The 115,343-nt window shown below is 62.2% G+C and carries 101 protein-coding genes (2 of these 101 cut by a window edge); 65 read left to right on the top strand and 36 right to left on the bottom strand.

Annotation, left to right across the window (positions count from 1 at the left end):
* The 5 genes from C8C89_RS10910 to C8C89_RS10890 all read left to right on the top strand — a co-directional run.
* Positions 1-212: the 3' end of a gamma carbonic anhydrase family protein gene (locus tag C8C89_RS10910; protein ID WP_133989878.1), read on the top strand. Its footprint begins 313 nt before the window's first position; the window shows 212 of its 525 coding nt (coding positions 314-525); its start codon lies off the left edge, out of view; the stop codon is at positions 210-212.
* Positions 213-216: 4 nt separating this feature from the next.
* The gene (hslO, locus tag C8C89_RS10905; RefSeq protein WP_101482320.1) at positions 217-1,197 is read left to right on the top strand and encodes an Hsp33 family molecular chaperone HslO; all 981 of its coding nucleotides are present in this window, start codon (positions 217-219) and stop codon (positions 1,195-1,197) included.
* A gap of 161 nt (positions 1,198-1,358) precedes the next feature.
* Complete coding sequence (locus C8C89_RS10900) at positions 1,359-3,773, top strand: TonB-dependent receptor (RefSeq protein ID WP_243857969.1); 2,415 nt, start codon at positions 1,359-1,361, stop codon at positions 3,771-3,773.
* Positions 3,773-4,903 carry a glycerophosphodiester phosphodiesterase gene (locus C8C89_RS10895; RefSeq protein ID WP_133989876.1) on the top strand — a complete coding sequence of 377 codons (1,131 nt, stop codon included), beginning with the start codon at positions 3,773-3,775 and terminating at the stop codon, positions 4,901-4,903. The genes C8C89_RS10900 and C8C89_RS10895 overlap by 1 nt, the downstream gene beginning before the upstream one ends.
* Before the next feature lie 152 nt (positions 4,904-5,055).
* Positions 5,056-5,334 (top strand): hypothetical protein, encoded by a 279-nt coding sequence (locus tag C8C89_RS10890; RefSeq protein ID WP_133989874.1) that lies wholly within the window; start codon positions 5,056-5,058, stop codon positions 5,332-5,334.
* Positions 5,335-5,687: 353 nt separating this feature from the next.
* On the opposite strand, the gene ftsB is transcribed toward C8C89_RS10890, so the two are convergent.
* The 3 genes from ftsB to C8C89_RS10875 form a co-directional block, all read right to left on the bottom strand.
* A complete protein-coding gene (ftsB, locus tag C8C89_RS10885) occupies positions 5,688-6,011 on the bottom strand; it encodes a cell division protein FtsB (protein WP_035821182.1) in 324 nt (107 codons plus the stop codon).
* A 61-nt stretch (positions 6,012-6,072) separates the two neighbouring features.
* Positions 6,073-7,356 carry a phosphopyruvate hydratase gene (eno, locus tag C8C89_RS10880; RefSeq protein ID WP_034750709.1) on the bottom strand — a complete coding sequence of 428 codons (1,284 nt, stop codon included), beginning with the start codon at positions 7,354-7,356 and terminating at the stop codon, positions 6,073-6,075.
* 141 nt (positions 7,357-7,497) lie between these two features.
* Positions 7,498-9,150: a CTP synthase gene (locus C8C89_RS10875; RefSeq protein ID WP_101482323.1), complete on the bottom strand. Its 1,653-nt coding sequence runs from the start codon at positions 9,148-9,150 to the stop codon at positions 7,498-7,500.
* Positions 9,151-9,395: 245 nt separating this feature from the next.
* Between C8C89_RS10875 and C8C89_RS10870 the strand changes: the two genes are divergently transcribed.
* Positions 9,396-9,803 (top strand): PRC-barrel domain-containing protein, encoded by a 408-nt coding sequence (locus tag C8C89_RS10870; RefSeq protein WP_099420585.1) that lies wholly within the window; start codon positions 9,396-9,398, stop codon positions 9,801-9,803.
* A gap of 397 nt (positions 9,804-10,200) precedes the next feature.
* Here C8C89_RS10870 and C8C89_RS10860 read toward each other — a convergent pair whose 3' ends face one another.
* Positions 10,201-11,112, bottom strand: a complete 912-nt coding sequence (locus tag C8C89_RS10860; protein ID WP_133989873.1) for a ChaN family lipoprotein — start codon at positions 11,110-11,112, stop codon at positions 10,201-10,203.
* A gap of 188 nt (positions 11,113-11,300) precedes the next feature.
* Here C8C89_RS10860 and C8C89_RS10855 point away from each other — a divergent pair, with 188 nt between their 5' ends.
* Positions 11,301-12,710, top strand: a complete 1,410-nt coding sequence (locus C8C89_RS10855; protein ID WP_133989871.1) for an FAD-linked oxidase C-terminal domain-containing protein — start codon at positions 11,301-11,303, stop codon at positions 12,708-12,710.
* A gap of 68 nt (positions 12,711-12,778) precedes the next feature.
* Here the strand turns inward: C8C89_RS10855 and C8C89_RS10850 are convergent, their stop codons facing one another.
* On the bottom strand, positions 12,779-13,252 hold the full coding sequence (locus C8C89_RS10850; RefSeq protein WP_243857968.1) for a GNAT family N-acetyltransferase: 474 nt from the start codon (positions 13,250-13,252) through the stop codon (positions 12,779-12,781).
* A 40-nt stretch (positions 13,253-13,292) separates the two neighbouring features.
* A complete protein-coding gene (locus C8C89_RS10845; RefSeq protein WP_133989869.1) occupies positions 13,293-16,448 on the bottom strand; it encodes an error-prone DNA polymerase in 3,156 nt (1,051 codons plus the stop codon).
* 97 nt (positions 16,449-16,545) lie between these two features.
* Here C8C89_RS10845 and C8C89_RS10840 point away from each other — a divergent pair, with 97 nt between their 5' ends.
* From C8C89_RS10840 to C8C89_RS10830, 3 genes are all read left to right on the top strand, one after another.
* Positions 16,546-17,343 carry a PhzF family phenazine biosynthesis isomerase gene (locus C8C89_RS10840; RefSeq protein WP_133989867.1) on the top strand — a complete coding sequence of 266 codons (798 nt, stop codon included), beginning with the start codon at positions 16,546-16,548 and terminating at the stop codon, positions 17,341-17,343.
* Between the two features lie 165 nt (positions 17,344-17,508).
* Positions 17,509-19,911 (top strand): TonB-dependent receptor, encoded by a 2,403-nt coding sequence (locus C8C89_RS10835; protein ID WP_133989865.1) that lies wholly within the window; start codon positions 17,509-17,511, stop codon positions 19,909-19,911.
* A gap of 326 nt (positions 19,912-20,237) precedes the next feature.
* Positions 20,238-22,436 (top strand): OsmC domain/YcaO domain-containing protein, encoded by a 2,199-nt coding sequence (locus C8C89_RS10830; RefSeq protein ID WP_133989863.1) that lies wholly within the window; start codon positions 20,238-20,240, stop codon positions 22,434-22,436.
* Between the two features lie 61 nt (positions 22,437-22,497).
* Here C8C89_RS10830 and coaD read toward each other — a convergent pair whose 3' ends face one another.
* From coaD to C8C89_RS10805, 5 genes are all read right to left on the bottom strand, one after another.
* Positions 22,498-23,643, bottom strand: a complete 1,146-nt coding sequence (gene coaD / locus C8C89_RS10825) for a pantetheine-phosphate adenylyltransferase (RefSeq protein WP_133989861.1) — start codon at positions 23,641-23,643, stop codon at positions 22,498-22,500.
* A 119-nt stretch (positions 23,644-23,762) separates the two neighbouring features.
* Positions 23,763-25,097 carry an ATP-binding protein gene (locus C8C89_RS10820; RefSeq protein WP_133993291.1) on the bottom strand — a complete coding sequence of 445 codons (1,335 nt, stop codon included), beginning with the start codon at positions 25,095-25,097 and terminating at the stop codon, positions 23,763-23,765.
* A 2-nt stretch (positions 25,098-25,099) separates the two neighbouring features.
* Entirely contained in the window at positions 25,100-25,759 is a 660-nt protein-coding gene (locus tag C8C89_RS10815; protein WP_010400558.1) for a response regulator transcription factor, read from the bottom strand.
* A gap of 92 nt (positions 25,760-25,851) precedes the next feature.
* Complete coding sequence (locus C8C89_RS10810; RefSeq protein WP_101484681.1) at positions 25,852-27,366, bottom strand: Do family serine endopeptidase; 1,515 nt, start codon at positions 27,364-27,366, stop codon at positions 25,852-25,854.
* Between the two features lie 274 nt (positions 27,367-27,640).
* Positions 27,641-28,117, bottom strand: a complete 477-nt coding sequence (locus C8C89_RS10805; protein ID WP_101482331.1) for an Hsp20 family protein — start codon at positions 28,115-28,117, stop codon at positions 27,641-27,643.
* Between the two features lie 194 nt (positions 28,118-28,311).
* On the opposite strand from C8C89_RS10805, the gene C8C89_RS10800 reads away from it, so the two are divergent.
* From C8C89_RS10800 to C8C89_RS10790, 3 genes are all read left to right on the top strand, one after another.
* On the top strand, positions 28,312-30,183 hold the full coding sequence (locus C8C89_RS10800; protein ID WP_133989859.1) for a M61 family metallopeptidase: 1,872 nt from the start codon (positions 28,312-28,314) through the stop codon (positions 30,181-30,183).
* 70 nt (positions 30,184-30,253) lie between these two features.
* Positions 30,254-30,604 (top strand): hypothetical protein, encoded by a 351-nt coding sequence (locus C8C89_RS10795; RefSeq protein ID WP_034783462.1) that lies wholly within the window; start codon positions 30,254-30,256, stop codon positions 30,602-30,604.
* 84 nt (positions 30,605-30,688) lie between these two features.
* Positions 30,689-31,495: a hypothetical protein gene (locus C8C89_RS10790; protein ID WP_101482333.1), complete on the top strand. Its 807-nt coding sequence runs from the start codon at positions 30,689-30,691 to the stop codon at positions 31,493-31,495.
* Here the strand turns inward: C8C89_RS10790 and C8C89_RS10785 are convergent.
* The 5 genes from C8C89_RS10785 to imuA form a co-directional block, all read right to left on the bottom strand.
* Positions 31,443-32,219: an alpha/beta fold hydrolase gene (locus C8C89_RS10785; RefSeq protein ID WP_133989857.1), complete on the bottom strand. Its 777-nt coding sequence runs from the start codon at positions 32,217-32,219 to the stop codon at positions 31,443-31,445. The genes C8C89_RS10790 and C8C89_RS10785 overlap by 53 nt on opposite strands.
* Positions 32,220-32,296: 77 nt before the next feature.
* Positions 32,297-33,001 carry a glutathione binding-like protein gene (locus tag C8C89_RS10780; protein WP_133989855.1) on the bottom strand — a complete coding sequence of 235 codons (705 nt, stop codon included), beginning with the start codon at positions 32,999-33,001 and terminating at the stop codon, positions 32,297-32,299.
* Between the two features lie 167 nt (positions 33,002-33,168).
* Positions 33,169-34,896: a S41 family peptidase gene (locus tag C8C89_RS10775; RefSeq protein ID WP_166674710.1), complete on the bottom strand. Its 1,728-nt coding sequence runs from the start codon at positions 34,894-34,896 to the stop codon at positions 33,169-33,171.
* Between the two features lie 188 nt (positions 34,897-35,084).
* Positions 35,085-36,572, bottom strand: coding sequence for a DNA polymerase Y family protein (locus C8C89_RS10770; RefSeq protein ID WP_133989851.1), 1,488 nt, complete (start codon positions 36,570-36,572; stop codon positions 35,085-35,087).
* Positions 36,502-37,212: a translesion DNA synthesis-associated protein ImuA gene (gene imuA, locus C8C89_RS10765; protein ID WP_101482338.1), complete on the bottom strand. Its 711-nt coding sequence runs from the start codon at positions 37,210-37,212 to the stop codon at positions 36,502-36,504. The genes C8C89_RS10770 and imuA overlap by 71 nt, the downstream gene beginning before the upstream one ends.
* A 217-nt stretch (positions 37,213-37,429) precedes the next feature.
* Here imuA and C8C89_RS10760 point away from each other — a divergent pair, with 217 nt between their 5' ends.
* Positions 37,430-38,695, top strand: coding sequence for a putative Na+/H+ antiporter (locus C8C89_RS10760; protein WP_101482339.1), 1,266 nt, complete (start codon positions 37,430-37,432; stop codon positions 38,693-38,695).
* Between the two features lie 64 nt (positions 38,696-38,759).
* Here the strand turns inward: C8C89_RS10760 and C8C89_RS10755 are convergent, their stop codons facing one another.
* The 3 genes from C8C89_RS10755 to C8C89_RS10745 form a co-directional block, all read right to left on the bottom strand.
* Positions 38,760-40,793 carry a GNAT family N-acetyltransferase gene (locus tag C8C89_RS10755; RefSeq protein ID WP_133989849.1) on the bottom strand — a complete coding sequence of 678 codons (2,034 nt, stop codon included), beginning with the start codon at positions 40,791-40,793 and terminating at the stop codon, positions 38,760-38,762.
* A gap of 83 nt (positions 40,794-40,876) precedes the next feature.
* Positions 40,877-42,091 (bottom strand): MFS transporter, encoded by a 1,215-nt coding sequence (locus tag C8C89_RS10750; RefSeq protein WP_133989847.1) that lies wholly within the window; start codon positions 42,089-42,091, stop codon positions 40,877-40,879.
* Positions 42,092-42,396: 305 nt separating this feature from the next.
* Entirely contained in the window at positions 42,397-43,593 is a 1,197-nt protein-coding gene (locus C8C89_RS10745) for a PHB depolymerase family esterase (RefSeq protein WP_133989845.1), read from the bottom strand.
* Positions 43,594-43,990: 397 nt separating this feature from the next.
* Between C8C89_RS10745 and C8C89_RS10740 the strand changes: the two genes are divergently transcribed.
* Positions 43,991-44,452 (top strand): PRC-barrel domain-containing protein, encoded by a 462-nt coding sequence (locus tag C8C89_RS10740; RefSeq protein ID WP_133989843.1) that lies wholly within the window; start codon positions 43,991-43,993, stop codon positions 44,450-44,452.
* 124 nt (positions 44,453-44,576) lie between these two features.
* Here C8C89_RS10740 and hrpA read toward each other — a convergent pair whose 3' ends face one another.
* On the bottom strand, positions 44,577-48,815 hold the full coding sequence (hrpA, locus tag C8C89_RS10735; protein WP_166674709.1) for an ATP-dependent RNA helicase HrpA: 4,239 nt from the start codon (positions 48,813-48,815) through the stop codon (positions 44,577-44,579).
* A 57-nt stretch (positions 48,816-48,872) separates the two neighbouring features.
* On the opposite strand from hrpA, the gene argA reads away from it, so the two are divergent.
* On the top strand, positions 48,873-50,183 hold the full coding sequence (argA, locus tag C8C89_RS10730; RefSeq protein ID WP_046685875.1) for an amino-acid N-acetyltransferase: 1,311 nt from the start codon (positions 48,873-48,875) through the stop codon (positions 50,181-50,183).
* A 47-nt stretch (positions 50,184-50,230) separates the two neighbouring features.
* Here the strand turns inward: argA and kdsA are convergent, their stop codons facing one another.
* Entirely contained in the window at positions 50,231-51,076 is an 846-nt protein-coding gene (kdsA, locus tag C8C89_RS10725; protein ID WP_133989841.1) for a 3-deoxy-8-phosphooctulonate synthase, read from the bottom strand.
* Positions 51,077-51,295: 219 nt separating this feature from the next.
* Between kdsA and C8C89_RS10720 the strand changes: the two genes are divergently transcribed.
* The gene (locus tag C8C89_RS10720; protein WP_034750797.1) at positions 51,296-51,568 is read left to right on the top strand and encodes an oxidative damage protection protein; all 273 of its coding nucleotides are present in this window, start codon (positions 51,296-51,298) and stop codon (positions 51,566-51,568) included.
* A 167-nt stretch (positions 51,569-51,735) separates the two neighbouring features.
* Entirely contained in the window at positions 51,736-52,299 is a 564-nt protein-coding gene (locus tag C8C89_RS10715; protein ID WP_243857967.1) for a DUF6622 family protein, read from the top strand.
* Between the two features lie 20 nt (positions 52,300-52,319).
* On the opposite strand, the gene rpiA is transcribed toward C8C89_RS10715, so the two are convergent.
* Positions 52,320-52,997, bottom strand: a complete 678-nt coding sequence (rpiA, locus tag C8C89_RS10710) for a ribose-5-phosphate isomerase RpiA (RefSeq protein WP_101482345.1) — start codon at positions 52,995-52,997, stop codon at positions 52,320-52,322.
* A gap of 206 nt (positions 52,998-53,203) precedes the next feature.
* Between rpiA and C8C89_RS10705 the strand changes: the two genes are divergently transcribed.
* From C8C89_RS10705 to C8C89_RS10620, 19 genes are all read left to right on the top strand, one after another.
* The gene (locus C8C89_RS10705) at positions 53,204-53,572 is read left to right on the top strand and encodes a response regulator (RefSeq protein ID WP_101482346.1); all 369 of its coding nucleotides are present in this window, start codon (positions 53,204-53,206) and stop codon (positions 53,570-53,572) included.
* A 2-nt stretch (positions 53,573-53,574) separates the two neighbouring features.
* Entirely contained in the window at positions 53,575-54,201 is a 627-nt protein-coding gene (locus tag C8C89_RS10700) for a chemotaxis protein CheC (RefSeq protein ID WP_101482347.1), read from the top strand.
* A gap of 5 nt (positions 54,202-54,206) precedes the next feature.
* Positions 54,207-55,178 (top strand): diguanylate cyclase, encoded by a 972-nt coding sequence (locus tag C8C89_RS10695; RefSeq protein ID WP_166674708.1) that lies wholly within the window; start codon positions 54,207-54,209, stop codon positions 55,176-55,178.
* A 149-nt stretch (positions 55,179-55,327) separates the two neighbouring features.
* On the top strand, positions 55,328-56,995 hold the full coding sequence (locus C8C89_RS10690; protein ID WP_133989839.1) for a histidine kinase: 1,668 nt from the start codon (positions 55,328-55,330) through the stop codon (positions 56,993-56,995).
* Positions 56,992-57,693: a response regulator transcription factor gene (locus C8C89_RS10685; protein ID WP_243857966.1), complete on the top strand. Its 702-nt coding sequence runs from the start codon at positions 56,992-56,994 to the stop codon at positions 57,691-57,693. Before C8C89_RS10690 ends, C8C89_RS10685 begins: the two co-directional genes overlap by 4 nt.
* A 248-nt stretch (positions 57,694-57,941) precedes the next feature.
* Positions 57,942-58,088, top strand: coding sequence for a hypothetical protein (locus C8C89_RS26945; RefSeq protein ID WP_166674707.1), 147 nt, complete (start codon positions 57,942-57,944; stop codon positions 58,086-58,088).
* Between the two features lie 83 nt (positions 58,089-58,171).
* Positions 58,172-58,345 (top strand): Flp family type IVb pilin, encoded by a 174-nt coding sequence (locus tag C8C89_RS10680; protein ID WP_101482350.1) that lies wholly within the window; start codon positions 58,172-58,174, stop codon positions 58,343-58,345.
* A 96-nt stretch (positions 58,346-58,441) separates the two neighbouring features.
* Positions 58,442-58,615: a Flp family type IVb pilin gene (locus C8C89_RS10675; protein ID WP_166674706.1), complete on the top strand. Its 174-nt coding sequence runs from the start codon at positions 58,442-58,444 to the stop codon at positions 58,613-58,615.
* A complete protein-coding gene (locus tag C8C89_RS10670; RefSeq protein ID WP_133989837.1) occupies positions 58,612-59,682 on the top strand; it encodes a phosphatase PAP2 family protein in 1,071 nt (356 codons plus the stop codon). The genes C8C89_RS10675 and C8C89_RS10670 overlap by 4 nt, the downstream gene beginning before the upstream one ends.
* Positions 59,679-60,266 carry an A24 family peptidase gene (locus C8C89_RS10665; RefSeq protein WP_208327691.1) on the top strand — a complete coding sequence of 196 codons (588 nt, stop codon included), beginning with the start codon at positions 59,679-59,681 and terminating at the stop codon, positions 60,264-60,266. Before C8C89_RS10670 ends, C8C89_RS10665 begins: the two co-directional genes overlap by 4 nt.
* 40 nt (positions 60,267-60,306) lie before the next feature.
* Positions 60,307-60,927 (top strand): methyltransferase, encoded by a 621-nt coding sequence (locus C8C89_RS10660; RefSeq protein WP_133989835.1) that lies wholly within the window; start codon positions 60,307-60,309, stop codon positions 60,925-60,927.
* A 30-nt stretch (positions 60,928-60,957) separates the two neighbouring features.
* Positions 60,958-62,304, top strand: a complete 1,347-nt coding sequence (locus C8C89_RS10655) for an ATP-binding protein (protein ID WP_101482354.1) — start codon at positions 60,958-60,960, stop codon at positions 62,302-62,304.
* Entirely contained in the window at positions 62,301-63,134 is an 834-nt protein-coding gene (gene cpaB / locus C8C89_RS10650; protein WP_101482355.1) for a Flp pilus assembly protein CpaB, read from the top strand. Before C8C89_RS10655 ends, cpaB begins: the two co-directional genes overlap by 4 nt.
* A gap of 48 nt (positions 63,135-63,182) precedes the next feature.
* The gene (locus C8C89_RS10645) at positions 63,183-64,982 is read left to right on the top strand and encodes a type II and III secretion system protein family protein (RefSeq protein ID WP_243857965.1); all 1,800 of its coding nucleotides are present in this window, start codon (positions 63,183-63,185) and stop codon (positions 64,980-64,982) included.
* A 10-nt stretch (positions 64,983-64,992) separates the two neighbouring features.
* Positions 64,993-65,283 carry a pilus assembly protein gene (locus C8C89_RS10640; RefSeq protein WP_101482356.1) on the top strand — a complete coding sequence of 97 codons (291 nt, stop codon included), beginning with the start codon at positions 64,993-64,995 and terminating at the stop codon, positions 65,281-65,283.
* Positions 65,284-65,321: 38 nt separating this feature from the next.
* On the top strand, positions 65,322-66,512 hold the full coding sequence (locus tag C8C89_RS10635; RefSeq protein WP_101482357.1) for an AAA family ATPase: 1,191 nt from the start codon (positions 65,322-65,324) through the stop codon (positions 66,510-66,512).
* Entirely contained in the window at positions 66,509-67,894 is a 1,386-nt protein-coding gene (locus C8C89_RS10630; RefSeq protein WP_101482358.1) for a CpaF family protein, read from the top strand. The genes C8C89_RS10635 and C8C89_RS10630 overlap by 4 nt, the downstream gene beginning before the upstream one ends.
* 11 nt (positions 67,895-67,905) lie before the next feature.
* Complete coding sequence (locus C8C89_RS10625; protein ID WP_101482359.1) at positions 67,906-68,883, top strand: type II secretion system F family protein; 978 nt, start codon at positions 67,906-67,908, stop codon at positions 68,881-68,883.
* A gap of 21 nt (positions 68,884-68,904) precedes the next feature.
* Positions 68,905-69,837 (top strand): type II secretion system F family protein, encoded by a 933-nt coding sequence (locus C8C89_RS10620; protein WP_101482360.1) that lies wholly within the window; start codon positions 68,905-68,907, stop codon positions 69,835-69,837.
* Positions 69,838-70,385: 548 nt separating this feature from the next.
* On the opposite strand, the gene C8C89_RS10615 is transcribed toward C8C89_RS10620, so the two are convergent.
* The 6 genes from C8C89_RS10615 to edd form a co-directional block, all read right to left on the bottom strand.
* Entirely contained in the window at positions 70,386-71,768 is a 1,383-nt protein-coding gene (locus C8C89_RS10615) for a VWA domain-containing protein (protein WP_101482361.1), read from the bottom strand.
* A 50-nt stretch (positions 71,769-71,818) separates the two neighbouring features.
* Positions 71,819-72,412 carry a TadE family protein gene (locus C8C89_RS10610; protein ID WP_133989833.1) on the bottom strand — a complete coding sequence of 198 codons (594 nt, stop codon included), beginning with the start codon at positions 72,410-72,412 and terminating at the stop codon, positions 71,819-71,821.
* Positions 72,412-72,930, bottom strand: a complete 519-nt coding sequence (locus C8C89_RS10605; protein WP_133989831.1) for a TadE family protein — start codon at positions 72,928-72,930, stop codon at positions 72,412-72,414. The genes C8C89_RS10610 and C8C89_RS10605 overlap by 1 nt, the downstream gene beginning before the upstream one ends.
* A 174-nt stretch (positions 72,931-73,104) precedes the next feature.
* The gene (locus C8C89_RS10600) at positions 73,105-73,617 is read right to left on the bottom strand and encodes a type IV secretion protein Rhs (RefSeq protein WP_133989829.1); all 513 of its coding nucleotides are present in this window, start codon (positions 73,615-73,617) and stop codon (positions 73,105-73,107) included.
* A 63-nt stretch (positions 73,618-73,680) separates the two neighbouring features.
* The gene (gene eda, locus C8C89_RS10595; RefSeq protein WP_133989827.1) at positions 73,681-74,310 is read right to left on the bottom strand and encodes a bifunctional 4-hydroxy-2-oxoglutarate aldolase/2-dehydro-3-deoxy-phosphogluconate aldolase; all 630 of its coding nucleotides are present in this window, start codon (positions 74,308-74,310) and stop codon (positions 73,681-73,683) included.
* Between the two features lie 3 nt (positions 74,311-74,313).
* On the bottom strand, positions 74,314-76,227 hold the full coding sequence (gene edd, locus C8C89_RS10590; RefSeq protein ID WP_101482365.1) for a phosphogluconate dehydratase: 1,914 nt from the start codon (positions 76,225-76,227) through the stop codon (positions 74,314-74,316).
* A gap of 336 nt (positions 76,228-76,563) precedes the next feature.
* On the opposite strand from edd, the gene pgi reads away from it, so the two are divergent.
* Positions 76,564-78,228: a glucose-6-phosphate isomerase gene (gene pgi / locus C8C89_RS10585; RefSeq protein ID WP_101482366.1), complete on the top strand. Its 1,665-nt coding sequence runs from the start codon at positions 76,564-76,566 to the stop codon at positions 78,226-78,228.
* Positions 78,229-78,366: 138 nt separating this feature from the next.
* On the top strand, positions 78,367-79,263 hold the full coding sequence (locus C8C89_RS10580) for an SMP-30/gluconolactonase/LRE family protein (protein ID WP_133989825.1): 897 nt from the start codon (positions 78,367-78,369) through the stop codon (positions 79,261-79,263).
* A gap of 155 nt (positions 79,264-79,418) precedes the next feature.
* Here C8C89_RS10580 and C8C89_RS10575 read toward each other — a convergent pair whose 3' ends face one another.
* On the bottom strand, positions 79,419-80,372 hold the full coding sequence (locus C8C89_RS10575; RefSeq protein WP_133989823.1) for a chemotaxis protein: 954 nt from the start codon (positions 80,370-80,372) through the stop codon (positions 79,419-79,421).
* 562 nt (positions 80,373-80,934) lie between these two features.
* Between C8C89_RS10575 and zwf the strand changes: the two genes are divergently transcribed.
* Positions 80,935-82,407, top strand: a complete 1,473-nt coding sequence (zwf, locus tag C8C89_RS10570) for a glucose-6-phosphate dehydrogenase (protein WP_101482368.1) — start codon at positions 80,935-80,937, stop codon at positions 82,405-82,407.
* A gap of 87 nt (positions 82,408-82,494) precedes the next feature.
* Positions 82,495-83,349: an SIS domain-containing protein gene (locus tag C8C89_RS10565; RefSeq protein WP_034750862.1), complete on the top strand. Its 855-nt coding sequence runs from the start codon at positions 82,495-82,497 to the stop codon at positions 83,347-83,349.
* Between the two features lie 51 nt (positions 83,350-83,400).
* On the opposite strand, the gene C8C89_RS10560 is transcribed toward C8C89_RS10565, so the two are convergent.
* Positions 83,401-84,063, bottom strand: coding sequence for a lipoprotein (locus tag C8C89_RS10560; protein WP_133989821.1), 663 nt, complete (start codon positions 84,061-84,063; stop codon positions 83,401-83,403).
* 170 nt (positions 84,064-84,233) lie between these two features.
* On the opposite strand from C8C89_RS10560, the gene tal reads away from it, so the two are divergent.
* From tal to C8C89_RS10540, 4 genes are all read left to right on the top strand, one after another.
* On the top strand, positions 84,234-85,169 hold the full coding sequence (gene tal, locus C8C89_RS10555; RefSeq protein WP_086146874.1) for a transaldolase: 936 nt from the start codon (positions 84,234-84,236) through the stop codon (positions 85,167-85,169).
* A gap of 115 nt (positions 85,170-85,284) precedes the next feature.
* Positions 85,285-86,364 carry a patatin-like phospholipase family protein gene (locus C8C89_RS10550; RefSeq protein ID WP_133989818.1) on the top strand — a complete coding sequence of 360 codons (1,080 nt, stop codon included), beginning with the start codon at positions 85,285-85,287 and terminating at the stop codon, positions 86,362-86,364.
* A 121-nt stretch (positions 86,365-86,485) separates the two neighbouring features.
* Positions 86,486-88,219 (top strand): methyl-accepting chemotaxis protein, encoded by a 1,734-nt coding sequence (locus C8C89_RS10545; RefSeq protein ID WP_133989817.1) that lies wholly within the window; start codon positions 86,486-86,488, stop codon positions 88,217-88,219.
* A gap of 140 nt (positions 88,220-88,359) precedes the next feature.
* Positions 88,360-89,535, top strand: a complete 1,176-nt coding sequence (locus tag C8C89_RS10540) for a tetratricopeptide repeat protein (protein WP_101482372.1) — start codon at positions 88,360-88,362, stop codon at positions 89,533-89,535.
* Here C8C89_RS10540 and hemW read toward each other — a convergent pair.
* The 3 genes from hemW to rph all read right to left on the bottom strand — a co-directional run bounded on the left by hemW (position 89,532) and on the right by rph (position 92,263).
* Positions 89,532-90,806 (bottom strand): radical SAM family heme chaperone HemW, encoded by a 1,275-nt coding sequence (hemW, locus tag C8C89_RS10535; protein ID WP_133989815.1) that lies wholly within the window; start codon positions 90,804-90,806, stop codon positions 89,532-89,534. The two genes, C8C89_RS10540 and hemW, sit on opposite strands and share 4 nt — an antisense overlap.
* The gene (gene rdgB / locus C8C89_RS10530) at positions 90,803-91,396 is read right to left on the bottom strand and encodes an RdgB/HAM1 family non-canonical purine NTP pyrophosphatase (RefSeq protein ID WP_133989813.1); all 594 of its coding nucleotides are present in this window, start codon (positions 91,394-91,396) and stop codon (positions 90,803-90,805) included. Before rdgB ends, hemW begins: the two co-directional genes overlap by 4 nt.
* A 138-nt stretch (positions 91,397-91,534) precedes the next feature.
* Positions 91,535-92,263 (bottom strand): ribonuclease PH, encoded by a 729-nt coding sequence (rph, locus tag C8C89_RS10525; protein ID WP_101482375.1) that lies wholly within the window; start codon positions 92,261-92,263, stop codon positions 91,535-91,537.
* 278 nt (positions 92,264-92,541) lie between these two features.
* Here rph and C8C89_RS10520 point away from each other — a divergent pair, with 278 nt between their 5' ends.
* A complete protein-coding gene (locus tag C8C89_RS10520; RefSeq protein WP_034787070.1) occupies positions 92,542-93,432 on the top strand; it encodes a YicC/YloC family endoribonuclease in 891 nt (296 codons plus the stop codon).
* Positions 93,433-93,442: 10 nt separating this feature from the next.
* Here the strand turns inward: C8C89_RS10520 and C8C89_RS10515 are convergent, their stop codons facing one another.
* Positions 93,443-93,853, bottom strand: coding sequence for a DoxX family protein (locus tag C8C89_RS10515; RefSeq protein WP_133989811.1), 411 nt, complete (start codon positions 93,851-93,853; stop codon positions 93,443-93,445).
* Positions 93,854-94,064: 211 nt separating this feature from the next.
* On the opposite strand from C8C89_RS10515, the gene gmk reads away from it, so the two are divergent.
* From gmk to C8C89_RS10500, 3 genes are all read left to right on the top strand, one after another.
* On the top strand, positions 94,065-94,703 hold the full coding sequence (gene gmk / locus C8C89_RS10510; RefSeq protein WP_077407781.1) for a guanylate kinase: 639 nt from the start codon (positions 94,065-94,067) through the stop codon (positions 94,701-94,703).
* 53 nt (positions 94,704-94,756) lie between these two features.
* Positions 94,757-94,960 carry a DNA-directed RNA polymerase subunit omega gene (gene rpoZ / locus C8C89_RS10505; protein WP_010400723.1) on the top strand — a complete coding sequence of 68 codons (204 nt, stop codon included), beginning with the start codon at positions 94,757-94,759 and terminating at the stop codon, positions 94,958-94,960.
* Positions 94,961-95,041: 81 nt separating this feature from the next.
* Positions 95,042-97,324 carry a bifunctional (p)ppGpp synthetase/guanosine-3',5'-bis(diphosphate) 3'-pyrophosphohydrolase gene (locus C8C89_RS10500; protein ID WP_133989809.1) on the top strand — a complete coding sequence of 761 codons (2,283 nt, stop codon included), beginning with the start codon at positions 95,042-95,044 and terminating at the stop codon, positions 97,322-97,324.
* Positions 97,325-97,381: 57 nt separating this feature from the next.
* Here C8C89_RS10500 and greB read toward each other — a convergent pair whose 3' ends face one another.
* Positions 97,382-97,948 (bottom strand): transcription elongation factor GreB, encoded by a 567-nt coding sequence (greB, locus tag C8C89_RS10495; protein WP_133989807.1) that lies wholly within the window; start codon positions 97,946-97,948, stop codon positions 97,382-97,384.
* Between the two features lie 115 nt (positions 97,949-98,063).
* Here greB and C8C89_RS10490 point away from each other — a divergent pair, with 115 nt between their 5' ends.
* The 12 genes from C8C89_RS10490 to C8C89_RS10435 all read left to right on the top strand — a co-directional run bounded on the left by C8C89_RS10490 (position 98,064) and on the right by C8C89_RS10435 (position 110,888).
* Positions 98,064-98,651: a hypothetical protein gene (locus C8C89_RS10490; protein WP_101482379.1), complete on the top strand. Its 588-nt coding sequence runs from the start codon at positions 98,064-98,066 to the stop codon at positions 98,649-98,651.
* A gap of 17 nt (positions 98,652-98,668) precedes the next feature.
* Positions 98,669-100,159 carry a sensor histidine kinase gene (locus C8C89_RS10485; RefSeq protein WP_243857964.1) on the top strand — a complete coding sequence of 497 codons (1,491 nt, stop codon included), beginning with the start codon at positions 98,669-98,671 and terminating at the stop codon, positions 100,157-100,159.
* A gap of 52 nt (positions 100,160-100,211) precedes the next feature.
* The gene (locus tag C8C89_RS10480) at positions 100,212-100,859 is read left to right on the top strand and encodes a response regulator transcription factor (protein ID WP_101482380.1); all 648 of its coding nucleotides are present in this window, start codon (positions 100,212-100,214) and stop codon (positions 100,857-100,859) included.
* Positions 100,860-101,060: 201 nt separating this feature from the next.
* Entirely contained in the window at positions 101,061-102,629 is a 1,569-nt protein-coding gene (locus C8C89_RS10475; RefSeq protein ID WP_133993285.1) for a diguanylate cyclase, read from the top strand.
* A 339-nt stretch (positions 102,630-102,968) separates the two neighbouring features.
* Positions 102,969-104,432: a flagellin gene (locus C8C89_RS10470; protein ID WP_133989805.1), complete on the top strand. Its 1,464-nt coding sequence runs from the start codon at positions 102,969-102,971 to the stop codon at positions 104,430-104,432.
* 84 nt (positions 104,433-104,516) lie between these two features.
* Positions 104,517-104,888: a flagellar protein FlaG gene (locus C8C89_RS10465; RefSeq protein ID WP_133989803.1), complete on the top strand. Its 372-nt coding sequence runs from the start codon at positions 104,517-104,519 to the stop codon at positions 104,886-104,888.
* Between the two features lie 232 nt (positions 104,889-105,120).
* Positions 105,121-107,802 carry a flagellar filament capping protein FliD gene (gene fliD / locus C8C89_RS10460; protein WP_243857963.1) on the top strand — a complete coding sequence of 894 codons (2,682 nt, stop codon included), beginning with the start codon at positions 105,121-105,123 and terminating at the stop codon, positions 107,800-107,802.
* A gap of 22 nt (positions 107,803-107,824) precedes the next feature.
* Positions 107,825-108,271 carry a flagellar export chaperone FliS gene (gene fliS, locus C8C89_RS10455; protein WP_133989801.1) on the top strand — a complete coding sequence of 149 codons (447 nt, stop codon included), beginning with the start codon at positions 107,825-107,827 and terminating at the stop codon, positions 108,269-108,271.
* A 3-nt stretch (positions 108,272-108,274) separates the two neighbouring features.
* A complete protein-coding gene (locus C8C89_RS10450) occupies positions 108,275-108,601 on the top strand; it encodes a flagellar protein FliT (RefSeq protein ID WP_133989799.1) in 327 nt (108 codons plus the stop codon).
* A gap of 17 nt (positions 108,602-108,618) precedes the next feature.
* On the top strand, positions 108,619-109,797 hold the full coding sequence (locus C8C89_RS10445; protein WP_133989797.1) for a flagellar hook-length control protein FliK: 1,179 nt from the start codon (positions 108,619-108,621) through the stop codon (positions 109,795-109,797).
* Positions 109,790-110,116: an EscU/YscU/HrcU family type III secretion system export apparatus switch protein gene (locus C8C89_RS10440; protein ID WP_035821344.1), complete on the top strand. Its 327-nt coding sequence runs from the start codon at positions 109,790-109,792 to the stop codon at positions 110,114-110,116. The genes C8C89_RS10445 and C8C89_RS10440 overlap by 8 nt, the downstream gene beginning before the upstream one ends.
* 10 nt (positions 110,117-110,126) lie before the next feature.
* Positions 110,127-110,888 (top strand): flagellar brake protein, encoded by a 762-nt coding sequence (locus C8C89_RS10435; protein ID WP_243857962.1) that lies wholly within the window; start codon positions 110,127-110,129, stop codon positions 110,886-110,888.
* A 72-nt stretch (positions 110,889-110,960) separates the two neighbouring features.
* Here C8C89_RS10435 and fliE read toward each other — a convergent pair whose 3' ends face one another.
* Entirely contained in the window at positions 110,961-111,263 is a 303-nt protein-coding gene (gene fliE / locus C8C89_RS10430; protein WP_243858288.1) for a flagellar hook-basal body complex protein FliE, read from the bottom strand.
* Positions 111,264-111,602: 339 nt separating this feature from the next.
* Here fliE and fliF point away from each other — a divergent pair, with 339 nt between their 5' ends.
* From fliF to fliI, 4 genes are all read left to right on the top strand, one after another.
* Entirely contained in the window at positions 111,603-113,318 is a 1,716-nt protein-coding gene (gene fliF, locus C8C89_RS10425; protein ID WP_101482389.1) for a flagellar basal-body MS-ring/collar protein FliF, read from the top strand.
* Positions 113,311-114,309, top strand: a complete 999-nt coding sequence (fliG, locus tag C8C89_RS10420) for a flagellar motor switch protein FliG (protein WP_101482390.1) — start codon at positions 113,311-113,313, stop codon at positions 114,307-114,309. The genes fliF and fliG overlap by 8 nt, the downstream gene beginning before the upstream one ends.
* Before the next feature lie 43 nt (positions 114,310-114,352).
* Positions 114,353-115,066 (top strand): flagellar assembly protein FliH, encoded by a 714-nt coding sequence (locus C8C89_RS10415; RefSeq protein WP_133993280.1) that lies wholly within the window; start codon positions 114,353-114,355, stop codon positions 115,064-115,066.
* Positions 115,067-115,155: 89 nt separating this feature from the next.
* Positions 115,156-115,343, top strand: partial view of a flagellar protein export ATPase FliI gene (gene fliI / locus C8C89_RS10410; protein WP_243858287.1) — the 5' end (the start) only. The gene runs 1,129 nt beyond the window's last position; the window shows 188 of its 1,317 coding nt (coding positions 1-188); its start codon is at positions 115,156-115,158; the stop codon falls past the right edge of the window.

The following is a 115,343-nucleotide window of genomic DNA, read 5'->3' as shown; positions in this document are numbered from 1 at the left end:
ATGGCGCGAAGATCGGCAAAGGGTGCCTGGTCGGCGCAGGCGCCCTGGTCACGGAAGGCAAGGAATTTCCCGACAATATGCTGATCATCGGCTCACCGGCAAAAGCCGTGCGGGCCCTGACGGCAGACGATATCACCAAGCTACAAGGCAACGCCGTGAACTATGTGCAGCGCGGCCAGCTATTTAATACGCAACTCAAGAAGATTGGATAAGAGAATGACGACTGAAACCACGGGCGCGGTCAGCGCAGCCGTTAGCGGCCAGGATACCCTGCAAAAATTTATTTTCGACAACGCCGCCGTGCGCGGCCAGTTCATCGACGTCTCCCACACCTGGCAGGAAGTGGTATCGCGCCACGCCTACCCGACTGCCGTGAAAAAAGTGCTGGGCGAAATGGTGGCTGCCGCCGCCCTGCTGTCGGCCAACCTGAAATTCAACGGCTCCATCATCATGCAAATTCATGGTGACGGTCCCGTGCGCCTGATGGTGGTCGAGTGCGATTCCGACCTGCGCCTGCGCGCCACGGCCAAGCTGGACCCGGACGCCACCATTGCCGAGGTCGCCACCGTGCCGCAATTGCTCAACGCCACGGGCAAGGGCCGCTTCATCATCACCCTGGACCCGGCCGACAAGGTGCCGGGCCAGCAACCGTACCAGGGCATCGTGCCGCTGGACGGCGATGACATGGCCACCGTGATCGAAAACTACATGTTGCGTTCGGAGCAGCTCGACACGCGTTTGTGGCTGGCCACGGACGACAGCGTTTCGCGCGGCCTGCTGCTGCAAAAGCTGCCCCACCATGGCGGCAAGGCCGAAGCGACGCCCGTCTCGGAAGAAGATGCCCTGGACACGTGGCACCGCGCCGTGATGCTGGCGTCGACCCTGAAAGAGGAAGAAATCCTGGCCACCGACATCGATACACTGATGCAACGCTTGTTTTGGGAAGAAACGATCCGCGTCTTCGACCCGCTGCACCCGAGCTTCCATTGCAGCTGCACGCGCGAAAAAGTGGGCAATATGCTCAAGATGCTGGGCGAGGAAGAAGTCAACAGCACCCTGGACGAAGTGGGTCAGGTGGGTGTGAACTGCGATTTCTGCGGCCAGCACTACGAATTCGACAAGGTCGATTGCGCGCAGCTGTTCATCACGGATGCGCCGGCCGAAGTCTTGATTCCTCCGGCAGCGAGCATTAACTAAGCTCAAGCAAGCATTACAGTTTCGCCATCATCCTTCCGCGCCGCCTTTCAGGCGGCGCAATTGTTTCCACTGTCATCGTTCCGTCATCAGTTCGTCATCAGCCCGTCACGCGCCGCCGTTACGCTGCGCAGCTTGTATTACTTTCCACTTTCCACAGGCTGATGATGAATACCCACTTGACGCTGGCCCTGCGCCGCCATTCCTTCCATGTTTTGCTGGGCGCGTGCGCCGCAGGCCTCTCCCTGCCAGCGCTGGCCCAAACGGCCGCGGCCGCGGCCGTGGCGTCCGCCGCCGCCGACATGGCCGCTGCAACGGCTGCTGCAGCCGACGACAATACCCCCATGACCACCGTGGAGATTTCCTCGCGCAAGACGCGCTCCTCCGTGGCCTTGAGCAAGAATGAAATCCAGAAAATCCTGCCAGGCACGAATCCCCTGAAAGCCCTGCAAACCTTGCCTGGCGTCAGCTTCCAGACGGCCGACCCATGGGGCAACAACGAGCAAAACCTGTCGCTGTTCGTGCATGGTTTCTCCGGCCAGCAACTCGGCTACACCATGGATGGCGTACCGCTGGGCGACCAGCAGTACGGCAACTACAACGGCCTGTCGCCGCAGCGCGCCGTCATCAGCGAAAACGTGCGCAGCGTCGTGCTGTCGTCGGGCGCAGGCGACCTGGCCACGGCCTCGACCAGCAACCTGGGTGGCACCATCGAAACCTATTCCAGCGACCCGCTGGCCACGCAGGGTGCCAGCGTGCAGCAAACGGTGGGCAGCCACAGCACTTCGCGCACGTTTGCCCGCTACGACACGGGCGCCTTTGGCGACGGCAGCAGCGCCTACTTTTCCATCCTGCACCACGAAGCACGGGCCTGGGACTTCGATGCGCGCCAGGGCGGCGATCAGTTCAATGCCAAATACGTCAACCGCAGCGACGCGGGCAAGCTGACCCTGTTCTTCAATTACTCGGACAAGATCGAGCCGAACGAAGACAGCACCGTGCACGTGGCCGGGGAGAAGAGCGCGCCGTACACGCGCCCCTTCCTGTACCCGGACTTCAAGGCGGCCCTGAATTATTTGTCGCCGACGGGCGCCACGCCTGCTGCCGACGGCAACAATTACCGCAATTACTACAGCGATGCGCAGCGCACCGATTACCTGGCCTACGCCAAGTTCGACGCCAACCTGGGCGAAGGCACGACCTGGGCGAACCAGGTGTATTACCACAAGGATGACGGTGCGGGCGTAGTGGCCGGTCCCATCGGCGTGGCCGGCTTGCCTGGCCTGTTCAGCGTGTACTACCCGAAACAGAACCTGAAACAGGTGTTCGGCAACTCGGGCTACGCCGTGCGCACCACGGAATACGACATCAAGCGGGGCGGCTTCATTTCCACGCTGCGCAAGGAAATCGGCGAGCATCAATTGGAAGCGGGCCTGTGGCTGGAGCAGAACCGCTCGTCCGCCTACCGCCGCTGGTATGCGCTGGACGTCAACAATCCCACTTCGCCGTATGACCGCCCCAGCAATCCTTTGATCACGCAGTACGGCAGCGAGATCGACAACAAGGTGGTGCAGCTGCACTTGCAGGATGAGTGGCGCATCCGTCCCGATATCGCCCTGCAGGCCGGCTTCAAGTCCAGCCTGCAGTTTGCCGATGGCCAATTTCCCGTGCAGCCGGCCCTGGGCGCCATTTCCGGTGGCTCGACGGCCTTGCCGGTCGGCACCATCAACACGAAAAAATGGTTCTTGCCGCAAGTGGGCGCGCGCTGGGACTTCACGCCGCAAGACCAGCTCTACTTCAATATCCAGAAAAACATGCGCCAGTTCGTCACCTATGGCGGCGGCGGCGCTTCGCCATGGAGCTTGTCGAGCCAGGCCGCCTTCGACCTGTTCAAGCGCGACGCCAAGCCGGAAACGGCCCTCACCTATGAAGTGGGCGTGCGCGGCAGCCATGCCCTGAACCTGGGTGCCATCACGGCCATCGATGGCCAGGTCAATGTGTACCACGTCGATTTCAGCAACCGTTTGCTGCAGATCAGCCCGACGCCCGTGATTTCCTCCATCATCGGTGGCAACCCCGTGCTGGCCAACGTGGGCAGCGTGCGTACGGACGGCATCGACATCGCTGGAACCGTGCACTTTGGCAACAATTTTTCGTTCTACAATGCCCTGTCGTACAACCGTTCGCAATACGCGGACAATTACAGCAATGGCGCCGCGCTGGTATTGACGGCCGGCAAGAACGTACCCGGTTCGCCGGAATGGCTGAACAAGTTCGTGGCCTCGGCCACCTTTGGCGATATCGAAGTGCAACTGACGGGTGACTATGTGGGCAAGCGCTACGCGACATACACCAATGATTTGTCCGTGCCCAGCTATTTCCTGATGGGACTGGGCGTGTCGGGCAAGCTGCCGGCCATGGCCAGCTGGCTGAAAAACGCCCGCTGGCGCTTGAACGTCAGCAACCTGGCCAACCGCGAAGGTTCGCTGAACGTGGTGGTGGGTGCGGCCGACAAGACCTACAACACCTTCCCCATCGCCCCGCGCCAGGGCTTTTTGACCCTGACGGCGGACTTCTGATGCGCGAGCCTATCCTCCCGCATCGGCACTTTTCCCGCCGCAACTTCGTCCAGGCGGCCGTGGGCGGCCTGGCCCTGGCCGCCGCGCCCGGCTTTGCCGCCGGCCTGCTGGCCACGCCCCCCAGCCGCCCACTGGTGTTCGCCCACCGGGGCGCCAGCGCCCTGCGCCCCGAGCATACGCTGGCTTCGTACGCCAAAGCCATCCTCGACGGCGCCGACTATGTCGAGCCGGACCTGGTGGCCACGCGCGACGGCATCCTCGTGGCGCGTCACGAAAGCAATCTGATCGACACCACCGACGTGGCGCGCCGTCCTGAATTTGCCAGCCGGCGCGGCAAGAAGATGGTCGATGGCGAATGGCACGAGGGCTGGTTCGTCGACGACTTCACGCTGGCGGAACTGAAAACACTGCGCGCCATCGAACGGTTGCCGAAAGTTCGCACCGGCAACACCTTGTACGATGGACAATTTCAGATTCCCACCTGGGAAGAAATCATCGATTTTGTTGCAGCGCAATCTGCCGCCAGCGGACGCATCATCGGCCTCGTGCCGGAGCTGAAAAGTTCGACGTATTTCCGCGATGCGGGCCTGGCGCTGGAAGACCGTTTCCTCTCGACGATGCTGGCGCACGAATACACGCGCCGCGCGCCCATCGAGATCCAGTCCTTCGAAGTGGCGAATCTGAAATATTTGCGCGAGAAGCTGGGACGGCGCGCCAACGTGCGCCTGATGCAACTGGTGGTGGGCGGCGATGTGCGCCCGATGGACGTGGTCAAAGCCGGTGGCAAGCTGACCTTCGGCCAGATGACGACGCCGGCCGGCCTGCGCGACATCGCCGCCTACGCGGACGTGGTGGCGCCGCCCACGCGGGGCGTCATCGCGCTGGGCGCCGACCAGCGCCTGGCCGCGCCCACGACCATCGTCGACGATGCGCACCAGGCAGGCTTGCTGTTGCACACCTGGACCTTCCGCCCGGAAAACCGTTTCCTGGCAGCCGATTTCCGCGATGGCAATGGCGAAAATGCGCGTAATGAAGCGGGTTCCGTGGCGGAAATGCGGCGCTATATCGAAACGGGACTGGACGGCTTTTTCAGTGATGATCCGGGCCTGGGACGCATCGCCGCCGGATAAACATTTCGTAACAAATTCATTTACAGGGCGTGGCCGGCGGCGACGCCCTTATTATGCGTTTCTTGAATTACTGAAATTGGAATTTGAAATTAGACATATATCGCGAACTCCATTATTGTGCAATGCAACAACAGACCATTCATGGAGGGCATATGTCCACTTTTACCAACACCTACAGCAACGACGACAACTATTTCAGCAACCTGGGCCGCGCCACGCGCGCCTTCCTGGGCGCCCTGCTCGCTTCCAAGCCGTACAGCGAACTGGCACAGAAGGAAGTCATCGCCACGACCACCGGCCATACCGAAGAACAGCGCTATGTGCGCCCAAGCAAGCGCGACATCGCCCTGCTGAACTCGGAAGCGGCCCGTTACGAAAACCTGATGCCGAACTTGGCCTCGGAACTGCGCTTCCTGGCTTCGCGCGGCTAAAAAACGTTCATGGCGGCGTTGCCTGCGCCTTGCGGTACGTTCGTACTGCCTGCCGCTTGGCGCCTTGCCCTGGACGTTTTTTAAGCTATTCAGGCACTACTAATTTAAAAGGAACTTTTATGATATTTCTCGAAACCGCACTGATCGCCGTGGCCGTCGTGGTCACCGGCATCCATTTCTACCTGATCTCGACCGGCAAAGCCCGTTTCTGATCAGCAAGCAGCAAGGCAAAAGCAGCACGCCGCGCCATGCGGCCAGTCGTGTGCAGCAGTACAGAGTAGTAATACAAGGTAGTAATGATATGTCAGCCTGGCAATCGGTCCAGGCTGGCAAGTGGGAAAGTCAGTACACCCTTAGTGTGGCGCAGCAGCGTCCACCGGCGTTTCCAGCAGTGGCGGGGTTTGTCCCTTGCGCACGATCTGCACGAAAATCTCATTCTGTTTGACCATGCCCAACTCATAGCGGGCACGCTCTTCGACGGCGCCCGTGCCATCTTTCAGGTCGCGCACTTCGGATTCGAGCTTGGCGTTTCGCGCCTTCAATTCCATGTTCTTCTTGTTGGCCACCGCCACTTGGGCTTCCATGTCGGCAACACGCAGCCAGCCGCCTTTACCCAGCCAGAGGGGAAATTGGATCAGCAGCAGCAGGGCTGCCAGGGCGAGCGTAATCAGGCGCATGGGACATTCAGTTAAAAAACCGGCCGGATATCTCCGGCCGGCCAGTGGGTTTTACATCAGCTTACTTCAGATTATAGAACGCATCGCGGCCAGGGTAGCTGGCGATGTCGCCCAGGTCCTCTTCGATACGCAGCAGCTGGTTGTACTTGGCCATGCGGTCCGAACGCGACATCGAGCCGGTCTTGATCTGCAGGGCGTTCGTGGCCACGGCGATATCGGCGATGGTCGAGTCTTCCGTTTCGCCCGAGCGGTGCGAAATGACGGCCGTGTAGCCGGCGCGCTTGGCCATTTCGATGGCGGCGAAGGTTTCCGTCAGGGTGCCGATCTGGTTGATCTTGATCAGGATCGAGTTGGCGATACCTTTCGAGATGCCTTCTTTCAGGATCTTGGTGTTGGTGACATACAGGTCGTCGCCGACCAGTTGCACTTTCTTGCCCAATTCCGCCGTCAGGATCGCCCAGCCGTCCCAGTCGCCTTCGTGCATCGCGTCTTCGATCGAGATGATCGGGTACTTGTCGCACCAGGTTGCCAGCAGGTTGGTGAACTCGGTGGCTGTCAGGCTCAGGCCTTCGCCTTCCATCTCGTACTTGCCGTTCTTGTAGAACTCGGACGCGGCGCAATCAAGACCGATGGCGATCTGCGTACCTGGCTCGTAGCCCGCTTCCTCGATGGCCTGGATGATCAGCTTGATGGCTTCTTCATGATTGGCCAGCGATGGCGCGAAACCGCCTTCGTCGCCCACGTTGGTGTTCAGACCCTTCTTGTGCAGGATCTTTTTCAGCGTGTGGAACACTTCCGCGCCGTAGCGGACGGCTTCCTTGAACGACGGGGCGCCCACGGGAATGATCATGAATTCCTGGATGTCCAGGTTGTTGTCGGCATGCGCACCGCCGTTGATCACGTTCATCATCGGCACTGGCATCTGCATGGCGCCCGAACCGCCGAAATAGCGGTACAGCGGCAAGCCGGCTTCTTCGGCGGCAGCCTTGGCAACGGCCATGGAGACGGCCAGGATGGCGTTGGCGCCCAGGCGCGATTTGTTTTCCGTGCCGTCCAGGTCGATCAGGGTACGGTCCAGGAAAGCCTGTTCATTGGCGTCCAGGCCCATGATGGCTTCGGAGATTTCGGTGTTGATGTTTTCGCATGCTTGCAACACGCCTTTGCCGAAGTAGCGCTTGGCATCGCCATCGCGCAATTCCACGGCTTCACGCGAACCGGTCGAGGCACCCGACGGCACGGCCGCACGGCCCATCACGCCCGATTCCAGCAACACATCGCATTCGACGGTCGGATTGCCGCGCGAGTCCAGGATCTCGCGACCGATAATATCAACAATAGCACTCATGTCATTCTCCAAAGTTAAGCGTAACAGGGGCTGCACACTGCGTACTGATGCGCAATTGCACAAAGGGGGCAAAGAAACTCCCGGCGGGAACCATCTGGCCGGGAGCTGTCTTACGGGTAATACTGTCGCAATCGACCCGCGTTATTCCGCAGCGGCGTTGGCTTCCTTGTGCGCCAACGCTGCCTTGATGAACGAGGTAAACAAGGGATGGCCGGTGCGTGGCGTCGACTTGAACTCAGGATGGTATTGCACGCCCATATACCATGGGTGGGCATTGTCGCCCGTACGTGGCAATTCCATGATTTCGCACAAATCTTCGCTCGGCGTGCGGGCCGACACGATCATGCCAGCCGCTTCGACACGGGCCAGGTAGTGATTATTGGCTTCGTAGCGATGGCGGTGACGCTCGGTCACCACGCTGCCGTAGATCTCGGCAGCGAGGGTGCCCGGATTGACGGCACAGGTCTGCGCGCCCAGGCGCATGGTACCGCCCAGGTCCGAGTTTTCATCGCGCAACTCGACTTTACCATCGTGGTTTTGCCACTCATTGATCAGTGCAACGACAGGTTGATCCGTATCAAGGTCGAACTCGGTCGAATTCGCGTTCGGCATGCCAGCCTTGTTGCGCGCGTATTCGATCAGGGCCACTTGCATGCCCAGGCAGATGCCCAGGTAAGGGATCTTGTGCTCACGGGCGAACTGAGCCGCCTTGATCTTGCCTTCCACGCCGCGCTTGCCGAAGCCGCCCGGTACCAGGATGGCATCGTACTTGGCCAGGTTGTCGCAACCCGTCGTTTCGATTTCTTCCGAATCGATGTACTCGATGTTGACGCGGCTTTCCGTGTGGATGCCGGCGTGGCGCAGCGCTTCGATCAGCGACTTGTACGACTCGGTCAGCTCGACATACTTGCCGACCATGCCGACGGTCACTTCCGCCTTCGGGTGTTCCATCGTATAGATCAGCTTGCTCCAGATCGACAGGTCGGCCGGCGCAGGATCGAGGTCCAGCGCGTCGCAGATGATCTTGTCGAGGCCCTGGTCGTGCAGCATCTGCGGCACTTTGTAGATGGTGTCGACGTCCCACACGGAGATGACGGCCTGCTCTTCGATATTCGAGAACAGCGAGATTTTTGCACGCTCGTCTTCCGGGATGGCGCGGTCGGCGCGGCACAGCAATGCGTTTGGCATGATGCCGATTTCACGCAGCTTTTGCACCGAATGCTGGGTCGGCTTGGTCTTCAATTCACCGGCCGAGGCGATATAAGGCACCAGGGTCAGATGGACGAAGGCCGTGTTCTTGCGGCCGGCGCGCAGGCTCAGCTGACGCGCCGCTTCCAGGAATGGCAGCGATTCGATATCGCCGACGGTGCCGCCGATTTCGCACAGGGCCACGTCGTAGCCTTCGGCGCCACGGCGGATGTAATCCTGGATTTCATTGGTGATGTGCGGAATCACCTGCACGGTCTTGCCCAGATATTCGCCCCGGCGTTCCTTGCGGATCACCGATTCATAGATCTGGCCAGTGGTGAAGTTATTCACCTTTTTCATGCGGGTGGAGATGAAGCGCTCGTAGTGACCGAGGTCGAGGTCGGTTTCGGCCCCGTCATCGGTGACGAATACTTCACCGTGTTGCATAGGGCTCATCGTGCCAGGATCGACGTTGATATACGGGTCGAGCTTGAGCATGGTGACTTTAAGGCCGCGCGATTCGAGGATCGCGGCGAGGGAGGCGGCGGCAATCCCTTTTCCAAGGGAAGACACAACGCCACCAGTGACGAAGACAAATTTGGTCATTGCAGATGGTGCCGAACGGCACGTGCGGGAAATTGAAATTATACACTAAAGCCCGCCTGCGGCGCTCCCCACGCGTGGAAATTTGCGCCAAATGCCGACTATCGCCCCGCTCCTGCGGTCTACGCACCACAAAATTACCCAATGGCAATAATTGAAATATTTCCAACTCCATACTTTGTGTGGGAGAGCGAACAGACCCTGCCGCGCTCCGGCCGCAAACTGGGATTTTTCAACGGAGGTACATCATGAGCTACGAAGAACGCGACGCCTACGGCATGTATGTCAACCGCGGCCACAAAGGCCCCGGCCCTGAACTGATGGGCGCCGACACCCTGATCGGCGACCATGTGCACAACGCCAAGGATGAACACCTGGGCGAAATCAAGGAAATCATGATCGACATGCGCAGCGGCAAGATCGCCTATGCTGTCATGTCGCACGGCGGCGTCTTCACCATCGGCGAAAAGCTGTTCGCCGTGCCCTGGGAAGCGCTGCTGCTCGACACCGTCAACAAGCGCTTCACCCTCAACGTCGACAAGGAACGCATCGAAAACGCGCCCGGCTTCGACACGGATAACTGGCCGAACATGGCCGATACCACGTGGGCCAATTCCATCCATAGTTACTACGGAACGACACCACGCGAGTATTAAACGCTGGCCTAATTTGGGGTCAGACCCGCCGGGTCTGACCCCAGCGTTAAATTAGAACCGGTACTCCAGCCCCGCCACATACGTCCTTCCCCGCGCCGTACTCATCGGCGTATTGTCGTTCGACTGCGACGGCATCGAATTCAGACGGTTCAGCGCTTCCAAATAATTCTTGTTTATGGCGTTTTGCACCGACAGGCGCAAGATACGTGCTGGGCAGCTCACTGATGTCGCACGCGCCAAACCACGCGCTGGCGATCGCGGTAGGCTGGCTGGTCTTTTCGCGCGTGTACGACAGGCGCGCATGCGCATGCAAAAAATCGGACGAACTACCTGGCTGTTATGGCGGAGCTTGCTGGGGGAGAGTGCCGGACAGTACGCCCGACGGAAATACAAGGAATTATTTGGCACTGGCGATGGCGGCAGTTGCCACTGCCGGCGTGAACCACACAAAGTCCGCCTGGGACGCCAGCACCGTGGCGCCGCGCTGCGCCAGCACCAGCACGAGCGGCGCGGGGCCGCCCGTCAAGTCCTGCACGTGCAGCGGCACGCCCAGGTCCTTGTGCGCATGGTAGGCGCCGGCGATCAGCACGGCTGGCGCGGGCGCGGCCAGCAGGCGCTCGGCCATGCGGCGGTCGCGCTGCTGCTGCACCGACAACATGGCAGCCAGGCGCGGTGCGTCAATCTGGTTGTCATGCATGACGCGGATGATGTCTTTCAGTTTGTCATGCACCTTGCCATCGTTGGCCAGGTTGGAGTGCTTGCCCTGCACGGCCGGCCGGTCGACAAACAGTTGCTTGATTTCGCTGCGGTCCAGGTTGGCCGACCAGACGGGATACGGCGCACGCATCACCGTCATCACCAGCTCGCCATATTGCTCCCATTTCCAGCTCGGTTGCCAGGCCAGCATCTCGGTCACGTGTTCGGGACGCACGACCGGGTCCGTCTGCAGCCACGGCTTGAGCTTGTCCACCCTGGCTTGCTGGTCCGGGTTCAGCATTTCCAGCAGCACGCTGCCTTGCGGACGCTGGCCCTGCAATTGCTGCACCAGCCATTGCTCGATCTGGTGATGGCTGAGCTGGTCATGCTGTTCGCCGATGATGAGCCGTGGAGCGGCGGCCAGCTGGGACAGCAATTGTTCGGCGCTCAGGCGCTGGCCGCTGCGCAGGTCGACGATCTCCCCCACCTGGCGCACGTCTTGCGCAGAAGCGGACGCGGCTGTCGTGTTGGCCAACGGTGCGACGCTGCTACAGGCGCTCAGCGCCAGCACGCAGGCGGGCAGGACAGCGGCGAGGGACAGGGGGAATTTCATGGCATGGCCTTTCGGGTTGAAGCTCGCATTGCAAAATAACTACTGGCGGACATTTTAATAGAAATGATTCTCATTTACAATCAATGCACGGCATACCCTGCAATTTTTTTACGCCAGGCAAAAAATCAATATAGTGCCTCGGTGGAATCCCCGGCCGCGGAGTAGAATAAAAAAAACGGAGGACTCGCGTGAATCAAACTGACCAGTTGGCGGTACTGAAAAAACCGCTGCCCGCATCCCTTGCTGCCGTACTTTCCCTGATCTTTGCCGACCGCTTTTCCACGACGCAAGCCATGCGCGAGCACCATGGCCGCGACGAGTCCAGCTATCCCCCCATGTTACCGGACGCCGTCATCTTCGCCCATTCCACCGAAGAAGTGGCGGCCGCCGTCAAGCTGTGCAGTGCGCACGACGTACCCATCATCGCCTATGGCAGTGGCACCTCGCTCGAAGGCCACGTGCTGGCCCTGCATGGCGGCGTGACGATTGATCTGTCGCAAATGAACGCCATGGTGGCCGTGCATCATGAAGACTTGACGGCCACCGTACAGGCAGGCGTGACGCGCAAGCAGCTGAACGAGGAAATCCGCGACACGGGCCTGTTCTTCCCCATCGACCCGGGCGCCAATGCATCGCTGGGCGGCATGGCGGCGACGCGCGCCTCGGGCACGAACGCCGTGCGCTACGGCACCATGCGCGAAAACGTGCTGGCCCTGACGGTGGTGACGGCCGATGGCCGCATCATCAAGACGGGCACGCGGGCGAAAAAATCGTCGGCCGGCTACGACCTGACACGCTTGTTCGTGGGCAGCGAGGGAACGCTGGGCATCATCACGGAAGTGACGGTGAAACTGTATCCGCTGCCGGAAGCGATCTCGGCGGCCGTCTGCTCCTTCCCCGGCACGGGCGAAGCCGTCAACGCCGTGATCCAGACCATCCAGATGGGCGTGCCCGTGGCGCGGGTCGAGTTTCTCGATGAAAATGGCGTCAAGGCCATCAATGCCTACGACAAGATGGCGCTGCCGCAAAAGCCATTGTTATTGTTTGAATTCCACGGCACGCCGGCCAGCGTGGCCGAGCAGGCGCAACTGGTGCAAGCCATCACGGCGGAGCACGGCGCCAGCGATTTTGAATGGGCCAGCCGCCCCGAAGAGCGCTCGCGCCTGTGGGCCGCGCGCCACAACGCGTATTTCGCCCTGCTGCAGATGCGCCCCGGCAGCCGCGCCATTTCCACCGATTGCTGCGTGCCTATTTCGCGCCTGGCCGAATGCATCCTGGCCACCAAGGCCGATTGCGAAGCGCAAGGCCTGGTCTACGCCATCATCGGCCACGTGGGCGACGGCAATTTCCACGTGCAGATGCTGGTCGACCCAGATGATCCCGCCGACATCGCCCGCGCGGAAAAAGTCAACAGCGACATGGTCACGCGCGCCATTGGCATGGACGGCACCTGCACGGGCGAACACGGCGTGGGCATGCACAAGATGGCATTCCTGGTGGAAGAACATGGCGAAGGGGCCATCGACACCATGCGTGCCTTGAAACACGCGCTGGACCCGAAGAACATCATGAATCCGGGCAAGATCGTGCGCTGGTAATAAGCCCGCAAGCAAAAACTGGGGTCAGACCCGCCGGGTCTGACCCGGCTTTGGGCTCGGGCTTATTTTTACAGCTCCATGCGCATCGGCACAAACGCGATGCCGCCCGTCTCCACCTTCGGTCCCGTGGCGACAAAGCCCAGGCTTTCATACAGGGGCAAGGCGTAGGCCGATGAATTGACGGTAAATGCCGTCACGCCGCCCCTGGCAAGCGACGCAGCGCGGGCGGCCTGCCATAGGCGGCGCGCCATGCCGCGCCGGTGCAGGGCGCGCGGCACGAACATGTGGAACAGGTGCGTGTTGTCGCGCATGGCCACCACGCCGGCCAGCGCGCCATCGATATGCGCGAGCTGGTAATGGTAATTCGGTAGCGACAAATAGTTTTCGATAGCCGGCTGGCGGCAGTGTTCGATGAACTTTTCCGCCCCTGCGCCATCCGGGTGCAGAGTCAGAAAGGGCATTAGGTCATCGATCAGGGCAACGATGGCGGGCGCATCGGCAACCAGAGCGGGACGCAGTGTCGGTTCGGGTAAAGTAGTCATGATGATAATCATGCCACCGTCTGGACGATATTGACAAGTATCAACAGAAATCGCGGCTGCTGGTGCGCAAACGCCCCAACAGATGCGACATGTCGACCAGGCGCTTGGCCACCAGGTTGCGCACCTGCCCTTCGCGCTGCCACACGCCGTACACCCCCAGCAGGGGCGCGCTCAACACTTCGCGCCGCTGGCTTTCCACCAGGTCGGGCCAGACGATGACGTTGACCGTGCCCGTCTCGTCTTCCAGGGTCATGAAGATCACGCCCTTGGCCGTGCCCGGCCGCTGGCGCACGGTGACGATGCCGCAGGCGCGCGCCAGCTGGCCATTCGTGTAGCTGGCAAGCGTCGCGGCGGGCAGGAAACGCTGCTCCAGCAATGACTTGCGCAGCAGCGCCAGCGGGTGGCGGCCCAGGGTCAGGCCTTGCGCGCGGTAGTCGCTGACGATGCTCTCGCCTTCCGTGGGCGCGGCCAGCACGGGCAAGTCTTCCTCTTGTGTGGTGGCGCGCAGCAAGTCCCTGTCGGGCACGGCGCCGGCCGCCTGCCACAGCGCCTCGCGCCGGTGGCCAGCCAGCGCGTGCAGCGCGTTGCCGGCAGCGAGCACCTGCAAGTCATGACGGTCCAGGCTGCCACGCCGGGCCAGGTCGGCCACGTCAAGAAAGGCGGCGATGGAACGCGCATCCTCAATGCGCCGGGCCGCCTCCACGCGCATGCCGAACAGACTGTTCAAGCCCAGGCGCACGGCGGGCGCGGCGCCCTGCCCTCCCTGTCCTTCCCGCTCCTCCAGCGCCGCCTCCCAGCCGCTGACGGCCACGTCGACGGGCAGCACTTGCACGCCATGCCGGCGACCATCCTGCACCAGTTGCGAGGGACTGTAAAAGCCCATGGGCTGGCTGTTGAGCAAGGCGCACAGGAAGGCAGCCGGTTCGTGGCATTTCAGCCAGGAACTGGCGTACGTCAGCAGGGCAAAACTGGCCGCATGCGACTCGGGGAAACCGTATTCGCCGAAACCCTCGATCTGGCTGAAGATGGCCTCGGAAAATTCTTTCTCATAGCCATTGTCCACCATGGCATCGACGATGCGGTCATGGTAATTGTTCATGCCGCCCTTGCGTTTCCAGGCCGCCATGGCGCGCCGCAACTGATCCGCTTCGCCGGGCGTAAAATCGGCGGCGATGATGGCCACCTGCATCACCTGCTCCTGGAAAATCGGGATGCCCAGGGTGCGTCCCAGCGCCTTTTCCAGGCCCTTCGGAAACTCGACCGCTTCCTTCTGCTGGCGCCGCTGCAGATACGGATGCACCATGCCGCCCTGGATGGGGCCGGGGCGCACCAGCGCCACCTCGATGACGAGGTCGTAGAATTCACGGGGACGCAAGCGCGGCAGCATGCTCATCTGAGCGCGCGACTCGATCTGGAACACGCCGATGGTGTCCGCCTGACACATCATGTCGTAAGTGGCGGGGTCTTCGCCGGGAATATCCTGCATCCGGAATTCCTCGCCGCGCCGCGCACTCACCAGTTCCAGGGAACGGCGCAGGGCCGACAGCATGCCCAGCGCCAGCACGTCGACCTTCATCAAGCCCAGCTCCTCGAGGTCGTTCTTGTCCCACTCGATGACACTGCGCTCGGCCATGCTGGCGTTTTCGATGGGCACCAGGCGCGACAACTTGCCTTGCGCGATGACAAAGCCTCCCGGATGCTGGGACAGGTGCCGGGGAAATCCCAGCAACTGCTGCGCCAGGCTGGCCCACTGCTGCGACAATTCCGCCTCCGGGTCCAGCCCGCATTCGGCCAGGCGCTCCAACAGATCGCGCTTGCCGTCGAACCAGCGATGCGCTTTGGCCACCTTTTCCACGATGGCCAGGTCGATCCCCAGCGCCCGGCCGCTGTCGCGCAAGGCGCTTTTCGGCCGGTAGCTGATCACCACGGCCGCCAGCGCGGCCCGCTCGCGGCCATATTTCCCGTAGATATATTGAATGACCTCTTCACGTCGCTGGTGCTCGAAATCGACGTCGATATCGGGCGGCTCGTTGCGCTCGCGCGACATGAAGCGCTCGACCAGGCAATTACCGCGCGCAGGGTCCACTTCCGTGATGTGCAGGCAATAGCAGACAGCCGAGTTGGCGGCCGAGCCCCGGCCCTGGCACAGGATGTTTTGCCCCCGTGCAAAGCGCACGATGTCGTACACGGTCAAAAAATACGGCTCGTAAGAAAGGTCGGCGATCAGTTGCAGCTCGTGCTCGATCTGCTGCTGCACGTTCGCCGGGATACCCAGCGGAAAGCGGATGCGCGCGCCCGCATACGTTTCCTCGCGCAGATACGTCGCCGGCGTGTGCCCGTCCGGCACCAGCTCGTCGGGATAGTCATAGCGCAAGCTGTCGAGGGAAAATGTGCACATCCTGGCGATGCGCACGGTTTCCGCCAGCGCTTGCGGCGGATACACATTGGCCAGGCGCAAGCGCGCGCGCAGATGCTGCTCGGCATTTTGCGCCAGCGCATAGCCGCACTCGCCCACCGGCTTGCCCACGCGAATCGCGCACAGGGTGTCGAGCAAAGGCTTGCGCGAACGCACATGCATGCACACATGGCCGACGGCCACCACGGGCAAGCCCAGCGCCTGCGCGGTGTCCTGCACGGCGCTGCGGTGGGCGTCATCCTGCGCCCGCTGCAGCAAATTCAGGCCGATCCAGCTGCGCTCGCTGCCAAAGGTGGCCACCATCCACTCTCCCTGTGCGCGCACGGCTTCCGGCTGGGCCGGATAGCCGGGCAGCAAGATCATCAGACAGCCGGGCAAACCCTGCAAATGGGCAAACTCGGGCGAGGGCACGGCGAAATCTTCGGGCGTCAGCAAATATCGCCCCTTGGCCGCCCGCGTGCGCGCCATGGTGATCAGTTCCGACAGATTGCCGTAACCGTCACGATCCTGCACCAGCGCCAGCAAGGAGAGCGCCGCACTACCGTCGGCCTGCGTCAAATGAAAATGTGCGCCGATAATCAGGGGAAAACCGGCCCGCTTGGCCGTCGCATGGGCGCGCACGACGCCCGCCAGCGAACATTCGTCCGTGATGGCCACCGCCTTGTAACCGAGCTGTACAGAGCGCGCCACCAACTCTTCCGCATGCGAGGCCCCATGCAGGAAGCTGAAATTGCTCAGGCAATACAACTCAGCATACTCGGGTAAGACTGCGCCCCACATGATCTACCTCAATACTGTATATAAACACAGTATATTATACGCATCTTGGATCGGGCTTATCGTTTATGCTGATGTTTTACCTTGCATCGCCTCCACCATGATCGTTCATCTCTTGAAATGTTTCGGCGCCGCCCCCGGTGGCGGCAATACGGCGCTGGTCGTGGAAAACGACCATAGCAGCGAAACGGCGCGCCAGCTGTTCGCCCGCGAACGCCAGGTCAGCGCCTGCGTCTTCATCGACCGGCAAGCGGACGGCGGCATCGTGCTCGACTATTTTTATCCGCACACGCGCAGCCCCCTGTGCCTGCATGCCACCCTGGCGGCCGCACATGTGCTGCTGACGGCGCCCGGCGCCCCGGCAACCCTGACGGTGAGCACGGCCATGCGCGGGCAAGCCTTGCAGCTGGTGCGCCGCGCGGAAGGTATGTCGCATGGATTATTTATTGGCCTGGCGCCGCAGCCCTCGCCTGCCGTCATGGTGGAAAAGTATATCCCGTCAGAACTCATGGGCCAGCACATGCACTTGCTGTCGCCGCCCGTGATCGCCTCGGTCGGCAGTCCGAAGCTGCTGCTGGAAGTGGCAGACCTCACCACCCTGCGCGCGCTGCGGCCGAACCTGGAACTGATCGCCGACTGGAGCGCCTTGCACAAGGTCAACGGCTGCTATGCGTATTGCCGCACGGGCGAGAACACATACGAAGGGCGCAACTTCAACCACCTCGACCCGGCGCTGGAAGACAGCGCCACGGGCGTGGCGGCGGGCGCGCTGGCATCGTATTTGCAACAGTCGCTGCGCCTGCATCAGGGTCACGTGACGCAGCAACCCTGTTTGATCGACGTGCAATACAACCCCGGGGAAATCCTGGTGGGCGGCATGGTGCAAGCGAGCACCTGAACGGGGCATCGCGCACCAGCGCAAGGCAAGCCAGGCGGTGAACAAAAGATAGTCAACCAGGAAACAACAGTTACAACAGATTTGTAATAACAAAACAAAGTATCGCTGGTGGAGGATGAAATGATGGCACTAGAATCAAGTCACAATACCACTTGGAGACACCGCGTGCCGACCCTCACCACCTTGCGTAAAGCCATTCTCATCAGCCTGTACGGCAGCACTGCCCTGGCCGCGTTCAGTCCCGCCGCCATGGCCCAGACCACGGAAGCGGGCGCCACCGATGGTCCCGTGCAAACGGTCAGCGTGGTCGGCTCGCGCCGGGTCACCAGTTCCGCCACCGACACCATGGTGCCGGTCGATATCATTCCGATTTCCAGGGTGGCCGAGCAAGGCGGTCAGTTTGACCTGGCGCAATCGCTGCAATACATCTCGCCCTCGTTCAACTCCACGCGCCAGACGGGCGCCGACGGGGCCGACCTCGTCGATTCGGCCGCCCTGCGCGGTCTCGGTTCCGATCAGACACTGGTGCTGGTGAACGGCAAACGGCGCCACACGACGGCCCTGGTCAACCTGTTCGGCGCGCGCAACCGCGGCAACACGGGCACGGACATGAATGCGATTCCTTTGCTGGCGATCAAGAACGTGCAAGTACTGCGCGACGGCGCCGCCGCCCAGTACGGCTCGGACGCCATTGCCGGCGTGATCGACATCGAACTGAAGAAAAGCCTGGGTTGCGAAGCGGTGGCCGGCTACAGCCAGTACTCGGCCGGCGACGGCAAGAACTACATGACCTCCGCCTACTGCGGCATCGCGCTGGGCGACAAGGGTAGCTTGGCCATCACGGGCGAATACCTGGACCGGGGCCGCTCGAACCGGGCCGATGCGGACAGCATGCGCATCATCGGTGACACCAAGGCCAAGAACAAGACCCTGTACATCAATGGCGACTACGCCACCAGCGCCACGGGCAAACTGTACTTCACGGCCGGCGCGCAGACGCGCGATGCATCCAGCGCCGCGTTTGGCCGCGGCGGCATCGGCAGCGACGACATTCCGTCGCGCAATTCGGCCGCCATGTATCCGGACGGTTTCGTACCGTTCATTAACGGCAAGATCGACGACCAGTACGCCACCATCGGCCACCGCAGCCAGATCCGCGAATGGCATGCTGACTTTTCGCAAACCTATGGCTACAACAAGATGCGCTACGACATCAGCCATACCTTGAACGCCTCGATTGCCAACCTCGACTTGATGAACGGCGGCAAGGGCGTCAGCGCCAGCAGCTACGACGCGGGCGGCTTCTCGTTCCAACAGCTGACCAGCAACGCCGATTTCAGCCGCTTTTACGATACGGTAATGAGCGGCATGAACGTGGCTTTCGGCGCCGAATACCGCAGCGAGGAATACAAGATCATGGCCGGAGAACCGGGCTCCTACATCGACGCCGACGGCGTGGGCATGGGCGGCAATGCGGGCAGCCAGGGCTTTCCCGGCTTCCAGCCAGGCGATGCCACCAAGGCCAAACGCCACAGCATCGCCGCGTATGCCGACGTGGAACTGGACTGGACGGAACGCCTGAAAACCCAGGCTGCCCTGCGCTATGAAAAATTCAGCGATTTCGGCTCCACCGTGACGGGCAAGCTGGCCGCCAGCTATAAAGTGGCACCGAATGTGCTGCTGCGCGGCTCGGCCAGTACGGGCTTCCGCGCGCCATCCTTGCAGCAAGTGTATTTCTCGTCCACCTTCACCGACTTCATCGGCGGCGTGCCCACGGACGTGGTGCTGGCCCCCAATGGCGGCACCGTCGCCAACGCAGCCGGCATTCCCAAGTTGAAAGAGGAAAAATCCACCAGCTTCACGTTTGGCACCACCTGGACGCCGACACAAGCCATTTCCGTCACGGCTGACTTGTACAATATCAAGATCAAGGACCGCATCGTGCTGTCGGGCCGCTTCAATGCCGACAACTATCCGGACCTGGCGGCACGCCTGGCGCTCTTGGGCGTGGGCGAGGCGCAATTCTTCGTCAACTCCATCGACACGCGCACGCGCGGCCTGGACCTGACGGCCTCGCACAAGGGCGAACTGGCCGGCAACCGCCTGAACACCTTCCTGGCCTTGAACCTGAGCAAAACGGAAGTGACGAAGGTCAAGACGCCCGCCTCGCTGACGGGCTTCGAGGATGTCTTGCTGTCCGAGCGCGAACGCCTGTTCATCGAACAGGGCGGCCCCCGTGCGAAGGCCACCGTGGGCTTCGACTACATCACGGGCAAGCTGGAATCGGACTTGCGCATCATCTATTTTGGCCCGCAAACCCTGGGCACATTCAGCGGCACGGCCGCCGGCGTGCCCAACGCCCACTACGCAGCCAAGACCTCGGCCGACCTGAGCTTTACCTACAGCATCAACAAAAATACCAAGCTCACTTTCGGCGGCAACAATATCTTCAACGTCAAGCCGACCACGCAAAACGCGGATGAAACGGACAACGGTTTCAAATACGACAGCGTGCAGTTCGGCCTGAACGGCGCCTCGTACTTTGGCAGGCTGTGGGTGAAGTTCTGATCACCGTGCCCGCCTGAAGAAACAGCGGCTGCGCCAATATGGGCAGCCGCTGTTTTTTTGTGCGCAGATCAATACACTGCTGCCCAAGATGGATTGTCGTTAGCCTTGGCGAGAAATAAGCCACTGCCGGCCTGCAAATGACGTGGGATGGTGAATCGTAAGCCATCGCCGGCAAACTCCGTCCCCTCACGTCACACAGCATGAACAGCCCGGCAGTCCTGCCCCAGCGGCTCCCGGCGGACACGGCCGCAGTGAACAATCTTTGCCCTGCGGCGGAAAGAACGGATAATAGCGCCTAACTCATCAGCACAGTATTGGATTACCTCATGGAAATTAAAGTCAACTTTCTCGACAAGCTGCGTCTCGAAGCCAAGTTCGACGATTTCACCGTCATCGCAGATCAGCCCATCCGCTACAAGGGCGATGGTTCGGCGCCTGGCCCGTTCGATTACTTTTTGGCATCATCGGCACTGTGCGCAGCGTACTTCGTGAAGTTGTATTGCGATACGCGCAATATTCCCACCGAAAATATCCGCCTGTCGCAAAACAATATTGTTGATCCGGAAAACCGTTACCAGCAGATTTTCAAGATCCAGGTCGAATTGCCGGCCGATATCTCGGCCAAGGACCGCCAGGGCATCCTGCGCTCGATAGACCGTTGCACGGTGAAAAAAGTGGTGCAGGCGGGGCCAGAATTCGTCATTGAAGAAGTCGAGAACCTGGACGCCGATGCGCAGGCCTTGCTGACCTTGAATCCGGATCCGGGTGCGAGCACCTATATCGTCGGCAAGGATTTGCCGCTGGAACAGACCATCGCCAATATGTCGGGCCTCCTGGCGGGCCTGGGCATCAAGATTGAAATCGCTTCGTGGCGCAACATCATTCCAAATGTATGGTCGCTGCACATCCGCGACGCGCACTCACCCATGTGCTTTACCAACGGCAAGGGCGCGACCAAGGAAAGCGCGCTGGCGTCGGCCCTGGGCGAGTATATCGAGCGGCTCAGCAACAACCATTTCTACGCGGGGTCTTTCTGGGGTGTCGACATCGCCAACGCGCCATTCGTGCATTACCCGAACGAACGCTGGTTCAAGCCTGGCCGCAAGGATGCGCTGCCGAAGGAGATTCTCGATGCCTACTGCCTCGATATCTACAACCCCGATGGCGAGCTGCGCGGCTCGCACCTGATCGACACCAACTCCGGCAATGCCGAACGCGGCATCTGCTCGCTGCCGTATGTGCGCCATTCCGATGGCGAGGTCGTGTATTTCCCGTCAAACCTGATCGAAAACCTGTACGTCAGCAATGGCATGAGCGCCGGCAATACCCTGGTCGAAGCGCAGGTGCAATGTCTGTCGGAAATTTTCGAACGGGCCGTCAAGCGCGAAATCCTCGAAGGTGAAATCGCCCTGCCCGACGTGCCGCAGGAAGTGCTGGCGAAGTATCCGGGCATCCTGGCCGGCATCCAGGGCCTGGAAGAGCAAGGCTTTCCCGTGCTGGTGAAAGATGCGTCGCTGGGCGGCGTGTACCCGGTGATGTGCGTTACCCTGATGAACCCGCGCACGGGCGGCGTGTTTGCCTCGTTCGGCGCGCACCCGAGCCTGGAAGTGGCGCTCGAGCGCAGCCTGACGGAATTGCTGCAAGGGCGCAGTTTTGAAGGCTTGAATGACTTGCCGCAGCCGACGTTTGCCAGCGAAGCCGTCACCGAGCCGAATAACTTCGTCGAACACTTCATCGATTCCAGCGGCATCGTCTCGTGGCGCTTCTTCAGCGCCAGGGCCGATTACGATTTTGTCGAGTGGGATTTTTCCGGCCACGGCGAGAACTCGAATGCCGAGGAAGCGGCGACCCTGTTCGGCATCCTCGCCGACATGGGCAAGGAAGTGTACACGGCCGAGTATGACCAGCTGGGCGCCACCGCCTGCCGCATTCTCGTGCCAGGTTATTCGGAAGTGTATCCCGTCGAGGATTTGATCTGGGACAACACCAACAAGGCGCTGCTGTTCCGCGCCGACATCCTAAACCTGCATAGTCTGGACGATGCCAGCCTGGAAGCGCTGCTGGAGCGCCTGGAAAACAGCGAGCTCGACGAGTACGGCGACATCGCCACGCTGATCGGCATCGAGTTTGACGAAAACACGGTGTGGGGCCAGCTGACGACGCTGGAATTGAAGCTGCTGATTCAGCTCGTCCTGCAGCAGTTCGAAGAGGCGAAAGAACTGGTGGAAACCTTCCTGCAGTACAACGACAACACGCTCGAGCGCAAGCTGTTCTATCAAGCATTGAACGTGGTGCTGGAAGTGGAACTGGACGACGAGCTGGAGCTGGATGATTACGTGGTCAATTTCCGCCGCATGTTTGGCGACGCCCGCATGGACGCGGTGCTGGGCTCGGTGGACGGCAGCGTGCGCTTCTTCGGCCTGACCCCGACCAGCATGCAGCTGGAAGGACTGGACAGGCACCAGCGCCTGATCGACAGCTTCAAGAAATTGCACGCGGCGCGCGCCAAGGCTGCGGCCCGCTAAGGTGACTAGCCAGGGATGGACTTGCAACAATTCATCCCTGGCGACAACAAGCTGACGACAATCAGCCGGCCAGCGCCGCGATTTCCTTCTGCATGTTTTCAATGGCCCGCTCGTTGTACTGGTCGGCGAAATACGCATCGCCAAACAGCTGTCCCGCCTGTGCCTTGGCGCACAGGTGCTGCAGCGCCAAGCCCCGCTGCTCGTTGAAGCGCACGGGGTCCACATGCGCGTATTCACGGCCGATGGCTTGCGTGTAGGCGTGGTACACCTCTTCATCCTGACCGAGGATGGCCAGGTCGGCGCTGAGCATGGCGTCCTTCAGCGCGTGGCTGATGCCGGGTCCCTGGAAATGGTCAGTCACGCGTATCAATTGCGCCACATCAAGGTTGTCGCCCGCATCGAGGCCGCTGGCCAGCCACAGCTGGGCGCTGGCCTCTTCGCTCGAATACAGGGCGTCTTCGTCGTGGCTGTAGACGGCGTCATGGAACCAGAAGGCTTTTTTGACCAGCGCGCTGTCGCGTTTGGGCGCATTGGTATTGTCCGCCCACACGCGGATTTCCGACAGGCCGTGCACCAGGTGGTCGAGGTTGTGATAGTGGCGGTCCGTGCCGCCATACGCCTGCGGTCCCGTCAGGTACGCGAACCAGTGATCCGCCAGCGCGATGTCGGCTTGCGAGGCGCTGGCGTAATTCCACAGCGCTTCCCACTCCTTGCGCAGGCAGTCGAGTATCCACGCCTGGTAGGCCGGGCCAGGGACGAACTTCTGCATGGTCCAGTTCCAGCCCACGGGGCCTTCCAGCGCCTTGACAAAGCTGGAGCTGACGGAGCCGAGGTCGCGCGGCGGCATGACGAAAATCGTCTTGGCGCCAGCAAGCACGTCCACATTGGTTTGCTGGATCAGGTTTTCATAGTCGAAATCGGCCGTCGTGCGGATGCCGCGGATCAGGTAGTCGCAGCCATGCTTTTTCGCCGCGCGCGCCGTGTAGTCGCCCTTGACGATGACCACCTGCACATTGTCCCAGCCGCACTCGCGCGCGCTCTGTTCGATGATGCGCTTGCGGTCTTCGGCAGGGAATTGAGGGCGCTTGGCGGGGTTTTGCGACAGGAAGACGATCACCTCGTCGGCGAGCGAACGCGCTTCGCCGATCACCCACATATGGCCGTTGGTGATGGGGTCGAGGGTTCCTGAAAATCCGATTCTCTGCATGCTGCGCTCCGTGGTCTGGTTCTGCTTGTTTCGCAGACAATATAGGGCCACGGCGCGCACGTCAATGCACCAGGTTAAAGATCCGCCTCATACAAGGGCGAAGTGGAGGGAAATCTGCCTCATTTTTTCGCCACCAGGGGGAATTCCACGCGCACGCACAGGCCGCCCAGGCGCTCGGATTTATCCAGCACCAGACGCGCGCCATGGCGTTCGGCGATGGCCTTGATGATGGCCAGCCCCAGGCCGCTGCCGTTAGCGTCCGTGCCGGGCACGCGGTAGAAGCGGCTGAAGACGCGCTCGCGCTCTTCGGGCGGGATGCCGGGACCGCTGTCTTCCACGGACAAGGTCACGCCGACGGGGCTGGCGCGCAGGTCGATATCGACCGTGCCGCCCTGCGGCGTGTACTTGATGGCGTTGTCGACCAGGTTGCGCAGCATGATATTGAGCGCATCGGCCTGCCCCGCCACCTTGGCCGGGTCCATGTGATGCAGGCCCAGGTCGATCTTGCGCGCTTGCGCGATGCCGGCCATGTCGCCCAGCGCCCGCTTGACGACGTCGTTCAAGTCCACCGCCTGCAACTGGTCGCCGCTGGCGGCGCTCGCTTCCTGGCGCGCCAGCACCAGCAATTGCTCGACCAGGCGCGTGGCCCGCTCGATGCCTGCACTCACGCGGGAAATCGCCAGGCTGCGCTTTTCCTCGGATTCGGCCCGTTCCAGGCTCAACACCTGCAGTTTCAGGGCGGCCAGCGGCGTGCGCAATTCATGCGCGGCGTCGGCGACGAAATGCTGCTGCGCGTCGAACGCCGTTTTTACGCGCCCGAACAGCAGGTTCAATTCATGCACCAGAGGGCGCACTTCATCTGGCAAGCCCGCTTCCGAGACGGGCGACAGATCATCGGCCTGGCGCGCCGCCACCTGCTTGCGCACGCGCGAAACGGGCGCCAGCGAACCGCTGACGACCCACCAGACGACCAGCATCAATATCGGCGCCATCAGCGCGATGGGGCCCACCGTGCGCAGCGCCAGGCTGCCGGCCATGCGCTTGCGCACGGCCATGTCCTGGGCGATCTGCACGGTCTGGGAACTGGTTTGCACGGAGAAGATGCGATAGGTGGTGCCGTTGGCTTTCACGTTGGAAAAGCCCAGCACGGCGCGCTGCGGCAGTTCCGCGCGCGTGATCGAGCGGAACACCTGCACGCCGTCCGGCGTCCACACCTGCACCACCATGTCGTTGTTGACGGGGTCGGCCGGCAAAGCTTGCGCATGGTTGGCCAGCGGCGCGCCGGAGCGCAGCGACAGGGCCATCTGCTGCATGTGGTAGTCAAAAATCTGGTCAGCGTCGTACAGGGCGCTGCGGTAGGCGATCGACGCCTGGGCCAGGGCCGCCATGATGATGGCCGCCAGCAAAAACCACAGCAGGCGGCCGCGCAGCGAGTGCGTCACCGTGACCTTCATCCTCATGCCTTGGGCACCATATAGCCGAGGCCGCGCACGTTCTGGATCAAGTCGCTACCGAGCTTCTTGCGCAAGCCATGGATATACACTTCCACGGCATTGCTGTTGACTTCATCCTTCCAGCTGTACAGTTTTTCTTCCAGCTGTGCGCGCGACAGCACGATGCCGGGGCGCGCGATCAAGGCTTCCAGCACGGCCCATTCGCGCGCCGACAGGTTGACGGGATGGCCCTCGGCGATCACTTCGCGCGTCAGCGGATTAATACTCACGCCCTGGTGTTCGAAGATCGGTTCCGGCCGCCCCGAGGCGCGCCGCAGCAGGGCGCGTATGCGCGCCAGCAATTCATCGAGGTCATACGGCTTCAGCACGTAATCGTCGGCACCCGCGTCGAGGCCCGCGATGCGCTGCTCGACGGCGTCGCGCGCCGTGGCCACCAGCACCGGGGTGTCGAGCTTGCGCAATCGCATCGAGCGCAGCACATCAAGACCATCCTTGCGCGGCAAGCCCAGGTCCAGCAGCACCAGGTCATAGGTTTGCGTCTGCAGGGCCGTGTCGGCCATGTCGCCATCCTTGACCCAGTCCACCGCGTAATGCTCGGCGCGCAGCAAGTCAAGCACCACCTCGCCGATCATCGTGTCATCTTCTACCAGCAATAAGCGCATGGCTTGCCTTTCTGTTTCGTTATGCTCGCTTTCACCCCAAAAGATGAAAGGCTGGGGTCAGACCCGGCGGGTCTGACCCCGGTGCTAATGAGTTAACCTAATCGCACGGGAATAAAAATCTTATCCGGTCCCCGCTGTATCAGCAAGGCCACCGACTTGGCGGATTTTTCCACCACGTCGCGCACCTGTTCGACCGTGTTGACGGGACGGCCATTGACCGACAATAGCACGTCGCCCGGCTGCACTCCGGCATTCGCGGCCGCACCGCCAGCGTCTTCCACCAGCAGGCCGGCGCTGATGCCCGCCTCGCGTTTTTCATCCGATTGTAACGGACGCAGCGCCAGGCCCAGCTTTACCTTGCCGGCCGCGCTGTCGCTTTTCGCCACTTCGGCCACCTTGTCGGCGGCATTGGCCAGGGTTGCCGTCAGGCTGACGATCTTGCCGTCACGCCAGACATCCAGGCTGATCTTGTCGCCTGGCAAGGACGTACCCACTAGAGCCGGCAAGTCGGCCGAGCCGATGATGCGCTGGCCATTCACCTTGCGCACCACGTCGCCCGACTTCAGGCCTGCCTTGTCGGCCGGGCTACCCCGCTCCACGTTGGCGACCAAGGCGCCTTCCGGCGTGGCCAGCTTGAACGAGTCGGCAAAACCCTGGTTCACTTCCTGCACCGTCACGCCCAGCTTGGCATGGCTGGCCTTGCCCGTGGCGACGATCTGGTCCTTGATGCGGCCGGCCAGGTCGATCGGGATGGCGAACGACAAGCCCTGGAAGCCTCCCGTCTGGCTGTAGATCTGCGAATTGATACCCACCACTTCGCCGCGCGTATTGAATAGCGGACCGCCCGAGTTGCCGGGGTTCACTGCCACGTCGGTCTGGATGAAGGGGACATTGCTGTCGTCAGGCAGGGAGCGGCCCTTGGCGCTCACCACGCCCGCCGTCACCGTGCTGTCGAAACCGTACGGCGAACCGATGGCCAACACCCACTCGCCCACTTTCAGGTCGCTCGAATGACCGAGCGGTACGACGGGCAGGTTGTTCGCGTCTATCTTCAGCACGGCGATATCGGTCTTCGGATCCGTGCCCAGCACCTTGGCGCGGAATTCGCGACGGTCGTTGAGCTTGACGGTCACTTCGCGCGCATCACGTACCACGTGGGCATTCGTCATGATGACGCCATCCGGGCTGACGATGAAGCCGGAACCGAGGCCGTGCGTGGGCACGTCGCGGCCACCGCGCTGCCCGCCTTGCGGCCCCTGGAAGCGGCGGAAAAATTCGAAGAAGGGGTCGTTGCCGAAATCGTCGTTGCCGGCCTGGGCCGAGGGGTCGTAAGCCACCTTGGTGCTGCCCGTGACGCTGATATTGACCACGGCCGGGCTATTGCGCGCGGCGATCTGGCTAAAGTCGGGCAAGGCCACCAGCGGTGCGGCAGCGGCAGGCGCCACGGCGGCGGCCACCGGGGCGGCCGGCGCGCTGGCGGCGGCATTCGCGCCTGCATTGTTCTGATGGATCACCATGGCGCCGCCGGCACCCAGCACACCGATCGCGGCCAGCGCGGCTACGGTGCGTTTGATTTTCAGCGATGCGGTATTGGTTTGCTGTTCCATGAATTGCTCCTCATTCAATGAGATTTTGATGTATGCAATAGTGGGCCACGAGTCTTAGGCTGTGCTTAACATTTTTCTATTTGGAAACAGGCGCTGGCGCCTTTAAGCAGGGTTTAATCTTGCGTGCTGCGCACACCTCGCATGGCGGGCGATGAAGGGCCCGAACGGGCTCTGGACGTGACACTGGCCGGATCAACCGGCCAGTATTTTACTGCATGGGGAGCGGCTAGCCCCTCCCGGCTATGCCAGCGCGTGGCGCCGACATCAGCTCAGCTCAGGCTGCCTGGCGCTGTTCCAGCGCATTCACGTTAGCGGCGGTGGCGTAGGTGTCGCTGCCGGTGCCGATCTCGATCTTGCGCGGTTTCAGCGCTTCCGGCACTTCACGCACCAGGTCGATGGTCAGCATGCCGTTTTCAAACGTGGCGCCCGTGACCTTCACATGGTTGGCCAGCTGGAAACGCTGTTCGAAATCGCGGGCAGCGATGCCACGGTGCAAGAACGTGCGCTCGACGCCATCTTTCTGCTTGCGGCCCGTGACGTGCAGGGAGTCGCGTTCGGTGATGATGTCGATCTCTTCGCGCGAGAAGCCAGCCAATGCCATCACGATCCGGTATTTATCTTCCGACACCAGTTCGATGTTGTAGGGTGGATAGCTCGGTTGCGCATCGGCGCGCTGTTCATTGAGCAGTTGTGCCAGGCGGTCAAAGCCAATGGCGGAACGATACAGGGGGGCAAGGTCAAAAGTACGCATGATAAATATCCTTTTCAAATGAAGCGATAAGAGGGGCGGACCTCACCGTGAGCATCCGCCTGTTACCGATATACGGCCTGTCCAGCCCCTTTCAAGGCCTTGAAATTGGCGAAAAACGCCCCAGTCAGCCCCAAATTTGTAAGAAATTTTTACAGAATGCTAGACTCGGCCTTTGCCATCCAGCCCGCCGCCCCATGTCCCGCGCCTTCCTGTCTTTGTCCTTCTCCCTTCTCGTTTCCGCCGCGGCCCAGGCCGCCACGCCCGCCCCCATCGTGCTGCACGTCGATGCCAGCAATGTGGCGCAGCAACTATTCAGCATCCGCGCAAGTATTCCCGCCGCGCCCGGCAAGCTGACCCTGCTGTATCCACAATGGGTGCCCGGCAACCACGGCCCCAGCGGCCCCCTGAACCAGCTGGCCGGCCTGCGCCTGTCCGCCAACGGCCAGCCTCTGGAATGGCGGCGCGACCCCGTCAACATGTTCGCCTTCCACGTGGAGGTGCCGGCCGGCGCCGGCAGCGTGGAAGCACAATACCAGTTCCTCTCGCCCGTCGACACCAGCCAGGGCCGCATCACCATGACGGGCGCCATGCTGGGCGTGCAATGGCATGCGATGACCCTGTATCCGGCCGGGCGCGCCGCGCGCGACATCCTCGTGCAACCGAGCCTGACCCTGCCGGCGGGCTGGGAATTTGCCAGCGCCCTGGAAGTGCGCGCGCGTACGGCCACGCCGGCCAGCCAGCAAGTCGATTTCGAACCGCTGGACCTCGGCACTCTGGTCGACTCGCCCGTCTTCGCGGGGCGCCATTTCGAGCGCATCGACCTCGACCCGGGCGCGCAAGTGCCCGTACACCTCAATGTGATGGCCGACAGCGCCGACAGCCTCGAAGCGACGCCACAGCAAGTCGAAAAACACCGCGCCATGCTGCAGCAAGCCTACAAACTGTTCGGCGCGCGCCATTACCGCCACTATGACTTCCTGCTGGCCCTGAGCGACGAGTTCGGCGGCATCGGCCGCGAACACATGCAGTCGAGCGAAAACGGTGTCAAGCCCGGCTATTTCAGCGACTGGGACAAGAACGAAGCGGAGCGCGTGCTGCTGCCCCATGAGCTGACGCATTCGTGGAACGGCAAGTTCCGCCGCCCCGCCGGCCAGGACACGCCCGACTTCAACACGCCGCTGCAAAACAGCCTGCTGTGGGTCTACGAAGGCCAGACCCAGTACTGGGGCAATGTGCTGGCGGCCCGTTCCGGCCTGGTGGCCCCGGCCCACATGCGCGAGCTGTTCGCCGCGACGGCGGCCCATTACGACGTCATGCCGGGGCGCAGCTGGCGCACCATGCAGGACACAACGAACGACCCCATCATCAATGGCCGGCGCCCCATCGGCTGGAGCAGCTGGCAGCGCGACGAAGATTACTATATGGAAGGCGCGCTGGTCTGGCTCGACGTCGACACCACCATCCGCGAACTGTCGGGCGAACGCCGCTCGCTCGACGACTTCGCGCGCAGTTTCTTTGGCGTGCAGGATGGCAGCACCACACCCCTGCCCTACACGTTCGAGGACGTGGTCGCTGCGCTGAACGCCGTGCAGCCGCACGACTGGGCCGCGTTCCTGCGCCGCCGCCTCGATGGCCACGGACCCGGCGCGCCGCTCGATGGCCTGGCCCGCGCCGGCTGGAAACTGGTCTACCGCGACACGCCCACTCCCTTCCTGAAAGCCAATGAAGAGCGCAGCAAGAGCACGGACCTGACATATACACTGGGCTTGAGCATAGACAAGGACGGCAAGCTGGGCAAGCTGCTGTGGGATGGTCCCGCCTTCCAGGCTGGCCTGTCGGGCAACACCACCTTGCTCGCCGTCAATGGCACGGCCTACACGCCCAAGCTATTGAAGGCGGCCATCCAGGCGGCCAAGACCAGCCCGCAGCCGATCAACTTGCTGGTCAGAAAGGGCAAGCAATTCCAGACGGTGGCACTCGACTATCACGGCGGCTTGAAGTACCCGCAACTGGAGCGCATCGCCGGTACGCGCGACCGTCTGTCGGCCATTCTGCAGGCACGCTGAGGCGACGGTTCCGGGAGGATTTTGCGCCGCGCGCCCTATGCGGGGCCGGCTTTTGGTGTATGCTGGCGGCATGAATAATGACACCGACATCCAGCTCAGCGGCCCCTTCAAGGCCACCGACGGCTCCGGCCGTGCCCACGACATCAAGGCCATCCGCATCTTCGACGAAGGCTACGGCATCATCGACGTCTATGTCGATTTCGCCGCCCCGCTCGAAGCGGGCGCATACAAGGACAAGACCCTGGTCGGCCACATCCTGGCCCGCTTGCGCAGCCTCGGCTACGTCGGCCCGGACTTCGGCCATGGCGACCTGGGCTTGCAAGACAAGAAACTGATCGTTCTGGAAGCGCCCGAGGAATTTTCCGCCTTTGCCGTCAGCAAGGGCTGGAAGGATTTATCGGCAGAGTTTGACGAGGACTGAGCCTTCGCCACCTGAACACCATCATGCGCCGCGCCTGCCCCAGCAGGGGCGGCGTTTTTCATCGTCCCCTTGCTTTTTCCGTCCATGTTCCTGCTCTTTCTGCGCACCTGCGCCGTGCCCGCCCTGTTTTGTATGCTGGCCGGATGCCAGCAATCCGACCTGATCAAGGACTTTGAACAGAAGGTGCCGCTGCAAGACCAGCAACTGGCGCGGCATTACAGCGACTTGCTGCGTGAAAAACAGCTGGACTATGTGCGCATGGCTACCGAGCCGGGCAATAACGGCGATCAGATCCGCCAGGCGCTGCCCGCCTTGAGTGCCGCCTTCCCCGCAGGCGAGCCCCGGTACGTCAAGGTGGTGGGCTACCAGCGCATCGAGCAGCGCGATGCGCCTCAACTGCTGAGTGTCAGCTTCGAATATGCCTATCCTGAAAAATGGATCGTCAGCACCGTCGTGCTGAGAAAATATGGCACTGACGCCACCATCATGGGCTTGAGCGTGGCGCCGCAGAGCGCATCGCTGGAACAGCTGGCGACCTTCACGCTAGGCGGCAAATCGCTGCTCCACTACGTGGTGCTCGGCGCTGCCATCCTCTCCCCCTTGCTGATCCTGTCTACCCTGGTGTTATGCCTGCGCAGCAAGCTGACCGTCAGGAAATGGCCCTGGTTGCTGTTCATCAGCATCGGTTTCGGCCAGCTATCGCTCAACTGGGCGACGGGACAGTACCTGTTTCTACCCATCGCCATCCAGCTGTTTGGCGTTGCCGCAGGCACCAGCGCCTACCAGCCCTGGACATTCATCGTCTCCCTGCCGCTGGGCGCCAGCGTATTTCTGCTAGTCAGGAAAAAACTGGCCGCGCCTGCAGGTAGCGCGCGCTCCACGCGGCGATGACGTTGGCGACATAGGCCGCATCATCGCGCCCCGTCAACAGATGGTCGGCATCGTCGAGCGAAACGAAACTTTTCGGGTGCTTCGCTGCCGTAAAAATATCCATCGCATTCGACAGGCTCACCGTCGTGTCATTCGGCGCGTGCATCACCAGCAAGGCGCGGCGCAGGCCGGCGATGGTAGCCTTCAGGCTGTGGCTGCCCGCGTCGTCGACGAATTGCTGGCGGATGCGGAATGGCCGCCCTTCCAGCTGCACCAGTGCCTCGCCTTCGGCGGCGATTTGCTCCAGATGGTCGCTGAACATGCGCGTCACGTAGGCGGGCGTGCTGGGGGCGGCCAAGGTCACCACGGCCGTGGCTTCCGGCACTTGCGCGGCAGCGGCCAGCACGGCGGCGCCACCGAGGCTGTGGCCGATCAGCAATTGCGGCGCAGCATGTCTGGCCCGCAAAAAGTCGGCGGCGGCAAGCAGGTCGTCCACGTTCGACGAGAAATTGGTGGCGGCAAACTCACCCTCGCTGGCGCCCAGCCCCGTAAAGTCGAAGCGCAGCACGGCGATGCCGTGTTCCGTCAAGCCTTGCGCGATGCGCCGCGCGGCCAGCACATCCTTGCCGCAGGTGAAGCAATGGGCGAACAGCGCATAGGCGCGGATGGCGCCGTCGGGCGCGTCGAGGCGCGCCGCCATCACATGGCCGTGCGCGCCGGGAAAATCTTGCCGGGTGGATTTCATTGTCTCAGATCAAAGCTGCCGCGCAGCGCGGCCGATGGCGCATTGTAGCGCTGCCCGGCCGCCGCAGTTGGCCAACCTTAATCGCGCTTCGGTATGTCCAGGCCCTTGATGACGGCAGGCCGGGCCAGGAACGCTTGCAGCGCGCGCTGCACATTCGGAAAGTTGTCGAAGCCGACGAGGTCGCCAGCGCCATAGAAACCCACGAGGCAGCGCACCCACGGGAAGATGGCGATGTCGGCAATCGTGTACTGCCCGCCCATGATCCAGTCGCGGCCCTGCAGGCGCTGCTCGAGTACGCCCAATAGCCGCCTGGCCTCGCCGAGATAGCGCTCCAGCGGACGTTTGTCTTCATAGTCCTTGCCGGCGAACTTGTGGAAAAAGCCCACCTGGCCAAACATGGGGCCGATACCGCCCATCTGGAACATCAGCCATTGGATGGTTTCGTAGCGCAAGCCCGCGTCCTGCGGCAGGAACTTGCCCGTCTTTTCGGCCAGGTACAACAGGATGGCGCCCGATTCGAACAGGGCCAGCGGCTTGCCGGCGGGACCGTGCGGGTCGAGGATGGCGGGAATCTTGTTGTTCGGATTGAGGGACAGGAATGCGGGCGACATCTGGTCGTTCTGCTCGAAGCTGACCAGGTGCGGCTCGTAAGCCAGGCCCAGTTCTTCCAGCAGGATGGAAACCTTGATGCCGTTCGGCGTGGGCAGAGAATACAGTTGCAGGCGCTCGGGATACCGGGCAGGCCATTTCTGGGTGATGGGAAAGTCGGAGAGTTGGGACATGGAAATCCTAATTGAGGTGTGCGACACGGCGCAAGAAAGCAAGTATAGCCAAGCATGGCAATGTGCGTTGCTTGGCCAGCACGTCCTGCCACCAGCAAGACCATGGGCTAACTGCGTGTAAGCGTGGATAGCGCCACTGGGCGGCCCGGAAATCGCCACGATTGGCATCACTGCTTGCGCTGGTTCAGCAGGCTCACCGCCTTGTTCAGCACAACATCCTCGCCTGCGGCCAGACTTTCTCTGGTGGCACGCACCTCGACATCGGGAAAAATACCGATACCCACGAATTCCCGCCCATCGGGATAGGTATCGCGCTTCGCGCAAATCCGCCCATGGCCGCCGCCCGGCAAATACACCAAGATGGGCTGGCCCGTACTGCCTCCGGTCGCCTCGCCTATCTTTAATCCTCTCTGCAATGTATCGAAGGAAACAAGAAAATCTTCCGCCGCCGAAAACGTTGCTGCGCCTGTCAGCACAGCCACCGGACCGTCAAAAACACGCTTCCGCGAATAATGCGCTTCACTGCCCTTTCCTCCGATGACTTTCCATACGATATCTGCACCGTCACTCCGGGAATAACCATTGTCACTCCGAACGTAACTCTTCGAAAACGGGATCGGCTGCCGGGTCAGATAACTGAGAATATCTGCACCAAACTGTGTAGAACCTCCACCATTTTTCCGGATATCGAGGACGAGCGCCTTGGCCTGCAGGATGTCAGGGAAAACCTTTTCCAATTTTCTGACGCCTTCATCACTCTCGAAATGGTCGAGGGAGAGATAGGCTATTCGCCCGGGCAACATCTTGAATATAAATGCTTCTTTTTTTTCAATATCGGCATGCCCCGACCTGGCGATGACTTCACTACGCTCCAGGCCGGACATATTGCGCAAGCCAAGCGTAATCGGCCTGTCCGCATCCCCCGCCAGGAGCTGATAACCATACGTGCGCAACTGACGATCCTGCTCCGTTGAACTGCTTACCAAGGGCAAAATGTATTGTTTCGCATAGTCCTGAACCGGTATCCCATCGATGCTGAGCACTTCATCGCCAACTGCAAGCCTGGCCTTCAGCGCAGGACTAGAAATTGCCTCTATGACTACTTTATTGTCCAGCATGGCCGTGCGCAACGGTGGCCGGGCATACAATTTCTTGCTGAGTTCTGGCGGCGCATAAATATTCGTGTGGCCATCCCGGAGCAAGGGCGCCAGTTGCGACAGCACTCGGTAATATTCTTCCGTCGTTCCGGCTGCGATCACCTTGCCCAGGTATTCCAGGTAGACCTTATTCCAGTCGAGCTCCGGCACGTTGTCGAAATAGACGAAACTTTCCCTGACCTGGTGCCAAAATTGCGAAAGCCCCGCCACCCGCTCCTCGACGCTCAAGGTGGCGGAGTAGGGATACGCCGCCTCGGATGGCCATAGCTGCCTGGGGATAGCGGCAACGGACAGTATCTTTTGCACGCGTGGATCATCTGCCATCTTTGCCAGGCCGGGCCTGTCTTTCATCACTTTCAGCAGTATCGGCGTCCAGCTTATGTCGTTGATTTCCTGCAAGGTCTTGACCGCCTTGTCTTGCTGCTTCAGTTTGCCATACGTTTCGGCCAGGTCCAGCCTCAGATTAAATCCGCAAAATTTCAGATAAATATTACCAGCCGCCAGATCACGGATCTCCGGCCTGTCAAGATACACGAGGATGGTTTCCAGCGCCTGCGCATATTTTTTCAGCGCCGCCTGGTCATCCCTGGCATTGACAATGATGTTGAAAGCGGCTTTCCGCAGAAACTGTACGTGCTCGTAGCTTGCCATGGCAGTATGCGGAGGCGGCTGATGAGCGGCATGCGCCGGATTCCGACACAACATGAGTCCCAATACCAGCAGCAATAGCAGTTTCATATTTCCCCAAAGATATCGTACCGCGCCTGGCCAGGCATCCTGCATCCATCACACAAGATGCAGGCAGGCGGTCTGGCCATAAACTGAAGAAGCATCTTACAGGAGCAGACCATGTCAATTATCTCCGTTTGTCACGGGACGCCGAGCGCAAAACAGGCAAGCATGGCGCGCAGGAACGGCTGCCCCACTCAGCCAAACAAGCCATGCAAAAACCAGCGCGGCGCGGCCTCTTCACCGCTGCCGGCGATGCGTTCGCGGTAGACCCAGTAATGGGCGTGGTCGAGGCCTTCGGCGATGAAATAATCGCGCGCCTGCGACTGGCCCCACCAGCCCGCCTCGATGCGCTCGGCGACGGACACCATTTTCAGGGGCGAGCCATAGAAGGGCCGGTGTTCGCGCATCAAGAGGGCAATGGGCTGGGCCAGCAGCCAGCCGGGACGGGGCATGCCGGGCAAGCCGGGCGGCAAGTCGGGCAGCGCGCTTTTAGCGCCGGGCTTGGCAGGCAGCGGCAGCCACTGGTTCGCCGCTTCGGGGCGGTAATCGGCGCGCGGCACTGCCTGCAAGACATTCTCGGCGCCCAGGCGCGCCACCAGCAATTCCATCAGGCGCTGGCGCTCCTGCGGCGTGCCGCCCGGCTCGGGAAACAGGCTCTCGCTAGGCGGCGCCATGGGCTGCACCTGCAGCGCTTCCAGGGTGAGACCGATCACGGGCGCCTCCAGCACCAGCTGCGCCAGGCGCTCCTTGAGCAAACGCAACAAGTGTTCGTCACGCCAGACGGCGACACCCAAAGCCAGCTCGATGACGGTGGGCGGGCGCGCCACCCTGCCCCGCTCGTGCGCCAGCAGCAGTTGTATGCGCTCGACAGCAAATTGCCGCGCGCACAGCCAGCCCGTCATCTGCTGCAGCAGGCGGCGCGCGCCGAACAGCAGCGCGTCCGCGTGCTCCACGCGGTCGAACAATTCCAGGCTCGCGCGGAACGTGGGCGGCGCTTCGATCCACAGGTACAGTTCCGTGCTGTGGCCATGCGCGTCGTCGAGCATGTCCAGCAAGGTCCTGCCGCAGCGGCGCTGCAAGCCGGGCCGCGGCAAGTGGCGCAGCTGCCCCAGGTTACGGCAGCCGATGCCCTCCAGCCAGTCCAGGTAGGGGCGCGCGGGCGGCAGCAGGGCGCACGGCAGGCGGTCGAGGCGGCGCACGAGACTGGCCATGCTTAATGTCCGGCCCCGGCGCGTACCGGCGCGCGCCAGCAGCCAGGCGCCCCGCGCCGTGGGGGCACACGACAGCTGGGCCGTGTAGCCGAGCGCGCGCAAGCTGGCCGCGATTTGCCGGCACAGGGCGCGCACACCGCCAAACAGGCGCAGGCTGGCGCCCGCGTCGACCAGCAGGGTGGCTTCTTCGCCCTGCGCCACCAGCGGCGAGTATTGCAGCAGCGCCAGCGCCACCGCTTGCAAGGCTTGCGCTTCCAGTTCGTGCGAGCGTTCATGCAGGCGTGCCTGCGGCGCCAGCATCAGCGCGCCCGCGCGGCGCATGCCCGGCCGGATGCCAGCCGCCTGCGCCAGCGGCGACAGAACCATCACTTGCTCCTGCTCCAGCACCACGCTCAGGCGGTCAGCCGACCAGCGCGGGCAAAACACTTCGAGCGGAAGCAGGGGCAGGCACAGGCCGATCCAGAGTCGCATGACGCAGCAGTAAAGAAGGAGGTTGCAGGGGCAGGAACAGGGGCGCGTCGCGCTGCGGTCCCCGGCGCTTGATGAAGCCGATCTCGATGCCGCCGGCGGCCGGGCGCACGGACAGGCGCAGCGGCGCTGGCGACGCATCCTGCGCGCCGTGCAAGGGGCGCAGCATGCAGAACAGGGTGTTACCGCCTTGCGCGGCCAGGTGCAAGCGGCGCAGGCTGTCGGCGCGCACGTGCGACTGCCAGAACAGCAAGGCGCCGCAACTGCCGCTGCGCAAGATGTTTTCCGCCGCCCACAAAGCATCCTTGCTGCTGGCGCTCTTTAGCCACAGCAGCTGCGACGACACCAGTCCCTGCGCGGCCAGGGCCAGCGCCTGCGGCGGATGGGGCGGCTGCAGCAGCACGATGGGCAAGCCCGGCAGCTGCGCCAGCGCGGGCGCCAGCAGGCGCAATTCGCCGCTGCCCGGCTGCTGCACCAGCAGATCGATGAGGCTGCCGCTGGGCCAACCGCCGCCTGGCAGCTGCGCGGACAGGGCGGCAAAGCCCGTCTCCAGGCAGCGCGTGGCGCCCTGGCCCAGCTGCGATGCACGCCATAAAGAAGGGTGCAAGGCTTCCGGCGAGGCCATCAATTCGGAATGTTGCATAATTAGATATGAAGATGAATACTGTATGTATATACAGTACTATCCGGCCCTCCTTTTGGCAAGGCTTATCTGCTTATTCTCTGTGCATCGCCGCTGCCCGGGCCGCTCCGCCATGTCCGAAAAACCCCGTTTCCGGCATCGATTGCTGTACCATAAGCACTCTCCTTACCGCCTGGCAAAGTACCAGTCGGCTCCCTCCGTCCATAAGGAAACGCATTTGACCACCATCCAAATCATCAGCGCCATCGTCTTCGGCCTTGCTCTCATCCACACCTTCGCCGCCAAATCGTTTGAAACCCTGGCGCAGCGCCACCCCCGTCATGCAGGCATGCTGCACTTGCTGGGCGAAGTGGAAGTCGTGTTCGGCTTCTGGGCCTTCATTTTGATCATCATCATGGCCTTTGTCTCGGGCGGCGAGGCGGCCATCGAGTATGCCGAATCGCGCCAGTACACGGAACCGCTGTTCGTCTTTGTCGTCATGGTGGTAGCCGCCTCGCGCCCCGTGCTCGACGCCGTGCAGCGCCTGTTGAAAAGCGTGGCGCGCGTCATGCCGCTGCGCACGGAACTGGCCCTCGTCTGGCTGGGACTGGCGCTCGTGCCCCTGACGGGCTCGATGATCACGGAACCGGCCGCCATGACCCTGGCTGCGCTGATGCTGGCGCCACAAATCTTCCGTCCGGGCATACCCGAATGGCTGAAATACGGCGCGCTGGGCGTGCTGTTCGTCAACGTGTCCATCGGCGGCACCCTGACTTCATACGCGGCACCGCCCGTGCTGATGGTAGCCACTACGTGGAACTGGGACAGCGCCTTCATGGCCAGCCATTTCGGCTGGAAAGCGGCCATCGCCGTGCTGATCAATGCCACGGGCGTGAGTATCCTGCTGCGCAAATATCTGCACAGCAACACGTCCGACATCAAGCCGAAAGCGGGTGACGTGGAAGCGCCGAAAGTGCCGCTGACCGTCAGCCTGGTGCACCTGGCCGTGCTGGCCGGCGTGGTAGCCCTGGCGCACCATCCCGTGCTGTTCTTCGGCCTGTTCCTGTTCTTCCTCGGCTTCGTGCAGGCGTATGAGCGCTATCAAAGCCCGCTGATCCTGAAAGAAGGTTTGCTGGTCGGCTTCTTCCTCGGCGGCCTGGTGGTACTGGGCGGCATGCAGCAATGGTGGCTGCAGCCCATCGTCTCCAGCCTGAAGCCGCTGGCCCTGTTCTTCGGCGCCCTGGGCTTGACGGCCATTACCGACAATGCGGCCCTCACTTACCTCGGTTCGCTGATCGTCGGCATGACGGACGAAGCGAAATACATGCTGGTGGCTGGCGCCGTGGCCGGTGGCGGCCTGACCGTCATCGCCAACGCGCCGAATCCGGCCGGCGTGGCCCTGCTGCGCCGCGGCTTCAAGGATGAGTCGATCGGCGCCGTCGGCCTGCTGGCCGGTGCCCTGCTGCCGACGGCCGTGGCCGCCCTGGCCTTCCTGGCCCTGTAAGCATGCACTGGGGCGGCTGCCGGCCGCCCCAGCTCCTCTCGGTTTCCCTCCTCAGTTTCCCTCCTCAGTTGCCTTCGTACACCAGGAAGTGCAGGCGGTCATAGAACAGGCTGTAGGCATAGTCGAACGTACCCACGCTGCGAAAACCCTTGTGCAGATACACTTGCAAGGCGTCGCTCTTTTCCCACACCGTCAGGGTGATGCGCGCACAGCCCTTGCGGCTGGCCAGGTCGCGGATTTCATGGAACATCTGCCGGAACAGGCCATGCCCCCGGTATTTCTCGTCGATGGCCAGGCTGCTGACGAAACAGTCGTCGGCGCGCGCATGCGCGAACACGAATGCGTCATAGGCATCGTCGAGCGCCTTCATGTCATCGCGGTAATACGAGACGGCGCCGCAAGCCTGGAATTCGGCCATCGTGGCGGCCGTGAAAAAGCCGATGAAACGGTCGTCCTCGTCATGCAGGCCGTGGATGTGCGTCAGGTAAGGGTCGATGTTCTGCCGCCGCTGCAATTCGACGAACTGCAGATTGAGCTTGTTTCCAAACGAACAGTATTCAAGATAACTGGTGGCAAACAGCAGTTTCGCCATGCGGTTCTTCGCCTCGTCGCCCAGCAGCTCACCTGGCACCAGCCTGAGCGGCGCATGCGACAGCAAGCCCGCCTGCGCCTCGTCGCCGGACGGGGCCGCATCGCCGACGGCCGGCATGCGGCTGCCGTGGCGGCCCACGGTGGGGCACCAGAAATTGCCGGCGGCAATATGCTGCGAACGGTGGGCCAGCAGGTAGCGGCAAAAAACGGCATTCACGCGGTCCAGTTGCGGGTCCTCCGACAGCACCGAGTAATAGTGAAAATGCTCGATGTCCGCCCGCAACTGGGCCGCATACGCCATGCGCGGCACTTCCTCGATGTCGAACACGTCGACGATGTCGGGCAGGCTCAATGGATCGTCGAGTTGCCAATCGATTTCGGCTAGCCGCGCCACGCAGCGCGCATACGCGCGACGCTCCTCGTCGCTCAAGGGGATGTGCATGTCGGTAATGATATCGTCCAGCAGCCGCATGCCTCGGATGCCGCCCGTCACCGCTTCCCGCGCGCCGTCATACAGCACGCAATAGCGCTGGTAGAACTCGGCATGGCTGAGCAGGGTCACGCCCAGGTTTTTCTTCCATTCGGCATAGAACTGACCAAACAGCTGCGCCTCGAATTGCGGGCAAGAACGGGGGATTTCCCCATCGATGCCCGCATAAGCAAGGTTCACATTGCGCTGGATCACACGCAGCGCGGCATCGTTCTTCTTGGCGATCAGCATGCCCGTTTCATCGAGGAACAGATTCATCCAGCTGACATGCTGGCGCGCTTCGCCTTCGCCCTCCTTGCGCTGGAAATAATCGGGCACTTCCGGTTTCATCAGGAAAATCGTCGCCGGCTTATGCGGGATCGTATCGACATCCATATACATGCCGCCGTATTCGCACATGATGAGGATGCGGAAATAATCGGACAAGGTGGCGAAGTAGCGCTGCGCATGCAGGGTATCGAGGATATCGAAGCGGGCAGGAGCAAAGTCCAGCGCCAGCGCGCGCAGCGAGTTGATATGCAGGGTCGTGCCGCCGATGGCGTAGCGGCCTATCGTGTAGCGCCCTGCGCCACCCGTGGGGCTGAAGCGCTCGTCATGGCGCAATTGTTGCGCATCCCAGGCCCACAGGATGGAGACATATGGCGCACCGCCGTTGTGCCGCACCTCTTCCAGCGCCGCGCCCCACTGCTGGATCGCTTCACAGGCGACGGCCGGCAAGGGGCCGCCCATCCAGATGCGGTGCAGGTAGCGCTCGTCGTCGCCCAGTGCGCGCGTGGGGATACAGCTCAGCGAGGAACAGCTTGCCGCATTGAAATACGTAAAATTGCCGGCGACAAAGCTGCGCAGGGCGGCGATGCCTGCCTGGTGCTCCGCTGCCAGTTGTTCCAGGTCGCTGCCGGCTGGCCGAATATCGGCCAGGGTGATGTAATCGAGTTTCAGCCGGTGGATGCGAAACTCGTATTCCAGGTTGAAAATCTTTGCTTGATCGTGTTTTGAGGCCAGGTCATCTATTTTCATGGGCGCACCATTTTCCGCTGGAGGGTGTCAATAAACGTCGCAGGAGGTAACTCAAGGTCGGGAACATGCGCATCGTTGCGCCTTCAGTGCCGGGCCAGCCGCACCTCGCTTTCCCGGCGCCCCGCCATGCCGCGCGCAAACAACAGCAGGCAGCCGGCGATGACCACGATGACGGGGATATTGAGCAGCGCATACGTTTCCAGCGCATAGCCGAAGCGCTGGCACAGCACGTTGTACAGCTGCAGCCAGGCGGACAAATAAATGCAGTACAGCAAGCTCATGGCAGCCGTCGTCAGTGTCATCGATTCCTTGCTGGCAGTGATCGCGCTACGGATCAGGGCGCCATTGAACAGGCCGAAGCCGATGGAATAGACAAACATGCAGGCCGCAAACACGTCGACGTGATGGCGGCCCACGCCCGCGCCCAGCATGCCGGCTGCCGCGATCAGTCCGCCCAGGCGCAGCAGATGCCCGAGCGGGAAATCCTGCCGCAGGCGCTGGATGGCGATGCTGCTGAAGACAAAGCCGGACAAAATCACGCATTGCAGGGCGATATACGTGGCGTAGGAGGCGCCCATCTCCTGCAGCACGAAGATGGGCGAAAAGCCGATCCAGGCCGTCAGGGGCACGGTGGCCAGCCCGGCCGTGAACATGCCGAACATGAAGCGCCCGTTGCTGAAAATGGCGACATAGCTGCGCACGATGGCGCGGCCATCCAGGCGCGGCTGTGTCGGCGCCGTGCGCGGCATGGTCTTGAACAGGCCCAGCAAGGACAGCAAGGCCAGCAGGCCGGAGAGGAAAAACACGTAGCGCCAGTCCAGCCGGCTGATGATGGCGCTGCCGAGGATGGGGCCGGCCAGGGGTGCGAGGATGGTGGTGCTCGACAGAATACTGCTGAGCTTGACGGCCGCCATGTCATCGAACAGTTCATGGATCATGGCATAGCCGACGAAGATGAAGCAGCAGCCCATGCCCTGGATGAAACGCGCGACGAGAAATTGCTCGATCGAGGTGGCAAACGGCACGGCAAGCGTGGCCAGCAGGAACAAGGCATTGCCGCTCAGCACCAGCTTGCGCTTGCCGATGGTGTCGGCCAGCGGGCCCAGGAAAATCTGCAGCGAACTGCCGCCCAGCAGGTACAGGCTCAGGGACAGCGGAACGAACTTCTTCTCCGCCTGGAACTCGTCGACGATGCCCAGCATCGCCGGCATGATCATGTCGTTCGACAGATAAATATTCAGTTCAAAGACGAGGAAAAACGCAAAAAACCACAGCAATTGCCTGGACTTGATGGACATGGCGCATTCCGTAACGTGGGTGGCTGCCGTCAGTGCGCATCGGCCGTCGGGGCATGGGACGGCGAACACAGCTTCACACTGAAAACATGTACCAATTGTATACCAGTTAGTATTTTTAGCGCCTTTTTTTGTGAATTTTAAATACCGCAGCAATACCACTCGGACAAAATCCATGGTACTGCGGCAAAGGCATCTGTGCGGAAAAGGCGCGGCCAGCGTGCCGGCACGCTGGCGCGGCCCTGCGGGGGCGTGGAAGAACGATGCATACCAGTGCCTGGCGCCGTTGCGGCGTTCGGCAGGCTGGCTTACAGTCGGCGGTGGCTGGAGAAGAAATCGAGCAGCATCTTGCTGGCGTCGGGCTTGGCCTTGTCATTGAACGGCAGGCTGGCGTCGCCACCGCTCCACGCGTGTTCAAGGTGATCGACCTGCGCCACGCGCAGCAGCACATCCTTGCCCACCTGATAATCGTGCAGGGCATATGCATGGGCCGGGGTGCGCCCGCCCGCCGCGCCGCCGGGCAGGCGCTGCGCCGTCACCAGCGTATCGGCTGGCAGGCGGTTGACGCGCACACTCTGGCGCACCAGCTGGGTCTGGTTGATCGGCCGCACCACCTTGTCAGCCTGCCCTTGCAGCAGGATGGTGGGCAGGCGGGGAAACGCGGGGTGGCGTGCCAGCACTTCATCGATGGCCGCGTCGGCACGGGCGGCAGCGCCATGCTGCATCACCTGCAGCGCACCGATCAGACTATGCCCGGCGCCAAACACGGGCCCGGAATGCAGGCCCAGCGCGGCAAACAGATGGGGATGGTTCAGGGCCACGATATGGGCCATGCCGGCGCCGGCGGAGATGCCGCAGATATAGATGCGCGTGCGGTCGATGGCATAGCGGGCCGCCACCTGCTCGATGGCGCCGACGATCAGGCGTACGTCGCCGCCCCCCTCCTGCGTCAGCTTGTCATACCACTTCCAGCAGCGGCGTGCATGCGAACGCAACGATTGCTGCGGATACAGCACGGCATAGCCCTTGCGTTCAGCCAGGCGGTTCATGCGTGTGCCTTCGGCAAACTGCGTGGCGCTCTGCTCGCAGCCGTGCAGCATCACCAGCAGCGGCCGGCCCCGGGTGCGCATGGCGGCGCTCGGCGCCTTCTCGGGCAGGTACAGGAAATACGGCAGGCGCCGGCCCGGCAATGGCGCATAGTGGGCGGCCAGCCACTTGCCCGGCGGGGGCGCCGTTCGCTTGCGCACGCGCGGGGGCGACAGGGGCGTGGCGAATGGCGCCAGCGCGGCTGGCGCATCGCTGGCGGGCCTGGCACGCGCCTTGGCGACGGTTTTCACCACCGCCTTGGCGCCGGCCTTGTGCACGACCTTGTTCACTGCCTTGCGAGGCTTGGGCTTGGCCGGCACGGGTCCGAACAGTACCTTGGCCAGCTTGGTCGCCGTGCGCTGCTGCGCCTTACCGGCACGCAATAGCCCGCGCAGCCATTTGGTGGCGGGCTTCACCATGGAAAATCTCGCGCATGTGGTCGTGGAGCGTACCGCAAGTTCATCCCTCTGCATCGTTGCATCGTCAGCATGTGCGGCCTCCTCCTTAGAACGCATAGGGTACCGCAGTTGGCGGACAACACCGTACGTTTGCGCACCGATAAAAGTGCCGCTAAGTAATCCTCAGGAAATTATTGTGAATTTATGCCAAACAGAACCGGATGCTATGCAAGGCGCCCATTGCGACGCAGTGCGAGCACTGCTAGCAGTGGGCAACGCCGCAGAGCGCCGGTTATGGAAGTCAGAAATCATAATAATTTATTGGGGGTTACTTAACACCATTGAGGCAGATCAAGCGCGACCTTGTACGCATGCGTAATCTGGGGACTCGATCAGCCCTTCACGAGGAGAGAACACCATGAGCTATCTGGACCGCGACATCCTGGGCATGTACCGCGACCACGACAGCCCTGAGCCGGACCTGCTGGGGGTCGACACCCTGATCGGCGACGATGTCTACAATTACGGCGACGAGGAACTGGGCAACATCAAGGAAATCATGCTCGACATGCGCACCGGCCAGATCACCTATGCCGTGCTGTCCTTCAGCGGCATTCCGGGCATGGGCGACAAGCTGTTTGCCGTGCCCTGGGAACGCCTGATGCTGGACCCCGTCAACAAGCGCTTCCTGCTGAATGTGGAAAAAAACCGGCTGAAAGATGCGCCCGGTTTCGACAAGAACAACTGGCCCGACATGAGCAGCGATGCGTGGAACCAGCAGATGGAAGCGTTCTATGGCGGCGGCGCCATGGCAGCGGGCCGCATGCAGTCTGGCAGCGACCTGGGCTCACGTTCCTCGCTCAGCGATGATGAGAGGTAGAACCTGGGTCGGGTAGGTCGGATTAGCGGCGTAGCTGCGTAATCCGACACCACCAGCGACACCGCACCACCGTCGCGCCAACGATGGCGTCGGATTACGCGTGGCTTCGCCCCGCTAATCCGGCCTACCGCTGCATCGATTCCCATACCTTTTGCAACCGTTTCGCCGACACCGGCATCGGCGTACGCAATTCCTGCGCAAACAGGGACACGCGCAGCTCTTCGAGCATCCAGCGGAACTCGACCAGTTTCGGGTCCGTGTTCTTGCCGGCCTGGCGGTCCTTGGCCTGGCGCAAGTATGGTGCGGCCGCCGATTGCCATTCGGCCATGAGCTTGGTGTCGCGCGCGGGGTCGGCGCGCAGCTTTTCCAGGCGCACGTTGATCGCCTTCAGGTAGCGGGGGAAATGCGCCAGCTGCGTGTACTCGTTTTCCGTCAGGAAGCGTTTATGCACGAGTCCCTGCAGCTGCGACTGGATATCGGTCGCCGCAGCAGGGGGAATATTCTGCAGGCGCTTGGGCAAGCCGTGGAATTCCGTCAGCACTTGCGACAGCAAACGGGCGATTTCATTGACCAGCAACACGAGGCGCGACTTGCCCTCCGCCTGGCGCTTGGCGAACGAGGCGGCGTCCAGCGGCAGCGGATCTTGCAAGCAAGCAATATCAAGCGCCTTGTTGATGATTTGCTCGCGCAACTCTTCCTGCGAACCCAGGGCCATGAACTGCATGCCCATCTGCTGCAAGCCGGGAATGCTTTTCTCGACGTACTTGATCTGCTCCTTCATTTGCAGCGCAAACAATCGGCGCAAACCGATCTTGTGCGTGCGCGCGGCCACGGTCGGGTCGTCAAACACTTCCAGGTCGCAATGCGTGCCCTTGTCGACCAGCGCCGGGAAGCCGATCAGGGTCAGCTTGCCCTGCACGATTTCCAGCAATTCCGGCAATTCGCCAAAGGTCCAGGCCGTCAATCCCATGTGCTGCGAGACGGTGGCATTCGGGGACGCCGGCGCCGCAGCGGCAGCCGCTCCCTTGGCCGGCGCGCCGCCCTTGCCTGTTGCCGCGTTGGCGGCGGCACCCTGGGCTTGCGCCTGCAGCCGCGACGCCACTTGCGCGCCCGCCACCTTGGCACCGGGCGTGCCCGTGCCGGAAACGCCCGACACTTCGGCCAGTTTCTGGAAACTCTGGCGCGCCTGGCCGCCGAATTCCGCCTGCAGGGTGGCCAGGTTACGGCCCATGTCCAGCTGGCGGCCATGCTCGTCGATCACCTTGAAATTCATGAAGTGATGGGCAGGCAGGGTTTCCGGCTTGAAGTCCGTCGTCAGCACATTGATCGTGATTTGCGTGCGGATGTCGAGGATGATGGCGTCGATCAGGTCACCCCGGCCAAACACGCCCGCCTCGTGCACGCGCTCGCAGAATTTCGCCGCATAGTCAGGCAAGGGCACGCAGTGGCGGCGCAGCTTTTGCGGCAAGGACTTGAGCAGCAGATGCACTTTTTCCTTCAGCATGCCCGGCACCAGCCATTCGCAGCGCTCGCGCGGCAACTGGTTCAGCGCATACAGCGGCACGCTCAACGTCACGCCATCGCGCACGCTGCCCGGCTCGAAGTGGTACGTCAGGCCCATTTCCAGGCCCGTCACGGACATGGTTTTCGGGAACAGATCCGTCGTCACACCGGCCGCCTCGTGGCGCATCAGCTCTTCGCGGTTCAAATACAGCAGCTTCGGATTGTCGCGCGTGGCGTCCTTGTGCCATTTTTCGAAACCGGCGCCATTGCACACGTCGGCCGGCAGCAGCTTGTCGTAGAAGGCGGCGATCAGTTCATCGTCGACCAGCACGTCCAGGCGGCGCGATTTGTGCTCAAGGTTTTCGATGTCCTTGATCAGCTTGTGGTTGTGCGCAAAGAATGGCGCGCGCGTGTCGAAGTCGCCGCCGACGAGCGCATCGCGGATGAAGATTTCGCGCGCTTCCGGCAAGTTGAAATTGCCGTAATTGATGCGGCGCTGGCTGTACACCACCAGCCCATACAAAGTCGCCCGTTCGGACGCCGTCACTTGCGCCGAACGCTTTTCCCAGCGCGGCTCGCCCCACGATTTTTTCAGCAGGTGCACGCCCACTTTTTCCAGCCACTCGGGCTGGATCTGCGCTACGCAGCGCGCGTACAAACGCGTCGTGTCGACCAGTTCGGCTGCCATGATCCACTTGCCCGGCTTTTTCAGCAGCGAGGAACCGGGCCAGATGTGGAACTTGATGCCGCGCGCGCCCAGATAGCCCGCACCCGGCTCGTCCTCGCCCTTGAAACCGATATTGCCCAGCAAGCCGGTCAGCAAGGCCATGTGCAAATTATCATAGGTAGCAGGTGCTTCGTTCAGGCGCCAGCCCTGTTCCTTGACGATGGTCAGCAGCTGCGAGTGCACGTCGCGCCATTCGCGCAAGCGCATCTGCGACAGGAAATTCGTGCGGCAATTGTCCTGCAGCTGGCGGTTGGTTTTCTTGTGCTCGATGGCAGACTCGAACCAGCGCCAGATTTTAAGATAGCTCAAGAATTCCGACTTTTCATCGGCAAACTTCTTGTGCGCCTCGTCAGCCGCCTGCTGGTGCTCCATCGGGCGGTCGCGCGGGTCCTGTACCGACAACGCGGAGGCGACGATCAGTACTTCCGTCAGGCAGGCGTTATCCAGCGCGGCCAGGATCATGCGGCCCACGCGCGGGTCCAGCGGCAGCTTGGCCAGCTTGTTGCCCAGCGGCGTCAGTTTATTGACTTCATCGACGGCGCCCAGTTCCTGCAGCAACTGGTAGCCGTCGGCCACCGCGCGCGCCAGCGGCGGCTCGATGAAGGGGAAGGTTTCCACGTCCGTCAGGTGCAGGGATTTCATGCGCAGGATGACGGCCGCCAGCGAGGAGCGCAGGATTTCCGGCTCCGTGAATTTGGGCCGCAGCAGATAATCCTGCTCTTCATACAGGCGGATGCAGACGCCATCGGCCACGCGGCCGCAACGGCCAGCGCGCTGGTTGGCGGCCGACTGGGCGATCGGCTCGACCTGCAGTTGCTCGACCTTGTTCCGATAACTGTAGCGCTTGACCCGCGCCAGGCCCGCGTCGACCACATAGCGGATGCCGGGCACGGTCAGCGAGGTTTCCGCCACGTTGGTCGCCAGCACGATGCGGCGCGCATTGCTGGTCTTGAACACGCGCTCCTGCTCTTCGGCGGACAAACGGGCGAACAGGGGCAAAATCTCCACATGCGGCGGATGGTGTTTGCGCAGCGCTTCGGCGCAGTCGCGGATTTCGCGCTCACCGGGCAAGAACACCAGCACGTCACCCGAGCCGATGCGGCACAGCTCTTCCACGCCATCGACGACGGCATCCATCAGGTCGCGCTTTTCGCGCGCGGCGGCGGTGCGCTGGCCCGGCTTGTCGGCATTGCTGCCTGCGCCCGGCATGGCTACCTGCTCGCGTTCCACTGGGCGGTAGCGCACTTCCACCTGGTACAAACGGCCCGACACTTCGATCACGGGCGCGGGCTTTTCCGGCGTGCCGAAATGGCGCGAGAAGCGTTCCGCATCGATGGTGGCCGAGGTGATGATGATTTTTAAATCGGGGCGGCGCGGCAGCAGCTGTTTCAGATAGCCGAGCAGGAAATCGATGTTCAGGCTGCGTTCGTGCGCTTCATCGATGATGATGGTGTCGTAATTTTTCAACAACGGGTCGGTCTGCGTCTCGGCCAGCAAGATACCGTCCGTCATCAGCTTGACGGAGGCGCCACGGCTCAGGGTGTCGGTAAAGCGCACCTTGAAACCCACCGTTTCGCCCAGCGGCGTTCCCAGCTCCTGCGCGATGCGCTTGGCCGTCGAGGAAGCGGCGATACGCCGCGGCTGCGTATGGCCGATCATGCCCTTCTGGCCACGTCCCAGTTCCAGGCAAATCTTCGGCAACTGCGTCGTCTTGCCGGAACCCGTCTCACCCGAGACGATGATGACCTGGTTTTCCATCAGGGCCTTGGCGATTTCGGCGCGCCGGCCCGAAACGGGCAAGTCTTCCGGATAGGTAATCGGCGGCAGCGGATTGCGGAATGCCTTTTCCGCCTCGCGCGCGGCGCGGGCAGCGTCACGGCTCTCGCGACTCTCGCGCTCTTCGCGGCTAGCCTGGTCATTGCGCGGCGCCTGCCCCTCGCGCGGCGGGCGCGGCGCGCGCTGCTGCTGTTGCTGTTTCTGCTGTTCCGTGCGTGGCGCCTGCGGCCTTTGCTGGCTCACGGGCGGGCGCTGGCGGCCCTGCGCAGGCGCGGCGGCAGGCGTGGAAACATCCCCGCTGGCGGGCACATTTGCAACGGAGGAAGGAGGGGAAGACTTATTGCTGGCTGAAGACATTGTTTTTTTACAGGTATTTTAAGCGCGCACATCGCGCAGCGAATTATAATGCGCTTAATGGAAAACCCTACCCAATTCGTCCAATGGCTGCGCTCGGTCGCGCCCTACATCCACGCCTTTCGCGGCAAGACCTTCGTGGTCGCCTTCCCCGGTGAACTCGTCAGCGCCGGGGCGCTGCAGGTGCTGGCCCATGATTTGTCCCTGCTACATGCGCTGGACATCAATGTCACCGTTGTCTACGGCTCGCGGCCGCAGGTGGCGGAACAACTGGCCTTGCGTAACGTCGAAGGCCGCTTCCACAATGGCGTGCGCATCACGGACATCGCCGCGCTGGAATGCGCGAAAGAGGCCGCCGGCGAGCTGCGTCTCGATATCGAGGCCGCGTTCAGCCAGGGCTTGCCGAACACGCCGATGTCGCATGCGGCCATCCGTATCATTTCCGGCAACTTCATCACGGCGCGCCCGCTGGGCGTGATCGATGGCGTGGACCTGGAACTGACGGGCATCACGCGCAAGGTGGACGCCGAAACCATCCATTCCATCCTCGGTTCGGACGGCCTGGTGCTTCTGTCGCCGCTGGGATTCTCGCCCACGGGCGAAGCGTTCAACCTGACCATGGAAGACGTGGCCTGCAGCGCCGCCATCGCCCTGCACGCGGACAAACTGATTTTCATCACGGAAACGCCGATGATGGAAGACGCCACGGGCGTGGAAATCCGCGAACTGTCGTCGCACCAGGCCGAAGCCGTGCTGATGGCCGGTTTCCTGCCGGACGCCACGGCGTTCTACCTGAAACATTGCGTCAAGGCATGCCACAACGGCGTCGAGCGCTCGCACATCGTGCCGTTCTCGATGGACGGTTCGGCCCTGCTGGAATTGTTCACCCATGATGGCGTGGGTACCATGATCAGTCATGAAAACCTGGAAAGCCTGCGCCAGGCCACCATCGAAGACGTGGGCGGCATCATCAAGCTGATCGAACCACTGGAAGCGGACGGCACCCTCGTCAAGCGAGGCCGCGAGCTGATCGAGCGCGAAATCGATTATTTCTCCGTCATCGAACATGATGGCGTGATCTTCGGCTGCGCCGCCCTGTATCCCTTCCCCGCGCAAAAGATGGCGGAAATGGCATGCCTGACCGTCAACCCGGAAGTGCAAGCCCAGGGCGACGGCGAGCGTATTCTGAAACACATGGAGAACCGCGCGCGCGCCGCCGGCCTGAACAAACTCTTCGTGCTGACCACGCGCACCTCGCACTGGTTCAAGAAACGGGGCTTCGTACCGGCCACCGTCGACGATTTGCCGAAGGACCGCCAGCATATGTATAACTGGCAACGTAAATCCCAAGTGCTCATCAAGACACTGTAAAACTGAAAAAGCCCGGCATGCCGGGCTTTTTCATTACTTAAACAGGATTACTTGATATTCAGCGGTGCGAACGATTTCACCAGGTCGTCGAGCGCCTTCAATTGCGCCAGGAATGGTTCCAGCTGGTCCAGCGGCAAGGCGCTGGGGCCGTCGCAGCGGGCGTTGTCGGGGTCCGGATGGGCTTCCAGGAACAGGCCGGCGATGCCGACGGCCAGGCCGGCGCGGGCCAGGTCCGCCACTTGCTGGCGGCGGCCACCCGAGGCGGCGCCACCGGGGTCGCGCTGCTGCAGCGCGTGCGTGACGTCGAAGATGATAGGCAAGTCGTCACACGTTTTCTTCATGACGCCAAAGCCCAGCATGTCGACCACCAAGTTATCGTAGCCCAGGCAGGTGCCGCGGTCGCACAGGATCAATTGGTCGTTGCCCGCTTCCTTGAATTTCTCGACGATATTGGCCATCTGGCCAGGGCTCAAAAACTGCGGCTTCTTGATATTGATGACTTTACCGGTTTTCGCCAGGGCCACGACCAGGTCCGTCTGGCGCGCCAGGAAGGCGGGCAATTGCAGCACGTCCACCACTTCGGCCACTTGCTGCGCCTGCCATGGCTCATGCACATCGGTAATCACGGGCACCCCAAACGCCGCCTTCACATCCTGGAACATGCGCATGCCTTCTTCCAGGCCTGGACCGCGGTAGGAATGAATCGATGAACGGTTGGCCTTGTCGAAACTGGCCTTGAACACATATGGAATGCCCAGTTTTTGCGTCACGCGCACATATTCTTCGCAGGCGCGCATGGCAAGATCGCGCGATTCGAGCACGTTAATGCCGCCAAACAGCACGAAGCTGCCTGTATTGCTGACATCGATGCCATGGACTTTCACTGAGGTCATAGGGATTCCATATTGGTTAATTGTTATTACTTACTGTGAAGAGGCGCAGCCAGCGGCTGGCGCGATAAGGCATCTTACTAGCTGGGGCGGCGCAGATCAAATTTGATCCAGCGCAAGGGACCGGCAAACGGCGCGTGGCCTGGCCGCGACGGCCCCGCGAGGGCAGGCGCAAAGTGCCTTATAATCACGCTTTATCTCTATACTGATTCAGGAGCACAGATGGCCCGCACGATCCACTGCATCAAACTCAACAAGGAAGCCGAAGGACTGGATTTCCCACCGTACCCGGGCGAACTGGGCAAGAAGATTTACGAATCGGTGTCGAAAGAAGCGTGGGCCGCCTGGCTCAAGCACCAGACCATGCTGGTCAATGAAAACCGCCTGAACCTGGCCGACGCGCGCGCCCGCAAATACCTGGCCACGCAAATGGAAAAACATTTCTTCGGTGATGGCGCCGATGCGGCCATGGGCTACGTGCCACCAACGGAATAAGTTTTATCGCTTGCCCGTGACCACGTCACGGGCAGTTTTACCTTCGTTTCACGCCCTCCCCCGCCGTTTCACGGCACCTCATCCCCGTTTCGTCGCAAGCGCCTCGCCGACCCTGCCGCCGGCTGGCACAGTACGTCCATCGACAACTTCATTCCAGGGCGGACACCATGTTGCAGCAAATCTTCAGCCACACTCCCCTCTACGTCTGGGTCATCCTGGGATTTCTCGTCTACCGCGGCGTGCTGGCCAGCCGCGCGCGTGAAGTGACCTTGCGCAAGCTGTGCATCATTCCCCTGGTCATGCTGGCCCTGTCCCTGAGCGGCGTGTACGGCAGCTTCGGCCTGGCCGGCATTGCGCCATTCGCCTGGACCGCCGGCGCCCTGGCCGGTGCGGCGCTGGCCTGGACGCTGGTCGATACAAACAAGATCGTGGCCGTTACCGAGCGGGGCAGCGTGCGGCGCCCTGGCAGCTGGGTGCCATTGATCTTGATGATGAGCATCTTCTGCATGAAATATGCGGTTGCCGTGACCCTGGCCATCGCCCCGGCGACTGCCCATGCGACCGGCTTCGTCGTGCCAGTCTGCCTCGCCTACGGCAGCTTCAGCGGCATCTTCCTCGGCGGTTTGCTGCGCACCGTGGCCGTGTACCGGGCGGTGCAAACGGAAGGCTGGGGGCAGACCCGGCGGGGGAATGCGCCCCAGTGGGGCGCATTCCGATCACGCGGTGACTGACCCCGGATTTCTGCTACGTATCAGTATGCCAACGTCCGCACGCCTTCCGGCGTGCCCAGCAGGCAAACGTTGGCGCCGCGCACGGCGAACAAGCCGACGGCGATGACGCCGACGATCTGGTTGATCTGCTGCTCCAGCGCCACCGGGTCGGCGATCTGCAAGCCCAGCACGTCGATGATTTCGCCACCGTTGTCAGTGATGAACGCTTCGGTGCTGCCGGCCTTCAGGCGCAAGCGGGGCGTGCCGCCAAGCGCAGCCAGCTGGCGCGATACGGCGGCGCGCGCCATCGGCACCACTTCCACCGGCAGCGGGAAGGCACCCAGGGTCTCGACGAGCTTGGAGCCGTCGGCGATGCAGACGAACTGCTTCGCTACGGAAGCCACAATCTTTTCACGCGTCAATGCTGCGCCGCCGCCCTTGATCATGGCGCCGCTGGCCGTGATTTCATCGGCGCCGTCGATGTAGACGGCGATCGACTCGACGTCGTTGAGGTCGAAGACGGCAATACCATGACCGGCCAGGCGGGCGGCCGTCGCTTCGGACGACGCGACGGTGCCCTTGATGGTGTCCTTGATCTTGGCCAGTTCATCGATGAAAAAATTGGCGGTGGAACCGGTGCCGACACCGATGATTTCACCCTCAACCACATAGGCTATGGCGGCGCGGGCTACGGCTTGCTTCAATTCGTCTTGGGTCATGACATTCAGGCTAAAGTGGGGAATGGCGCTATTTTAACGGATTGCCGGCCCGGCTAGCCGGCCATGGTGACCGGCCATTCCATTTGATACAACAGGCAAGTGGGAAAACCTTGCCATAGGGCAATTCCCCATTCAATTACTCTCTATGGCCCTTAAAATATGCGAAAATGGAGCGATAGCCCGATATGACGTTTCAGGAATAGCCAATGAATCACAGTAAGCAGGTACTTGTTGTCGATGACAGCAGGGTTTCACGTTTGATGTCGCATCAGTTCATCCTCAGTAAACATGCCGACTGGCAAGTGATTGAGGCGGCGACGGGTGAAGAAGCCCTGGAAAAAGTCAAGACAGCCAGCCCTGCCCTGATATTACTGGATGTCAACATGCCTGGCATGGGCGGCGTGGCGGCGGCGGAACAATTGCGCGCGCTGTGCCCGAAAACGCACATCATTCTCGTCACGGCGAATGTGCAAAACGCCATCCGCAACCGCGCCAGCGAACTGGGCGTGGGCTTCATGGAAAAACCCATCACGGAAACCCGCATCCATCAGCTGATCGAATCACTGGGACTGTGAGCATGGTCAATCTCTCCGAACTCGAAAACGATGCCCTGGTAGAGATATTCAACATCGGGGTAGGCCATGCGGCCGCCTCGATGAGCGAGATCGTCAACGAAGAAGTCACCATGTCGGTGCCGTCGATCACCTTCCTGAACCGTGCCGACGCGGCCGCCCTGCTGGGCAGCAAGAAGGATGGCGAACGCATCTGCGGCGTCAGCCAGCATTACGATGGCGCCTTCGCCACCGAGGCCATCCTGATGTTCCCGGAAGACAAGAGCCTGGAAATCGTGCGCCTGATGGTGGGCGACGCCATGCCGCTGCAGGAACTGACGGAAATGGAACAGGAGGCGATGAGCGAAATCGGCAACATCATCCTCAACTCCTGCGTGGGTACCCTGGCCAACCTGTTCGACAGCGAACTGCATGGCTCGCTGCCCCTGTACCACGTGGGCACCAGCGCAGAAATCCTGTCATCTTTCGGTGGCCACGATGACGACGCCGTCGTGCTGATGCTGCATATCGACTTCGTGCTGTCCCGGCACCAGATCCACGGCTATGTCGCCTTCGTGCTCGACCTGTCCGCCTTGCACGACCTGAAGCAGCAGGTCAGCCACTATCTGGCCAAGGTACTGGGACAGGCGTGACGATCATGCCGGATGCCTTACACCGACTCGCCCTGCTCGAGAGCATCATTGGCGCCGTGAACCTGGGCGCCATCGTGCTCGATGAGCAGCACCGCATCGTGCTGTGGAACCACTGGATGAAGCGCCACTCGGCGTGCCCGGCCGACGCCGTGCTGGGCCAGGACTTCTTCACCGTCTATCCGGAACTGCGGCACAAGCGCATCGATTCGGCCATCACCCAGGCCCTGCGCGACAATTTCCAGTCTCTGCTGTCGCAAACCCTGCACAAGGCGCCATTTGCCCTGTATACGCATGGCACGGCCGCTGGCGCGGTGGAAGGCCAGGAACGCATGCAGCAAGCCATCGCCGTCACCCCGATCAATTTACCCGGCTCACCGCGCCACTGCCTGATCCAGATCAATGATGTCACCATCGCTGTGGGCCGCGAAAAGCTGTTGCGTGAACAGGCCATGGTCTTGCGGTCGCAAACCTTTTCCGACGGCTTGACGGGCATCGCCAACCGCCGCCACTTCGACGTGGCGATCGAGAAGGAAATGCGGCGCGCCATGCGCACGGGCAGCCCCCTGTCGCTGCTGATGATCGATATTGACCATTTCAAGGATTACAACGACCATTACGGTCACCAGCAAGGCGACGACTGCCTGATCCGCGTGGCAGCCGAACTGGCCGCCATGCTGCAGCGCCCCACCGACCTGCTGGCGCGCTATGGCGGCGAGGAATTTGCCGCCATCCTGCCCGACACCGACGCCGCGCAGGCGCTGCGCATGGCCCAGGCGATCCGTGAACGGGCGGCAGAGCTGCGTATTCCGCATGCCAAGACGGGCGATGAGGTCAAGCACATCACGGTCAGCATCGGCATCGCCACGCAGCACCCGCAGCAGCAACTGGCCACCTCCGCCCTGATCGGCGCCGCCGACCGCGCCCTGTACCTGGCCAAAGGCGCCGGGCGCAACAGGGTCATGGTACAGCCACTGTAGGAAAGCAACGCCGTTACGCAATTCCAGTAGACAACTTTACGGCGGATGCGTAGACTCATATGTGATTGCAGCAAAAACAACAAGAGTTTATCTGCGGTATCCATTCAAGCGCATGCGCCGCTCCTGCGCGGATACGCCCAGGAGTGCTTGTGAACCTCGACCTGCCCCTCAAATCCCGTCTGCCGGGCACCGGCCTGGATACGACCATGGTCAATGGCATGCGCCTGCTGTTGTCCAGTGCCACCTTGCTGACCCTGTTCATCGACCCCGAAAGCGCAGGCAAGCTGAGCAAGATCACCTGGCTGATCTTTTCCGCCTACACCATGCACAGCCTGCTGCTCTACGTGCTGGCCCTGATGAACTTCAGCCTGCCCCAGGACATCTTGCTGTACTGGCTGGACGTGGCCTGGTATGCACTGATCGTATTCTCCAGCAGCAACCACAACAACCTGTTTTTCCTGTTTTTCTTCTTTGCCATCCTGACCTCGTCGTTCCAGCGGGGCTTCGAGGAAGGCGCGCGCATCACCCTGGCTTCGGCCGGTCTGTTCGCCGCCACCGCCCTGTTTAGCGAAACGAATGCGGAACTGTCGCGCCTGCTGCTGCGCACCACATTCTTGCTGGCACTGGGCTACATGATCGCTTACTGGGGCGGCTCGGCCATCACGCAGCGCAGCCACCTGGCGCTGCTGCGCGATGTCAGCCAGCTGTCCAATCCGCGCTTCGGGGTCGACCAGACCATTAGCTCGGTGCTGGAAAAAACCCGAAGCTATTTTCATGCCCGCAGCTGCCTGCTGGCGATGCAGGACAAGGGGGCGCCGCACTGGTCGCTGCGCAGTGCCGTGCATACGGGAACGGAGCTGGTCACGACCAGCGCCATCCTCAGCGATGAGGCGGCCAGCCCCTTGCTGGCATTCCCGCCCGAAAAGATCGTGCTCTACAACCGCCCCCTGTCCAGCTGGCTGCCGTGGACAGGCGGCGTGCGTACGCTGGACGCGGACAGCGGGCGCTGGCTGCGGCATGGCGATATGGCCGGCGCCAGCCTGGCCGAGCTGCTCGAAGCGAATTCCTTCATCAGCGCGCCCTTGCCTTTGCGCAATGGAACGGGCCGCCTCTACATCGTTTCCAAGACCAGCCTGAGCAAGACCGACGCCCTTTTCCTCAGCCATATCGGCGCGCAGGCGTTTCCCGTCATTGAAAACATCGAACTGCTCGACCGCCTGGCATCGCAGGCAGCCTCGCGCGAACGCGAAAAGATCGCGCGCGACCTGCACGACACCGCCATCCAGCCGTATATCGGCTTGCGCCACGGCCTGGCCGCCCTGCGCAATGATGCCCTGCCAGGCAACCCCCTGTTGCCTGAACTGGAAAAACTGATCCTCATGTCGGGCCAGGTGATCGCCGACCTGCGCAGCTATGCGCGCACCTTCAAGAACGGCCAGGTGCAAAGCGAGCCAGAACTGCTGGTGGCGCTGCGGCGCCAAGCGGCGCAGATCCACGAATTCTATGGCATCGACATCACCCTGCATATCGAGGGCGACCTGCGCATCAACGACCGCCTGGCAGCCGAGGTATTCCAGATCGTCAACGAAGGCATGAGCAATATCCGCAAGCATACGTCGGCACGCCACGGCGCCGTCAAGCTGACGTGCGCGCAAGGCGCGCTGCACATCAGCATCGACAACGAGTGCGCGGCCGCGCACGTGCCCGATTTCCTGCCCGACTCGCTGGCCGAACGCGCCGCCGCCCTCGGTGGCAGCGCCAGGGTCACGCACAACACCTTGGGCAACACCTCCGTACAGATCGAGATCCCCATATGAATGAATTACGCCACATGCCACCGGCCAGCCATACCATCAGCGTCATGCTGGTGGACGATCACAAGACCATGCTCTGGGGCCTGGAGCGGCTGATCGGCGGCGAGCACTCGGGCATGCGGGTGGTCGCCACGGCGTCCGACAGCGCCGAGGCGCTGGAGCAGGCGAAGGCGCTGCAACCGGATGTGATCGTACTGGATCTGGACCTGGGCGGCGTCAGCTCGCTGGCCATCCTGCCTGCGCTGGCGCAGTGCGGCAGCACGCGCGTGCTGGTGCTGACGGCCAGCCACGATCAGGCCGTACTGGACCAGACGGTACTAAAAGGCGCGCGCGGCATCGTCAGCAAGGATGCGCCGGCAGAAATGGTGCTCAAGGCCATCGAAAAGGTGTATCACGGCGAGCTGTGGCTGGAACACGCAATGCTGGGACGCATGCTGACGCAGCTGACCCAGCCCGGCGGCGGCTCGGCGCAAGCCATCGCCGTCGCCAGCCTGACCCTCAAGGAAAGAAAGATCATCGCCGCGCTGGTGCACGGCAGCGGCACGCCGGCCAAGCTGCTGGCGGACCAGCTGTTTATCTCCGAACACACCTTGCGCAATCACCTGACGTCGATCTACCGCAAGCTGGGCGTGTACAACCGCCTGGAACTGTACGCCTACGCCACCAAGCACCAGCTGGGCGAATTGCCGCCCGGCGCCTGACGCCGCAATCCCCCAGGACGGCCACAGCACGGCCGCGCACTCCCTCCCCGCCGCCCCCTTCGCCAACCACCGGCACGGCCGTTGCCTGCGCGCGCCAAACTCAACCATGACAATTGTCACGAAAAAAACAAGCAGTTCCTCCTTGCAATAAAAGGAGGTTCTTCTGATGTAGATCAAGCTGCCAACTTCTATAGTGATCTTACCGGAGTGCAAATCACCGCGCGGCCCACCACGACACGGAGCACAGCATGCGCCTTGACAAGTTTCTTCCGGCAGCCCTGATCACCTATTTGCAGGGCAAGCAAAAGGCTGCGTTCTACCGCTATGCACTGGTAGCGGCCCTCATGGCGGTGGTCTGCATCATCGGACTGCTGGCACTGGGCGAAAGCCCATGAGAACGCCTAATCGAAGCAACAGGAAGCAACGCTGCCATGTCGTTTTACCCACCGCTGTACCTTAACCACCACCAGGAGTTGTCATGAACCTCATCAAAAACTTTATCCGCGAAGAAGATGGCGTCACTGCAATTGAGTACGGCCTGATCGCAGCCCTGATTGCCGTGGTGATCATCGGCGCCGTCACCATCGTCGGCACGCAGCTGAAAAAGACCTTCAGCACCATCGGCACCAAGCTCACCACCGCCAACGGCTGATGCAGCGCAGTCCGGGCTTGCCCAGCGCCAGCCCGGACATACCGCCCCCGCCACACTCCAGCAAGCCCACCTTGATGACGCATAGCGAGGCCCATCGTGAAATCTCTCTTCAGCCGTTTTTCCGATGAATCGGCAGTCACGGCGATCGAATACGCGCTGCTGACGAGCCTGATAGCGGCAGTGCTGGTAGTCACGATCACCCTGCTCGGCGACCAGATCAAGCTGCTATTTGTCTACGTCAAGGACCAAGTGGTCCTGGCCCTGTCATGAATACCCTGCGCGCCTCGCTGCGCACCCACCGCGCCCTGCTGCTGATCGTGCTGCTGTACGCCGCCGCGGCAGCGCTGCTGGCCGGCAGCCTGCCCAGCCCATCGGACATCCTCAACGTGCTGGCAGGCTTCCTCTTGGCCATCCTCACGGGTCCCATCTTCATCCTGTGCGGCTATACCATTCGCGTCATGGTGATGCAACGTCCGCACCGCCTGTGCCACTACCTGTACCACGACCTGCGCCGCTACCTGAGCAACGAGCGCCTGCTGCACGCGCTGCCGGCCATGCTGCTGATCCCCGTCTTCGCCTCCAGCTTCACCGTCTTCAAGGCCGCCATCCCCCGCCTGCACCCCTACACCTGGGATGCCACCCTGTCCGCCTGGGACATCGCGCTGCATGGCGGCAAGGCCCCATGGGAAAGGCTGCAGCCGCTGCTGGGCCACCCGCTCGTCACGGGCCTGCTCAACTTCAGCTACCACTTCTGGTTCTTCCTGTTCTACGCCGTGCTGTACTGGCTCATCCTCGATACGCGCCGCCCGCTGCTGCGCATGCAGTTCCTGCTCAGCTTTGCGCTGACCTGGATCGTCCTGGGCAGCATCCTGGCCGTGCTGTTTGCCTCGGTCGGCCCCTGCTACTACGGCCACCTGCATGCCAGCGATCCGTATGCGCCGCTGATGGCCTACCTGCATGACACCAACCAGCACGTCCCCGTGTGGGCCCTGCAGGTGCAGGACATGTTGTGGCAAGGCTATCAAAGCAAGGGAACAAACGGCGATCTGGGCATCTCCGCCATGCCCAGCATGCATGTGGCCACGGCCGTGCTGATGGCCATCATGGGCTGGAATGTGAGCCGCGCCGCAGGCATCTCGCTGTCCGCCTTCGCCGTGCTGATACTGCTCGGCTCCATCCACCTGGGCTGGCACTATGCGCTCGACGGTTATGTCGGCGCGGCCGGCGCGGCGCTGGTGTGGCACCTGGTGGGACGGATGCTGGGCAGCCAGGCAGCGGCACCCGCCATGAGCATGGCCACCGTGCCCTGCATGAGCAAGGAAGGACTGACATCATGAACGCCCACCTGCCCATGCTGCTGTGCCTGGCCGTACTGGCCACCCTGCTCGCTGCCGCGCTGTGGCACGACCTGCGCACGCGCCGCATCCCCAACCTGCTGGTGCTGTGGGGCATGCTGGCGGGACTGATCCTGAACAGCTTCGTGCCGTCCGGCGCCGGCCTGTTCGACGTCGACTTCGGCGGCCTGGGCCTGCTGCAGGCGCTGGCTGGCGCCGCTGCCGGATTGGCACTGCTGCTGCCCATGTATCTGCTGCGCGCCCTGGGCGCCGGCGACGTCAAGCTGATGGCCATGTGCGGCGCCTTCCTCGGCCCCGACGCCGTACTGGAAGCGGCCCTGCTGACCTTCCTGTGCGGCGGCGTGCTGGCCCTGGCCGCCGCGCTGGCAGGCCGCCGCCTGCGCCTGGTGCTGCGCAACACCTACCACATGATGCTGGGCGCGCTGCTGCACAGCCTTGCCGGCGGCGCCGCCACGATCGCCGAACCGCCGCCCGCCACGGGCAAGCTGGCCTACGCCTTCGCCATTGCCAGCGGCACCCTGCTGCAGGTGTTCCTGCAATACAACCATCTGTGGAGCTTGCGCTGAAACGCGCCGCTCCGACGACCAGCCACCACAGGACCCGACCATGGACACCCTCGCCACTCTCTGCCACTCGCGCCGCGCCAGCCTGCTCACCAGCATCGCCATGGCCGGACTGTGGGTATTCTTTGCCAGTGCACACGTGGTGGGCTATTTGCACAGCGACGACTGGAGCTATTTGCTGTTCTGCGCCGCCGAAACCCTCGCCGCCCTGTTCTTTGTCGTGCGCTCGGCCCCCGTCAGCATTTCCACCGATGCGGGCGACTGGCTGCTGGCCATCGGCGCCACCTTCGCCCCTTTCCTGCTCTCGCCTGCCGACATGGCCATCTGGCCCGGCGCGCGTTACCTGCTGGCCATCGGCAGCCTGCTGCAGATCGCCGGCCTGCTGTCGCTGAATCGCAGCTTCGGCCTGGTGGCGGCGCAGCGCGAGATCAAGACGGGCGGCGCCTACCGCGTGGTGCGCCATCCCCTGTATGCCAGCTACCTGATTTCCCTGAGTGGCTACCTGCTGGCCAATACCTCGCCCGCCAATGCTGTGACCTACTTCGCGACAATCGCCATGATGGTTGCGCGCCTGCTGCGCGAGGAGCGCTTCCTGTCCACCGACGTACGTTACCGCGTGTACATGCGGCAAGTGAAATACCGGCTGCTGCCGTTCATCTTCTGACCTCACCATCCGGCAAAAGGAGCGATCATCATGCCCGATACCTACCCAGAAGCGCCTGCCGACGGCAGCATCATGCCGGCCATGCAGCGCGCACCACGCAACGTGGCCGAAACGGGCCTGCCCTTCCTGTTCCTGGTGGAACTGCTGGTGAAGGTCATGTTCCTGCGTGGCCAGATCGGCTTGCCGGCCCTGTCGTCGCACGTCAAACTGGGCGCCGGCGTGCTCGAACCACTGCTGACCTTCATGCGCGCCGAAAAACTGTGCGAAGTGCAGCGCAACGGCTACAGCGGCACGGATGCCGACCAGCACTACCACCTGGTCGACCAGGGCCGCCTGCGCGCCGCCGACTATTTGCGGCGCAATGCCTACAGCGGCCCGGCGCCCGTCACGCTGGCCCACTATAGCGCGCAGGTGCTGGCGCAAAGCGTGGCGCACATGCACGTCACGCGGGAAAGCATGATGCAGCAGTTTCACGACGTGGTGGCCAGCACGTCGGTGCTCGACCAGCTGGGCGCGGCCATGAATTCGGGCCGCGCACTGTTCCTGCACGGCCCCGCCGGCAGCGGCAAGACGTATCTGGCCGAGCGCCTGCATGGTTTGCTCAGCGGCACCATCGCCCTGCCGCACGCGGTCATGGTCGATGGCGAGGTGCTACCCTTCCTCGACCCCATGCTGCACACGCTGGCCACCGGCGTGGCGCCGCCGGCCGACCCGCGCTGGGTACGCGCCTGGCGCCCCACCGTGCTGACGGGCGGTGAGCTGACGCTCGACATGCTCGACCTGCAATTCGATCCCGGTGCCCGCCTGTATCAGGCACCGCCGCACCTGAAGGCCAACAACGGTATCTTCATCATCGATGACCTGGGCCGCCAGCGCTGCTCGCCCGTGGAGCTGATGAACCGCTGGATCGTGCCAATGGCGCGCCGCGTCGATTATCTGTCGCTGCACACAGGCTACAAATTTCCCGTCCCCTTCGACGTGATCGTCGTATTTTCCTCGAACCTGGCGCCGCAGCAGCTGGCCGACGACTCCTTCCTGCGCCGTATCGGCTACAAGATCCATGTCGGGGAATTGAGCGGCTACCACTACGAAGCCGTGTTCCGCCACGTCTGCGAACAATTCGGCATGACCTTCAACCATGCTGCCTACCACTACCTGCTGCAGTTGCACGGCCAGCACGCAAGGCCCCTGCTGGCTTGCTATCCCCGCGACATATTGGCCCAACTGTGCGACGTGGCCCGCTATGAGGGCCGCCCGCCGCGGCTCGAGGCCGAGGCGTTGCACTGGGCCTGGAACAATTATTTCGGCGCCGCCGACGGCTCCGCCGGCATACAGAACGGACCGGCTGCGGTCCTGGATAAAGGAGTATCAAAATGAGAAACGCACGCGCTCTGACAATGATGGCCTTCGCGGTCATCCTGGCGTTCGTGGCCGTCATCGTGGCCGCGCGCTGGATCAATGCCCAGGCCTCGGGCAATACCAACAAGGTCGCTGTCGCCCTGATCGACATCAGCCTGGGCGCGCGCATCGCGCCGGAAATGGTGCGCATGGTCGACTGGCCCAGCAGCGCGCTGCCGCCGGGCGCCATCAACGACCCGAAACTGCTCGATGCGCGCGTCACGCGCACCAGCATCCAGCACGGCGAACCGATCATGGAAAGCAAGCTGGCGCCCCCCGGCACCCAGGGCGGCCTGTCGGCCGTGGTGGGCGAGGGCAAGCGCGCCATGACGGTGCGTGTCAATGACGTGGTCGGCGTGGCAGGCTTCGCCCTGCCCGGCAACTATGTCGACATTCTCGTCAACACGCAGGACGATGCGGCCAAGACGGGCACCGGGCGAGATCCCAGCATCTCCAAAATCGTGCTCGAACGCATACTCGTGCTGGCCATTGCGCAGGAATCGAACCGCGACGACACCAAGCCCAAGGTGGTCAATGCCGTGACCCTGGAACTGACACCCGACCAGACGGAAAAGCTCGACCTGGCGCGCAGCGTGGGCACCCTGTCGCTGGTGCTGCGCAACCAGATCGAAGACAAGCCCGTCAACACGGATGGCGCCACCAAGACCAGCCTGCTGGATGCCAAGGTCGCCGCCCAGGTGGCCGCCCCCGCCCCCCGGCCAGTCATACACCGCCGCGTGGTGCAAGGGCCAGCCGGGCCGCAAGTCGATGTCATCAAGGGGCTGGAACGCAGCTCCCAACAATTCTGAACAACGCTACGCCGATCGTCATCCGATCCGCACCACGAGGAGCACGCCATGAGCACCATGAGCAAAATGAACACAGCAAACGGAGGCCGCATCCTGCGCATGGCCCTCGCCATCGCCACCATCGGCGCCCTTATCCCGGCAGCCCATGGCGAAGCGGGCGCACCTGCCACCTCGCCTGGCCTGTCGACCACGCCGCCGGGAGCCACGCCAGCGCCTGCATCAGCATCGGCTGCGGTCTCCGCGCCGCCCCCCAAGGTGGTGCGCCGCGTGCCGCGCGTGAAACCGGTGGCGCAGCAAGCCATGCTCGATACGGCGGGAGGACGCACGGAACTGTCGCGCAACATGGCGCTGGCCGAAGGCAAGTCCACCCTGATGCACCTGCCGTTTCCTGTCGCCCGCGTCTCGGTAGGCGACCCGCGCATCGCCGACGTGATCCTGCTCAACACCACCGATGTCTATCTGTTGGGCAAATCCGTGGGCACGACCAACCTGATCGTATGGAACCGCAATAATGAAGCGAGCATCATCGATCTGTCCGTCAGCATCGACGCCAGCCTGCTGCAGACGCGCCTGAGCGAACTGTTGCCGAACGAAAAAGAGCTGCGCGTGACGGTGGCCGGCGACACACTGATACTGTCGGGTGTCGTCAGCGACACCGTCAAGGCCGACCAGGCGATGTCGCTGGCCAACGCGTATGCACAACGCGGTTCCCGCCCCGCCGCTGGCGCCGCAGTTGCCGGTGCGGCACCCGCCGCCGCCGGCGCCGCACCCGACCCTTCGGGCGGCCCGTCAGCCTCGCCACGCGTGATCAACCTGATGGCGATCGCCGCGCCACAGCAGGTGATGCTGGAAGTCAAAGTGGCGGAAGTGTCGAAAACCCTGGTCGACCAACTGGGCGCCAACCTGGGCCTGAGCAAGACTATCGGCGGCTGGACCTATTCGCTGCTGTCGAACTTGCTCAGCAATAATCCCAGCGGTTTCAACGCCAGCAACAGCCGCAACGGCAACTTCCTGGGTCTCGATGCGCAAAAGCGCGATGGCTTGATCAAGGTACTGGCAGAACCGAACATCATGGCCATCAGCGGACAGGAAGCCAGTTTCCTGGCTGGCGGCAAGATCTTCATCCCCGTCAGCCAGACCAACAATGGTGGCACGCCCACCATCACGCTGGAAGAAAAAGAGTTTGGCGTGGCCGTGAAATTCACCCCCACCGTGCTCGAAGGGGGACGCATCAACCTGAAAGTGTCGCCGGAAGTGTCCGACCTGAACAAGGAAGGCATCGGCATCACGGCCACCGGCATTTCCACCACCGCCATCCTGCCCTCGTTTACCACGCGGCGCGCCACCACCACCGTGCAGCTGTTCGATGGCCAGAGCTTCGCCATCGGCGGCTTGATCAAGAACAATGTGACCAGCAACATCAAGGCCTTGCCGGGCCTGGGCGAAGTGCCCGTCCTGGGTGCCCTTTTCCGCAGCACGGACTTCCAGACAGACCGCTCGGAACTGGTCTTCATCATCACGCCGCACCTGGTCAAGCCGCTACCGCCCGACTACAAGCTGCCTACCGATCCGTATGTGCAACCTACGCGCGGCGACATGTTCATGCAAGGCAAGATGGAAGGCACGGCGCTCGCACCAGCGCCAGCACCACTGCCGCAGCCAGCGCCGATGCCGCTACCTGCCGCCGCGCCGCCGGCAGCCATGGCCGCGCCCGTGCCGCCTTCCATGCCGGTGGCCATGCCCGTCGCCACGCCGACGGTGACCACCAACGACCTGCCGCAATACCGCGCCGTACCGAAAGCCGATGCGGCCACGTCATCGGCCAGCATTATCGATGATCTCAAATAGGAGCATCTCCATGAAAACCTTCGCAACCACCCTGCCCCGCTGCCTGCTGTGCGCTGCGGCAATCGGCGCGTTGGCCGGCTGTGCCGCCACCACCACCCCCGTGCTCGACAGCCATTTCGGCGAGTCGGTGACCTTGCTCAAGCAGCAGCAAATCCTGTATCCGGACGCGGCCTACAACAGCAATCCCGTGCTCGGTCTCGATGGCAAGGCCGCCATCAGTGGCTACAAGCTCTACCAGAAATCCTTCAGCGCGCCCGATCCAATTCCCGACGTGCTGACGATCGGCGTCAGCAAACGCTGAACCGTACCCCATCCACCCAGCCACTGCCGGAGCTTGCCGTGAAAATCTTCATTATTTCCAGTAACGAAAAACAACTGGCCGCCATGACGGCGCTGTTGCGCGAGCGCCACGCGGGCGACGATATCGACAGCGCCGTCGGCAGCCTGGAACGGCTGGCCGGCACGGCTGAAATGGCCGTGCCAGACGTGCTGCTGCTGGCGCAGCCCGTCATCGACGATGCCGACCTGGTGCGCATCGAACGTCTGGCCAGCCGCCAGCCCGCCATGGCCATCATCCTGCAGTGCCAGCAGCAGGGCAGCGACTTCCTGCTGCAAGCCATGCGCGCGGGCGTGCGCGAGGTGCTGCCGCAAGCCGACAACGGCGCCGCCCTGAATGCGGCGCTGCAGCGCATCGAGGACAAGAGCGCGCGCCACGTGCGGCGCGATGGCAAGATCATCGCCTTCGTCTCGTGCAAGGGCGGCAGCGGCGCTACCTTTCTCGCCGCCAACCTGGCATACGCGCTGGCGCAGGACAACCAGCGCGTGGCGCTGTTCGATCTGAACTTGCAGTTTGGCGATGCGGCGCTGTTTGTCTCGGACCAGAAGCCGGCCGCCACGCTGTCGCACGTGGCGCAGCAGATTCATCGCCTCGACCCCTCCTTCCTCGCCGCCAGCATGGTGCAAGTGACGCCGAACTTCAGCATCCTGGCGGCGCCCGAAGATCCCGGACACGCGAGCGACATCAAACCCGAGCACATCGACCAGCTGCTGCACCTGGCGCGCCACGAGTATGATTTTGTTGTGCTCGACACGGGCCGCGGCCTCGATGCCATCAGCGTGCGCGCGCTTGACAACGCCGACATGATTTGCCCCGTGGTGCAGGCAACGCTGCCCTACATCCGCGACGGCAAGCGGCTGCTGCAGGTGTTCCAGTCGCTGGAATACCCGACCAGCAAGATTCACCTGATCCTGAACCGCCATACGAGCGCCGATGAAATCCGCGGGCGCGACCTGGAAGCGGCCTATGGCCAGCAGATCTTCCACGCCATGCCGAATCATTACGCGGTGGCGGCGGCATCGGTCAACCAGGGCGTACCCGTGCTGAAGCTGGCGCCCGGCAGCCCGCTGGCCAAATCACTGCAGGAGTGCGCGCGCAAGCTGGGCGGTACGCGCGCGGCCAGCACGCCTGGCCTGTTTTCACGCCTGTTCCAGCGCAGCCGGCCCATCCAACTTCGAGGGGAAACAGCATGAGCATCGACATCAATGGTGCAGGCCCCAGCCTGCGCGAACGCCTCGGCAGTGCCCCGGCCTCGAACGGCAATTCGGCTTTCGGCGCCGTGCGCGGCGGCAGCATCGACAATCCCGCCTACCAGGAACTCAAGCAGCACGTGCACCAGTCCCTGCTCGACCGCATCGACCTGGAAGGAATGCAACGCCTGTCCCAGGAGCAAATACGCGACGACCTGAAGATCCTGGTGGGGCGCCTGCTGGATGAAGACAGCGTCGTCATCAACGACCTGGAGCGGCGCACCCTGGTGCGCGACATCCAGGACGAAGTATTGGGCTTTGGCCCGCTCGAACCGCTGCTAAACGATCCCAGCGTCTCGGACATCCTCGTCAACACGCACCGGCAGGTATATGTCGAACGCCACGGCCAGCTCGAACTGAGCGACATCCGTTTCAACGACGATGCGCACCTGATGAAGATCATCGACAAGATCGTCTCGCGCGTGGGCCGCCGCATCGACGAATCGAGCCCCATGGTCGATGCGCGCCTGCCGGACGGTTCGCGCGTCAACGCCATCATCCCCCCGCTGGCCATCGACGGACCCGTGATGTCGATACGGCGCTTTTCGGCCCAGCCGCTGCGGCTTTCCAACCTGGTCGAACATCACAGCCTGACGGCCGAAATGGCACAAATCCTGCAGGGCCTGGGCAAGGCCAAGATCAATATCCTGATCTCGGGCGGCACGGGCAGCGGCAAGACCACCATGCTCAACGCGATATCGGGCTTCATCAGCGGCACCGAGCGCATCGTCACCATCGAGGATGCGGCGGAACTGCAAATGCAGCAGCCGCACGTGGTGCGCCTGGAAACGCGGCCCGCGAACATCGAAGGCAAGGGCGAGGTGACGCAACGCGCACTGGTACGCAATGCCCTGCGCATGCGGCCCGACCGCATCATTTTGGGCGAGGTGCGCGGTGCCGAGGCGCTCGACATGCTGCAGGCGATGAATACGGGCCATGAGGGTTCAATGGCCACCATCCATGCCAACACGCCGCGCGATGCCCTGACGCGGCTGGAAAACATGATCAGCATGGCCGCCTCCATGTTGCCGGGCAAGGCCATGCGCCAGCAGATCAGCGCAGCCATCGGCGTGGTGGTACAGGTGGCGCGTCTGACGGACGGCAAGCGCAAGGTGGTGTCCATCCAGGAGATCACGGGCATGGAAGGCGAGATGATCACCATGCAGGAAATCTTCACGTTCCGCCAGACGGGCGTAGCCCAGGATGGCGCCGTCAGCGGCCACTTCCAGGCCAGCGGCGTGCGCCCCCGCTTCCTCGACCGCCTGCGCGCCTTCGGCGTGGTCGTGCCGGAAAGCCTGTTCGATCCCGACCGCCAATACCATTGAGGAGCCGCGCCATGGACACCAGTTTTTACGTCTTCGGGGCCCTGATCTTCATCGCCGTGGTGCTGCTCGTCACGGGCATGTACCAGGCCTGGAACAATGTGCGCGGGCCGGAATCGGAACGCGTGGCGCGGCGTCTGCGCGTGATGTCGGCCGGCGCCCACGCCGGTGAGCAGAACACGTCGATGATCAAGCAGCGCCTGCTCAGCGACACGCCGGCGCTGCAGAAATTATTATTGGAAGTACCGCGCGTGCATGCACTCGACCGCCTGCTGGAACAGTCAGGGCTGACGTGGAGCGTGGCGCAATGGGCCTTGCTGGTGCTGCTGACATTTCTCGTTGGCCTGGTCGGCGCCAGCCTGTTCGAGCTGCCCTGGCTGCTGCGCCTGGTGGCAGCGGCCGCCTGCGCGCTGTTGCCCCTGTACTACATCGAGCGTGCCAAGGCGCGCCGCCTGCAGCGCATCGGCCAGCAGTTGCCAGACGCGCTGGAACTCATGAGCCGCGCCCTGCGCGCCGGCCATGCCTTTCCCACGGCCCTGAAAATGGTCGGCGAGGAAATGAACGCGCCACTGGGCGACGAATTTCGCATCGCCTTCGACGAAGTCAACTTCGGCATCGCCATGCCGGACGCGCTGATGAACCTGGCCACGCGCGTGCCCAGCACGGACGTGCGCTATTTCGTCATCGCCGTGCTGATTCAGCGCGAGACGGGCGGCAACCTGTCGGAATTGCTCGATAGCATCAGCCACATCATCCGCGAACGCATCAAGCTGCTGGGACAGGTGCGCGTGCTGTCGGCCGAGGCGCGCCTGTCGGCGTGGATCCTGGGGCTGTTGCCGTTCGGCGCGGCAGCCATGATCCAGCTGACCAACCCCACCTTCCTGGAACTGCTGTACCGCGATCCCGGCGGACAGAAAATGCTGGGCGGCGCGCTATTGCTGATGCTGCTCGGCGTCATCTTCATGCGCAAGATCATCCATATCCGGGTGTGAATTTTTGAGGGGAACGACATCATGACTACCATGCAAATGGGCTTTCTCGGCTTGCTGTTCGTCGCCGTCTTCGCCGGCGCCATGTTCGTGCTGCTGCTGGCCATACCTGACCCGCTGCGCCAGCGCCTCGACAGCGTGGGCGCCGCCGGGACTGGCGGCGCCCGCCACTGGCTGGCGCACTTCGTCAAGCTGAGCAAACCACTAGCGCGTTTGTCCCTGCCCGAAGATGGCTGGGAGACGTCGAAAACACGCCTGCGCTTCATGCATGCAGGACTGCGTCACCCATCGGCGCCGCTGCTGTACTTTGGCGCCAAGACGGCCTTCGCCGTGGGCCTGCCCGTACTGCTTTTCCTGGGCCTGAGCGTGGCCGGCGTGCATTACAGCGGCACGGCATTACTGCTGTGGCTGCTGCTGGCCGCCGCATTCGGCTACTACCTGCCGAACGGCTGGCTGAACCGCCGCATCCGCCTGCGCCAGCGCGACATTTTTGAAAGTTTTCCCGATGCGCTGGACCTGATGACGGTCTGCGTGGAAGCTGGCCTGGCCATGGATGCGGCGCTGGCGCGGGTGGCCTCCGAAATCACGCTGAAAAGCGCCGTGCTGGCCGAGGAACTGCACCTGCTGACGCTGGAACTGCGCGCCGGCAACTCGAAGGAACGGGCCTTGCGCAACTTGGCCCTGCGCACGGGCGTGGAAGATGTCGATGCCCTCGTTGCCATGCTGATCCAGGCCGAACGGTTCGGCACCAGCATCGCCGCCTCCCTGCGCGTGCAATCGGACCAGTTGCGCACCAAGCGGCGCCAGCTGGCAGAAGAGCAGGCAGCGAAAATTGCCCTGAAACTGCTGTTTCCGCTGATCTTCTTCATCTTCCCTTCCCTGCTGGTGGTGCTCATGGGACCAGCCTTCCTGCAGATCTACCGCGTGCTGCTGCCTGGCATGGCCGGCGGCAATTAAAACCGCAGCCCTCCCACATGCTCCTGGCGGTCAACGCTGCCGGGAGCCAAAGATCTCCTCCGCAACACCCCGTCCCGCCCTTTGCCTGCTCTCCTGCCGGCTACCCGCATTGCCCTGCTCCGGCCTGAACACAAGCGCATTCCACATTGCCTGGCGCCTCTGCCGCTGCGCATGCCGCATACGTGAAGGGCGGCACAGGCACGCCGCCCGATTCCAGCCTTTTCAGGTCTCGACATCTGCGTTATGGATGGCTTCGGGATGTGCCCGCCCCCCCTGTCAGCGATCACTGGCCACCCACCAAGTCCGGTACGCCCTTCGCATCATGGGTTGCCGGACTTGGCTGGCCAAAATATCGAGGACCGAGCTGTGCATATACTAGCGGGGCAATCCGCCATGCGGCACGAAGATCCCGCTACATGCGACATCGACTCCTCGGCGAGCGGAAGCTTGAGCGGCCTGCGGCATGGTGTGCTGTCCGCAGCCTAAGTGCACAGGCAATAAAAAAGGGCCGGAGCGGATATCCGGCCCTGACCATCTGGTTTCCGTATCTACATGCTGATGCGCAAAATGGCCGAGGCGAGTTTCTCGAAGCAGGGCTTCAACTCGTTGGAGTTGGCGGCGTGGCAATAAATGCCGACGGGTTGGCCGGCGCCCGCGTTCACGCAGCGCGACAGGGCATCGGGCGTGTTGGCCATGCACTTGAGGATATCTTCGCCCTTGTCGCTGGGCGCGGGGCCATTTGCCGCGGTCAACTCGCTGCCCAGGCCCAGGGTAAACACGTACATGCCCTCGCTGCGGGCCTTGGCGGCCACCGCTTCGAGCAGGTTGCGCGAGGCCCGGTTGACATTAATCCAGGTGGCCGAATTGCTGCTGGTATCGTTGGTGACCGAACGCGGCGTGGCCGTGATGATGGGGAACTCCTGCAAGGCCGGCAAGTTCGTGGGATTGTGCGCGTTATACCACTGCGGCAAGGCGGCCGTATCGAGGTTCTTGACGATGTTCGTATCCTGGTTGCACTTGCCGGCCGCCGTCGTGCCCTGCTTGTCGATCCGCCACAGGCCGGCCGGCGTGCCGGTGCTGGTGCCGTCGCCCGTCACCAGCGATCCAGGCGTGGTGCAGTCGGCCGGCTTCTTGAACTTGAAGACGGACGAAATGGTATTGGGCGATCCATCGGAAAAAAACACGATGACGCGCAGACTGGAGCGGTTGGCCAGGGCGATGCTGTTGAGCTGGTCGCGACCATTCCACATGCCTTCGGCCGAATTCGTCAAGCCGTCAAACGAATAGTTGCCAATGGTGGTCTTCATGCCCGCCTGGTCGAAACCGCGCGCCACCTTGCTGATCGGCGTATCGACTTCGGCGCCGTAGGAAAAATGGATCAGGGCCATGCGGTCCAGCGCCGGATTGAATTTGCTGAGAAACAGCTGCGCGCTGCTGATGACGGTGGAGCCGACAGGCGACAGCGAGCCCGAGGTATCCATCACGAAGGCCAGGTCCAGGTCCTTGCGGATGGTCTGCGCCGAGGCGCTGACCGACAGCAAATTGAAGCCTAGCACGCGCATAAGGGTCACGGGCACGGAGGCCGTGGCCGCCGCATCGATCGTCACCTTGCCGGCATCAAAGGTCACTGTGGGATTGTTGAAGGTGGGCGTGGCCCCCAGGTAGCCCGTGGGGAAATTCGCGGCAAAGAATTTTTGCGCCGCCGCCTGGGCGCTGGCCCGCTGCGCCGCCTCGCCCACGCCTTGCGTCACGGCGCGCGCGGCGGCGATGCTGGCCGAATCGACGGCCGCATTGAGCTTGGAACGGATGATGAAGCCCAGGCCGGAATCGATGGCCAGCCCCACCGCGCCGATCAGCACCACCATCGACAGGGCGATGACGATCAGCACTTGCCCCTTTTGTTTTCCGGTCTGCCTGCGTATGCTTTTCATGATGTTCTCCCGGCGCGTGCACGTGCGCCTGCGCAATAATGACAGCGTGTCTAAAAAATAGTCTTGGCGTACAGATTGCCGCTCAGCTGGGGCGTTTGCGCTCCAAAACCCAGGCTCATGCCGGCAAACAGGATGTTGGCGCGATACAGTCCCTCGACGACATAAATGACTTCGCCATTGGCCAACTGGTTGCTCATGGCATCGTTGATGGGCGAACCACCGCTGGGAATGCTGGTGCACTTGCCCGTGCCGTCGCTGGCCCAGTTGCTGCAGTTCCACACCTTGCTAGCCTGCTGCGGCCCTTGTGTCCAGCGGTAATGTTCAAGAATGACGTTTTGCTTGCCGGGGCCATTGCCCATGATCTTGCTGATGTACATGCTACCATTGCTGGCCATGTCCAGCGGCGGCGTCGTCATCGCCAGCGCCGTCATGATGGTTTGCGGGTCTTGCGAGGAGCGCGAGGCCAAATTGGCCCCTTCGCGGCTCAGATTGGTCAATATCATGTCGCCTTGCACGATGCGCGCCAGATCGAAGACGGGGACGGCCATCATCAGCAAGAAGGGCAACACCAGGGCGAATTCCACGGCAGCCACGCCTTGCAGGCGGCGCGCGCGCGTCAATGTCAATTGTTTGGATGGTGTCATCAGAAGGCCTCGTTACGCATGGTGGCCGCGACGCTGAAGGCATACTGGCCGGGCGCACTGGTGGAAGTTTTGGGATTGAGCAAGGCCATCAAGCGCCATGCGGGGGTGATGACGGGCCAGGTGCAGTTCACCTGCAGCACAACGATATCGCCGGCCGAGCCGAACATAGTGTTGTTGTAGGCGGAGGGCGCTTGCGATACGCCATTGACCACCACCACGGGACTGACCATGGCATACAGGCCCAGCGAACTGTCGTTGATCTTTTGTAGCACGGCCTCGTAGCGCTGTTTGTTGGCGCTGGCCGGATCAAGGTTGTTTTGCCCCGTGATGGAGTAGCGGGCCCCTTCGCGCACGGCGTATTGCATCGTCAGGTTGACCCAGAACATGATCCCCAGTTCCATGATCATGGCGATAAGGAAAAAGAGGATAGGGGCGATCAAGGCAAATTCCACCAGCGCTGCGCCACGTGGGCGTTTTTTCAGGCACGACTTTCCTCTACAGCTGTTTCTAATCTGCATGATTTACTCGCTTGGACAGGTTGCTCTCGATCTCGCGCCGAGGTTGCAATTAAAACAAAGAAATTGTTCTTTGTATAATTTAATTTAGGTAATGCTGAGATGAATGTCAAGGTCTGAATACATGCAAATTAAATATATATGCACGCGTACATGAAATAACGATAGGAAACGAAATTAGCGCGGCAGCAAGCTGCAGTCGGCGGGGTCGAGCAGGAAGCCTTGCAGGATGTCCTGCAGCTGCGGCAGTTGCGCCACGTAGGCAGCAATGCCCAGCTGGCGGGCGCCGAAATAGTGGGCGATGATGTCGCCCTGCTGCTCCATGTTGAAGTCGGACAGGATACCGCCGGCTTGCGCGTCGTAGCGATAGGCGCGCTGCCGGATGTAGCCGCCGCACAGCGCCAGCCGCACGCCATGCAGCAGCACGCAGTAGCCAAGCTGGTACTGCCACACGTGCACCATTTCGTGGATGAAGAATAGCTTGCCGCCGTTGCCTTCGCGCGAAAAATCGTCGCGGTACTGGGCTGGCATGAAGTGCAGGCTGCCGCGCGGCGTCATCGCCGTGTTCTTGTCCTGCAGGCCGAATGGCAAAAAAGAGCCGCGCACCACGCGCACGCGCGCGTAATCGATGGCGCCCTGAAAGACGCTGCGGGCCATGGCGGTTTCGCCGATGGTCAGGGGGCGGCGCAAGACTCGCATGCAGAGGAGGGAGGAAAGCGCGGCAGGCACGCAAGCCTGCCGCGCCGGTACCGCTTACGCTGAGCGCAAACCGCTGGCAGCCTTGGCGATTTCCGTGATGCGGTCCCAGTTGCCGGCCGCGATCGCGTCTTTCGGCGTCAGCCACGAACCGCCCACGCAGGCGACGTTCTTGCACGCCAGGAACTGCGACGCCGTCTCTTGCGAGATGCCGCCCGTCGGGCAGAACGTGATGTCCGGCAGGGGGCCGTAGATGGCGTTGAGCATGCCGATACCGCCGGCAGGCACGGCCGGGAACAGTTTCAGCTGCTGGAAGCCGTTTTCACGCGCCGCCATCACTTCACCGGGCGTCATCACGCCTGGCAGCAGGGGCAAGCCGCTGCTTTTCGCCGCCGCCACCAGGGCCGACGTCAGGCCTGGCGAGACGCCAAACACGGCGCCCGCATCGCGCGCCTGGACAAATTCCTCGGGACGGGTCAGGGTGCCGACGCCGACGATGGCGCCCGGTACAGCCGACATGGCGCGAATCGCTTCCAGGCCATGCTTGGTGCGCAGGGTCACTTCCAGTACGCGGATGCCGCCCGCCACCAGCGCGCGCGCCAGCGGTACGGCGTGTTCAGGATCGTCGATCGCAATCACGGGGATCACGCTCGATGTGCGCATAATTTCCAGTAGTGTCATGGACATCTCTTATTTCCTAGCCAAAAAGTCTTCATCGGAACCGGGTACAGTATCACCGACATTGTCGGCGTCGTGCAAGGCGACGGTGGTGGGAATCGGCGACGGCAGGCCGAAGGTGGTAGCACCCTCTTCCGCCGCGCTGACGGTGGAACGGAACATGGAAAACAGCTCGCGGCCCATGCCGACGTGGTTCGGCGACAGGTCGGCCGTTACCAGCGAACGCGCGTGCCAGACGTCGGCCGGCACCAGCGCTTCGAGCACGCCCGTAAAGGCGTCAAGGCGGATGATGTCGCCATCGCGCACCAGGCCCAGGGCGCCGCCGGCGAGGATTTCAGGCGACACGTGGATGGCGGCCGGCACCTTGCCCGACGCGCCCGACATACGGCCATCGGTAACCAGCGCCACCTGGCGGCCCGCATCCTGCAGGTTGGCCAGCGCGGGGGTCAGCGCATGCAGTTCCGGCATGCCGTTGGCGCGCGGGCCCTGGAAGCGCAGCACGGCGACAAAGTCGCGGTCCAGGGTGCCGGCCTTGTAGGCATTCATGAACTCTTCCTGCGAATTGAACACCAGGGCAGGCGCTTCCACCGTGCGGTGCTGTGGCTTGACGGCCGAGACTTTCATCACGGCGCGGCCCAGGTTACCTGCGACGAGGACCATGCCGCCGTCCGGCGCGAACGGGTTCGAAGCGGGACGCAACACGTTTTCATCGGCGCTGGCGGCCGGTGCATCTTTCCAGAAGACCTTGCCGTCTTCACCGAGGAACGGTTCCATGCAGTGCGCGCGCAAGCCACGGCCCAGGATGGTGTTGACGTCTTCGTGCAGCAAGCCCGCGTCCAGCAGTTCGCGGATCAGGTAACCGGTGCCGCCGGCCGCGTGGAAATGGTTCACGTCGGCGTCGCCGTTCGGGTAGATGCGCGTCAACATCGGCACGATGGCCGACAGTTCATTGAAATCGTTCCAGTCGATGACGATGCCGGCCGCCTTGGCGATCGCCACCAGGTGCAAAGTGTGGTTGGTCGAGCCGCCCGTGGCCAGCAAGCCCACGACGGCGTTGACGATACATTTCTCGTCAACGATATGACCGACTGGCAAGTAGCTGGCGCTTTGCGCCGTGATGCCCGCAGCGCGCTGGGCGGCAGCTTTGGTGAGCGCATCGCGCAGCGGTGTGTTCGGCGTGATGAAGGCGGCGCCCGGCAAGTGCAGGCCCATCACTTCCATCAGCATCTGATTGCTGTTCGCCGTACCGTAGAAGGTACAGGTGCCGGCGCCATGGTAGGCTTTCGACTCGCCTTCGAGCAAGTCTTCGCGCGTGGCCTTGCCTTGTGCATACAACTGGCGCACCTTGGCTTTTTCCTGGTTCGACAGGCCCGACGTCATCGGACCTGCCGGCACGAAGACGGCCGGCAGATGGCCGAAGTGCAGCGCGCCGATCAGCAGGCCCGGCACGATCTTGTCGCACACGCCCAGGTACAGGGCGGCATCGAACATATTGTGCGACAGCGCCACGGCCGTCGACATGGCGATGGTGTCGCGCGAAAACAGCGACAATTCCATGCCCGGCTGGCCTTGCGTCACGCCATCGCACATGGCGGGCACGCCGCCGGCGAACTGGGCCACAGCACCCACTTCGCGCACGGCTTGCTTGATGATTTGCGGAAAGCCTTCGAAGGGCTGGTGCGCCGACAGCATGTCATTGTACGAAGACACGATGGCCACGGAAGGCTTCTTGTACTCCTTCAGCGACAGCTTGTCGTTGGCGGGAAAGGCGGCAAAACCGTGCGCCAGGTTGGTACACGACAGGGCGCCGCGCTGCACGCCCTGGATGCGGGCCGCATCCAGATGCGCCAGGTAGGCGCCGCGCGATGGCCGGCTGCGCGCGATGATGCGCGCTGTTACGGATTCGACTACTGGATGCAGCGCCATATGAATTTCCTTAAAAATGAGTATTTCGTGAAATTTTACTACAAAATGGTGAAGAAGAAGCACTCTCGCATGGGCCAACAACAGAAATAAGCCACAAATTGCGGCGTATCAAAGCCAACCCAGGCAATATCGCGTATCCACAGCTGCCAACATATCCCTTATATACGACTGCTGCAATCGCTAAAAAAAGCACAACAAAATCGGCTTCACGTTACAAACTGTAGTGAAATTACGTTTTTCTGATGTATTATTCTCATACCAACGCCGGATCCGCTGTTCGTCACGACGAACGCGCCGCGCTCCTTTCAACCGAGACAAGCACCCGAGCCGACCGCCATGCGCCAGCCAGCACCTACTCCTGCCATCACCGCCACCGCCAGTTTCCAGTCCCTGCAAGCGCATAGCGCCAGCCTGCGCGACGTACATCTGCGCCAGCTGTTCGCTCTAGATCCCGCGCGTTTTTCCAGCATGACAGTCGATGCGGCAGGACTGCTGCTCGATTACTCGAAGAACCGCGTCGACGCCACCGCCATGGCCCTGCTGATGGACCTGGCCCGCGAGCGCGGCGTGGAAGCGCAGCGCGAAGCGATGTTTACGGGCGAGAAAATCAATCTTACCGAACATCGGGCAGTTCTGCATACCGCCTTGCGCGCGCCGCGCGGCACCGCCCTGGTAGTTGATGGCCAGGATATCGATGCCGACGTGCAAGATGTGCTGCAGCGCGTGAAGGCGTTTACCGACAAGGTACGCAATGGCAGCTGGCTCGGCTACACGGGCAAGCCGATTTGCGACATCGTCAATATCGGCATCGGCGGCTCGGACCTGGGACCGAAAATGGCCTGCCTGGCGCTGCGCTCCTACGCCAACCCGGGCCTGGAAATGCACTTTGTGTCCAACGTCGACGGCCACGACATGGAAGCGACCCTGTCCAAGGTTGATCCGGAAACGACCCTGTTCATCGTGGCCTCGAAAACCTTCGTCACGGCCGAAACCATGCTCAACGCCAACACGGCGCGCGCCTGGTTCTTGCTTGAAGGCGAAGAAACTGACCTGGCGCAACACTTCGTGGCCGTCTCGACCAACACGCAAGCCATCGTCGATTTCGGCATTTCGCCAGAAAACATGTTCCCGTTCTGGGACTGGGTCGGTGGCCGCTATTCCGTCTGGTCCTCGATCGGCCTGGCCGTGGCGCTGTCCGTGGGCTTTGAGTACTTCAGCGACTTCCTCGCCGGCGCGCACGCGATGGACCAGCATTTCCGCCAGGCGCCACTGGAACAGAATATGCCCGTGGTGCTGGCCATGGTGGGCTTCTGGAACCGCCAGTTCCTCGACTGCGGCTCCGTCTCCATCGCGCCCTATCACCAGGACCTGAGCCGCTTTGCCGCCTACTTGCAACAACTGGACATGGAAAGCAATGGCAAGCGCGTCACCAAGGATGGCGTGCCCGTCGACGTGCCGACCGGACCCGTCATCTGGGGCGATTGCGGCACGAATGCGCAGCACGCGTATTTCCAGCTGCTGCATCAGGGCACGGACATCACGCCCATCGATTTCATCGCCGCCCTGCGCGCCACGCACGATTTGCCGGGCCACCACGACGCCCTGCTGGCGAACTGCTTCGCCCAGTCGGAAGCCTTCATGACGGGCAAGACGGGCGAGGAAGTGCGCCTTGACTTGCAGGCGCAAGGTTTGCCGGAAAACGAGATCGAAGCACTGGTGCCGCACAAGACTTTCCCCGGCAACCGCCCCAGCAATACCATTTTGATGGACCAGCTGACCCCGACCACCCTGGGCGCGCTGATCGCGCTGTACGAACACAAGACCTTCGTGCAGGGCGTCTTGTGGAACGTCAACAGCTTCGACCAGTGGGGCGTGGAACTGGGCAAGGTGCTGGCCAAGAAAATCCAGGCCGAACTGACGGGCGAAGCCCGTCCCGACCACCACGACAGCTCGACCAATGGCTTGATCGCCCTGGCCAAGGCCGCCAAGGCCGCATACTAATAACGCATAACTAAACCTGCTGCGCGTCGGTATAGGCAGCCTGCGATGCTCACTGTGCTCAAGCACAGTTCCGCTTCTCGGCAGCCTCTCCCTTCCGTTCGCTACGGTTTTGTTAAGCGTTCTCCACATTAAGAATAAATGAATATTTACGAAATCAAGGTAGTCAGCGACAAAGCCATGCAAGTGGGTGAATGCCCGCTGTGGCATGGCAAGGAAGCGGCCCTGTACTGGGTCGACATCGATGGCCGCGCCGTGCACCGCGTGCACCCGGCCAGCGGCCAGCATGAGCAGTGGAGCATGCCGACGGAACCGTCGGCGCTGGCCATCAACGCCGGCGGCGGCCTGATCGTGGCCTTGCGCAGCGGCTTTGCCCACCTCGACACCAAGACGGGTAGCCTGGCGGAAATTGCCCCCGCTCCGTTCGACATGGCCACCACTCGCTTCAACGATGGCAAGGTCGACCCCGCAGGCCGCTTCTGGGTCGGCACGATTTTCGAGCCGCGCAGCGCTGATGCGGCGGAAATGTTCGTGCTGGAAAAGGGACAAGTGCGCAAGGTCTGGTCCGGCGGCATGACGGTATCGAACGGCCTGGGCTTCAGTCCTGACGGACGCACCATGTACCACTCGGATACCACTACGCACCGCATCGACCGCTTTGATTTCGACGCAGCCACGGGAGCCATTTCCGCGCCACAACCATTCCAGCGCTTTTCCACAGACAAAAAAGCGGCGGACTACGGCGGACGCCCGGATGGCGCGGCCGTCGACAGCGAAGGCAACTACTGGTCGGCCATGTTTGAAGGCGGCAAGATTCTACGCTTCGCCCCTGATGGCCATTTGCTCGGTGAAATTACCGTGCCCGTGCGCTGCCCCACCATGGTGACGTTTGGCGGCCCCGACCTGCGCACCCTGTACATCACCAGCGCCAGCCACAACCGCTCGGCCGCCGAGATCGCCAACTACCCTTTGAGCGGCCACGTGCTGTCCGTGCGCGTGGACGTGGCGGGCCAGCCGGAACACCTGTATCAGGCCTAAAGTATCAGGCCCAATTTCAGCAAGGCATGAAAAAGCGCCGGCCCCTCGCGGGTGCCGGCGCTTTTTTTATGCCAATGGCGTAGGTCGGATTAGCGGGGCAACGCCCCGCGTAATCCGACAACAGTGTTGACCATGGTCATGGTGGTGGCGTCGTATTAACGCGCAAGTACTTTACGGATGGTCTCGGCCAGTTCGGCCGCCACAAACTTGGCCACATAACCATCGGCGCCCACGCCCTTGACGTGGTCTTCGTTGGTCGAGCCCGTCAGCGACGAATGGATCACCACGGGGATGTTGGAGAAGCGGCCATCGTTCTTGATGTTGCGCGTCAGGGTAAAACCATCCATTTCCGGCATTTCCAGGTCGGTCAGCACCAGCGCGACCTTGTCTTTCGCCGTCTTGCCTTCGGTCGCCGCCTGGGCCGAGATCGCCTGCAGGCGCTCCCACGCTTCCTTGCCCGTCTTGGTCATGATGAAGGGCACGCCCATCGCTTCCAGGCCCTTTTCGATCAGCGAGCGGGCCAGCGAGGAATCGTCGGCCGCGAGGATCACGGCGCCGGCCGGCAAGCGCACTTGCGGGCCGATGCTGTTCTGATCCACATCGGGATCGCCCGACGGCAGCACGTTGCGCAGGATTTGCTCCACGTCCAGCACTTGCGCCAGGCGTGTCTTGTCCGTGTCGCCATCGAGGCGCGCGATACTCGTGACGAGGCCGCCGCCGACGCTCGACTCGGCCGACAGCACTTGGTTCCATTCCAGGCGCACGATTTCATCGACCTCTTCCACGGCAAACGCCTGGGTCGAGCGGGCAAATTCGGTCACCATCAGGATCTTCAAGCCATTGCTCTTGCAGCCGACCGCCATCGGCAAGTCGATCACGGGCACGATCTGGCCACGGATATTGACCACGCCCAGCATGTGCGGGTGCGAACCGGCCACTGCCGTGATGGCCGGCATTTCCATAATTTCACGGACTTTGAACACATTGATGCCGAAGAGTTCGCGGCTGGTCGAGTGATCACTGGTGCCCAGCTTGAACAGGAACAGTTCGAATTTATTATTGCCTGTCAGGCTGGTGCGTTCATCGACATCTTGCTGCATTGAATTCATTGTGTCCCCTTGAGCCGTCTTGTAAAGTTAAGTCGCCTGCCCTGATGCTGCGGGCAGTGCGGACTGCACGTCGCATGGACGTCGGATGGCGGGTTCGGGGCATGGCCGGCGCTAGCGGTGCAGTGTATATCGTACAATTTCTTACAACCAATAGTTGCTATCGATTCGAGCTTGAATTATACGGTTTTTTACTTTCCTCAAAGCTACTTTACGCTGCCAACGGCGATCCTGACAGCATTTCTTGATTTGCTTGTTGCTACAGCGCAAATGATGACGCAGAGAATTGAAAATTTCCCTGGCAACCATGGTTGCTTTGAAAAGCGCTATGCAAGGCGTGACGGCGTACCTGCGCCAGCGAACGGCATATAATGACCATGGCGGCATCGCTGGCAGGCATACCGGGCAAAACTGCGACGTCAGGGGATGGAATGTAGTAAAATTTCTTGCAATTGCCTGTTCTACGTAGTAAATTTACACCACCGATTATAGTAGCGACAGACTGGCACTTCCGGTCGGCTTCCTCCCCGCTCCGGCCCTTTTACTTTTGCGACGACACTCACTTATGGCACTTACCGATTTTGACCTGGTCCTGTTTGGCGGCAGCGGCGATTTAGCAATGCGCAAGTTGTTGCCTGCAATGTATGCGCGCGACGTCGCGAACGATTTGCCGCCGACGGCGCGCATCATCTGTGTGGGCCGCCAGGATAGCGGCCAGGATGCATTCCTGAAGATGGTAGAAACCAACTCGCGTCCCCACATCAAGGCCAGCACGCTGAACGCCGCCACCTGGAGCAAATTCTGCGCGCGCATCGTGTATGTATCGCTCAACGCCAGCGATGCGGCCACGTACGCGCCACTGGTCGAAGCGCTGCGCGGCGATGCCGACCTGACGCGCGTGTACTACCTGGCGACGCCGCCGCACTTGTTTGCCTTGATCTGCGACAACCTGGAAGACAACGGCCTGGTCACGCCGAATTCGCGCGTGGTGCTGGAAAAGCCGCTGGGCCGCGACCTCGCCAGCGCCAAGCAGATCAACGCCGAAGTGGGCAAGGTCTTCCAGGAATCGCAGATCTACCGTATCGACCATTACCTGGGCAAGGAAACCGTGCAGAACTTGCTGGCCCTGCGCTTCGGCAATATCCTGTTCGAGCCGCTGTGGCGCCGCGAATGGATTTCCGACGTGCAGATCACCATCGCCGAGAAACTGGGCGTAGGCAACCGCATGGGTTACTACGATACCTCGGGCGCCCTGCGCGACATGCTGCAAAACCACTTGCTGCAACTGCTGTGCATCGTCGCCATGGAACCGCCGACCTCGATCGCGCCGGATGCCGTACGCGATGAAAAGCTGCAAGTATTGCGCTCGCTGAAAAAATTCACGCCCACCACCCTGGCGCAAAACATCGTGCGCGGCCAGTACCGTGCCGGCCACGTGGACGGCGTCACCGTGCCGAGCTACCGCGACGAGCCGGATGCACCCGAGCATTCGCGCACCGAAACCTTCGTCGCGCTGAAGGCGGAAATCGATACCTGGCGCTGGGCCGGCGTGCCGTTCTACCTGCGCACGGGCAAACGCATGGCCGACAGCCTGGCCGAAATCGTCGTGCGCTTCAAGCAGATCCCGCACTCGATCTTCAACCAGCCGACGTCCAGCTTCCAGCCGAACTGCCTGGTGATCCGTTTGCAGCCGGACGAAGGCTTGCGCATGAATTTGATGGCAAAAACCCCGGGCGACGGCATGCGCTTGAAACCGGCGGAACTGGAACTCGATTTCCGCGAATCGTTCAAGACACCGCGCATGGATGCCTACGAGCGCCTGCTGCTCGACGTCCTGCGCGGCCAGCTGACCCTGTTCATGCGCGGCGACGAACTGGAAGCGGCCTGGGAATGGGTCGAACCGATACTCGACAACTGGGAACAGAACGACAGCGCGCCGATTCCGTACACGGCCGGCACCTGGGGCCCGGCCGCGGCCAGCGCCCTGATCGGCCGCGATGGCTTGCAGTGGCGTGAAGAAGCATTACCTGAGGATTAACAGGCAAGACAAGGGCCTGCCCGCATATGGGCAGGCCATTTATCTATTATCCCCACACTCCTGAACACCTACCAAAAGACTACCCTGATGCTGCTTGATTCCATCCGCACCCAGCTCGATTCGCTCTCCAAGTCGGAGAAGAAGGTCGCGCTGGCCGTGCTTGACCAGCCTAACCAGACGGTCAGCCAGAACATCACGGCGCTGGCGAAAAGCGCGCAGGTGTCGGAGCCGACCGTGGTGCGCTTTTGCCGCACCCTGGGCTACGACGGCTGGCATGAATTCAAGCTGAAGCTGGCGCAGGGCCTGGCCCTGGCCATGCCGGGCGCGAACGAGCAGCCGGCGCAGGACGACCTGGCGGCCGACCTGGTGAATAAAATCTGCAGCCGCTCGATCAATACCCTGCTCGACCTGCGCAACAACCTGAACCCGGAAGCGATCCAGCGCGCGCTCGACATCCTCTCGCGCGCCAGCAAGATCGAATTCTATGGACAGGGCACGTCGGGCATCGTGGCGGCCGACGCGCAGCACAAGTTCTTCCGCTCGGGCGTGCCGACGGTGGCCTACAGCGATCCGAACATCCACAGCATCGCCGCAGCCCTGCTGCGCGGCGGCGACTGCCTGGTGGCCATCTCGCAGCGCGGCAACAGCCCTGCCCTGGTGCGTTCCGTGAAACTGGCCCGCCGCGGCGGCGCCGACGTCGTCGTGCTGGCCCCATCGGGCACGCCGCTGGCCGACCTGGCGACGGTCCTGATCCCGATCGACCTGGTCTTCAACACCGACCCCTACACCCCGATTTCAGCCCGCCTGGCCTACCTGGTGGTGATCGACGTTCTGGCCGTGGGTCTGGCCCTGCAGCGTGGACCTGAATTCCGCAAGAAGATGCAGAATGCGCAAAAAGCGCTGCAAGAGTTTGATATGCAGTTCGACTCCTTCATCGGTTGATCCCCTGCCGGCGCCAGCCTCGCTGACCGGCGCAGCCGCTTTGCCCGTCCCTCATTCCAGATGCGCCTTGCGGGGGATGCCATAGAAAGGATTCTCAATTTCCTGCCTGCAGAACTGCCCCTGTGGAAGGCGCGTGGCATGCAATTTCACCTCTGCGGCAGCAAGCGGCGTATCCGTCTTGAATGTTCCCAGCCGTGCCTGAACCGTACCATCGGCAAGAAAGTGCAAGAGCACGGCGGTCGGGCGGTCGGGACCTGTCGCGGGAAGAATGTCAACAATGGCCTGGCACCAGCGGCTGCCTGGGGAACTCTGCCTGGAAGTGCGCTCATCATAAGAAATACTCGATTTTCCATCGTGGTAGCTCGTATCGAACACCACGCTCCACACCACACGCACTCTCAGCGGCTTGTCGACCGGTCGGTCCCAGCTTAAACAGCAATTGCCACTGCTGACGGCAACTTTTTCACCATTATCGAGTTCCCTCCCGCTTGCGTCGCGAAAAAAAATGGAGCCGCCGCTGGGCGCGTCATCGATATTGAAGGGTAGCGAGATTTCCTTGTACGCAATGGAATACAGGTCGAAAGGCGTGTAGTTATAGGAGGTGGTCGTGAAAGTTTGCTCACTTAACTCTGCTTGCAATCGATCGTCGTTCTCCCTGGCATTGCAGGCGGCCAGAATGGCCAGGGACAAGATGATGAGGATGATTTTTTTCATGATCAGAAAAATGTAAAAAACAGACAAGTCCTGGCAATTATGCGTCCATTTTCAAAAAAACAAGATTCAATTAAGCAAGCAGGACCAGGGCTAAGACAATAGTGGATCCCCACATGCAATGGATTCGGTACAATACTCCGGCAAGCCCTTTCACTCTTTCCCGTGCAGCCATGAACCAACTCGAACAACTGAAGCAATTTACAACCGTGGTGGCCGACACCGGCGACTTCCAATCGATCCAGGCCTACACGCCGCGCGACGCGACGACGAATCCTTCGCTGATCCTGAAGGCCGTGCAGAAGGATGAATACAAGCCGCTGCTGGAAAAGGCCGTGCGCGACCATCCGAACGCCTCTACCGCCGAGATCATCGACCGCCTCTTGATCGCGTTTGGCGTGGAAATCCTGCAAACCATCCCCGGCCGCGTCTCCACCGAAGTCGATGCGCGCCTGTCGTTCGACACGGAAGGCACGGTGGCCAAGGGCCGCGACCTGATCGCCCTGTATTCGAACGCGGGCATTGCCCGCGAACGGGTGCTGATCAAGATCGCCTCCACCTGGGAAGGCATCCGCGCCGCCGCCATCCTCGAAAAGGAAGGTATCCGCTGCAACATGACCCTGCTGTTCTCGCTGGCCCAGGCTATCGCCTGCGCCGAAGCGGGCGCGCAGCTCATTTCGCCCTTCGTCGGCCGCATCTACGACTGGTACAAGAAATCGACGGGTATCGATTACATGGGCGCGGAAGACCCGGGCGTGCAGTCGGTCCGGCGCATCTACAATTACTACCGCAAGTTCGGCTACAAGACCGAGGTGATGGGCGCAAGCTTCCGCAACACCTCGCAAATCCTCGAACTGGCCGGCTGCGACCTGCTCACCATCAGCCCCGACCTGCTGCAAAAGCTGGCCGACAGCGATGCGCCGGTGGAGCGCAAGCTGAGCGCCGAAGCGGCGCCATCGACCAACATCGTGCAAATGTCGCTGAACGAAGAAGCCTTCCGCTTCATGATGAATGAAGACGCGATGGCGACGGAAAAACTGGCCGAAGGCATCCGCGCCTTCTGCGTCGATTCCGGCAAACTGAAACAGATGATCGCGGCGCTGCGCTAATCACAAAGCGCGAAAAAAAGCGGCGTCCGTGCAGTGCACGGCGCCGCTTTTTTACATGGCAGCGCGCTCAGGCGCAATGGCGCTACAATAAACCACTGCCACCAGCCGCCCACGCATGTCTCTTACTTCATCCGCCATCACCATCCGCCTGGGCCGCCGCGCCCGGGCGCGCATCGCCGAAAATGGCATGCGCGCGCTTGACGTCGCCATCGTCCCTGCCGCCGCAGGCGGGCCGAAAGGCTTGATCCTGCACCAGCTCGATTGCTGGCTGTTCGGCAACTTCCTGGCGCAGGCGCCGCGTCCGCGCCATTTCGTCGGCGCCTCGATCGGCGCCTGGCGCATGGCCGCCGCCGTATTCCCAGACCCGGTCGCCGCGCAGCGCCGCCTGGTGCGCGAATACGTGGGCCAGCGCTATCCCGACAAACCCGATGCCGCGCACGTCAGCCGCACTTGCCGCGCCCTGCTCGACGCCGTCCTCGATGGCCAGGATGCGCTGCTGCGGCACGAGCACCACAGCCTGTCGGTGCTGGCCGTGCGCGGCATCGGCGCGCTGGCGCAGCCGGGCAAATGGCGCGACCGGCGCGGCTTCCTGCTGGCTGCCGCCGGCAATGCCGTGGCGCGCGCGCGTCTGGCCGCCTCGCTGGAGCGCGCGGTGTTCCATGCCGGGCCCGATGGCGCCAGCTGGCTGCGCTCGCGTTTCGACGCCTTTCATTCCCATTTCGTGCCGCTGGCGCAGGACAACCTGCGCGACGCGCTGCTGGCCTCCGGCTCCATCCCGCTGGTACTCGACGCCGTAACGGACATCGCCGGCGCGCCGCCCGGGCGCTACTGGGACGGCGGCCTGGTCGACTATCATCTGCACCTGCCGTACCAGCGCGAACCGGACCTGGTGCTGTACCCGCACTTTGCCGACCATATCGTGCCTGGCTGGCTGGACAAGGCCATGCCGTGGCGCCGCGCGCGCAGCGGCGATAGCGCGCTCGACAACATGATCCTCGTCTCGCCCTCGCCCGCCTTCGTAGCCAGCTTGCCCAACGGCAAACTGCCGGACCGGCGCGACTTCCCCCATTACGGGCAAGACCACGCGGCACGCATGCGCGACTGGCGCCGCGCCATCGCGGAAAGCGAGCGCATGGCGGCGGCCTTCGCCCGCTGGGCAGAGCAGCCGGACTTGCGCCAGGCGGGCAATCTGTAGCACGGGCGTGGCTGCAACAGTCAGCAAAACAGCTTCTTTTTTCGCTTACCTCTTGGTCACTTATCAGTGCATACTATGTCGCACAGGCAACTTAAATCCCTCTGCGACAGGAGTTACGACCATGCATGCCCTCTCCCACCTTCGTATCGGCACCCGCCTGGCTGCAGGCTTCGCGCTGGTGCTGCTGCTGTCCGTGATTTCCACCTCGTACGCGCTGTACAGCGCCAGCGTGAATGCCGAAGCGACGCGGCAAATGATGGAAAAACCGCTGGCCAAGGAACGCCTCGTGTCGGACTGGTACGTGCTGATTTACTCGGCCATCGCGCGCACCTCGATGATCGCCCGGAGCACGGACGAAACCCTGTCGAGCGTGTTTGCCGAGACCATCGCCGACAGCACCAAGCAAGGCAGCGAACTGCTGAAGAAAATCGAGGCGCTGCTCGACAGCGACGAGGAAAAGAGCATTTTCAAGGCGTCCATTGCCGAGCGCATCAAGTACCAGGATGCCAAGACCCTGGTGATGAATGCGCGCAAGGCCGGCAACGCGGCCCAGGCGGAAAGCACCTACCGCGACAGCTTCGCGCCGGCCGCCGCCAAGTACCAGAACAACGTCAAGGCCCTGCTGGCGCAGCAGCGCCAGGCCATCGACGCCACGGCGCACGCCATTGAGGTAGCCAACGGGCGCAGCTTCACCCTGCTGCTGACCTTGTGCGCGCTCGTGGTGGCGCTGGGCAGCGTCTGCGCCTGGCTGATCACGCGCTCGATCACGCAACCGTTGAAGGCCGCAGTGAAGGTGGCGGAAACGGTGGCCGACGGCGACTTGCGCACGCAGTTCGGCAAGCCTGCCAGCGATGAAATCGGCGACCTGATGCGCGCGCTGCACGGCATGAACGAGGCACTGCGCAAGGTGGTGTCGGAAGTGCAAACGGGTACCAACGCGATCGCCACGGCGTCGGGCGAAATCGCCGCCGGCAACCAGGATTTGTCGGCGCGCACGGAGCAACAAGCCAGTTCGCTGGAAGAGACGGCGTCGTCAATGGAAGAATTGACCAGCACCGTGAAGCAGAATGCGGACAATGCACGCCAGGCGAACCAGATGGCAGTCGCCGCTTCGGGTGTGGCCGAACGGGGCGGCAGCATCGTCAGCCAGGTGGTCGATACCATGGGCGCCATCGACACGGCGTCGACGAAAATCGTCGACATCATCGGCGTCATCGACGGGATCGCCTTCCAGACGAATATCCTGGCATTGAACGCGGCCGTCGAAGCGGCGCGCGCGGGCGAACAGGGGCGCGGCTTTGCCGTCGTGGCCACGGAAGTACGCAGCCTGGCGCAGCGCTCGGCTGCTGCGGCGCGCGAAATCAAGACCCTGATCGGCGATTCGGTGGAACAGGTCAACAACGGCACGCGGCTGGTACAACAGGCTGGCAGCACCATGAGCGAAGTGGTCGACAGCGTGCGCCGTGTCACCGACATCATGGCCGAGATCACCGCCGCCAGCGCAGAGCAAAGCATGGGCATTGATCAGGTCAACCAGGCCATCGCGCAGATGGATCAGGTGACGCAGCAAAATGCGGCCCTGGTGGAAGAAGCGGCGGCGGCGGCCGAGAGCATGCAGGACCAGGCGGCGCGCCTGGCGCAAGTGGCGGCCGGCTTCCAGCTCGAACACGTGGCCACGGCAGCGCCGTTACGCACTGCACGGCCGCTCAAGGCCGCCATTGCCACTACGCAAAAACTCGCGCAGCGCCCGCCCCAGGCCACGGCCAGCAAACCGGCAGCGCCCAAGGCGGCCAGTGCCGCGGCGCGCAAAACGCCATCGCACGTCGCCGGCGACCAGGATTGGGAAGAGTTTTAAGCCCGGCTTCAAGCGCCGTGCCGGCGGCGGCAAGGCGCTTGAAACTATTTGACAGCGGCGCCAGGCGCGCCGATACTGGTTTCAGGTGGGACTGGCGCGCCACCGCGACATGAGACAGCCGGCGCCTCCAGGGAGAGACCATGCGTCCCTATCTTGTTTTCGCCTCTTGCTTCAAGCGCCTGGGCGCCGCCCTGCTCTGTGGCGCTTTGGCGGCCTGCAGCGTAGCACCGCCCGCCAGCCTGCCCCCCATCTTCAACGACAGCGATTTTGCGCCGGCCGCCGCCATCGACGCCAGCCAGGTCTTTGCCATCGACGAGACCATGCGCCAGTATGTGCGCACGCAAGTGCGGCGCGAGGCGCGCAACAAGAATGACCGCGCGGCCCTGTATGACGCCCTGTACGACAAGAGCAGGCTGAAACTCGAGTACGATGCGGCCATGACGCGCAATGCGCGCGAAACGTTCTCCGCACGCCAGGGCAACTGCCTGTCGCTGGTGATCATGACGGCGGCGCTGGCACATGAAATGGGCTTGCAGGTGCGCTACCAGGAGGTGCTCGGTGAAGAAAGCTGGAGCCGCAGCGGCGACATGTATTTTGTCGCCGGCCACGTCAACCTGGTGCTGGGCCAGCGGCTGGACGACACATCCGGCAGGTACGATGCCAAGGGCATGATGGTGATCGATTTCCTGCCGTCCGCGGAGATGGGCGGCTACCGCACGCGAGAACTCGACGAAGTGACCGTGCTCGCCATGTACATGAACAACCGCGCTGCGGAAACCATGAGTGAAGGCCAGCTGGACCAGGCGTATTGGTGGGCCCGGGCAGCGCTGCTGCAGGACCCCTCGTACAGCGGCGCCTACAACACCCTGGGCGTAATCCAGTTCCGCCATGGCGACCTGGCGCAAGCACGGCGCACTTTCGCCCATGCGCTGACGCGCACGCCGGACAACACGGTGCTGCTGTCGAACCTGGCCCAAGCGCTGGAAGCGGCCGGCCTGCCGGATGAAGCGCTGCCGCTGCGCCGGCGCCTGCTGGCGCTGCAGCCGCAACCGCCTTTCCATTACTTCAACCTGGGCAAGGCGGCCATGCAGAAAAACGATTACGTGCGGGCGATACAGCTGTTTTCACGTGAAATCGCGCGCGACCCGTACTACCACGAATTCCACTTCTGGCTGGCGCAAGCCTATGCGCGCCTGGGCCAGCTGGAGCAGGCCGGCAAGCAGCTGGAACTAGCGATGAGCAACAGCACCACACGCAGCGACCACACTCTCTATGCGGCCAAGCTGCAGCGCCTGCGCGCCGTCCCCACGCATTAATCTTCCAAAAACATCTGCTGCAGGTCATTCAGGAAGCACAATCCCCGTTCCGTCGGGCGGATGACCTGGTGGTCGCGGTACAGCAAGCCTTTCGCTTCAGCCGCATCGAGGGGCTTGTCGATGACGTTGATGGCCAGGCCAGTGCGCTCGGCGAACAGGTTGGGCGAAAAGCCCTGCGTCAGGCGCAAGGTATTGAGCATGAATTCAAAACCCATTTCCTCGCGCGCCAGTTCGCGCTCTTCCTGCACCGGGTTACCGGCCAGTACCGCGTCCATGTAGGCGCGCGGCTGCTTGTAGCGGGCCTGGCGCAGGACGCGGTGCGGAAACGATATCTTCGAATGCGCACCGGCGCCGATGCCCAGGTAGTCGCCAAACTCCCAATAATTGCGGTTGTGGCGGGCCTGACGGCCCGGCTGCGCGTAGGCCGACACTTCGTAACGGCCATAGCCGGCCTGGGCCGCGCGCGCGGCCACCATGTCGGCAATGTCGGCGCTCTCGTCATCGTCCGGCAGCACGGGCGGATACTTGGCGAACAGGGTGTTGGGTTCGAGCGTCAGGTGGTAAAGCGACAAATGCGGCGGCGCGAACGACAGCGCCGTTTCCAGGTCCTGCTGCGCTTCGGCCAGCGTTTGCGTGGGAAGCGCGTACATCAGGTCGAGATTGAAATTGTCGAAGTTGGCGTGCGCGATGTCCACCGCGCGGCGCGCTTCATTATCGTCATGGATGCGGCCCAGCGCCTGCAAATGGCGGCCATTGAAGCTCTGGATGCCGATCGACAGGCGGTTGATGCCGCTGGCCCGGTAGGACTTGAATTTTTCCGTCTCAAAGGTACCCGGATTGGCTTCCATGGTGATTTCGCAATCGGGTTCCAATGGCAGCAAGGTGCGCACGTCCGACATCAGGCGGTCCAGCCCCGCCGCCGACATCAGGCTGGGCGTGCCGCCGCCGATGAAAATGGTGTGGATCTTGCGGCCCCAGATCAGCGGCAGCGCCATTTCCAGGTCCAGGCGCAGGGCCGCCAGGTATTCATCTTCCGGAAAGCTGCCACGCACCTCGTGCGAATTGAAATCGCAATACGGGCATTTTTTCACGCACCACGGGAAATGGATGTACAGCGATAGCGGCGGCAGGGCCGTCAGGTTCAGCGCGCCCGGCTGCAGATACTTCAGCGCAGCTCCTGCCGCGCCGGAAATACCCTCCTGCGGCACGGGCGAGGGGCCGGATTTCACTGCTGATTTGGCAACAGCGCCCACCAGTTTGATCGGAATCATCGCAGGGTCCGCAGCTTGTCAACCAGCGCGCGCAGGGCCTGGCCCCGGTGCGACAGCGCGTTCTTTTCATCGGACGTCAGTTCGGCCGCGCACTTGCCCAGCGCAGGAAGATAGAAATGCGGATCGTAGCCGAAGCCGCCCTGGCCGCGCGGTGTGGCGATCATCTCGCCATTCCAGCGGCCGTCGGCGATCACCGGTTGCGGGTCGTCCGCATGGCGCACATAGACCAGCACGCAGTAGTAATACGCGGACTTGTCGGCATGCGCATCGAGGTCGGCAATCAGCTTGGCGCTGTTGGCGGCGTCCGATTTCGGCTCGCCAGCATAGCGGGCCGAATACACGCCGGGGGCGCCGCCGAGCGCATTGACGCATACGCCGGAATCATCGGCCAGCGCCGGCAAGCCCGTCAGGCGGGAAGCGTGGCGCGCCTTTCGCAAGGCGTTTTCCACGAAGGTGTGGAACGGTTCGTCGCTTTCCGGCACGGCGTACTCGCCTTGGGCGTGGACGGAAAAACCGATGGTCGAGAGCAGCACATTGAATTCCTTGAGCTTGCCGGCGTTGTTGGAGGCGAGAATGAGGCGTTGGGTCATGTCAGTAGTCCGGTTGAAGTGCCGACATTGTAAACCTTTTGCGCTCCCCTCACCTTGGCCCACTGCCGCGCTCAACGGCGGCAGGTGTGGGCTTTTTGCCCGGCGCGGCGGGCGACAGGATGTAAATCCAGGTAAAGATTAAAGGCCGAGCGCCTGCTTCTGCATGACGATCAGGTCGGCGATGCCACCCTGCGCCAGATCCAGCAAACGGTTCATGCCGGCGCGGTCAAAGGCGGCGCCTTCGGCCGTGCCCTGCACTTCGATGAAGTGACCCGCTTCCGTCATCACCACGTTCATGTCCGTGTCGCAGCCCGAGTCTTCCACATAGTCCAGGTCCAGCACCGGCATGCCCTGATAGACGCCCACGGAGATGGCGGCGACGAAGCTTTTCACCGGGATGGCGGCGATGGCGCCGCGCGCCTGCAGTTGGGAAAACGCATCATACGCGGCCACCATGGCGCCGGTAATCGAGGCCGTGCGCGTGCCGCCATCGGCCTGGATGACGTCGCAATCGAGGTGCAGGGTGCGTTCGCCGAAGGCTTGCAGATCAAAGGCGGCGCGCAGCGAGCGGCCGATCAGGCGCTGGATTTCCTGCGTGCGGCCGGACTGCTTGCCGCGCGCCGCTTCGCGATCCATGCGTGTGTGCGTCGAGCGTGGCAGCATGCCGTACTCGGCCGTCAACCAGCCCTGCCCCTTACCTTTCAGGAAACCCGGCACCTTGTCTTCGATGCTGGCGGTGCAGATGACCTTGGTGTCGCCGCACTCGATCAGCACCGAGCCTTCGGCATGCTTGGTGTACTGGCGGGTGATGCGGATGGCGCGCAGCGCGTCGACGGAGCGGCCGCTCGGGCGGGATTCAAATGTCATGGGGGTATCCTGTGTGATTGGAGTTGCGGCAGCGATTTTACCACCGCGGCGCCATGACACGGCGCCTGGCGGCATGCGCACAAGATCCATACAATCCTGCCCCGCCAAACACAATTTTCTTTACAATGCCGTAAAACGCACACTATTCAGCAATTTTCAGGCCATCGCACTGTTCGGTCCTGTTTTGCGGCGCGGACGGTATTGCCTGCGCTGCCTGATTAAGTGTATAAGTGACTGTATATAAGACCAAATCGGGGAATCCTTTGAGCATTTCAAGCATGACAGGCTACGCGGTTGCCACCAGCGAAGGTGCTGCAGGCACACTGACAATTGAAATCAAGAGCGTCAACTCGCGCTTTCTCGACCTGCAATTCCGCATCAACGACGATCTGCGGGCGCTGGAGCCTGACTTGCGCGCCGCCGTCATGTCCGCCATCACGCGCGGCAAAGTCGAGGTACGCCTGAGCTTTGGCCGCAAGGCCGCGACGGCCGGCACGCAGGCGCTGAACCTGCCCCTGCTGGCCGAACTGGCGCGCCTTCAAAACGAAGTGGGCCAGCATTTTGTCTCCGCCCCCGTCATGACGGTGGCCGAACTGCTGCGCTGGCCAGGCATCATCGAAGAAGCGCAAGTGGGGCAAGAGTCATTGCAGGCGGACGTAGGCGCGCTGACCAAACGCACCGTGGCTGCCTTCGTCGACAGCCGCAAGCGCGAAGGCGCGGCGCTCGAAGCGGTGCTGGTGTCGCGCATCGAAGCGATGGAAGCCATCGTCAAGCGCATCACCCCCTTGATACCGCAGGTGGTAGCGGCCTTCCAGCAAAAAGCCATCGAACGCATGCAGGACGCGCTGGGCCTGGCCAGCCAGGGATCGAATTCGGCCCTGTCGCGCCAGGACGCCATGGAGCGCATCCGCCAGGAAGTCATTTTGTATGGCATCCGCATCGACGTCTCGGAAGAACTGGCGCGCCTGTCGGCCCACCTGGGCGAAACGCGCCACATCCTCACCAAGGGCGGGCAAGTGGGCAAGCGACTCGACTTCATGATGCAGGAACTGAACCGCGAAGCCAACACGCTGGGCGCCAAGGCGTCCGTCAAGGAACTGGCCGACGCCTCGATGGACTTGAAGCTGCTGATCGAGCAGATGCGCGAACAGGTGCAGAACCTGGAATAATCCCCCGGCTTCAGGCCAGGCGCGTTGCGGCGCGCCCCCTGTCGCTGGCGGCGATGACGACGCAGGCCACAAACAGCACGATGCTGTATTCCACGCCGCCAGCGCCATGTTCGCCCACGAACCATCCCTTGGCCGCATGCACGATGACGATGCCGCCGACGCAGATCACCATCAGCCCGGCCGCCGCCCAGCGCGTGTATTTGCCGACGATGAGCAAACTGCCGCAAACGATCTCGACAACAGTAATCGCCCACACCACGGCCAGGCCGCAGATGAATCCCTTGTCTTCCAGGAAACAGGCAAAGCGGGGGATCGTGCCGTTGGCAATGCGCGTAATGGCGTGCGCCATGAACATCACGGCAATGGCCACGCGCAGCAACAGCATGGCCTGGGCAGCACTGAGGAAGGGGAAATTTTTCATGCGCGCATCCTGTCCGCAAAATAGTTATCAAGAAAAAACCATTCCAAATTAAATAACCATTTGCAAAAGATAACAAGCAAAATATGCGCAAGCGCGGCGGCAAGGCGCATCGCGGGACTGGCTCGCCGCCCTGCCTCTTGGTAAAATACCGAATTGGGCGGCGCGCACGCAAGCGCACACGCCGCCATCACACGCATATGGAAAGATCCGCATGAGCCACCCTACCGCCTTCTCCGGCAGCCTGTTCGTGGTCGCCGCGCCCTCGGGCGCCGGCAAATCGACACTGGTCAATGCATTGCTGGCGCAAGAGCCCGGCATCAAACTGTCGATTTCGACCACCACGCGCGCGCCCCGCCCCGGAGAGCAGCACGGCCGCGAGTACTACTTCACGACAGCGGAAGACTTTGTCGCGCGCGCCGACCAGGGCGAATTCCTGGAATGGGCGGAAGTGCATGGCAATTACTATGGTACTTCGCGCATCATGGTGGAACAGCAAATGCTGGCCGGCACCGACATCCTGCTGGAAATCGACTGGCAAGGCGCGCGCCAGGTGCGCAAGCAATTCCCCCGCGCGGCCGGCATTTTCATCCTGCCGCCATCGATCGATGCGCTGGAAGAGCGCCTGAACAAGCGTGGCCAGGACGAGCCGCATGTGATCACCCGCCGCCTGCTGGCGGCCGGCGGCGAAATCGCACACGCTCCCGAGTTCGAGTATGTTATTATCAATGAAGAGTTTACGGTCGCTTTGTCCGAACTGAGCGCGATCGTGAGAGCGGCCCGTTGCCGGTTTGCGCAACAAGCGGCCCGCAACGCATCGCTATTCGCCCAGCTGGGCCTGCACGCAGAATAATCATCCCTGCACGCCAGTTCACACAGCGCCACGCACCACTATTAGGAGTTACTATGGCCCGTATCACCATCGAAGATTGCCTGAAACAGATCCCTAACCGCTTTCAGCTGACCCTGGCTGCAACCTACCGCGCACGTCAGTTGTTGCAAGGCCACACCCCTAAGGTGGAAGCCAAGGACAAGCCTACCGTTGTCGCACTGCGTGAAATCGCTGCCGGTAAAGTCGGTATCGAAATGCTGAAAAAGGTCCCGATGTAAGTGGGAAGCCGCGTGCCGGAACAGTGCTGACCCCTGGTTCTACCGTATCCTTATTCACACTGTAAAGCAACGCGACGTTTTATGAGTCTGACTCCAGCCGACACGACTTCCGCAGCACTGCCGCCTCCGGCCCCGCGCCAAGCGGCAAAATCGCAGGGCGCTTCCGCGTCCGGCACTGGCACGTCCACCGGGAATGCCTCCGCCACACCGCCAGCACCCGCCTTGGGCGTGGCCTCCGTCAGTCACCTGGCCGACAAGCTGGCCGAATATCTTTCTCCCGCCGACTTGAAAAAAGTCAAGGAAGCCTACCGCTTCTCCGACGAAATGCACCTGGGGCAGATGCGCCGCTCGGGCGAGCCGTATATCTCGCATCCGATCGCCGTCGCCGAAATCTGCGCCGACTGGAAACTCGACGCGCAAGCCATCATGGCCGCCCTGCTGCATGACGTCATGGAAGACCAGGACGTCAAGAAGGAAGAATTGATCGAACGCTTCGGCGCGCCCGTGGCGCACCTGGTCGACGGCCTGTCGAAGCTGGAAAAGATCGAATTCCAGAGCCAGATCGAAGCGCAGGCGGAAAACTTCCGCAAGATGCTGCTGGCCATGGCGTCCGACGTGCGCGTGATCCTGATCAAACTGGCCGACCGCCTGCACAATATGCGCACGCTGGACTTCATGACGGCGGCAAAAAAACGCCGCATCGCCAGCGAGACCATGGAAGTGTACGTGCCGATCGCACACCGCCTCGGCCTGAACAATATTTATCATGAGCTGCAGGACCTGTCTTTCTCGCACCTGTACCCCATGCGCTACCGCACCCTGGCGAAAGCCGTCAAGGCGGCGCGCGGCAACCGGCGCGAAGTGGTCAACAAGATCATGGATGCGGTGAAAAGCACCTTGTCCATGGCCGAACTTGAGGCCGACGTCACGGGCCGCGAAAAGACCCTGTACGACATCTATAAAAAGATGCGCAGCAAGCACTTGTCGTTCTCGCAAGTGCTGGACGTGTATGGCTTCCGCGTGGTGGTGGGCAGCTTTGCCGACTGTTACGTGACCCTGGGCACCCTGCACAGCCTGTACAAACCCATGCCGGGCAAGTTCAAGGATTACATCGCGATCCGCAAGCTGAACGGCTACCAGTCGCTGCACACGACCGTCATCGGTCCGTATGGCACACCCGTCGAATTCCAGATCCGCACGCAGGAAATGCACCGCACGGCCGAATCAGGCGTGGCGGCGCACTGGCTGTACAAGAGCGGCGAATCGAACCCGTCCGACCTGCAGCAGCGCACGCATGCGTGGCTGCAATCGCTGCTCGACATCCAGCAGCAGACGGGCGACTCGGCCGAATTCCTCGAACACGTCAAGGTCGACCTGTTCCCCGATTCCGTCTACGTGTTTACGCCGAAGTCGAAGATCATTGCCCTGCCGCGCGGCGCCACGGCCATCGACTTCGCCTATTCGATCCATACGGGCATCGGCGACCAGACCGTGGCCGTGAAGATCAACAACGAAACCTCGCCCTTGCGCACCGAGCTGCATAATGGCGATATCGTGGAAATCATCACAGATTCCTCGTCGCGCCCCAGCCCGACGTGGCTGTCGTTCGTGCGCACCGGCAAGGCCCGTTCGGCCATCCGCCACCATTTGCGCACGATCAACCTGCCAGAATCGATCGCCCTGGGTCAGCAATTGCTGTCGCAAGCGCTGCAAACCTTGAACATCGACGCCGACCTGCCAGCCCCACTGGTCGAACGCCTGCTCAACGAATCGAGCGCCAATTCCATGGACGAGCTGTACGCGGACATCGGCATCGGCAAGCGCATGGCCACGCTGGTGGCGCGCCACATTTTTGGTTTGATCGGCGGCGAAGCTGCCAGCATGCCTGTGGAACACAATAGCGGCAGCGAACTCGACCCCGTTACCATCTGTGGCACCGAAGGCGTCTCCGTGCAGCTGGCGCCCTGCTGTTTGCCGATTCCCGGCGACCAGATCATCGGCCAGCTGCGCCGCGACCAGGGCTTGCTGGTGCACACGAGCGACTGCTCGCAAGCGAAACGCCAGCGCACCAAGGAACCGGACCGCTGGATCGCCGTGCGCTGGGGAACCGAACTGAACCGGCGCTTCGACTGCCGCATCAAGGTGCTGATCAACAGCGAACGGGGCATCCTGGCCCGCGTGGCCGCCGAAATCGGCGAGTCCGACGCCAACATCATTTATGTGGGCATGGACGAAGACAAGGACAACGTTCTCGACCAGCTGCGCTTCACCGTGCAAGTCAAGGATCGCGTCCACCTGGCCGCCCTGCTGCGCAATGTGCGCCGCGTCGCTGGCGTGAACCGCATCCTGCGCGAACGCAATTAGAAAGACGGCTGGTCAGATTCTCTGCCCGGCCGTTTTTTTCATGCGCCGAACATCAGCTCAAGTTTCCCCCGGCGCCGGATACGTCACTTCCAGCAATTCCAGTTCCTGCTCGCCCAGCGGTGTGTTGAGGGTGATCACGTCGCCTTCGCGTGCCTTGGTGATGGTGCGGGCCATGGGCGAGACCCAGCTGATCTTGCCGTTCAGGGGGTCGAATTCGTCGATGCCGACGATGGTGATGGTATGCGTTTCGCCGTCGCTGGTGCGGTAGGTCACCGTGGCGCCGAAAAATACCTGGTCATTGCCATGGTGCACGCTGGGGTCGACGATGGCGGCCAGGTCCATGCGCTTGGTCAGGAAGCGGATGCGGCGGTCGATTTCGCGCAGGCGCCGCTTGCCATAGATATAGTCGCCATTTTCCGAACGGTCGCCATTCGACGCCGCCCAATGGACGATACGCACCACCTCCGGACGGTCGACGTCGATCAGTTGCAGCAGCTCTTCCTTGATGCGCTGGTAGCCGGCCGGCGTGATGTAGTTCTTGGCGCCAGCGGGAATGGCCAGCGCCAGCGCGGCCGCTTCTTCATCGTCGTCGTTGTCGGATTCTTTTACAAAGGCTTTATTCATCTGCCTATTGTAGCCCCGTCAGGGAGCGACAGGCACACCGGATACGGGGGCAGGCAGGCTTTTTTGACGTATCATCGGGGCAATCGCGGCAAACCTGCGCCGAACACGGAGACGGATGAAAAAATTCTACAGAGTCAGGCGCTGGCTGTTCGCGCCGCTGGTCTATTTGGCCGCCATCTTCCTGCTGATCGAGGAATGGCTGTGGGCGACGGGTGCGCGCATCATGCAGGTGGTGGCGCAGTTTCCGCCCCTGCATGCGCTGGAAGCGTGGATCAAGCGCCTGCCGCCGTACTGGGCGCTGGCCGTCTTCGTGCTGCCGGCCGTGCTGCTGTTTCCCGTCAAGCTGCTGGCCCTGCTGGCGATCGCGCGCGGCCATGCATTTTCCGGCATCGGCGTAATCGTCATTGCCAAGCTGGGCGGTGCGGCCGCCGTGGCCCGCCTGTACAGCCTGACGCGCCCTACCCTGCTCACTTTGCCGTGGTTTGCGCGCTGGCACGGCCTGTTCATGGAAACCAAGGACCGCTGGATCGCCCGCCTGCGCGCCACGCGTCCATGGCGCCGCGTCAGCCGCCTGTCGGCCGCACTGGGCCGCGCCCGCCGCGCCTGGTGGCAACGCTTGCGCAAGGGTACGCCAGGCCGTCATAATTCCCGCCCAGCGAGAGTGCTGCGCCGCTTCGCCGCCTTTTGGCGCGCCCGCCGCTGATGAAGAAAGGCAACTCCATGCACGACACTCCCCGGCTGGCGCCCGCCATGCGCGCGGCAACGCCGGAAATCTACCTGTACGATGCGGCCAGCTTGCAATTGCTGGATGCCAACGATGCCGCCTGCGACAACTTGCAGTACGCGCGCAAGCAATTGCTGGCAATGACGCCCTTTACCCTGGCGCCGCAGCTCGACGCGCAGCACCTCGCTGCCGTGCTGGCCACCCTGGACGACAGCATCGGCGCGCAGGCCCTGCTGCATCTACAGCAGCGCCGCCGCGATGGCAGCCTGTATTCGCTCAGCCTGCACCTGTCGCGCGCTAGCCGCCAGGGCCGCGCCCTGCTCCTGGCCGAGGGCGAAGACTTGCGCACGCCACAGGCGACGGCGGCCGCCCTGGCACAGGTGCAGTCGCGCTTCAACGCCATCGTCTCGAACACGCCGGGCCTGGTGTATCAGTTCTGCCTGCATGCGGATGGACGCGCGTCCTTCGCCTACCTGAGCGACGGCTGCCAGGCCCTGCTGGGCCTGGACCCGGCACAGCTGCACGCGCGCCCGGAACTGTTCTATCAATTGATCCTGGCCGACGACCGCGCCTCGTATCTGGAGTCGATGCAAGCCTCAAAAAACGCCTTGTGGAGCTGGAACTGGGAAGGCCGCATCTGGATCGATGCCTGGAAGGATGTCAAATGGATCAATCTGCGGTCCACGCCGCGCGCGCTGGCCGACGGTACGGTGCAGTGGGAAGGCATCATGACGAATATCACCGAAAGCCGGCTCGAACAGATCGAAGTGCGCCAGTCGCGCGCCCGCCTGGCCGAACTGACGGCGCATATCGACAAGGTCAAGGAACACGAACGCACGCGCCTGGCGCGCGAACTGCACGATGACCTGGGCGGCAATTTGACGGCGATCAAGATGGCGCTGGCCATGCTGGCGCGCCGCCTGCCCCCGGACGACCCGCTGCTGCAGGAAAAGGCCAACTATGTCGATGCCCTGGTCGACCGCAGCATCGACGCCGTACACCGTATTTCGCTGGACCTGCGCCCTTCCATGCTGGACCTGGGCCTGGTTGCCGCGCTGGACTGGCAGGTGAAGGAATTCGCGCGCCAGGCCGGCATCGAATGCCAGTTCATTTCCAACCGCCAGCATATCGAACTGGAGCTGGACCTGGCGACCAGCCTGTTCCGCATCGCCCAGGAGGCGCTGACGAATATCGCCAAACACGCGCAGGCCAGCAAGGTCAGCGTGCGCCTGGCCCGGCAGCGCCAGCATATCAGCCTGTCGATCGCCGACAACGGCGTCGGCATGCGCCTGTCCGACCGTGCCAAGCCGCAATCGTTCGGCATCCGCGGCATGGCCGAACGCGCCAGCGCGCTGGGCGGCACCCTGAGCCTGATGGATGGGCCGGACGGTGGCACCATCCTGAGCATAAAAATCCGGCTGACCACGCCGCGAGAGGCGATAATAGCGGCTGCAGCCAGCGCACCAGCGCAAAGCGGAGCGCCGTAAGGCCACAGGGTCGCCGCCGGGCGCAGGGATTCAGATAGGAAACAACGCAGTCATGAAAGAAAAAGCCACCATCCGGGTATTCATCGCCGACGATCACGCGATCGTGCGCGAGGGCTTGAAACAAATCCTCGCCGACACGAAGGACATCATCGTCGCCGGCGAGGCTGAAAATGGCCACGACGCCATCAAGCTGTTCCGCGGCTCGAAATGCCAGGTGTTGCTGCTCGACATCTCCCTGCCCGACCGCAGCGGCATCGAGGTGCTCAAGCAGATCAAGAAGGAAAAGCCGGAACTGGCCGTGCTGATGCTCTCCATGCACCGCGAAGACCAGTACGCCATCCGTTCGCTCAAGGCGGGCGCGGCCGGCTACCTGACGAAACAGAGTGCGCCGCGCGAACTGGTCACGGCCATACGCCAGGTGGCGCAGGGATTAAAATACATCAGCGCCTCGCTGGCGCAGGAACTGGCCAACACGGTGGGCGAAGACCACGAAACGGCATTGCACGACACCCTGTCGGACCGCGAATACCAGACGCTGGTGATGATCGCCTCGGGCAAGGCGGTAGGCGCCATCGCCGAAGAGCTCAAATTGTCCGTGAAAACCGTCAGCGAATACCGCTCCCGCTTGCTGGTCAAAATGAAACTCAAGAACAGCGCCGAACTGACGCATTACGCCATCCGCAACCAGCTGGTGGATTGACGGCAAAGCGGCATGCGCGCTGGCATCGGGCGAATTGACAGGACTTCTCCTTGCTTCTCGCACAATAAGTTCTTTGCCAACTCGCCTATCATGAGGATAATGAGAAATATCTAAAAAGGCTGTGTCTACATGTCCAGTAAATTGCCATCTTCACCAGCAAGCGCTCCCGCTGGCGCCACGAATACCGCCTCCGGTGCGGCGATGAATCCGGCTGAGATCGCGCGCGAAGCGTTTCGCCGCCTGGCCACGCGCCGCATCGCCCCCACGCCCAGCGCCTACCGCGAGATCTACAATGAAATCGCCGGCATCAGCGAACCGGCGGACAGCCCTGCCGTGCCGGCAGCCGTGCTGGCCGCCAGCGCCCCCACAGAAAGCGGCGCGGAAAACGTCCTGACGCAATTTGCCTCCAAGATGAGCGAATCGACGGGGGAACTGGGCGACTTTGGCCGCCGTTTCCAGCGCGCCCTGAAAGCGCGCGACTGGGACAGCTATGCGCGCACGCTGGCGCAACTGGCGGAAAAACAGGTCAAGAAAGGCGGCATCGAATTGCCGCCCCTGCCGGACGGCGAACAGACGCGTACCCTGCGTGAGTTGCTCAGCCGCACCCTGGGCTTTGCCGTCGCCACCTTGCTGACAGGCACGCCCGCGCTGGTGGAAGAAGCAGAATCGCTGGGCGCGGCCATCAAGCTGGCGCACACGGAAGAGGCGCTGAACGAAGCGGCCCTGCGCCTGAAGCAGCTGTGCTACCAGATCGAACTCAAAAGCGGCGACACGGCCGAACAGCAGGAATTGCTGCTGCGTCTGTTCAAGTTGCTGCTCGATAACGTCAGCCAGTTACTCGACGACGACAGCTGGCTGCGCGGCCAGGTCGATGCCGTGCAAAATCTGATCGCCGGTCCGCTCGACCAGCGCGCGCTGGAAGACGCCACCCGCAGCCTGAAGGAAGTCATCTACAAACAGAGCCAGCTCAAGCACAGCCTGTCCGACGTCAAGCTGACGGTGAAGAACATGATGATGACCTTCATCGACCGCCTGGGGCAAGTGGCGGCCAGCACGGGCGACTTCCATGAAAAGATCGGCGGCTATTCGGAAAAAATCAGCCAGGCGGAAAATATCAGCGAATTGAACAACGTTCTCGACGAAGTCTTGCGCGAAACGCGCATGGTGCAGAACGAAGCCTTGCGCGCACGCGACAAAATGGTGCTGGCGCGCCAGGAAGTGCAGGATGCGGAACAGCGCATCCACACCCTGGAAGCCAAGCTCCAGCATATGAGCGAACTGGTGCGGGAAGACCAGCTGACAGGCAGCCTGAACCGCCGTGGCCTGGACGACGTGTTCGAGCGCGAGACGGCCCGCTCCGACCGCCGCGGCACGCCGCTGTGCATCGCCATGCTGGACCTGGACGATTTCAAGCGCCTGAACGACACCTACGGTCACCTGGCCGGCGATGCCGCCTTGAAACACTTGGTAAAAATCGTCAAGGAAACCCTGCGCTCGATGGACGTCATCGCCCGCTTCGGCGGCGAGGAATTCCTCATCCTACTGCCGGAAACCACGGTCGATGCAGCCTCGTCGACGATGACACGCTTGCAGCGCGAGCTGACCCGGCATTTCTTCCTGCATGACAATGAAAAAGTCTTGATTACCTTTTCCGCCGGCGTGGCCCTGCGCCTGCCGAACGAAGACCAGGCCGAGCTGGTCAAGCGCGCCGACCGCGCCATGTACCAGGCCAAGCAAACGGGCAAGAACCGCGTGGTGGTGGCCGACTGAACCCCGCCCGCTTCGCCTATGCCGTCCCGCCACCCGGCCGGACGGCATTTTTCATTCCAAAACAACAACACTCGCTTCCCTTCCTGCACTTCGCCAGCATCCACGCGATATAAAAATAAAACTATTTTTACCCTCAAGTTTCTTTAAATCATGTCGTCTAGCGCGCGGCCAGCGGCAAACTGAAGGGCTAAAAATTAAAATTTAAAGCACTTTTCGCCATAAATTTTCCCGCAGAGCAACCGTTACCCTAAATAACAGCGGCTTGATTGTCCCGGAACAGCGGGGCAGGCCAAAGTGACTAGCATATAGCGCAATGTAGTACCTGTCTGGAGAATTATCATGGCTGCAGTAATTAACACCAACATCGCTTCCCTGAACTCGCAACGCAATCTGTCGACCTCGCAGTCGGCCCTGACCACCTCGCTGCAACGTCTTTCTTCCGGTATGCGCATCAACAGCGCCAAGGACGACGCCGCAGGCCTGGCAATTTCCGACCGTATGACGTCGCAAATCCGCGGCATGACGCAAGCCACCCGCAACGCCAACGACGGCGTCTCGCTGGCCCAAACGGCCGAGGGTGCACTCTCGAGCTCGGGCGACATCCTGCAACGTATCCGCGAACTGGCCGTACAATCGTCGAACGCCACCAACTCGGCCAGCGACCGCCAGGCGCTGCAAACCGAAGTAGGCCAACTGGGTTCGGAACTGAACCGTATCGCCACCACGACCTCGTTCAACGGCCAGGCGCTGCTCGATGGCACCATGGGTACCGCTAACTTCCAGGTCGGCGCAGATGCCAATCAGCTGATTTCCGCCAGCGGCGCGAACTTCCTGACTAGCACCTACGGCAATAACCGCGTGGAAAATGATGCGACCGCCGTCCTTGCAACCTCGGCAACAGCCACGGCCGGCTCGGTAGTCGTCGCCGGCGCACGCGGAACCTCCACTGTCACCACCAAAGCCAACGACAGCGCGCAAACCATCGCCGCCAGCGTCAACAAGGTAAGCGCCGATACGGGCGTAACAGCAACGGCCAAGACCACCACCAGCCTGAAACTCGGCTCGACCGAAGCGTATTCGTTCACCCTGGTGGGCGACAATACGGCCACTGGCAAGGAAGCGCAGATTTCCTTCTCGGTGGGCGCAGGCCAGTCGGCTTCCGACTATGCGGCAGGCATCAATGCAATCAATGCGCAAACGTCGAAAACCGGCATCACCGCCGAATACGATGCATCGACCAGCAGCATGAAACTGACGCATGCTGACGGCGCGGACATTGCCATCAAAAATACCTCCGCTACCGCCAACGCCGTCTTCAATATCGATTCCTACAAGGCTGACAAAACCTTGACGGGTGCCGCGTTTGACGCAAAAGCTCCTGCCGCAGTCGCTGTCGCCAACGGCACGGTCACCTACGATGCGCCGGGCAGCTTTGCCATCACCGACACGTCGGGTTTGAAGGCCACGAACAAAACATCGGACTTGAAATCGGTGGCTTCGCTGGACGTGACTTCGTTTGACGGCGCCCAACTGGCACTGAAAATTGCCGATGCAGCACTGGCAACGGTGAACGGCCAACGCGCCCAGTACGGTGCTTTGCAATCGCGCTTCTCGTCGGCGATTTCCAACCTGCAATCGACCACGGAAAACTTGTCCGCCTCGCGTAGCCGCATCGTCGATACCGACTTTGCATCGGAAACGGCCAACATGACCCGCGGCCAGATCCTGCAACAAGCTGGTACGGCCATGCTGGCGCAAGCGAACTCGCTGCCAAACGGCGTCCTGAGCCTGCTGCGCGGCTAATCTCCGATTAGTCAGGCAACAGCGTAGGACTCTGATTCCCCTGCCGGATTTTTTCGGCAGGGGAATTTTCACTAGGAGAGCACCATGACTATCGACACGATAGCGGCCGCCTCCGCGGCCAGGATAGACAAGAGTTACGCGTCTGCGGACACGTCGGCAGCGCGCCCGGCAACGCCACGGGCCGCCACGGAAAATGGCGCGGTTGCGCCACAACAAACCAGCAAAGAGCCCAGCCGCGAGCAATTGAACAAGGCGGTATCGGAACTGAACCAGTCCTCGCAAATGAAAACGCAAGGCATTGAGTTCTCCATCGACGAGGACAGCCAGCGCACTGTGGTCAAGGTCGTCGACCAGGAAACCAAGGAAGTACTGCGCCAGATACCCACCAAGGAAGCCCTGGAACTGGCCAAGTCCTTTGACTCGGCCAAAGGGTCGCTGATCAGTCAAAGCGCCTGATAATGGCATGGCACACGGGGTGCGACATCGTGGCAGTTTGCATCTGAATAACCAGGGGGGGGGCCGATAGCCTGACTATCCGGCCCGTCTTTTTATTGAAAACATAACAATACTTTCCTATCTCTCCCCCGATTTTCTGCGCTCGCTGAAAACAGCGCTGTAAATCCCCCTCTCAAGTCCTGATTGATTCTGCCGATAACAGCTTATATTAGCGTTTTCCTAGGAGTCTTCAGTGGCCATTACCCCTACAATATCATCCGTTGGCATCGGCGCCGGCGCCAGCGGCCTGGACGTGGGCGCCATCATCGACAAGCTGATGACGGCCGAAGCGGTGCCGCTGGGGACTTTTGACAAGAAAACGGCTTCCTACCAGGCCAAGCTCAGCGCGCTGGGCGCCCTGAGTGGCGCCGTCAGCACTTTCCAGGGCTCATTGTCAGCGCTCACCAATTCGAGCAACTTCCGCGCTGTCAGCGCCACGCCATCCGATCCGCTCGTGTTCTCGGCCAGCGCTGGCGCCAAGGCTGTCGCAGGCAGCTACAACATCAACGTCTCCCAGTTGGCCCAGGCGCAAACGCTCACGTCGGTCGGCATGGCCAGCAAACTGTCGACTATCGGCAGCGGCGCCAAGACCACGGTTTCCTTCCAGCTGGGCTCAGTCGCTGGCGGCACCTTTGGCGTAACTGGCACGGCACTGAGCGGCAGCACCCTGCTCACGGGCGTGAGCAACGGCTCGCTGGTCATCAATGGCACGGCCATTCCGACGGACGCCAGCACCAAGAGCGCACGTGCGCTGGCGGACGCCATCAACGCCAAGAGCAGCACTACAGGCGTGACCGCTACGGCGCAACCAACGGCCAGCAACGCCAGCATGTTCAACGGTTTCGGCAATATCGAAACCGGTGCGGACGGCACCTATTCGTTGTCGGTCGGCGGTATCGAGATCGTTACCCAGGGTAACGGCGTCACCGCAGGCAATGGCATCACGGCTGCCTCGCTGGACACGACGCTCGAGGGCCCGAATGCCGTGTCGAATGCGCTGGCCGCAGCCAACATCACCGTCACCGGCAAGGCTGCCGACGGCACTTTGATGTTTACACGCGCCGATGGTTCGAACCTCAATATTGAAGAAGTGGTAACAGGCTCTGTCAAGGGCGGCATCGGCCACGCCTCGAACTCGGTCAATGACGGTTCGAACGTCACGATTGCCAGTTCGATCACATTAGCCTCGGGCAACGCCAGTCCCATCGTCATCGCGGGCAGCAACCCTGCGGCAGCAGGATTGACCGCAGGAACGGGCGGCAGCTACATGAACACGGGCTTCACCCAGGATGGCACGCAAGCCACGGGTTCGGTGGTGATCGATTCCACCAACAACAGCTTGCAAGGCATACGCGACGCCATCAATAACGCTGGCCTGGGCGTCACCGCCAGCATCGTTTCCGACGGTAGCGACAAGCCGTATCATCTGGTGCTCAGTTCGACCAAGACGGGCGCCAACTCGGCCATGAAGATTTCGCTCAGCGGCAGCGATGGCCAGCCTGCCGACAGCGCCCTCAGCAATCTGCTGTCCTATGACGCCGGCGGCACACAAAACCTCAAGCAGAACAGTGCTGCGCAAAACACCATGTTCAGCGTCAACGGCATCGCCATCACCAGCAGTTCGAACAGCGTCGATACGGCCATCGAAGGCGTTACCTTGGGCATTACCAAAATAGGCACGTCCAGCCTGTCGGTGGCCAAGGATACAACGACGGTCAAGACCAGCATTAGCGCCTTCGTCAAGGCCTACAATGAATTGAACACCTCGATCGGCAAGATGACCGCCTACAACCCCGACACCAAGACGGGAGGCGTCTTGCTGGGGGACTCGACCGTCCAGTCGATACAGAGCCAGCTGCGCAGGCAGCTGGGCGCGCCGATTACTGGCTTGAGCAGCGGCATGAGCAATCTGAGCCAGGTGGGTATTTCATTCCAAAAAGATGGCAGCCTGGCCTTGGATACCAGCAAGCTCGACAAAGCCATCAGCGCGAATTTCAACGATATCGCAGGCCTGTTTTCAGCGCTCGGAAAGGCCAGCGACAGCAACGTCGCCTTCACCAGTTCGACGGCCGCCACCAAGCCCGGCACCTATGACCTGAGCATCACCACCATGGCCAGCCAGGGTTCGCTTACGTCCGATGGCGTGCTGGCGGCCAGCACCACGATTGCCAGCGATACCACCTGGAATATCACCCTCAACGATACGGAACCCAGCTCTGCCAAAAATACAGCCCAGGTGTCGATACCGGCTGGCACTTATACGCCGGCGCAGATGGCATCGCTGATGCAATCGTCGATCAATGGCGTGAAGGCCTTTTCGGACGTCGGCTCCACTGTTTCGGCCTCCATCGATGGCACGGGCAAACTGGTCCTGGTGTCGAGCCGCTATGGTTCGGTGTCGAATCTGGCCTTGAGCAATGGTACGGGGACCGGTGTAGAGACCCTGTTTGGCGCAGCCAAGCCCGTCAAGGGCGCCGACGTGGCCGGCACCCTGGGAGGACAACCCGTTATCGGCTCCGGACAGACCCTGACGGGCGCGCCAGGCTCGCCAGCCGACGGCTTGAAGATTGAAGTGACCGGCGGTGTCACCGGCTCGCGCGGCACAGTCAGCTTCTCGCAAGGCTATGCCTATCAGTTGAACAATTTGGCCACGTCCTTCCTGGGCACAAAAGGCATGATCACCGGGCGCACGAGTGGTATCAACGAAACCCTGAAATCGATAGCGGCGCAGCGCGACAAGTTCAGCGAAAAGCTGACCGACATCGAAGCGCGCTACCGCGCCCAATATTCGCGCCTCGACGTGACGCTGAGCAAATTGACGTCCACGCAATCCTATTTGACACAGCAGCTGGCTTCCATCGCCGCCAACCGTTAAGCGCTATCATCAGGAGAATTAAATGTTTGGAACCCAACAACGCGGCGTCAATGCCTATGCCAAAGTAGGCCTGGAAACGGGCATCGTTTCGGCCTCGCCGCACAAGCTGATCGTGATGCTGTACGACGGCGCCCTGGTGGCTGTGCTCAGCGCACAGATGCACATGAAATCGGGCAATATTCCGGAAAAAGGCAAGTCCATCTCGAAGGCCATCCAGATCATCGACAATGGCTTGCGCGCCAGCCTGGACAAGGAAGCGGGCGGCCAGATCGCCGAAGGCCTCGACGCCCTGTATGAATACATGGGCGCGCGCCTGCTGACGGCCAACATCCACAACGATCTTGGCATGCTGGAAGAAGTGCAGCGCCTGCTGACTGACTTGCGCGAAACCTGGAACGCCATAGGCACCACCCCCGCCGCCATCGCCGGCGCCGATTTGAAACGTATGCCCAGCCTTGCGAGTGCCTGACCCATGATGACCAATCAAGAAGTCCTGACCACCTATGAAACCATGCAGTCCCTGACGGGCAAAATGGTCACTGCCGCCACCAACGCCGACTGGGACGAGCTGGAAGCGCTGGAGCAGCAAGTGAGCGCGCATGCGGAAGCGCTAAAGGCGAATGAAGCAAAAGTCGTGCTGGAAAGCGCCGGCCGCCAGCGCAAGGTCGCCCTGATCAAGCAGATACTGGAAGACGACCGCAAGATCCGCGACCTCACCATGCCGTGGATGGCGCAATTGTCCAAGCTGATCAACAGCACGGGCACCGAAAGGCGCCTGGCCAACGCCTACGGCGTCTAAACGCACACGGGGGCGCCATGTTGCCGAAGATGGACGCGATCGGCATGACGCCCCTGACCCCGGTCAAGGGCACGCGCCCGGCCGACGCCGTCGCCGACCCGCGCCAAGCCGAGTTCCAGCGCTCGCTGCAGGGACTGATCGGCAAATCCATGCAGGGACAGGTGCTGGCCCGCATGGGCGATGGCAGCTTCCTGGTGCGCGTGGCCGGTACGCCGGCCCGCATGCAGCTGCCCGCCGGCGCCCAGCTTGGCACGGAAATCCCGCTGACCTTGATCGGCATCAATCCCCGCCCCTCTTTTCAAATCGGCACTCACCGCGACCAGCCCGCGCGCACCCTGCTGACGTATGCGGACGCAGAAGCCGAGCCCGAGGCTGCCGACCTGCGCGGTCCCCAGCCAGGCGCCGCCCAGGCGGGCACGCGCGCCAGCAGCACGGCCGCCACCCTGCTCAGCCGCGCGCCTTTGACGCCAGCCAATTTGCTGCCCGCCCTGGCAGGCGACACGCCAGCGCCCGAGCTGAGCACCACCGCGCGCGCCATCAGCACTGTGCTCAGCCAGGCGGAAAGCGTGCCCGGCGCGCCCCTGTCCCTGGTCGGCAAGACGCCGCTGATGACAACGCCTGGCGCCGCCCCGGCCCAGGTGGCCCAGAAACTGCAGGATGCGGTCGGCAGCAGCGGCTTGTTCTATGAATCGCACGTGGCCGAATGGGCCGAAGGCAAGCGGTCGCTGGCGTCGCTGCTGCTGGAGCCGCAAATGCAAAAAACCGCGCCGGGCGAGACGCCCAGGACGGGCACCGACCTGGCCTCGGCGCAACTGATCAATTTGCAGCTGCATACGCACGAACAGGCGCGCGTGCAGTGGCAGGGCGAAGCCTGGCCCGGCCAGAAGATGCAGTGGGATATCAGCCAGGATGCGCCGGAAGGACAGCAGCACGCTGGCACGGAGGCCGACGAGGAGGCGATGGCCTGGCGCAGCAATGTGCGCTTCCAGTTCCCCCTGCTGGGCGACCTGGCCGCGCACGTAGTCTTGCAGGGCGGCCGGGTGGCCATCCAGATGCAAGCGGGCAGCGAGGCCAGCGCCGACACCTTGCGCCAGCATGCGGCGCGGCTGGAAGCGTCGCTCGAGGCGGCCGGATGGCCATTGTCTTCCCTCAGCATCGCCGGCAAGCCGGAGGCGGCTGGAGAAGATGATGCTTGACGACACCAAGCGCAAGGTGCCGCAGACGGCCGTCGCCCTGGCCTACCAGAGCGGCACGCCTGCGCCCAAGGTAGTGGCCAAGGGCAGCGGTCTGATCGCGGACCAGATCATCAGTACGGCGCGCGAACACGGCGTCTTCGTGCATGAATCGAAGGAGTTGGTGGCGCTGCTGATGGATGTCGACCTGGACCGCCAGATTCCGCCCGGCCTGTATCGGGCGATTGCGGAACTGCTGGCCTGGTTATATCATATTGAATCTGCGAATGGCGGACCCATCCCGCCGCCGCCCGACACCAGCGTCAATCTCACCGATACATAGACAGGCATCAATGCAAGCACATATTATGGATTCCGGCCTCGAAAACTGGCATGACTTTGAAGTGGAATCACGGCGGGAAATCATCGCCTTGCTACGCAGCATCGGCGAAAAGAACCAGCTGATCCGCATGCTGATCCACGGTGAATCCGATGTGTGCGTCACCTCCATCCTGGAAGTCGATGCCGAACGCGATACCGTCATTCTCGACCGTTCCGTGAACGCCGACCAGAACCGGCGCATGGTGGCGGCCACCGGCATCTCGTTTGAAACCTCGCTCGACAAGATCCGCATCCTGTTTGCCAGTGCCCTGGTCGAAGAGTGCAACTACAAGGGCACGCCCGCCTTGAAAATTGCCATTCCAGAAACATTGATCCGCCTGCAGCGGCGCGAGTATTACCGCATGACCACGCCCGTGAGCAATCCCGTGCGCGTCTCGATTCCCTTGCCGCCCTCGCTGGGCGGCACTGACACCCTGTTTCCGCTGGCCGACATCAGCTGCGGCGGCATCGCCATCCTGGACAATAAACTGATCTTGGGCGAGACCATCGGCAGGGACTATCCCGGCTGCCGCATCGACTTGCCCGACGTCGGCATCGTCACCGCCACCTTGCAAATTCGCAATTCGCTGGACATGACCCTGCTGAACAACAAGCTGAACCGCCGCCTGGGCTGCCAGTTCGTCGACCTGCCGCGCAGCATGCTGGCGCATGTGCAGCGCTATATCACGCGACTCGAACGAGAACGGAATGCCCGCATGGCGGGGTTGGGCTAATAACCAAAAACGAAAGCCGGGGTCAGACCCGGCGGGTCTGACCCCGGAATTTGCCGTTGGGGTAGCTAAAACTTAAACCTGCATATTCATGATCTCGTGATACGCCGACACTAATTTATTTCGCACCTGCACCGTCGCCTGGAATTCGATGCTGGACTTTTGCATCGACACCATCACGTCCGACAGGCTGACCTTTTCGTCGCCCATGGTAAAGCGCTGGCCCATCGCCGACGAAGCCTGTTGAGCACTGCTCACGGAGTCCAGCGCGCTCTTGAAGGCATCGGCAAAATTCACCTTTGCCGCCGGCGCCTCGGTCTGGATCGCCGGTATTTTCGCCTCCGGCCGCGTGGCCGCCGACTTCAGTTGCGCGATCATCGCCTCGATCCTGCCGCTATCGATACCGCCTGTTTTCACTTTGCCTCCCGATTCTGGTCTGCTGCATAACTGTTCCTTGCCTGTTGCACCCAGAGAACAAAACCCTGGCTTGCAAGGCAACGACGGGTACAATAACTTCCGTCACATGTTGCCAGGGTTCCACAATACCAGCGCGAACGCCAACCGCTCGGCCGAGCAGGCGGCAAAAGCACCTTCTGTTTGGACGATTGAAGCGCGTGACAGTGGCGGATAATTCTGCATATCGCCCCCTCCTCATGAGGAAGCGGCCCCCACGCATCACCCAATACCCGTCAATAACACGCGCCCCGGAAGGCAATCATGGCTGTAGCCGAAGAAATCGATGTGAACCGCATACCGCCGGAACCGGCGCCTGCCCGCTCGCCCGTGGAGTCCGTGCAAGCGTTCGCCAAGACGCCGATGGGCAAGAATTTCCTGCGCGGCCTGGGCGTGGCGGCACTGATTGCCATTGGCGTGGCCCTGTATATGTGGAACCAGCCCCCCGAGTACAAGGTCCTGTTTTCCAACTATACGGACCGCGACGGCGGCGCCATCACCGCGTCGCTGGACCAGCTGGGCATCAAGCACAAGTTTTCCGAAGGGGGCGGCGCCATTCTCGTGCCGTCCGAGCAAGTCCATGACGCGCGCCTGAAACTGGCCGCGCAAGGCTTGCCCAAGGGCGGCAACGTGGGCTTCGAGCTGATGGAAAACCAGAAGCTGGGCGTGTCGCAATTTCTGGAACAGGTCAATTTCCAGCGCGCGCTGGAAGGCGAACTAGCGAAATCGATCGAATCGGTGTCCGCCGTCGATACGGCCAGAGTCCACCTGGCCCTGCCAAAACCGTCCGTCTTCGTACGCGAACAGCAAAAACCGACGGCGTCCGTGCTGCTGAACCTGCATCCGGGGCGCGGCCTCGACCAGCTGCAAGTGAGCGCCATCGTGCACCTGGTGGCGTCCAGCGTGCCGGAACTGTTGCCCGTGAATGTCACCGTGGTCGATCAGGCCGGCAACCTGCTGTCGAACCAGGAAAAGGACAAGGATCGTGCCAACGGCATCAAGAGCCTCGATCCGAACCAATTGAAGTACGTGCAGCAATTACAACAAAGCGTGATCAAGCAAGTCGAATCGATTTTGCTGCCCATCGTCGGCGAAGGCAATGTACGCGCCGAAGCGACGGCCGACGTGGATTTTTCGCAAAGCGAGCAAGCGGCAGAAACCTACAAGCCGAACTCGCCGCCGGAAGCGTCCACCATCCGCAGCCAGCAAACGAGCGAATCGACGGGCGCCGGCAATGCCAATCCGTCTGGCGTGCCGGGCGCCCTGTCGAACCAGCCGCCCGGCGTGGCCACGGCGCCATTGACGGCGGAGGCACCGGGAGCGGCAGCTGGCGCACCGACGGCACCCACGCAAAAGGAATCGACAACGAATTACGAAGTTGACAAGACTGTGCGCTACGAGCAGAAATCCATGGGCGGCTTGCGCCGCCTGTCGGTAGCCGTCGTCGTCAACTACCGCCGCAGCTTCGACAAGGATGGCAAGGTGACGGTCAAGCCGATTTCTCCTGCCGAAATGGTGCAGATCAATAACCTGGTCAAGGAAGCGATGGGCTACAACAAGGAGCGTGGCGACAGCTTCAGCGTGGCTAACTCGCCCTTCGACGGCATCGAGCGCGCGCCGGAAGGCAAGCTGGAGTGGTGGCGCGACCCGGCCAACTTGCCGCTGGCCAAGGAACTGGCGAAATTCCTCATCACGGCCCTGATTTTGCTGTATATCTTTATCAAGATCGTGCGCCCGATGCTGCGCCCCGTGATGCGCAAGATCGACGATTTCGGTGCGCCACCGCCCGTCATCGAGCCGGAACTCGCCAAAGACGGCGAAGAAAACGAAGTCCTGCTCAGCGAAGCCGAGCTGGAAGAACTGGAAGAAGATACGGCCCGCGGTTATCGCGAAAACCTGGCAATGGCCCGGAAACTGGCACAGGAAGACCCGCGCGTGGTGGCCAACGTAATCAAAGCATGGATAGGCAATAATGACTGAGACAACGGGACTGCAAAAAGCATCCATCCTGATGCTGGCACTGGGCGAGAGCGAAGCGGCCGAGGTCATGAAATTCCTCGGCCCGCGCGAAGTGCTGAAACTGGGCGCCGCCATGGCCACCATGAAGGGCATCGCGCACGAGCAGGTCGTCGAGGTGCTGGACGACTTCCGCTCGCAGACGGAACTCAATTCCACCGTCGGCCTCGATTCGGACGAATACATCCGCCAGGTGCTGACCAAGGCGCTGGGCGACGACAAGGCGTCCGTGCTGCTGTCGCGCATCCTGGGCGGCAAGGATGCGTCCGGCATCGAATCGCTGAAGTGGATGGATTCGCAATCCGTGTCCGAGCTGATCCGCAACGAACACCCGCAGATCATCGCCACCATCCTGGTCCATCTGGAACGCGACCAGGCTTGCGAAATCCTCGGCCATTTCACGGACCGCCTGCGCAACGACGTGGTGCTGCGCATCGCCACCCTGGACGGCGTGCAGCCGGCCGCCTTGCGCGAACTCAACGATGTGCTGACGAAACTGCTGTCGGGTAACGAAAACATCAAGAAATCGTCGCTGGGCGGCGTGCGCGCGGCGGCCGAGATCCTCAACTTCATGAGCGGCGAGCAAGAAGGCTCCGTCATGGACAATATCAAGAACTACGACAACGACATGGCGCAAAAGATCATGGACGAAATGTTCGTGTTCGACAATGTGATCGACATCGACGACCGCGGCATTCAATTGCTGCTGCGCGAAGTGCAGTCGGAAATGCTGATCATCGCCCTGAAAGGCGCCTCGCAAGAGCTGCGCGACAAGATCTTCAAGAACATGTCGCAGCGCGCCGGCGAGATGATGCGCGAAGACCTGGAGTCGAAAGGCCCCGTGCGCCTGTCTGAAGTCGAATCGCAACAGAAACAGATCCTGCAAATCGTGCGCCGCCTGGCGGACGAAGGGCAGATAGTACTGGGTGGAAAAGGCGAGGATTCGTTTGTCTAATTTAATTCCCAAAGAGCAACAAACCGCTTACCAGCGCTGGGAAATGACCTCGTTTGGCGACGAGCGCCCCAGCGTGGTGGCGGCGCGCAAGCTGCTCGAACCGGAGCCGGCACCGGAATTCGACCCGGAAGTTGATCCATACGGCGAACTGCAGGAAGAAGAGCTGGCCCCGCCGCTGGAATACCCGACGCAGGAAGAACTCGACGCCATCCGCGAGGAAGCGCGCGCCACGGCCTTCGACGAAGGCCGCGCCGCCGGGTATGCGGAAGGCCACGCGGCCGGGCATGCCGATGGCCATGCACAATCGTATGCGGAAGGCAAGGCGGCATCCAGCGTGGAACTGGTGCATCTGCAAACTATCGCCGTCGACTTCGGCACGGCCGTGCACCAGGCCGATGAACTGATCGCCAACGAAGTCATGGAACTGGCCTTGCAACTGGCCAAGGCCATGCTGAAGACAGCCTTGCCCGTGCGCCCCGAGCTGATGCTGCCGGTGGTGCGAGAAGCCATCGAATACTTGCCTGTGCTGCAACAACCAGCCTTGCTGATGCTCAATCCGGAAGATGCGCAAGTGGTACGCGACGGCATCGGCGATGAGCTCGACAAGGGTGGCTGGCGTGTCATCGAAGACCCGAGCGTGGAACGCGGCGGTTGCAAGATCGACACGGCCAGCAACCAGATCGACGCGCAGACGTCCACCCGCTGGCACCGCCTGACGCATGCGCTGGGCAAGGACCTGGACTGGCTGGCGCCGTGAGCGAGCCCGTCAAAGGCCCAACTGCCCATGCGGCGCGCTGGCGCGCCTACCTGAGCGACTGTTCGGCCGTGGTCGGCTTTGTCGAACCGATGCAAATTTCGGGCCGAGTCACGCGCGTGGCCGGCCTGGTGATGGAAGCCGTGGGCCTGCGCCTGGCCGTGGGCGCCGCCTGCACTGTGCCGCTGCCCAATGGCGGGCGGGTCGAGGCGGAAGTGGTGGGCTTTGAAGGCGAGCGCCTGTTTTTGATGCCGCAAAGCGACGTCGAGGGCATTGTGCC

Origin of the sequence: Janthinobacterium sp. 75 (genome assembly GCF_004365495.1) — a bacterium.
In the GTDB taxonomy this organism is placed as follows: domain Bacteria; phylum Pseudomonadota; class Gammaproteobacteria; order Burkholderiales; family Burkholderiaceae_D; genus Janthinobacterium.
Note: the sequence above shows the minus strand (reverse complement) of the source record. Positions and strands in the feature narration are given on the sequence as shown.

What these genes read in the sequence shown, in the direction of transcription:
- C8C89_RS10415 (WP_133993280.1), top strand. Translation starts at nt 114,353, where the DNA reads ATGACCTCGTTTGGCGACGAGCGCCCCAGCGTGGTGGCGGCGCGCAAG.
- C8C89_RS10780 (WP_133989855.1), bottom strand. Translation starts at nt 33,001, where the DNA reads ATGTCCCAACTCTCCGACTTTCCCATCACCCAGAAATGGCCTGCCCGG.
- C8C89_RS10800 (WP_133989859.1), top strand. Translation starts at nt 28,312, where the DNA reads ATGTCCCGCGCCTTCCTGTCTTTGTCCTTCTCCCTTCTCGTTTCCGCC.
- C8C89_RS10515 (WP_133989811.1), bottom strand. Translation starts at nt 93,853, where the DNA reads ATGAAAAATTTCCCCTTCCTCAGTGCTGCCCAGGCCATGCTGTTGCTG.
- C8C89_RS10520 (WP_034787070.1), top strand. Translation starts at nt 92,542, where the DNA reads ATGACAGGCTACGCGGTTGCCACCAGCGAAGGTGCTGCAGGCACACTG.
- C8C89_RS10440 (WP_035821344.1), top strand. Translation starts at nt 109,790, where the DNA reads ATGCTTGACGACACCAAGCGCAAGGTGCCGCAGACGGCCGTCGCCCTG.
- C8C89_RS10575 (WP_133989823.1), bottom strand. Translation starts at nt 80,372, where the DNA reads ATGAATTCAATGCAGCAAGATGTCGATGAACGCACCAGCCTGACAGGC.
- C8C89_RS10850 (WP_243857968.1), bottom strand. Translation starts at nt 13,252, where the DNA reads ATGACTACTTTACCCGAACCGACACTGCGTCCCGCTCTGGTTGCCGAT.
- fliF (WP_101482389.1), top strand. Translation starts at nt 111,603, where the DNA reads ATGGCTGTAGCCGAAGAAATCGATGTGAACCGCATACCGCCGGAACCG.
- edd (WP_101482365.1), bottom strand. Translation starts at nt 76,227, where the DNA reads ATGGCGCTGCATCCAGTAGTCGAATCCGTAACAGCGCGCATCATCGCG.
- C8C89_RS10785 (WP_133989857.1), bottom strand. Translation starts at nt 32,219, where the DNA reads ATGAAATCCACCCGGCAAGATTTTCCCGGCGCGCACGGCCATGTGATG.
- C8C89_RS10695 (WP_166674708.1), top strand. Translation starts at nt 54,207, where the DNA reads ATGCCGGATGCCTTACACCGACTCGCCCTGCTCGAGAGCATCATTGGC.
- C8C89_RS10545 (WP_133989817.1), top strand. Translation starts at nt 86,486, where the DNA reads ATGCATGCCCTCTCCCACCTTCGTATCGGCACCCGCCTGGCTGCAGGC.
- hrpA (WP_166674709.1), bottom strand. Translation starts at nt 48,815, where the DNA reads ATGTCTTCAGCCAGCAATAAGTCTTCCCCTCCTTCCTCCGTTGCAAAT.
- C8C89_RS10485 (WP_243857964.1), top strand. Translation starts at nt 98,669, where the DNA reads ATGCACGACACTCCCCGGCTGGCGCCCGCCATGCGCGCGGCAACGCCG.
- C8C89_RS10810 (WP_101484681.1), bottom strand. Translation starts at nt 27,366, where the DNA reads ATGGAACAGCAAACCAATACCGCATCGCTGAAAATCAAACGCACCGTA.
- zwf (WP_101482368.1), top strand. Translation starts at nt 80,935, where the DNA reads ATGGCACTTACCGATTTTGACCTGGTCCTGTTTGGCGGCAGCGGCGAT.
- C8C89_RS10740 (WP_133989843.1), top strand. Translation starts at nt 43,991, where the DNA reads ATGAGCTATCTGGACCGCGACATCCTGGGCATGTACCGCGACCACGAC.
- fliS (WP_133989801.1), top strand. Translation starts at nt 107,825, where the DNA reads ATGTTTGGAACCCAACAACGCGGCGTCAATGCCTATGCCAAAGTAGGC.
- C8C89_RS10630 (WP_101482358.1), top strand. Translation starts at nt 66,509, where the DNA reads ATGAGCATCGACATCAATGGTGCAGGCCCCAGCCTGCGCGAACGCCTC.
- C8C89_RS10890 (WP_133989874.1), top strand. Translation starts at nt 5,056, where the DNA reads ATGTCCACTTTTACCAACACCTACAGCAACGACGACAACTATTTCAGC.
- C8C89_RS10720 (WP_034750797.1), top strand. Translation starts at nt 51,296, where the DNA reads ATGGCCCGCACGATCCACTGCATCAAACTCAACAAGGAAGCCGAAGGA.
- greB (WP_133989807.1), bottom strand. Translation starts at nt 97,948, where the DNA reads ATGAATAAAGCCTTTGTAAAAGAATCCGACAACGACGACGATGAAGAA.
- C8C89_RS10540 (WP_101482372.1), top strand. Translation starts at nt 88,360, where the DNA reads ATGCGTCCCTATCTTGTTTTCGCCTCTTGCTTCAAGCGCCTGGGCGCC.
- C8C89_RS10670 (WP_133989837.1), top strand. Translation starts at nt 58,612, where the DNA reads ATGAATACCCTGCGCGCCTCGCTGCGCACCCACCGCGCCCTGCTGCTG.
- C8C89_RS10820 (WP_133993291.1), bottom strand. Translation starts at nt 25,097, where the DNA reads ATGAAGGTCACGGTGACGCACTCGCTGCGCGGCCGCCTGCTGTGGTTT.
- C8C89_RS10745 (WP_133989845.1), bottom strand. Translation starts at nt 43,593, where the DNA reads ATGGTGAAGCCCGCCACCAAATGGCTGCGCGGGCTATTGCGTGCCGGT.
- argA (WP_046685875.1), top strand. Translation starts at nt 48,873, where the DNA reads ATGGAAAACCCTACCCAATTCGTCCAATGGCTGCGCTCGGTCGCGCCC.
- C8C89_RS10900 (WP_243857969.1), top strand. Translation starts at nt 1,359, where the DNA reads ATGATGAATACCCACTTGACGCTGGCCCTGCGCCGCCATTCCTTCCAT.
- hemW (WP_133989815.1), bottom strand. Translation starts at nt 90,806, where the DNA reads ATGATTCCGATCAAACTGGTGGGCGCTGTTGCCAAATCAGCAGTGAAA.
- C8C89_RS10615 (WP_101482361.1), bottom strand. Translation starts at nt 71,768, where the DNA reads ATGAAAAGCATACGCAGGCAGACCGGAAAACAAAAGGGGCAAGTGCTG.
- C8C89_RS10715 (WP_243857967.1), top strand. Translation starts at nt 51,736, where the DNA reads ATGTTGCAGCAAATCTTCAGCCACACTCCCCTCTACGTCTGGGTCATC.
- C8C89_RS10705 (WP_101482346.1), top strand. Translation starts at nt 53,204, where the DNA reads ATGAATCACAGTAAGCAGGTACTTGTTGTCGATGACAGCAGGGTTTCA.
- C8C89_RS10860 (WP_133989873.1), bottom strand. Translation starts at nt 11,112, where the DNA reads ATGAAATTCCCCCTGTCCCTCGCCGCTGTCCTGCCCGCCTGCGTGCTG.
- C8C89_RS10565 (WP_034750862.1), top strand. Translation starts at nt 82,495, where the DNA reads ATGCTGCTTGATTCCATCCGCACCCAGCTCGATTCGCTCTCCAAGTCG.
- C8C89_RS10840 (WP_133989867.1), top strand. Translation starts at nt 16,546, where the DNA reads ATGATCGTTCATCTCTTGAAATGTTTCGGCGCCGCCCCCGGTGGCGGC.
- C8C89_RS10830 (WP_133989863.1), top strand. Translation starts at nt 20,238, where the DNA reads ATGGAAATTAAAGTCAACTTTCTCGACAAGCTGCGTCTCGAAGCCAAG.
- C8C89_RS10610 (WP_133989833.1), bottom strand. Translation starts at nt 72,412, where the DNA reads ATGACACCATCCAAACAATTGACATTGACGCGCGCGCGCCGCCTGCAA.
- C8C89_RS10680 (WP_101482350.1), top strand. Translation starts at nt 58,172, where the DNA reads ATGAACCTCATCAAAAACTTTATCCGCGAAGAAGATGGCGTCACTGCA.
- C8C89_RS10895 (WP_133989876.1), top strand. Translation starts at nt 3,773, where the DNA reads ATGCGCGAGCCTATCCTCCCGCATCGGCACTTTTCCCGCCGCAACTTC.
- C8C89_RS10755 (WP_133989849.1), bottom strand. Translation starts at nt 40,793, where the DNA reads ATGAAAATAGATGACCTGGCCTCAAAACACGATCAAGCAAAGATTTTC.
- C8C89_RS10750 (WP_133989847.1), bottom strand. Translation starts at nt 42,091, where the DNA reads ATGTCCATCAAGTCCAGGCAATTGCTGTGGTTTTTTGCGTTTTTCCTC.
- C8C89_RS10500 (WP_133989809.1), top strand. Translation starts at nt 95,042, where the DNA reads ATGAGTCTGACTCCAGCCGACACGACTTCCGCAGCACTGCCGCCTCCG.
- fliG (WP_101482390.1), top strand. Translation starts at nt 113,311, where the DNA reads ATGACTGAGACAACGGGACTGCAAAAAGCATCCATCCTGATGCTGGCA.
- ftsB (WP_035821182.1), bottom strand. Translation starts at nt 6,011, where the DNA reads ATGCGCCTGATTACGCTCGCCCTGGCAGCCCTGCTGCTGCTGATCCAA.
- eno (WP_034750709.1), bottom strand. Translation starts at nt 7,356, where the DNA reads ATGAGTGCTATTGTTGATATTATCGGTCGCGAGATCCTGGACTCGCGC.
- rpiA (WP_101482345.1), bottom strand. Translation starts at nt 52,997, where the DNA reads ATGACCCAAGACGAATTGAAGCAAGCCGTAGCCCGCGCCGCCATAGCC.
- C8C89_RS10805 (WP_101482331.1), bottom strand. Translation starts at nt 28,117, where the DNA reads ATGCGTACTTTTGACCTTGCCCCCCTGTATCGTTCCGCCATTGGCTTT.
- C8C89_RS10795 (WP_034783462.1), top strand. Translation starts at nt 30,254, where the DNA reads ATGAATAATGACACCGACATCCAGCTCAGCGGCCCCTTCAAGGCCACC.
- C8C89_RS10620 (WP_101482360.1), top strand. Translation starts at nt 68,905, where the DNA reads ATGACTACCATGCAAATGGGCTTTCTCGGCTTGCTGTTCGTCGCCGTC.
- C8C89_RS10875 (WP_101482323.1), bottom strand. Translation starts at nt 9,150, where the DNA reads ATGACCAAATTTGTCTTCGTCACTGGTGGCGTTGTGTCTTCCCTTGGA.
- C8C89_RS10685 (WP_243857966.1), top strand. Translation starts at nt 56,992, where the DNA reads ATGAATGAATTACGCCACATGCCACCGGCCAGCCATACCATCAGCGTC.
- C8C89_RS10490 (WP_101482379.1), top strand. Translation starts at nt 98,064, where the DNA reads ATGAAAAAATTCTACAGAGTCAGGCGCTGGCTGTTCGCGCCGCTGGTC.
- C8C89_RS10480 (WP_101482380.1), top strand. Translation starts at nt 100,212, where the DNA reads ATGAAAGAAAAAGCCACCATCCGGGTATTCATCGCCGACGATCACGCG.
- C8C89_RS10445 (WP_133989797.1), top strand. Translation starts at nt 108,619, where the DNA reads ATGTTGCCGAAGATGGACGCGATCGGCATGACGCCCCTGACCCCGGTC.
- C8C89_RS10770 (WP_133989851.1), bottom strand. Translation starts at nt 36,572, where the DNA reads ATGCGACTCTGGATCGGCCTGTGCCTGCCCCTGCTTCCGCTCGAAGTG.
- imuA (WP_101482338.1), bottom strand. Translation starts at nt 37,212, where the DNA reads ATGCAACATTCCGAATTGATGGCCTCGCCGGAAGCCTTGCACCCTTCT.
- gmk (WP_077407781.1), top strand. Translation starts at nt 94,065, where the DNA reads ATGAGCCACCCTACCGCCTTCTCCGGCAGCCTGTTCGTGGTCGCCGCG.
- rph (WP_101482375.1), bottom strand. Translation starts at nt 92,263, where the DNA reads ATGACATTTGAATCCCGCCCGAGCGGCCGCTCCGTCGACGCGCTGCGC.
- C8C89_RS10625 (WP_101482359.1), top strand. Translation starts at nt 67,906, where the DNA reads ATGGACACCAGTTTTTACGTCTTCGGGGCCCTGATCTTCATCGCCGTG.
- cpaB (WP_101482355.1), top strand. Translation starts at nt 62,301, where the DNA reads ATGAGAAACGCACGCGCTCTGACAATGATGGCCTTCGCGGTCATCCTG.
- C8C89_RS26945 (WP_166674707.1), top strand. Translation starts at nt 57,942, where the DNA reads ATGCGCCTTGACAAGTTTCTTCCGGCAGCCCTGATCACCTATTTGCAG.
- tal (WP_086146874.1), top strand. Translation starts at nt 84,234, where the DNA reads ATGAACCAACTCGAACAACTGAAGCAATTTACAACCGTGGTGGCCGAC.
- C8C89_RS10870 (WP_099420585.1), top strand. Translation starts at nt 9,396, where the DNA reads ATGAGCTACGAAGAACGCGACGCCTACGGCATGTATGTCAACCGCGGC.
- coaD (WP_133989861.1), bottom strand. Translation starts at nt 23,643, where the DNA reads ATGCAGAGAATCGGATTTTCAGGAACCCTCGACCCCATCACCAACGGC.
- C8C89_RS10655 (WP_101482354.1), top strand. Translation starts at nt 60,958, where the DNA reads ATGCCCGATACCTACCCAGAAGCGCCTGCCGACGGCAGCATCATGCCG.
- C8C89_RS10605 (WP_133989831.1), bottom strand. Translation starts at nt 72,930, where the DNA reads ATGCAGATTAGAAACAGCTGTAGAGGAAAGTCGTGCCTGAAAAAACGC.
- C8C89_RS10660 (WP_133989835.1), top strand. Translation starts at nt 60,307, where the DNA reads ATGGACACCCTCGCCACTCTCTGCCACTCGCGCCGCGCCAGCCTGCTC.
- C8C89_RS10580 (WP_133989825.1), top strand. Translation starts at nt 78,367, where the DNA reads ATGAATATTTACGAAATCAAGGTAGTCAGCGACAAAGCCATGCAAGTG.
- pgi (WP_101482366.1), top strand. Translation starts at nt 76,564, where the DNA reads ATGCGCCAGCCAGCACCTACTCCTGCCATCACCGCCACCGCCAGTTTC.
- eda (WP_133989827.1), bottom strand. Translation starts at nt 74,310, where the DNA reads ATGTCCATGACACTACTGGAAATTATGCGCACATCGAGCGTGATCCCC.
- C8C89_RS10640 (WP_101482356.1), top strand. Translation starts at nt 64,993, where the DNA reads ATGAAAACCTTCGCAACCACCCTGCCCCGCTGCCTGCTGTGCGCTGCG.
- kdsA (WP_133989841.1), bottom strand. Translation starts at nt 51,076, where the DNA reads ATGACCTCAGTGAAAGTCCATGGCATCGATGTCAGCAATACAGGCAGC.
- C8C89_RS10465 (WP_133989803.1), top strand. Translation starts at nt 104,517, where the DNA reads ATGACTATCGACACGATAGCGGCCGCCTCCGCGGCCAGGATAGACAAG.
- C8C89_RS10815 (WP_010400558.1), bottom strand. Translation starts at nt 25,759, where the DNA reads ATGCGCTTATTGCTGGTAGAAGATGACACGATGATCGGCGAGGTGGTG.
- C8C89_RS10470 (WP_133989805.1), top strand. Translation starts at nt 102,969, where the DNA reads ATGGCTGCAGTAATTAACACCAACATCGCTTCCCTGAACTCGCAACGC.
- fliE (WP_243858288.1), bottom strand. Translation starts at nt 111,263, where the DNA reads ATGATCGCGCAACTGAAGTCGGCGGCCACGCGGCCGGAGGCGAAAATA.
- rpoZ (WP_010400723.1), top strand. Translation starts at nt 94,757, where the DNA reads ATGGCCCGTATCACCATCGAAGATTGCCTGAAACAGATCCCTAACCGC.
- hslO (WP_101482320.1), top strand. Translation starts at nt 217, where the DNA reads ATGACGACTGAAACCACGGGCGCGGTCAGCGCAGCCGTTAGCGGCCAG.
- C8C89_RS10475 (WP_133993285.1), top strand. Translation starts at nt 101,061, where the DNA reads ATGAATCCGGCTGAGATCGCGCGCGAAGCGTTTCGCCGCCTGGCCACG.
- C8C89_RS10665 (WP_208327691.1), top strand. Translation starts at nt 59,679, where the DNA reads ATGAACGCCCACCTGCCCATGCTGCTGTGCCTGGCCGTACTGGCCACC.
- C8C89_RS10775 (WP_166674710.1), bottom strand. Translation starts at nt 34,896, where the DNA reads ATGAAACTGCTATTGCTGCTGGTATTGGGACTCATGTTGTGTCGGAAT.
- C8C89_RS10790 (WP_101482333.1), top strand. Translation starts at nt 30,689, where the DNA reads ATGTTCCTGCTCTTTCTGCGCACCTGCGCCGTGCCCGCCCTGTTTTGT.
- C8C89_RS10435 (WP_243857962.1), top strand. Translation starts at nt 110,127, where the DNA reads ATGCAAGCACATATTATGGATTCCGGCCTCGAAAACTGGCATGACTTT.
- C8C89_RS10450 (WP_133989799.1), top strand. Translation starts at nt 108,275, where the DNA reads ATGATGACCAATCAAGAAGTCCTGACCACCTATGAAACCATGCAGTCC.
- C8C89_RS10845 (WP_133989869.1), bottom strand. Translation starts at nt 16,448, where the DNA reads ATGTGGGGCGCAGTCTTACCCGAGTATGCTGAGTTGTATTGCCTGAGC.
- C8C89_RS10645 (WP_243857965.1), top strand. Translation starts at nt 63,183, where the DNA reads ATGAGCACCATGAGCAAAATGAACACAGCAAACGGAGGCCGCATCCTG.
- C8C89_RS10550 (WP_133989818.1), top strand. Translation starts at nt 85,285, where the DNA reads ATGTCTCTTACTTCATCCGCCATCACCATCCGCCTGGGCCGCCGCGCC.
- C8C89_RS10700 (WP_101482347.1), top strand. Translation starts at nt 53,575, where the DNA reads ATGGTCAATCTCTCCGAACTCGAAAACGATGCCCTGGTAGAGATATTC.
- rdgB (WP_133989813.1), bottom strand. Translation starts at nt 91,396, where the DNA reads ATGACCCAACGCCTCATTCTCGCCTCCAACAACGCCGGCAAGCTCAAG.
- C8C89_RS10560 (WP_133989821.1), bottom strand. Translation starts at nt 84,063, where the DNA reads ATGAAAAAAATCATCCTCATCATCTTGTCCCTGGCCATTCTGGCCGCC.